The following is a 113,433-nucleotide window of genomic DNA, read 5'->3' on the forward strand; positions in this document are numbered from 1 at the left end:
AGCGTGCTGGAAACCGATCCGCTGGTCAGCGAGCATCTCTCCGCCAGCCGCTTAACCCAACTGCTGGACCCGACAACGGCGACCGGCAGCTCAGCACTCTTCGTGCGCCAGGTTGTGGCGCGCTATAAGGAGCAACGTTATGAATGTTGATTATCAGATAGACGGGCCGCAAGACGCGCCGGTCATCGTTCTCTCTAACTCGCTGGGCACCACCCGGGCGATGTGGCAGCCGCAGCTTGAGGCATTAACGCAGCATTTTCGCGTGCTGCGCTACGATACCCACGGCCATGGCGCCACCCGTAAAAACGGTAAGGTGACGCTGGCGCAGCTCGGCGAAGATGTGATTGCGCTGCTCGATCATCTTAATATCGCTAAAGCCTGGTTCTGCGGAATTTCAATGGGCGGCCTGACCGGCCTGTGGCTGGGGCGCTTTGCCCCTGAACGTTTTCAGGGGCTGGTCGTTGCCAACACCGCTGCGCGTATTGGCGACCAGGCCGGCTGGCTGTCCCGCGCCCGCACGGTGCGTCAGGAAGGGATGGCAGTGGTCGCCGCAGGCGCCGCGGACCGCTGGTTTACCCACGCATTTCGCCAGAAGACGCCGGAAGTGGTGGAGGCGTTGTGTCACCAGCTGACCCATATCGATGCTGAAGGCTATGCGGCCTGCTGCGAAGCGCTGGCCGCCGCCGATCTGCGTGGGGAGGTCGCGCAGATCGCGATTCCGGTGCTGATCGTCGCCGGAGAAAGTGACCCTGTCACAACGGTGGCGGACGCCAACTTCCTGCATCAGCAGATCCCGGTCTCTGAAGTCGTCGTGCTGGCGGCTTCACATTTATCGAATATCGAAGCGCCGCAGGCGTTCAGCTCGGCGCTGCTGGGTTTTGTTCAGGGGGAAAAGCATGGACGATAAACAGCGGTATCAGCGGGGAATGGAGGTCCGGCGGAAGGTGCTCGGCGATGCTCACGTCGATAAGACGCTGGAAAAGCTGACGCCGCTGAATGAAGCGTTCCAGGATTTTATTACCCGCTACGCCTGGGGAGAGACCTGGACCCGGCCGGGGCTCGATCATCATACCCGCAGCATGATCACTATCGCCATGCTGATTGCGCTGAACCGCGAAGCAGAGCTGAAAATGCATCTGCGCGCGGCGTTTAATAACGGCGTCACCCGCGATGAGCTGAAAGAGCTGATTATGCACTCCGCGCTCTACTGCGGCCTGCCCGCCGCCAACGCCACGATGCATCTGGCGCAGCAGGTGTTTGACGAGATGGATGCCGTTTAGCCGCCAGGCAGGTTTGTCGCACATCTCAGGCCGTCATGCGACGGCCTTCGACGGTTACCCGCCGCCAGGGGCGGGTAATATCATCCTCTTTGCTGCGAACAGCCTGCGCACTGCTTATTCTGGATCTGCTGGAAGAAGTCATTGCCTTTGTCATCCACCAGAATAAACGCCGGGAAGTTTTCCACTTCGATTTTCCAGATGGCTTCCATCCCCAGTTCAGGATAGGCCACGCACTCCAGGCTCTTGATGCTCTGCTGCGCCAGCACCGCCGCCGGACCGCCGATGCTGCCGAGGTAAAAACCGCCGTGTTTATGACAGGCATCGGTGACCTGCTGGCTGCGGTTGCCTTTGGCCAGCATCACCATGCTTGCGCCGTGGGATTGCAGCAGGTCGACGTAAGAGTCCATTCGGCCTGCGGTGGTCGGGCCAAGGGAGCCGGACGCATAGCCTTCCGGGGTTTTCGCCGGGCCGGCGTAGTAGATCGGATGATCTTTGACGTACTGCGGCAGTTCTTCACCGTTATCGATAAGCTCTTTCAGCTTCGCGTGGGCGATATCGCGGGCCACAATAATGGTGCCGTTGAGCGTCAGACGCGTCGAGACCGGATGGGCGGAAAGCTGGGCCAGAATCTCGCTCATCGGCTGATTAAGATCGATGCTGACGACCTTGCCTTCGCCCTGCTGGCGCAGATGTTCGGGAATATACTGACCCGGGTTGCTCTCCAGTTTCTCAATCCAGATCCCCTGGCGGTTGATTTTGGCTTTGATATTGCGATCCGCCGAACAGGAGACGCCCATGCCCACCGGGCAGGAGGCGCCGTGGCGCGGCAGGCGGATGACGCGGATATCGTGGGCGAAGTATTTGCCGCCGAACTGCGCGCCGAGACCGAGGTTTTGCGCCTCCACCAGCAGTTCCTGCTCCAGCTGAATATCGCGGAAGGCCTGGCCGTGTTCGTTGCCTTCGGTCGGCAGTTCGTCGTAATAGTGGGTAGAGGCCAGCTTCACCGTTTTTAGCGTCGCTTCTGCCGAGGTACCGCCAATCACAAAGGCGATATGGTACGGCGGGCAGGCGGCGGTACCGAGCGTGCGCATCTTCTCAACGAGATAGTTTTTCAGCTTCGCCGGAGTGATTAACGCTTTGGTTTCCTGATACAGATAGGTTTTGTTGGCCGAGCCGCCCCCTTTGGCCATACAGAGAAATATATATTCGTCGCCGTCGACGCTGTAGAGGTCGATTTGCGCAGGCAGGTTAGTCCCGGTATTGACCTCTTTGTACATATCCAGCGCGGCGTTCTGTGAATAGCGCAGGTTATCCTCGGTATAGGTGTTATAGACGCCGCGGGCGAGGGCCGCTTCATCACCGCCGCCGGTCCACACGCGCTGGCCTTTCTTACCCATAATAATCGCCGTGCCGGTATCCTGGCAGGTGGGCAGCACGCCTTTAGCCGCGATTTCAGAGTTGCGCAGGAACTGCAGCGCCACGTACTTATCGTTATCGCTGGCTTCAGGGTCGAGAAGGATCTGCGCGACCTGTTTTTGGTGGGAAACGCGCAGCATAAACGCCGCATCATGGAAGGCCTGCTGTGCCAGAAGGGTGAGGGCCTGAGGGTCTACTTTGAGGATCTCCTGGCCTTCAAATTCGGCCACGGACACGTGCTCTTTGCTCAGCAGATAGTATTCAGTCTTATCTTTTGCTAGCGGAAAGGCTTCCTGATAGACAAATGGTTTAGTCGACATTGCTTTGCTCCCTAAGAGTAAAACCGCCGGGGTTCGGCCCGACGGTTATGAATCAGAACATCATGGACATCCACGGATAGCCAATCAGCAGCAGGGCGGCCAGGAAGATGGCGCCGAAAATGGTGCCGAGACGCCAGTAGTCTTTGGTCGGCAGATAGCCGCTGCCGTAGTAGATTGGGCTGGGGCCGGTACCGTAGGGGGTGATAATCCCCATCACGCCGAGCGAGGTCACCATCAGCAGTACGAACACCTGCATATTCATCCCCGGAATGGTGGAGGCGATAGTCAGCATGGCCGGCAGCAGCGCGGTGGTGTGCGCGGTGGTGCTGGCGAACAAGTAGTGCAGCAGATAGAACGCCAGCAGCAGGACGACGGTCGCGACGCCCGGGGAGATGCCGCTCATCAGCGCGCCGCCTTCTTTACCCAGCCAGGCGATAAAACCGGTGGAGGAGAGGCCGTCGGCCAGCGCCACCAGGGTCGCGAACCAGGCAAAGGTATTCCACGCCGCTTTGTTGCTGGTGATATCGTTCCACGAAAGTACGCCGGTCCACAGCATCAGCACGATAACCAGCAGGGCGGCCAGCGCCGGTTCAATCCATTCGGCGGCGAAGATCCACATCATCAGCGCAAAGCAGACGAAGACCAGCAGCAGAATTTCATTGCGCGACAGGCGGCCTAGTTTTTCCAGCTCGCGGGCGGCCCACAGCGGCACTTCATCGTTGACTTTCACTTCCGGCGGGTAGAACCAGTAGGCCAGCAGCGGCATTGCCAGAATCAGCAGGATACCCAGCGGCAGGAAGGCGATAAACCAGGTGCCCCAGGAGATATTAATGCCGACGATGCTTTTCACCAGCGCCAGCGCCAGCAGGTTCGGCGCCAGTGCGGAGAGAAACATCGAGCTGGTGATACAGGCGGCGGTAATGGCCACCCACATCAGGTAGGAGCCGATACGGCGCGCGCTCGGGTCGTTGGGCTTAGAGCCGTACAGCGGCGGCAGGTTAGCGATAATCGGGTAGATAGTCCCCCCGCTGCGCGCGGTGTTGGAGGGGGTAAACGGCGCCAGCAGCAGGTCGGCGAAGGTGATGGCGTAGCCCAGCGTCAGGCTGCGGCGGCCGAGGTACTTCACCAGAATAAGCGCCAGACGGCGGCCAAACTGGGTCTTATCGTAGCCGGCGGCAAACATAAAGGCGCCGAAGATAAGCCAGACGGTGGAGTTACCGAAACCGCTCACCGCCCATTTAAAGGAGGCGCCGGCAAGCTTGAACCCTGGCGCGGCCAGCTGTTCAGGGCTGAACAGCAGCCACTGGCTGCACAGCGCAATCACCACCACGCCGGTAATACCGATGACCGCGCCGGGCAGCGGTTCGAAGATCAGACCGACGATCACGCCGACGAAAATGGCAAAGTAGTGCCAGGCGTAAGGAGGAAGGCCGTCGGGCACCGGGACGAATAAGAGTAAGACGGCAACGATAATGGGCATCGCCATCATCAGCAGACGTTTATAAGCAGCATTTGTTGCTGCACCGGCAGGCGGTATGGTTGTCTTTTTCTCTTTCATAATGAGTATCTGCAAGTAGTTAAAAATAGGGTTTGGTCATCGCTTAACCGTTCGATTTCTTTAGTTGCAAAACTTTCTTTAATTATTAATTGTCGATTTTGGTTATTGCGCTGACCATTATTTAACGCGCTTCGTTGGGCGTTAAATTAAAATATTGGGTTATTTATATATTGCGCTTTCATGCGCCGTTGCAATTGATTTAGATCAAAAAAAGCGGATTGTTAGCCACTTTTTTATTATTGCGGATAACCCTGTTTAGTGAGGTGTTTATTTGTCTGAAATTTGGCTTAATGTTAAATCACGAATGATTCCATGAACTGATAATGTATTTATCTTATTGAATTTTATTATTTTATATTGATATCCTCCTGGCGGTACATGTTAAAAATGGTTTCAGATTTGTTATTGACTATATCCACTATGTGAACGAATTATATTTAATTAATAATACAAAGGAGGTATCGATGTTATTGTTGGTATTAAATAGTTTTTTAACTAACGTAATTATTTTGGTAACTAAAAAAAGCGCTATATTATTGGCATGACTTAAGGGATTACCAAATACAAACAAAAACAATTCCGTCACCCAATTCTCAATTTTCAATATTTAAAATCTGGAGCGTCATTATGACCAGTCATCCACGAATTTTGCGTCCTTTTACTTTACCGAACGGTACTGAGCTTAAAAACCGCCTGTTAATGGCGCCGATGACCACCTGCACCGGTTATTTTGACGGTACCGTGACCAGCGAACTGGTTGAGTACTACCGCGCTCGCGCAGGCAGTATCGGCACCATTATCGTTGAATGCTGCTTTATTGATGACTACGGTCTGGCGTTCCCCGGCGCCATCGGTATCGATAATGATGAAAAAGTGGCTGGCCTGGCGAAAATTGCCGCCGCCATCAAGGCGGAAGGGTCAAAAGCGATTCTGCAGATCTACCACGGCGGCCGGATGGTCGACCCGCAGCTTATCGGCGGACGCCAGCCGGTGGCCCCGAGCGCGATTGCCGCGCCGCGCGATGGCGCAGCAACCCCCCGCGCGCTGAGCGGCGCTGAAGTCGAGGGCATGATCGCGAAGTTTGGCGAAGGCGTACGCCGCGCCATTCAGGCCGGTTTCGACGGCGTCGAAATTCACGGCGCGAACACCTATCTGATCCAGCAGTTTTATTCGCCAAACTCTAACCAGCGCGACGATGAATGGGGCGGCAGCCGCGATAATCGCGCGAAATTCCCGCTGGCGGTACTGGACATCACCCACAAAATGGCCCGCCAGTACGCCGACGATGCCTTTATTATCGGCTACCGCTTCTCCCCGGAAGAGATGGAAGTCCCCGGTATCCGTTTTGCTGACACCATGTATCTGCTGGAAAAGCTGGCCGCCCGCGGCGTCGACTATCTCCACTTCTCGGTTGGCGCCACGCTGCGACCCTCGATTGTCGATACCACCGATCCCACGCCGCTGATTGAAAAATATTGCGCCATGCGCTCCGAAACCCTGGCTCAGGTGCCGGTGATGGGCGTGGGCGGGGTAGTGAACGCGGCCGATGCCGAGCAGGGTCTGGATCACGGCTACGACCTGATGGCGGTGGGCCGCGCCTGTATCGCGTATCCTGACTGGACGGCGCGCATTGCCGCTGGCGAAGATCTGGAGCTGTTTATTGACAGCACCCAGCGCGAAGCGCTGAACATCCCGGAACCGCTGTGGCGCTTCTCGCTGGTGGAGGCGATGATCCGCGATATGAGCATGGGCGACGCCAAATTCAAACCGGGGATGTTCGTCGAAACCGTTCAGGACGACGCTAACGAGCTGGTGATCAACGTCAGCCTGGAAAACGACCGCATTGCCGATATCGCACTGGCGGCAAGCCCGGTACAGACCGTCGAGTTCACCACCAGCTTTGAAGAGATCCGCGAGCGGATCCTCAGCGCCAACACCCCGCACGTGGATGCGATTTCCGGCGCAACCAGCCAGAGCGAAGCGGTGAAAAAGGCGGTTTCCAAAGCGATGCTGAAGTCCAGTAAAGCGCTGGCCGCCGAAGAGGGCGCGGGCGATGCGGCGCCGAAAAGCTACGATGTGGTGGTGGTCGGCAGCGGCGGAGCCGGTCTGGCGGCCGCGATTCAGGCACACGATGAAGGTGCGAGCGTTCTGATCGTTGAAAAAATGCCGACCATCGGCGGTAACACCATTAAAGCTTCTGCCGGGATGAACGCCGCAGAGACCCGCTTCCAGCGCGTGAAAGGTATTGAAGACAGCAAAGAGCTGTTTTACCAGGAAACGCTGAAAGGCGGTAAGAACAAAAACGACCCGCAGCTGCTGCGCCGCTTCGTGGAGAATGCGCCGGAGGCCATTGAGTGGCTGGCGCGTCGCGGCATTATGCTTAACGATATCACCACTACCGGCGGGATGAGCATCGACCGCACCCACCGTCCGCGTGACGGGTCGGCGGTCGGCGGCTACCTGATCAGCGGCCTGGTGCGTAACATCACCAAACGCGGTATCGATGTCCTGCTGGATACGTCGGTGGAAGAGATCCTGATGACCGACGATGAGGTGAGCGGCGTGCGCCTGCTCACCGATGAAAACGAATCCGTAGTGGTACAGACGAAGAGCATCGTGGTGGCTACCGGCGGCTTCAGCGCCAACAGCGCGATGGTGGTGAAATACCGCCCGGATCTGGCGGGCTTTGTGACCACCAACCATAAAGGGGCGACCGGCGGCGGTATCGCGCTGCTTGAACGCATCGGCGCGGGCACCGTGGATATGGGCGAAATTCAGATTCACCCGACCGTCGAGCAGCAAACCTCGTACCTGATTTCCGAGTCGATTCGCGGCGGCGGGGCGATACTGGTGAACCCGCAGGGCAACCGCTTCTTCAACGAAATGGAGACCCGCGATAAGGTTTCCGCCGCGATTATCGCGCTGCCTGAGCACTTCGCCTATATCGTCTTTGACGAGCACGTCCGGGCGAAAAACAAAGCCGCCGATGAGTACATCGCTAAAGGTTTCGTCACCAGCGCCAGCTCGCCGCGTCAGCTGGCGGAGAAACTGGGGATGGATTACCATGCTTTTCTCAATACGCTGGAACGCTACAACGGCTTTGTTGAAAAACAGCATGACGATGACTTTGGTCGTACCACCGCGCTGCGTGCGCCGATCAATGAAGGCCCTTACCATGCGATTCGTATCGCCCCGGGGGTTCACCACACGATGGGCGGCGTGACCATTAACACCGATACCGCGGTGCTGAATGCCGGTCATCAGGTGATTGCGGGCGCTTTTGCCGCGGGCGAAGTGGTTGGCGGCATTCACGGCGGTAACCGCATCGGCGGTAACGCGGTGGCCGATATCATTATCTTCGGGACCCTCGCGGGCCATCAGGCGGCGAAACGCGCCAGAGGTTAAACGTCAGCGACACCCGCCGGGCTGGCAAATAGACGGCCCGGCTTCTTATCTCTCTAGGAGTGCGATATGTCCGACAACCGCGTCTACAGCTACTCCGCCGTACTGATGGGTTCGCCCATCCTCCTCAAGCTCTACGTTCACGATGAACCGCTTGCCTCCCGCGTCTTTCAGCTGATTAAAGGCTATGAAGATCTTTTCACCGTTAACCGCGCGCACTCCCAGGTGATGGATATCAACCATGCCGCCGGGCGGCATCCGGTGACGGTGAGCCGCCCGGTGTATGCGCTGATTAAATGCGCCAAAGCCGCCAGCATGGTGCGGGACAGCGCGTTTAACCTGGCGATCGGCCCGCTGGTGAAGCTGTGGCGCGTTGGTTTTCAGGGCCAGAGCGTGCCCGACCCGCAGGATATTGCCGCTCGCCTGACGTTAACGCGTGCGCAGGATGTGATCCTCGATGACGCCGCCAGCAGCGTCTACCTTGCGCGGACGGGAATGGAGATCGATCTTGGTGCCATCGCGAAAGGCTATATCGCCGACCGGGTGCGCGACTATTTGCGGCAGCAGGGCGTGAACGCCGCGCTGATTAATCTCGGCGGCAATGTCCATACCCTGGGCGAATGGTCAATCGGGCTGAAAAAACCGTACTCAGCGGCGGATGCGCTGATTGGCAGCATTGCGGTGGCGGGGCAATCGGTGGTGACCTCGGGCATTTACGAACGCTACTTCGAGCAGGACGGCAAACGCTGGCACCATATTCTCGACCCGCGCAGCGGCTACCCGCTGGATAACGAGCTGGAGAGCGTAACGATTATTTCCGCCGACTCGCTGGACGGCGATATCTGGACCACCCTGATCTACGGTCTTGGCGTAGAGAAAGGCTGCGCGGCGCTGCGCCAGCGCGAGGATATCGAAGCGATTTTCGTCACTAAAAATCGCGACGTTATCCTCTCTTCACAGCGTCGTTTCCGCTTTCAGCTGCTGGATGACGGCTACCGGCTTACTGGCTGTACTGCTTAAGCAGGCCGTACTGTTCCGCTATCAGGTGGTAGCGGTACACCGGACGTCCCGTGGCGCCGTAGTGGATACTGGTGTACAAAATATTAATTTGCGCCAGCCAAATCAGGTATTTGCGGCACGAAACCCGGGATATATTTACCGCTGCCGCCAGTTCGTCGGTGGAGAACTCCACGTCCGGATGGGCATCAATCCACTGACAGAGGGTGCGCAGCGTCTGGGGCGTCAGGCCTTTCGGCAACTTGCGGGCGTCAGCGGCTTCCGGTACGCCGCCGTGCAGCAGCCGGTCGACATCCGCTTGTTCATAATAGGGTTGACCGGTCATCAGCTTACGCTTTTCGCGCCAGGCGGTGAGCGCCTCTTCAAACCGTGGAAACTGGAAGGGTTTGATCAGATAGTCCACCACGCCGTAGCGCATCGAGGCCTGAACCGTCGAGGCATCCGCGGCGGAAGTAATCATAATCACGTCGATGGCCCGTCCGGACGCGCGAATGGCGGGCAGCAGATCCAGACCGCTGTCCTGCTGCATATAGACATCCAGCAGCACCAGGTCTATCTCCAGATCCTTGTCGTTAATCATCTCCCTGGCTTTACTCAACGTAGACGCCGTGCCGCTGCAGCGGAAGCCGCTGACCCGTCCCACGTACAGGCGGTTCAGTTCGGCAACCATGGCATCATCGTCAACAATTAATACATTTATCACGCACTTTTCCTTTTACTGTCCCACGGGAGATGAACAAAAAATTGAGTAAATACGCCGGGTTCGGATTCCACGGCCAGCGATCCGCCCAGTTCGCGAAGCTGCTGGCTGGCGAGAAACAGCCCGACGCCGCGGTTTTCGCCTTTGGTGGAGAAGCCTTTATTAAAAATATCATCGATAAACGCTTCCGGGATACCGGGACCATCATCGCTGACTTCGCCGCTTAACCAGCCGTTCTGGTAATGCAGCAGCAGGCCGACTTCGCCTTCGGCCTGGCCGCTCATGGCATCCAGCGCGTTCTCGATTAAATTACCCAGAACCGTAACCAGTACGGTGACCTGTTTTTCATTCGGGCAGTCCGGCACCAGGCTCTCATCGGCGAGAGTGAGGGTAAAACCCCGCTCCTTAGCGCGCTGAATTTTACCGATCAAAAAGCCTGCCACTACCGGTGATTTAATCCGGTGCTGGATTTCGCCGATATCCGCCTGATAGGTGTGGGCGGTCTGCAGCACGTACTCTTCCAGCTTATCGTAGCTTTTCATATTCAACAGGCCGAGGATCACGTGCAGCTTATTCATAAATTCATGGGATGTGGTACGCAGGGCGTCCACATAGTTCACCATCCCGTCAAGCCGCTGCAGCAGCTGGCTGACTTCGGTTTTGTCACGGAAGGTGCTGATGGCGCCGACCACGTCATCCTCGTCGCGGACGGGGACCGTGTTGCTGATCAGCAGCAGACCGTTACAGCCCAGCTCCCGATCGTAAATCGGCTCGCCGGTTTGCAGCACTTCCTGCAAATCCGCCAGCAGCGGCGTTTGCGCGATATCGTTCCCGGGGCCGTTAAACAGAATGTCGCGCGCGGCGGGGTTAATCAGCGTCACCTTGCCGTCCGTATCCACCGCCACGACGCCCTCTTTTAATGAGTGCAGCATCGCCTGGCGCTGCTGGAACTGCGTTGAGATCTCCTGCGGCTCAAGGCCCAGCAGGACGCGCTTCAGGCCGCGAACCAGGCTCCATGTACCGACGGCGCACACGAGCGCGCTGAACAGCACGGTCAGAATCACATCCCAGCGGCTGGCGGCGATCTGCGTATCGACTTTGCTCAGCGAAATGCCAATCGCCACCACGCCGATTTGCCGGCGGCTATCGTCAAACACCGGGGTGAAGACGCGCAGCGCCGGAGCCAGCACGCCGTGGTTGACGGCAACGTTCTCTTTGCCCGCCAGCGTGGGCCGGATGTCATCGCCGATAAAAGGTTTGCCGATAATCTGGCTATTGGGATGCGAGTAGCGAATGCCGTCCATATTGGTGACGACGGCAAACAGCAGGCCATTGCGCCGGGTGACGGCCAGCGCCAGCGGCTGAATAATGCCGCTGTCCGGCGGCAGCGTCAGGCCGCGCTTGACTTCCGGGGTGTCGGCCAGCGTCCGCGCCACCGCCAGCGCCGTATCTTTCACGCCGTCGCGGGTGGCGCCGCTAATCTGCATAAACCACAGGGCATAGACCAGAATCAGTACTGAACCGATGACGCTGCCGATCATTAAGGTCACGGCGGTGCTCAGCTTCATGCTCATTGCGCGTTTACGCGCGGGCTGCTGCGCGAATTCATTCATACCGACCCCAGGAGAAAACGGATAGAGGCGTATTATCGCTGAATGCGCGGTTTTCATAAAGCCGCGTAATACAAGCAAAATCAGCCAGACGGCAATTCTGGCGGACGCGATTTGCCGCCGACGGCCAGCAGATAGTCAATAAACGCCCGCAGCGGCGATGCCATCTGCTTACGGCTGGGGTAGTAAACGTAAAACCCGGGAAAAGCCGGGGTCCACTCTTTCAATAGCTGGACTAGCTGGCCTGTCTCCAGCCAGGGATCGACCTGATGGGCAAACTGATAGGCAATACCGGTGCCCTTGAGGGCTAACGGCGTCAGCATGGCCGGTTCATCGACGACGATCGGCCCTTTGACCGCAATCTCGTAGCGTTCGCCGTCGCGCTGAAACTCCCAACGATAAACGCTGCCGTCGCTGGGCCTGCGATAAGTCAGACAGGGGTGCTGTAGCAAATCCTGCGGCTTTCTCGGCTGCGGCGCTTGCGCCAGATAGTGCGGAGAGGCGACGACTTTCATTTCAAGGTCGCCGCTCAGCCTGACGGCAACCATATCCTGATGGAGCTTTTCACCGAGACGAATTCCGGCGTCAAAACCGGAAGAAACGATATCGACTAAAGCATCGTCGGTAACAATATCCAGCTCAACGTTGGGATAGCGTTGCATAAATCCGCCCAGCAGCGGCGCCAGATAATGAATCGCGGCGATGCGCGACACATTGAGGCGCAGGCGGCCCGCGGGCGCGCTGGCCGTCCGGGCATCGGTAACCGCGTCTTCCAGCGCCGCCAGCGCAGGAGCCAGCCGCTGCATCATGCGCTTGCCGGCCTCGCTCGGCGCGACGCTGCGCGTTGTCCGGTGCAATAAACGTACGCCGATGCGCTCCTCGAGACGACGGATGGTTGCGCTTAAGGTGGAGGTCGTGACGCCGAGATGCGCCGCCGCCCGGGTAAAACTGCCTTGCTCAACGACCATCGCGAAGGCTTTTAATTCAGCAAAATCACTTCCGCGCATTATGGCTATTACCCCAAACAGTCTTGTTGATAATACTGGTATTATCAAACAGTTCTCCGCAGGTTACCATCCTGATAAATGTGATTACGCAGAGAGGGGCAATGACCATGGCGAGATTTAGCGCAAAAAGAGTTCTTATCACCGGTGCGACAAGCGGAATCGGGCTTGCCGGGGCAAAGCGCATCGATAGCGAAGGCGGTTGGGTGATCGCCACCGGGCGCGATCCCAGACGGCTGGCGTCTCTTCGCCGGCAGCTATCGGATCGGGCGCGGGTCATTGACAATGATGCCAGCGATCCGCTGACCGGCGAGGCGTTGGCCGAGGCGATCGATTCATCCGGCGGGCTTGATGGCCTCTGGCTCAACGCCGGATACGCAGCGGTTGGGGAGCTGTCGCAGGTGGATGCCGCGGCCTTTGATCGCATGATGGCGACCAACGTGCGCGGGCCGGTTCTCCAGATGGCGGCGCTCGCCGGAAAGCTTAATGCGGGAGCCTCGGTGGTGGTGACGGCGTCCACTTCCGCTTATGAAGGGGCCGCGGCGGCAAGCCTCTATTCGGCGACCAAAGGCGCGCTGATTTCGTTAACCCGCTGCTGGGCCTCGGCGTTAGGGGAACGAAATATCCGCGTTAACGCGCTGGTTCCCGGCCCGATTGACACCCCATTTCGCCATTTTATGCGCGACGAGGTGCGCCGCGAATTTGAAGCCTCGGTGGTGAGCCGCCTGGCGCTTCACCGCCAGGGGACGGCGGCTGAAGCGGCTGATGTGGCGCTGTTTCTGCTTTCCGACGCGGCGTCCTTCGTGAGCGGTAGCCAGTATGTCGTGGATGGCGGCCTGACGTTGCGCTAATAGCGCATTGGCCTCGCCTCGCAACCTCGGCGCGCCGAACGCGCCGCTGGTTGGATAACGACCAATCGGCAGCTGAATGGCTTCAGGGGGATGAAAACTGTGACTCCGGTGGCGGTAAAGCGCGTCGCTTAAGCTTTACACTGCCATTAATAGCCATGGTCAATGAAAGGGTTTGCCTCAGGCCTGCGCTTTCGTCCCGGAAGGTTCTTTCGCGTTTAAATGGAGGTTTTTATGAGCAGTAAGCCAACCGCTTCAATGATGGAACGACGCCACCCTGAAACCACCCATATTGATAGTCTTGCCACCCTCGATATGCTGATGCTGCTGCATAAGGATGATAAGCGGATTGCCGATGCCGTTGAGGCCTGTTTGCCGGCGATCGCGCGCCTGATGGATAACGCGACGGCGACGCTCAGCCGGGGAGGGCGGCTGGTGATTGTGGGGGCCGGGGCATCGGGTCAAGCCGCCGCGCAGGCGGTGAATGAATTTACCCCGGAGGGAAAACATTCGCTTGTCGCCCTTATCGCCGGAGGAGCGACCGCCGCGCGGCAGGAGATGGAAACCGCCGCGAGTCATTACGATCTTGGGGCTTTCGAACTTGAGGCTCTACGATTCAGCAACCAGGATATGCTGCTGGCGCTGACGGTTAGCGGCAAAACGCCGTGGGTCTGGGGCGCGATGCGCCACGCCTGGTCGCTGGGGGCGCCGATTGCGGTTGTGACGCAGCAGCCCGCCAGTGAAGCCGCGCAGCTGGCGGATATCATTATCGCCCCGCAAACCGGGCCGGAAGCGGTGGCGGGTTTCGGGAATCCGAAAGCGCGCATTGCGCAGCGGCAGATCCTGACGATGCTGACCACCGGGCTGGCGATTCGCGAAGGACGGGTCTATGAAAACCTGCGCGTCGATCTGCAGGCCAATACGCCGCACGAGGCCGAGCGGCAGATAGCGATCGTGATGGCGGCAACGGGGGGCTCGCGCAGCGAGGCCAAAGCCGCGCTGGCCAGCTGCAATCAGCACTGCCGGACGGCAATACTCATGCTCCTCAGCGGGCTGGATGCCTGGCAGGCGCGCGAGCTGCTGGCAGAGCATAACGATCATCTGCGGATTGCGCTACGCGCGGCGCAGACGGTTGCCTGAACTTAACCCGACGGCGCGTATTTCCACAATACGCGCCGGATAACGCAAAATAATCTGGCCATCAACAGCATCGTTATTCCATACTCTTCATCCGCTTACCCGGGTTTAATTCCCCTTTTGAAAATGGCGATCGCAAGGCGTATTTATTGCTGCTGGCGAGGGATTTACTTTTTTAAGTTAAAAAACCAGGTTAACAATAATTAGCTATGTGTGCGGATGTGTAAATGATATTTTAAAATAAAGTAAAAGTGCGTTAATATGCACGCTCTTATTACACTTGTGCTATGTGATATTTCTATTATGCCTGCAATTAAAAATACGATTATATCTATGACCGCATTAGCGATGTTCGTCAGCTCGGCGACCTTCGCAAATGACGATACCTCGAAAAAAACCGATTTCCTGCTGATTGGCGGCGGTATTATGAGCGCGTCGCTGGGGACCTGGCTGCAGGAATTACAGCCGGACTGGAAACAGGTGATGGTTGAGAAGCTGGATGGCGTCGCGCTGGAGTCCTCTAACGGCTGGAACAACGCCGGTACCGGGCACTCCGCGAATATGGAGCTGAACTATACGCCGGAACGCCCGGACGGCACCATCGACGTCAGCAAAGCGCTGGATATTAACGAACAGTTTATGATCTCCCGCCAGTTCTGGACGGCGCAGGTCAAACGCGGCATTTTACACGATCCGCACTCTTTTATTAACTCCACGCCGCACATGAGTTTCGTCTGGGGAGATAACGTTGATTATCTGCAAAAACGCTACGCCGCGCTGCAGCAAACGACCTTATTCCAGGGGATGAAATTCTCTACCGATCACGCGCAAATAAAACAGTGGGCGCCGCTGGTGATGGAAGGGCGCGATCCGCAGCAGCGCGTTGCGGCAACCTGGACTCCGGTGGGTACCGACGTTAACTATGGGGAAATAACCCGCCAGCTGATCGGTAGCCTGAAGAAAAATAATAACTTCACGCTGCAGACCTCTTCAGAAGTCACCGATTTTAAACGCAATGCCGATAATTCATGGCACGTGACGATTAAAAACGTTAATAGCGGTGAAGAGCAGGCGATCGATGCGAAATACGTATTTATCGGCGCCGGCGGCGGCGCGCTGAAATTACTGCAAAAAACCGGTATTCCGGAAGCGGATAACTATGCGGGTTTCCCGGTAGGCGGCTCTTTCCTGATGACCGAAAACCCGGCGGTGACCAATGCGCACCAGCAAAAAGTTTACGGTCAGGCCTCTGTAGGCGCACCGCCGATGTCGGTCCCGCATCTTGATGCCCGTTTCCTCGACGGCAAGCGCGTGGTGCTGTTTGGGCCATTCGCCACCTTCTCGACGAAATTCCTGAAAAACGGTTCGTTCTTCGACCTGCTTAGCACCACCACCACCGATAACGTCCTGCCGATGACCCACGTAGGTCTGGACAACTTCGATCTGGTGAAATACCTCATCAGCCAGGTGATGCTGAGCGACGACGACCGTTTTGCGGCGCTGAAAGAGTATTATCCTGGCGCGCGTAAAGAGGACTGGAAGCTGATCCAGGCCGGTCAGCGCGTGCAGATCATCAAAAAAGATGCAGAGAAGGGCGGCGTACTGAAGCTGGGTACCGAAGTGGTGGTCGATCAGCAGAAAACCCTCTCCGCGCTGCTGGGCGCTTCGCCGGGGGCTTCTACCGCCGCGCCGATTACCCTGAACGTTCTTAAGCAGATGTTCCCTGAGCAGTTCCATTCAGCGGAATGGCAGCGCCGTATTCACGATATCGTCCCGAGCTACGGCCAGAAGCTGAACGGCAACGTCGCGCTGACCCAGCAGGTTTGGGATGATACCGCGGCGGCGCTGCAGCTGACCAAACCGCCGGTGATTGAGATGAACGCCACCGCGCCGGTGATGACCGCCAAACCGGCAGAGCCGAAGGCGGAAACGTCGCCGCAGCACGATATGGCGCTGTAAGCCCACGTCGTTGACATTGCCCGGTGGCGGCTGACGCTTCACCGGGCCTACTGGCCTCTCTTCGCTGCCCCGGCGAAAACGTGACATTGCTCTAATCTCTCCCCCCGCGCTGATATCCCCCTTCCGGCTAATCCTTCATTCGTTAATTGTGGTTATACTGTCTTGAAATCACGAAAGAAAATGCTAATGAAGACCGAAACGCGGAGCCCAGGGCAATGAAAGACGACATTAATCAGGACATCACCTTCCGCAAGCTGTCGGTATTTATGATGTTTATGGCGAAAGGGAACATCGCCAGAACCGCTGAGGCCATGCAGCTGAGCGGCGTCAGCGTCCACCGGGCGCTGCATACGCTGGAAGAGGGCGTCGGCTGCCCGCTGTTTATTCATAAAGGGCGCAACCTGCTGCCGCTCCCGGCGGCGTGGACGCTGCTGGAGTACTGTCAGGACGTTATGAGCCTGATGACCCGCGGCCTGGAAGCGACGCGTAAAGTAGCCGGCGTCGGGCAGGGGCGGCTGCGCATCGGCACGCTTTACTCCCTGACCCTTGAAACCGTGCCGCGCATTATTATGGGCATGAAGCTGCGTCGGCCGGAGCTGGAGCTGGATCTCACCATGGGCTCCAATCAGATGCTGCTGGATATGCTGGAAGATGACGCGCTTGATGCGATCCTGATCGCCACCAACGAAGGTGAATTCAATAATTCGGCTTTTGATGTGGTCCCGCTGTTTGAGGACGATATCTTCCTCGCCGCCCCGGCGACGGAACAGCTGGATACCACCGCTCCCGCCGAGCTGCGCGATTACGCCAGGCGCAAGTTTGTTTCGCTGGCGGAAGGGTTTGCCACCTATGCCGGATTTCAGGACGCCTTCCAGGTGGCCGGATTCGAGCCTGAAATCGTCACCCGGGTTAACGATATCTTTTCGATGATTAGCCTGGTGCAGGCGGGCGTAGGCTTTGCGCTGCTGCCGGGACGAATGAAAAAGGTGTATGAAAACGACGTACAGCTGCTGAAGCTGGCGGAGCCGTATCAGATGCGCCAGCTGATCTCCATTGTCTACTCACACCATCGCGAGCGCGACGCCGACCTGCTGGCGCTGGCGGCAGAAGGGCGGATGTACGCCCGCAGCCTCAGCCGTTAAGCCGGTTCGCCAGGTGACGGGCAACGTCGATACCGCTGCGCTCCAGCGCAATACACTCCCCCTGCCAGCCCGCCTGGCGGGTGAGACAGGTCAGCACGCCGCCGGGCGGCATCTCGATCGCCAGCCGCGCGTCCCGTTCATCAGCGGCGATCATCGCTTCCTGCCAGCGCACGGTTCGCGCCATATTCCGCGCCAAATCGTCGGCAATGCTTAACGGGTCCCATAAAACGCGCGCCGTGGAGCCGCTCAGATAGGCGCAGCGCGGGCGCTGCAGCGTGACGTCAGTGAACGCTTTTGCCAGCTTAGCCGCCGGTTCATCCAGCAGCGCGCAGTGGGAAGGTACGCTGACCGCCAGCCGCTGTGCTTTACCGGCGCCAGCCGCCAGCGCCAGCCGGGCCACGCGGGCCATCTCGTCGTCGCGTCCGGCAATGACAATCTGCGTTTCCGCGTTCAGGTTGGCAATATAGAGGTCGCTGTCGGCAATCAGCTTTTCCACGCGGTCGAGCGTCAGGCCCATAATCGCCGTCAGCCCGTAGCCGTGAGGATAAGCCTGCTCCATTAAATCGCCGCGCAGCGCCACCAGCCGCAGGGCGTCGGTGAAATCCAGCGCGCCGGCCATCACCGCCGCCGGGAAAGCCCCTATCGACAGGCCGCTGACCATGTCCGGATTTACTCCCTGACGCTGCAGCTCCCGCGCCCAGGCTGTGCCTGCGATCAGCAGGCACAGCTGCACCGCACGGGTATGTTTTAACGCGGCGGCGGTATCTAAATGGTCTACTTCATCGCCGAGCACGGTTCGCGCTTCAGCGAGGATATTCTGGCGGTCGGGAAGCGCGGCGAGCATATCCGGCCGCTGGTTTCCCTGACCGGGAAAGGTAAAGAGAATTTTCATGCTTCCTCCCTGTTCCACGGCGCAGCGGTCAGGCGCGCGCCGCGGGACGTTTTCAGCAGGACGCGGCCATCGCGCAGCCACTCATTTAGCGCGAAAGCCCCTGCGGGCGTTTCGACCTGGGTATCCGCCCGGCAGGGCAGCTGCGCGACGCGGGACTGCCAGGCGAGCAGCGCTTCGCGTGCGATCGGCTGCGGCGCGCGGATCAGCAGATCGAGATCGCTGGCGGCGTGAAGCACCGGAATCTCGGTGGCCAGCGCGTAGCCGGTGCTGCCGGTAATGCCCCAGCGCCACGGCCAGGGGTGTAAGGTCAGTGATATCGCCGCCTGTACCGGCGGCTGGGAGACAAACGGCGAGCGCAGGAGCTGTTGGCGATCGGCGAGGGTTTCCGGGCTGACGGTACGGACGATATTTTCCCTCTGTACCCAGGCTGCGGCCCGCTGATCGCGCTTCATCCCCCGTACGCCCACCGGAATGCGGGCGTTAGCATCAACGTCGCGTCGTACCACCACCGGCAGGCTAATACGCCAGTGCTGCGCGACCCAGGACTCCTCAATCGCCTCCAGCGCGGCGGCATTATTCAACCAGACTAAATCATGAGGACGCGGCGTTGATGACATCGTTAGATTCCTGACGTTAAGGTGATAAACAGCGGCAGCGACAGAATACACAGAACCGAGCTTAACAGCAGCACCGCTTCCGCATCCGGCGACTGCACGCCAAAGCGGTTGCCGAAGACCACGCCAAAGAAACCGGCCGCCAGCGCAATCATCAGAATGGCGGTAATGGCGATAGAGCCGTGCAGCCCCAGCAGCATCACCAGACCCCAGGCGATAAACGGCTGCACCAGCAGTTTGACAATAGTGGAAGTGGCAATCAGCGCATTGAGCTGCAGCTTACGCGCCGACAGAATCACCCCGGTCAGGAACAGCGCGGCGGCGGTCGCCGCCAGGCCCAGCGGTTTGATAGAGGCCAGCAGCAGATCCGGCATTTTGATACCGATGGCTGAAAGCACGACCCCCAGCAGCGGACCCCAGACAATCGGTTTTTTCACCGAACGCCACATCAGAACCGGCAGCATTGCCAGCGTCGAGCCGCTGTTCTCTCCGGCGGCGAGCGCTTTTTCACGTTCCAGAATCAGCAGGCAGAACGGCGTCATCAGTACCGATCCGCAGGCGATGGAAACGGCGACGGAGAGGGAGGTGGAGGCGCCTTCGCCGAGCACGCTGCCCAGAATAGGCAGGCCAAGCGCGGCGTAGTTAGGCAGCGCGACGGTCAGGGTCAGCACGGCGGCATCCTGCGGCGAGCGCTTGAAGACGCGGGTCGCGAGGAAGTAGATGGCCGCATAGGTAATCCACATCGCCCCGGTCAGCACCAGCACCAGCGGCGATTGCGCGACAATACCGCTCCACGGCGTTTGCACCGTGGCGCTGAACAGCGTGGCGGGCAGGGCGAAGTCCATCACGAAGATGTTGAGTAAAGAGACGTTTTTGTTATCGACCATTTTGGCCTTGCCGGCCCAGAAGCCCAGCAGCATGATGACAAAAATCGGCGCGAGGGCATGAATAATCACATAAGTCATAAATCACCTGTAAATGAAAATAGAGTACTGGCGCGATTGTTATAATTTCTAAAAGCGGTTTCTTTCCGGGGCGCGCGATGGCGCCCCGGGCGGCCGCTTCCGGCAGGTTTTCTTCTACTTAGGGACTGACTACCAGCTGGCGCGCATGCGATCGCGCACCTGTTGGGAACTACGGCGGTTCTCCGCGCCAAGGCGGCACTTCAGCGAGACATCCCGGCGGGCGTCAGCGATGGCGTCGCGCAGGGTGTCGGTGACCAGCGTCAGATCGCGGGCGTCCGGCGCGTCAGGATTGCTGATATCCAGCAGGGCGGAGAGCAGGCCGAGCGTTGCGTAGTTGCTGACGTCATAGGCCATCGGAGGGATGGTTGCCGCCAGTTTCTCCAGCGCCTCAACGGTACGTAGCGTGATGCGCGCGGCGGACGCTTTGCCCATCGCGTGCACCAGCACGCCGGCGTCGTTAAAGGCGATCAGACGATTGGCCTGGTAGCCGTGGGCGAGAAACGCCCCGGACATCGCTTTGCCGACGATCAGGCCAATCACCGGATGTCCGGCAAGCCGCGCCTTGGCGTAGGCGCCCGCGGCGCCCGCCAGCGCCTGATGAATACCGAACGCTTCTTCGCGACGGCCATAGGCCTGGCTGGGGACATCGATAACCGCGATAATCGGGCGCTTCACCGCGTTATCGGCATCGGCGTCGATGGTTTCGTTGACCACTTTGGCCAGCGTCCAGCCTTCGAGCAGGCCGACTTCACCCTGAGCGGCGCGTGGATAATGGTTATTAGCATCCGGCACCACGGCGATAAAACGGGCGGTTTCACCGTTAAAATCGGCATCGGCAACCTGCACCGAGGGGCACAGACCGGTCATTAGTGGGGCGTTCGGCGCCAGCTGGTTTAGCCACAGCGCGGCGCGGTTTGTGAACTGGTTCATTATTTCTCCTCCCGGGCGAATAGCTGTTTGATCTGAGCGGTATCCGCCTGCTGGCGGGTATCGAAATGGGTCAAACGGGTCAGGAAATCTTCATATTTGTCGCTGCGATGCTGCGCGGGCACGCCTTTGGCAATGGCTTCGTTCATCGCGCTTTTCACCGCGTTGATGCCATCGCCCACCAGGGCATCCACCAGACCGCTGGCGTAGCGAATTTCGCCGCCGGTCATGCTCCAGATAAACGGACGGTCGCGGGAGTCGTACTCTTCAATCCCCGCTTCCTGTTCAATAACCTGCGGTCCGTTGAGGCCCAGACGCGCTTCACGGGTGACAATCAGGTAGCTGCACAGCGCCGCGGCGATGGACATCCCGCCGAAGCAGCCGACGGTACCGGCGACAATGCCGATTACCGGGGTGTAGCGGCGCAGGTCGACAATCGCGGCGTGAATATCGGCGATGGCGGCAAGGCCCAGATTGGCTTCCTGCAGGCGTACGCCGCCGGTTTCCAGGCACAGCACCGCCTGGGTAGGAATGCCGTTGCGGTTATCTTCCGCCGCCAGCTCAAGGGCGGCGGCCATTTTCGCGCCGGAGACTTCGCCCATGCTGCCGCCCTGGAAGGTACCTTCGATGGCAATGACTACCGCCGGCTGGCCGTTAATGGTGCCTTTTGCGACGACCATACCGTCGTCGGACTGCGGGACGATGCCCTGCGCGCCGAGCCACGGGGACATAATGCCGTCAAAGGGATCCAGCAGTTCGCGATAGCTGCCGTCATCCAGCAGGGTGCGGGCGCGTTCACGGGCGCGGAGTTCAATAAAGCTGCGATCGTTACGCATGAGCCACCTCCTCAAAAACCTGTTCAATACGGATCCGCGCGACGCCGGGCGTGGCGCCGAAATCGTGGATGATCAGCTGTCCGCCGGGCAGGCCGTTAATCAGGCTCAGTCGTTCGAACAGCGCGTTCCAGCGCGCCTGGCTGTTGTCCACGGAGGTGGTGATTTCGACGTTGAGCGTATCGCTCTGTCCGGCGGTATAGAGCACTTCCATATCGCCGGAGCCGACAACGCCTGCCAGCGCTTTGCCGCTGAGGGCGCGGTTGGCAGGGAATGACAATTTAATCTGTTCCATAACATCCTCTGAATGCGTTAAGCGGAAACCCGGTCGAGAAACAGGGTGGCGGCAAGAAGATCCGCCGCGCCACCCGGCGAGGCGTTCTGCGCCAGCATCTGCACGTCGAGACGCGCCAGCGCGGCGCGCCCCCTGGCTGTCGCACATCCTCCTGCCGCCAGCACCTCGCCTGCGCCTTGCCGCATCGCCTCCAGGCCCGCCATTCCGGCGCGGGAGAGCACGCAGGTATCGCTAAGCGAGGTCATAATCGCCATCAGCGCGTCAAGCCGGGCCTGATCCTCGCTGGCCCCCGCGGCCCGGCTGCGCAATAGCTGCGGCAGCGCCAGGGTGGTGATGTGCGGAAAAGCGCGCTGCGCTTCTTCCCGGGCGCCGGGAACCTGCCAGCGGCGGCTGGCGCGCAGACCTTTACTGAAGGTCCTTGGCGCGCAGGCGTCCGGCAGACGGGCCAGGGCGGCGGCGGTTTCCGTAATTCTCTGTGCCTGACCCTCCCCCCCGAGCATCGCCGTCGCGCTGACCAGCAGGCCCAGCGCCCAGATAGCGCCGCGATGGGTATTGACCCCGGCGGTCGCCTGCATCATCCGCGCTTCGCCTTCGCGGCCAAGCCGGCCAACGGTTTCGCGCAGGGCAACGTCGGCCGGACGCCGCCAGCTCTGCTGAGCCAGCGCGTGAAACGTCGGCTGCAGGCTGTGGGCCGAACGCTCCATCAGGGCCAGGTTCAGGTCCTGATGCGCGCCGTTGCTGCGGCTATCCACCAGGCCCGGCTTGGGGCTGAGTCGCGCTTCGTCAACCAGGCAGGCGCTGGCGGTCTGGGCCAGCCAGCGGGCCCGGGTTTCAGCAACGTGGGGAGAGAGTTTTTTCATTACCAGCTCCGGAATTTTGCCGGTGGGTTGTACAGACCGTCGGACCACTCCACCAGATCGGCTACGCTGCCGGCGGCGAGCAGAGAGCGGGTGGCGTCGCTGCGGCGGATACCGATATCTTCCGGATAGACGACTTTGCCGCTTTGGCGCAGTGCGGCCACGCGTTTGGCGTCAACGCCGAGCCCGATATCGGTGATCCCGGCCACGGCCGCCACCATTGCCCGGCGCTCTTCCAGGCTTTCCGCCCGATAGAGATAGGCGATGCCTTCTTCGGTCAGCACGTGGGTGACGTCATCGCCGTAAATCATCACCGGTGCCAGCGGCATTCCGGAGGTTTTAGCGACCTCAACGGCGTCGAGTTTTTCCACGAAGGTCGGTTTCACGCCCGCCTGGAAGGTTTCCACCATCTGAACGACCAGCTTTTTACCGCGCTGCATCGGATCCGGTTCGGTGATCATGTTGAGCCATGCCGGCGTAGCGTGGCGTCGACCGTGCGGGTCGTGGCCCATATTCGGCGCGCCGCCGAAGCCGGAGAGGCGGCCGCGGGTCACCGTCGAGGAGTTGGCGTAGCCGTCAACCTGTAAGGTCGAGCCGATAAACATATCTACCGCATACTGTCCCGCCAGCTGGCAGAACGCGCGGTTGGAGCGCATGGAGCCGTCGGCGCCGGTGAAGAAGATATCCGGACGCGCGCGAATGTACTCTTCCATTCCCAGCTCTCCGCCGAAGCAGTGCACGCTCTCGACCCAACCGCTTTCAATTGCCGGAATAAGGGTGGGGTGCGGGTTCAGCGTCCAGTGTTTACAGATTTTGCCCTTCAGGCCGAGCTGTTCGCCGTAGGTCGGCAGCAGCAGTTCGATGGCGGCGGTGTTAAAGCCGATCCCGTGGTTCAGGGATTGCACCTGATGCTCGGCGTAGATGCCTTTAATCGCCATCATTGCCATCAGGATATGTTCCTGCTTAATCAGGCGCGGATCGCGGGTAAACAGCGGCTCGATAAAGAACGGTTTATCCGCGACGACCACGTAGTCAATCCACGAACCGGGTATATCCACGCGCGGCAGATCGCACTCGTCATCGACCAGTTCGTTAACCTGCGCAATAACGATGCCGTCATGGAACGCGGCGGCTTCCACCAGCGCCGGGGTATCTTCGGTGCTCGGCCCGGTGTACAGGTTGCCCTTGCGGTCGGCTTTGTAACCGGCGATCAGCGCGACGTTTGGCGACAGGTCGACGTACAGGCGAGAGTAAAGTTCGATGTAGGTGTGGATAGCGCCGATTTCCAGCAGGCCATCTTCCAGCAGCTGCGAAATACGCAGGCTTTGGGTACCGGAGAAGGAGAAATCAAGCTTGCGGGCGATACCTTTTTCGAAGAGGTCCAGATGCTCGCTGCGCCCGACGCTCGGCATAATCATATGCAGGTCGTGAATTTTTTGTGGGTTAACTTCCGCCAGCATCCGCGAGAGGAAATCAGCCTGTTTCTGGTTGTTGCCTTCCAGCACCACCCGGTCGCCGGGGGCCAGCAGCTGCTCAAGAACGGCGACCAGCTGGTCGGTGGGGATCACTTTGCCCGAGACCTTCGCCTCGGTCAGTCGCCGCTGTTTTTCCGTACGGCGACGGTTCCAGACGCGTCCCGTCGTTTGTTCGGCACTCATTATTAACCTCCTGATTCGACGAATCGTTTTGATTGTCCTGGTGTGGAAGTAAGTGTGCGTCGCGAGGTGGCGGGCATCAATTAAGGCCAATGGCGAATCGTTAGCGTAAGAGTAATGATTGGCGGGGCAGAGATGTGATGACGATCAATAATGATTGCGAATGATTGGTCTACGAGCAGGGGACGTACCGGGTTGAGGCATTGGCGCGGCTTCCCGGCTCGCACTGCGTTTAGCCGGGCTACGGGTTAAGGGCGTCTGCGGGCCGGTAGCCCGGACAGATGCGCCGCATCGCCTCCGGGGAAGTTCAGCGGCTCCGCGCTCTGCTCCCGGGGGCGGCGCAAAGCGCCTGCCCGGGCTACAGGTTAAGAGTCGTCTGCGGGCCGGTAGCCCGGACAGATGCGTCAGCATCGCCTCCGGGGAAGCGTGCGCAATGGCGTTAGTTTTTACTCAAATCACTCAGCAGAAAGGCAATACTTTGCCCGGCCACCGTCTGTTCGAGGGCGATTTTGACGATAATCGTCAACGGTACCGAGAGTAGCATACCCACCGGGCCCAGCAGCCAGCCCCAGAAGATCAATGACAGGAAGACCACCAGCGTCGACAGCCCCAGCCCGCGGCCCATAATGCGCGGTTCAAGAATATTGCCGAACACCAGGTTAATCACCAGATAGCCTGCCAGGACCACCAGCGCTTCGTACAGACCGCCAAACACCAGCACCTGCAGGATCGGCGGGATCGCCGCGAGCACCGAACCAATGTTGGGAATGTAGTTGAGCGCAAAGGCCAGCAGTCCCCACATAAAAGCAAAGCGGACGTCCAGCAGCACCAGCATTCCCCAGACCACCAGGCCGGTCACCAGGCTGATGGCGGTTTTTAACACCAGGTAGTGGGAGACGCTATCCAGCGCGCGCTGAATCGCGCCCATTCCCTCCACCGGCCGCGACATCAGTTGCTGCAGCTTCGCGGGAAGCTGCGGCACTTCCAGCAGCATAAAGACCACCGTCAGCAGCAGCAGGAAGATAGAGGACATCGCGTTGGAAAGCTGGGTGAGCAGGCCGGTCACCAGCGTCATCACCGCGTTGGGGTCAATATACTTGTTCAGCTCCACCACCGACACGGTAAAGCCGAAGCGCTGTAGCCAGGGCGCAACGGTCTGCATCGGTTCATAGAGATAATTACGGTACTGCGGCAGGGTGCGCGCAAGCTCGTTAAGCGACGTGCCGAGCGAGGCCAGCAGCACAACGGCCAGCAGGACAATCACGCCGACCAGGAGCGAAATAGCCAGCACCCGCGGTACCCGGCAGCGCACCATGAGCTGAACCAGCGGGTTTATCACCACCGCCAGAAAGATCGCCAGAACAAAAGGAACGATAATATCCGCCGCGAAGCGAATGCCTGTCAGGATGATAACCAGCATGCCGAGCATGATGACTATTTTTAAGCCGTTAAGCGTGATGATGGGTTTGGCCATACCGCTCCCTGCGAGAGAAAAAATGGGGACTAATGTGAGTCATTGTAGACGTTGGCAAAGTCGGCGTCTCAGCGCGTCGCGTCCGCTAAAATGAAAAAAAAACGACCAATTAATCAATAATGGCCGGAACGATATCATAATGGTGATTGCGATCGGAAAAAACTAATCCAAATCAAATACCAGAGGTAAAGAACTGCAAAGACTTTGAGTTAAATGTGGCGTTATGGTACAAATCTGCGTGTGTATAACTACAGAGGACAATTTTGATCCGCAAATGACGAGAAGCAATACCGCGGATAATTGTAATTTTATGGACAATCAGTTCAGGATGTATATTTCTTTTCACCCTGCAGTATCCCTCTCTCACTCCCGCTTTCTCGGCGAGCAGCACTGGCGCTCGGCGCTTTAGTCTTCTTCTCTCTGCCTGAGCTGGCGCGCTGCGCACGGCTAATTTAACGTCAGAATTTTTCCGGTTTACTTCTCTGTAAGCCGCCATGGATTATATTCTCAAGCAGGAGAAGGGATCATGTTTTATTGGATTTTATTAGCTTTAGCTATCGTTGCTGAAATTACCGGCACGTTGTCGATGAAATGGGCAAGCGTAAGCGGCGGCCATACTGGTTTTATTTTAATGCTGGTCATGATCGCGCTTTCTTATATTTTTCTGGCTTTCGCGGTGAAAAAAATCGCCCTCGGCGTGGCCTATGCCCTCTGGGAGGGGATCGGCATTTTACTGATCACTATCTTCAGCGTCCTGCTGTTTGATGAGACGCTGTCGACGATAAAAATCGCCGGCCTGGTGACCCTGGTCGCCGGGATTGTCTTGATTAAATCGGGGACGCAGAAAGCGGTGAAGCCGGGCAAGGAGAAAGCGCATGCAACAGTTTGAGTGGGTCCACGCCGCCTGGCTGGCGCTGGCGATTGCGCTGGAAATTTTGGCCAACGTTTTTCTGAAATTTTCCGACGGCTTTCGACGTAAATTCTACGGCATTATGTCGCTGGCGGCGGTCCTGGGCGCCTTTAGCGCGCTTTCACAGGCGGTCAAAGGAATTGACCTGTCGGTGGCCTATGCGCTGTGGGGCGGTTTCGGTATCGCGGCGACCATTGCCGCCGGCTGGGTGCTGTTTGGCCAGCGGCTGAATCATAAAGGCTGGGCCGGTCTGCTTCTGCTGGTGGTCGGCATGGTGTTAATTAAACTCGCCTGATATGATGCCGCCTGTGAATGCGGGCGGCAAATTCTGCTCTCTGTATTACGCTTAAAAAAGAGCCAGTTCGGCATATTTTGCTGCCGGCCGATATGAGGGCAGAACATGATTCATTTGCCAGGCTGGCGCAATATTCCCTCCGCCAGAACGCTGTCCATCATGATTGTCCTCGCCGGGATCGGCTTAATCGTGTCCATTGTTTCGCTTCTTTATCTCACCCAACACCTGATCGGCCTGAAAGCAAACGAAATTGATAAGCATCGTTCCGTGTTATCGGTGGATGGGGCGGTGCAGACCTCGGTGAACCGCGTGCTGTCGCTGGTGATGGATAACGCTATCTGGGATGATGCGGTGCATCAGACCTATGCCGACAGGCTCGATCCGCAATGGCTCTACAACTCATGGGGATCGGGTTTTAAAATCAATAATCTCTATGACGGCACTTTCGTACTCGACCAGCACTATCGGGTGCTGTGGGGATCGTTTCGCAGTGAGAGCTTTACCGAGCAGGATACCCAATTCCTCGGCAACGGTTTTCGTGCGCTTATCTCGCAGCATGCCGCCGCGCTGCGCAGCGGTAAAAGCGCTTATGCCGGCATCACGCGAACCCGCGCCGGTATTGCGTTTATTGGTATTGGCCTGATTCGCCCGACGGCAGGGCGGCTACAGGTGCATGATGATACGCGTCGCTATCTGGCGATCACCCGCCATATCAACTCGCAAATGCTTGAGCGCCTGGGCGACACGTTTCAGATTCGCAACCTGCACGTCACGCCAGGCGGCGGTGAATACAGTATTCCGCTGCGCACCCAGGCCGGGGAGATCGTGGGTTACCTGAGCTGGCAGCCGGGGCTTCCCGGCGCGGAAGCCGCGCGGGCGGCCTCCGACAGTATGCGGCTGATTGCCGCCGTGGCGGCTGGGCTGATCCTGCTGTTTATTCTCTTCAGCTACCTCGGGCTTTACAAGCTGGCGCGCGGCGAAAAGCTGGCGCGCGACAGTGCCATGACCGACTGGCTGAGCCGCCTGCCAAACCGACGGGCGCTGATCGAACGCCTTAACCAGGTGTGCGAAACCTCCCAATACCAAATGCAAAGCGTGGTATTTATCGATCTCGACGGCTTTAAGGATGTTAATGATAACTACGGCCATGACGTTGGCGATGCGCTGATTATTCATATCGCTAAAGAACTTCGGGAGCGCGTTCCGCCTGAAGGGATGCTGGCGCGTATGGGCGGCGATGAGTTCGCGATGACGGTAAGCGGCGAACAGGCGGTAAATCAGGCGCTGGCTTTTGCCTGGGCGGTACTGGAACTGTTAAAAGCGCCCGTTATCCTCAACGAGCGAAAAATTTATATCAGCGCCAGTATCGGTATCGCCAGCGGCCTCCCGGCAAGCTGCTCCAGCACCGAGCTTTTTCGCCGCGCTGATATTGCCATGTACCATTCGAAGAAAACCGGCAAAGGGCGCACGACCTGGTATGACGAAGCGCACAGCGACGCGCGGCAGTATCAGCTGAATATCGAAAATGGCATTCGTCAGGGACTGGAGAACGAAGAGTTTGATGTCTGGTATCAGCCGATTGTCAACGCCGATACGCTGGTTATGGAAGGCGTGGAAGCGCTGCTGCGCTGGCCGCGGCGTCCTCAGGGGGCACTGCCGCCGGATGCGTTTATCGGTATCGCCGAAAGTAGCGGTTTGATCTACGCGCTTGGCCAGTTTGTGCTTGAACGCGCCTGTAGCGAACTGCAGCCACTGGACGATCTGCTGCTGTCGGTGAATATCTCCCCGGCGCAGTTCCGCGATCCGGAGTTTGAGTCGCGGGTGGTGCAGGTGCTGGGCCGCTGTCATTTCCCGGCCCGTCGGTTACAGCTCGAAGTCACGGAGAGCTACGTTCTGGAGAATCCCGAGCGGGCGAAGTCGGCCATTGAGAACTTAAGGGCGCTTGGCATCGCGGTGGCGCTCGATGATTTTGGCACCGGCTATTCCAGCATCGGCTATTTACGCAGCTTCAGCTTCGACAGTCTTAAAATCGACAAATCCCTGGCCGGGCTGGTGGATGTGGATACCCAGGCGGCGGAGCTGGTGCGCGGGACCGTCCGTATTGCCGGAGCGTTAGGCATCACGGTGGTGGCGGAGGGCGTTGAGAATCAGCAACAGCTGGCGCTGCTGCGGCGGGCGGGATGCGACAGATTGCAGGGTTTCTTCTTCAGTGAGCCGATGCCCGTCGCGTCGTTATTGCAGCTGCGCCAGCAGCAAGGCTGACCGCTTACTGGGCAGCCAGCGCTTCAAGCTTATCGCGAAAGCCGGTGACGGAGATGGCGCGGTTGTCCGCCCGCCAGCGATCTTTTGGTCCAGGCGCCGAACTCTGCACCGCAATCACCTGCCAGCCGTCGTCGGTTTTCAGCAGCAGCGGCGAGCCGCTATCCCCCGGCAGCGTATCGCACTGATGAGAGAGCACCGATGTCTGCGCCCAGCCGGTGACTACGCAATCCTGGTGGGTATAGAGATTATCCAGATGATCTTCCGGATAGCCAGACTGAGTCACTTTTCGTTCTGCGGTTTTTAGCGCGGCGGTCAGATCGGCTTTGCTGCCGCTAAAAATCGGCACCGGCGTAATGCCGGAAGGGGCGTAGCGCAGCACGATAAGGCCAAAATCCCACGGCGCCGCGGCGCTGGGAACTATCCAGCCATCGCCGTCCGCCTTAAGCCGTTTCCCCAGCGAAGGATCTACGCGGCCTTCAATACCGTGAATTTCGTACACCCAGCCGCCTTTACGCGAGATAAAACGCAGCGCGACGGGTTTATCCGGTTTGCCTTTGGGCGGCGTGAGCAGGCAGTGCCCGGCGGTGAGCGCCAGATTGGGGGCGATAAGCGTGGCGGTACAGAGATTACCGCTGGCGGTTTCCAGTTGCCCAATCGCATCCCAAGGATCGTCCGTGGGGTTGCTGACCGGTTTTCGGTCGTCATGACCAAAAAACAGCGTCTTAATATCTTTTGCACTCATACCATCATCGTCGGCCTGGACCAGCGCTGGAAACAGGGAAATTGAACACAGTAATAACAGGACGTCTCTACGCATATCACTCTCTGGGGAGATAATTATGTATTGAAAGTAGCAGCAGATTTAAGTTTATGAAAGTTAAGAATAATTTTAATTAAGCCAGGCGGCAGGCGAAATCAGCAAAAAACGCCAGTCGCTTACGGATGAATGGCGTGAATTCAATATGTTAACGCCATTTTCCTGCGGCGTTATTTCCGCAGAATAGGGCAGCGGAAGCAACATAAATCGTGTATCCGAACGTACAACCGGCGGGTGCCGAATAAAGGATTTGCGGTTCAGCTTTTTCTCAAGGCAGTTAATGGCGAAAACGGCCAATATCACGCAAAAAAAGAGATATCTTCACAGGAAAATCGGACTTCTTTACCTGTTTATCACTTACTTTCAAAGCGAAACATTTTCTCACCGAAAACGTTGTTATTGCTATCACCTTGTTGAGCAAACAGAGATGTTATCCCGGCGATGATATCTGCAATGTCAAACACCCGATGTACGGGAGGATTTATGTCTAAACAAGGTATTCGCGCATTGGTTTACGTTTCGCTGGTATCAGCAATGATTTGGGGCGCGACGGGCTATCTGCTGGTGACGGCGGTTCACGTTCTTTAATCCGCGACCTCACCGTGGTGGAACCAGGCATGTTTAAGCGGCGGGCTGAGCGCGTTTTGCGGCCAGCGCCGCCCGTTCCGGCGTTTTATTGATAGCTAAATCCCCGGGCAGGCCGCCGGTGTTCTCGTCAGCAAAATCTTCGTCCCTTACATTTTCTCAGCGCTAACGCTGCCGGCAATATTGCGTGAAGGTGCCGTTGCGCAGCAGGTGGCAACAAAGCGTAGCGGGTGATGGCAGGTTTGGTGACCGCATTAAGCGACCCCAACGATATTCTCTTTTTTCCGCAGTCTATTCATATCGCCGACGGTATCGGCTGCTGTCTGGGGCTGTTGACGGCGGTGTGGGTGCGTATCGACCGGAGCGTGCTTTCGCTTGATATTCTGGCGGTTCGTCGTTGGCTAACGGCGCGTTACGTCAAACGTTTGACGACGGTCTCGGCGACAACCTGTGGCAGCAATAGGTTTAGTAAAGAAAAAAACGGCTGGCGACCAGCGCGCAGATAATCAGCAGGATCAGGATGAGCTCAAAACGATAGCGCCGCAGCATGGTGCTCTCCAGAAAAAAACGGCGCTGAAGCCAGCGCCGATATCATATCACATCGCTTAACCCGGGAGATTAAGCAGCCGGTTGTGCAGCTGGTTTAGCGGTATGATGTTTGGTGGTTTTGTGGTGTTTTTTCGCTGCCTGTGCTTTCTGAGCTACTGGTTTAGCAGCGGCTTTTTTGTGTTTCTTAGCGGCCTGAGCTTTCTGGGTGGCAGCCGGTTTAGCTTCTGCTTTTTTGTGCTTTTTAGCGGCCTGCGCTTTCTGGGTGGCAGCGGGTTTAGCGGCTGCTTTTTTGTGCTTTTTCGCAGCCTGCGCTTTCTGCTCAGCAGCCGGTTTCGCAGCGGCGGTATGGTGTTTCTTGTGGTGGGTCGCTTTAGCGGTGGTGCTGTGAGTTGCAGCAGCCGGCGCCGGAGTCGTGGTGGTGGCAGCATCGGCAGCGAAAGCAACAGAAGACAGACCCATTGCAGCGGCAACGACCAGAGCTAATACTTTTTTCATTCTGATATCCTCGAAAAGGTTTCTTGTTTCAACCCCACTGCGGGGCCGTTGAAAGAACTATATGCCTGTCTTATCGAGGTTTCCGTGAGTGTTTGGTATCGGCGTGTAACCATATGTACAACGCGCTGCTACAACAATGGGACACGGCGTCGGGCGCGGCCCGACGCCGGTGATTTACAGATAACGCGAGGTAAGGTGCTGGCGGAAATAGTCGCTGTTAAGGTCTTCTCCGGTTGCATGCTGAATCAGCTGCGAGGTGGTAAAACGGCTACCGTGCTGCCAGATATTTTGCCGCAGCCAGTCAAACAGGGCGCTGAAGTTACCGTTGGCGATATCGCTTTCCAGCTGCGGCAGCGCCCGTCTGGCGGAAGCCATCAGCTGAGCGGCGTACATCGCGCCAAGCGTGTAGGAAGGGAAATAGCCAAAACCGCCGTCGGTCCAGTGGATATCCTGCATACAGCCGTCGCGATAGTTGCCGAGGGTGGAAAGTCCCAGCCAGTGCTGCATTTTTTCATCCCACAGCGCCGGAATATCCTCGACCTCAATATCGCCATCAATCAGCGCGCGTTCAATTTCGTAGCGCAGAATAACGTGTGCCGGATAGCTCACTTCGTCAGCGTCGACGCGGATAAAGCCTGGCTTGACGCGCTGATTCCATGCGATGAAGTTTTCGTGGCTAAAGGCCGGCTGTTCACCAAAGTACTGGCGTACCGTTGGCAGCAGGCGCTGCAGGAAGGCGTCGCTACGGCCAAGCTGCATCTCGAAAAACAGGCTTTGCGATTCATGGATCGCCGTGGAGCGGGCGAGGGCAATGGGCTGATCGAGCCAGTTGCGCGGCAGGTTTTGTTCATAGCGCGCGTGGCCGGTTTCGTGAATGACGCCAAACAGCGCGCTGAGCAGGTCGTTTTCGTTGTAGCGCGTGGTGATACGGACGTCCTGGGGCACGCCGCCACAGAACGGGTGGGCGCTGATATCCAGGCGTCCGCCGTCAAAATCAAATCCCAGCACGCGCATCGCCTCCAGCCCCAGCTCGCGCTGGTCGGCAATCGGAAACGGCCCTTGAGGTTCGATGAGCGGCGTTTGCGACTGCTTTTCAACCACCTTCTCCAGCAGCGAGGGAAGCCAGGATTTCAGGTCCGCGAACAGTACGTCAAGACGGGCGCTGGTCATATCGGGTTCAAAAATATCCAGCAGCGCGTCGTAGCGGGAGCCGCCTTTTGCCGCAGCCCGAATCTGCGCCTCTTCGCGACTCAGTTTGACGACGTCACGCAGGATCTCGGCAAAACCCTGCCAGTCGTTCGCCGGACGCTGACTGCGCCAGGCGTGCTCGCAGCGGCTACCCGCCAGCGATTTCGCTTCCACCAGGCTTTCCGGCAGCAGCGCCGCCTGTTCGTACTGGCGGGTCATTTCGCGCAGGTTGGCCTGTTCCACATCATTTAGCTCTTCCTGAAGCGCATTCTGCAGCCATTCACCCACTTTTTTATCGGTCAGGATCTGATGCTGCAAAACGCCAAGCTCGGCCAGCGCTTCGCCGCGGGCCGCGCTGCCGCCGGGGGGCATCATGGCGAACATATCCCAGCCGGCGATGGCGGAAAGATGCGAGAAGCGGGAGAGTCGCTGGAAGGTGCGGGTAAGCTGATGATAATTTTTATTTTCGGTCATGTTTACACTCTGACGGTGGCAAGTGAACAAAAGCTTTTTCGTGGGCCTACACTATCGCGATCCGCCGATGGGGTCGAGGGATGCGGGCGCTTTCGACATAAATCACCCCGACGTTAATGGGAAATTGCCCACAGCGTCGGCTCGCCCGCTCGACGCAAGCATCAGCATAATGTAGTGATTAATCGATTGCGTATTTTATGTTTGGCTCGAAATAATCCAGATGTGCGTAAAGTAGCAGACGCTTTCTCTGAACTACGGCTAAACTTAATGCAGGCACAGGCCGCCGATGCGAGGTGGATTATGAATCCGTTTACCTGGCTGTTTATAGCACTGCTTTCCGTCGATGCCGTTAGAGAACTGTTGGGAATGTCGTCGGTACTGGGGATGTGGTGAAGAGCGTGGCCCGTTTCAGGCCACGTTAATCTGCGTTATTTCAGTCGCTTGTGTAAACACGCGCCGGTGAGCAGCGCCGCCAGCAGCATCAGCGCGATAAACCCACCTACGCCGTTCCAGCCGTAGTTATGCCAGAATACGCCGCCTAACGTCCCCGCCATGCTGGAACCCAGATAGTAGCTGAATAAATAGAGCGATGACGCCTGGCCGCGGGCACGACGCGCGCGCGGGCCAATCCAGCTGCTGGCCACCGAGTGGGCCGCGAAGAAACCCGCGGAAAACAGCAGCATGCCGATAAAAATCAGCCACAGCGACGAGAACAGGGTCAGCAGCAGGCCACCGAGCATCACCGCAGTCGAGAACAGCAGCACCGGGCCGCGACCGTAGCGAACGGTCATGGCCCCGGCTTTCGGCGAACTCCAGGTACCGGTCAAATAGGCCACCGATAGCAGGCCAACGACCGCCTGGCTGAGGGACCACGGCGAAAGCATCAGGCGGTAACCGATATAGTTAAACAGCGTCACGAATGACCCCATTAACAAGAAACCCTCAAGAAACAGCAGCGGCAGCCCGCGATCGCGCCAGTGCAGGCGGAAGTTGATCAGCAGCGATTTTGGCCGCAGCGAGGTTGGACGGAAGTGGCGCGATTCCGGCAGGATGCGCCAGAACATCAGCGCGGCCGCCAGCGCGAAGCCGCTAATGACCGCCAGCGCTATCCGCCAGCCGAAGAAATCGGTAAATACCCCCGTCAGCAGACGGCCGCTCATGCCGCCAATGGAGTTTCCGCTGATATAAAGACCCATTGAGAACGCCACCACGCTGGGGTGAATCTCTTCGCTCAGATAGGTCATGCCGACCGCCGCCACGCCGCTCAGCGACAGGCCGATCAGGGCGCGCATCATCAGGATCCCATGCCAACTGGACATCATCGTCGACAGCAGTGAGCAGCAGGAGGCCAGCACCAGCGCGGTAACCATCACCTGTTTGCGGCCAATAGCGTCGGACAGCGGACCGGTAAACAGCAGGCCGACCGCCAGCATCGCCGTGGAAATCGACAGCGAGATACTGCTGCTGGCCGGCGAGACGCCGAATTCACTGGAGAGGACCGGGAGGATCGGCTGGACGCAATAAAGCAGCGCGAACGTCGCCAGTCCGGCAGAAAAGAGGGCGAGAGTGACGCGAATAAATTGCGGAGTACCGCGTTTGATAAACTGGTTTGGCTGAGGAGCGATGATGTCGCTGACGTCGTTTGCCGGGGCGGTGTCAACGGTAGTTGTACGACTCACGGAAAAATCCTTGCTGATATACAGAGAGTTAAGTGACTGCAATGGCCACTTATTCAGGGTATGAAAATGTAAATATTCTGTCTAATATATTAATAATCTCAAATAAGACGTTTTAAATATGAATATTGAACTGCGCCATCTGCGCTATTTTATTGCCGTGGCGGAAGAGCTCCATTTTGGCCATGCGGCGGCGCGGTTAAATATCTCTCAGCCGCCGCTTAGCCAGCAGATTCAAATCCTTGAACAGCAAATTGGCGCGCGTCTGTTTGCTCGTACTAATCGCAGCGTCAGCCTGACCGAAGCCGGGAGGCAGTTTCTCGCCGATAGCCGGCAGATCCTCTCGCAGGTCGATGATGCTGCCGCGCGCGCGGCTCGGCTTCACCACGGCGAAACCGGCGAGCTGCGCATTGGATTTACCTCATCGGCCCCCTTTATCAAGGCGGTTTCCGACACGCTGTCGACCTTTCGCCGCCGCTATCCCGATGTACATATTCAGACGCGGGAAACCAACACGCGCGAGCAGATTGTGCCGCTGAACGAAGGCGCGCTGGATCTGGGACTGATGCGTAATACCCAGCTGCCGGATACCCTGGTCTGGGAAAGAGTGCTGCGCGAACCGCTGCTGGCGATGGTGCCCCGCGATCATCCGCTGGCCAGCAAGCCGCGCGTAAGCCTGCGGGAACTGGCGCGGGAGCCGTTCGTGTTTTTCGATCCCCATGTGGGTACCGGGCTGTATGACGACATTCTGGGCTTGATGCGCCGCTACGACCTGACGCCAGCCATCACCCAAGAGGTGGGGGAGGCAATGACGATTATCGGCCTGGTGGCCGCCGGGCTTGGCGTGTCGATTTTACCGGCGTCCTTCAGGCGGGTCCAGCTGTTGGAAATGTGCTGGCTGCCGATCGAAGAGCAGGACGCGGTGTCGGAAATGTGGCTGGTGTGGTCGAAGCATCACGAACAGGGGCAAGCGGCCCGGCGTTTTCGTGAATCGCTGCTTGCCAGCGCCACATGAGACATTTAGGACAAATAACGGCTAAAAATGTGCGGTAAATCACAAGGCTAAGCAAAAATTTGACGAGTACCGTTGAAGTGCTTCACCATAGCCATCAGTTTATTTCGAAGCGCGAAAATAAAGGGAGTCAACGGTGGTAGCGGACAGTCAGCCAGGCCATATCGATCAAATTAAGCAGACCAACGCGGGCGCGGTTTATCGCCTGATTGATCAGCTTGGCCCGGTGTCGCGCATCGACCTCTCGCGCTTCGCGCAGCTGGCCCCTGCCAGCATCACCAAAATCGTCCGCGAAATGCTGGAAGCGCATCTGGTCCAGGAGACGGAAATCCAGGAGCCAGGGAGCCGGGGAAGGCCTGCCGTTGGCTTGATGGTTGAAACCGAAGCCTGGCACTACCTCTCTATCCGCATCAGCCGCGGCGAGATCCACCTCGCGCTACGGGATTTAAGCAGCGCGCTGGTGGTGGAAGAGCAGCTGGAACTGGCGTTACAGCACGTTCAGCCCTTCGCGAGCCGGCTGCTCGATCAGGTTGACCAGTTCTTTATTCGTCACCAAAAGAAGCTGGAGCGTTTAACCGCCATCGCCGTCACCATGCCGGGGATCATCGATACCGAGCACGGTATCATCCACCGGATGCCGTTTTATGAAGACGTTAAGGACATGCCGCTGGGCGAAATCTTAGCCAATCATACCGGCGTATCGGTTTACATTCAGCACGATATCAGCGCCTGGACCATGGCCGAATCGCTGTTTGGCGCCTCCCGGGGAGCGCGAGATGTGATTCAGGTGGTGATCGACCATAACGTTGGCGCGGGCGTGATCACCGACGGTCGTCTGCTGCACGCGGGCAGCAGCAGTCTGGTCGAAATCGGCCACACCCAGGTCGATCCGTATGGTAAACGCTGCTATTGCGGTAACCATGGCTGTCTGGAAACCATTGCCAGCGTGGAGAGCGTGCTGGAACTGGCGCAGATCCGCATGGCGAAGTCGATGAGCTCAATGCTGCATCAGCAGCCGCTGAGCGTTGAATGGCTATGTCAGGCCGCGCTGCAGGGGGATTTACTGGCGCGGGACATTATCAGCGGCGTCGGGAACCACGTTGGACGGATTCTGGCGATTATGGTTAACCTCTTTAACCCGCAGAAAATCCTTATCGGCTCTCCCTTCAATCTCGCCGCGGATATCCTGTTTCCGGCAATATCTGATTGTATTCGACAACAATCGTTACCAGCCTATAGCCGACATATTGCCGTGGAAAGCACCCAGTTTTCTAACCGGGGAACGATGGCTGGCGCGGCCCTGGTAAAGGATGCCCTCTATAACGGATCGCTGCTGATACGACTGTTACAGGGTTAACATTTTTTCATATTCACACCAAAAATTGCGCTATCTCAAGCTGGCTTCCGGCAGCATCGCGTAGACTTTTTCCACAGTTGATTATTTCTCTCCCGTATATTTCATCAACATAACTGTGGGGTTAGTGATGTTTAAGCGTTTCTTCATAACAGGTACTGACACCGCTGTCGGCAAGACGGTGGTTTCCCGTGCGCTGTTGCAGGCACTGGCTGCCAGCGGCAAAAGCGTCGCCGGGTACAAGCCTGTGGCGAAGGGCAGTAAAGAGACGCCGGACGGACTGCGGAACAAAGATGCGCTGGTCTTACAGAGCGTGTCATCGCTGGTGTTACCGTATGAAGCTGTCAATCCCATCGCGTTAAGCGAAGATGAAAGCAGCGTGGCGCACAGTTGCCCGATCAACTACGGACTGCTGTCGGATGGTCTCCAGCGCCTCAGCGGCCAGGTTGAACATGTGGTGGTTGAAGGTACCGGCGGCTGGCGCAGCCTGATGAACGACCTGCGTCCGCTTTCGGAATGGGTGGTGCAGGAACAGCTGCCGGTGTTAATGGTCGTCGGCATTCAGGAAGGCTGTATCAATCATGCTCTGCTGACCGCGCAGGCGATTGCCAACGACGGCCTGCCGCTGATCGGCTGGGTGGCCAACCGGATTAACCCAGGCCTGGCGCATTATGCTGAAATCATCGAGGTGCTGAGCAAAAAGCTGCCGGCGCCGCTGATCGGTGAACTGCCTTACTTACCGCGCGCGGAGCAGCGTGAACTGAGCCAGTATATCGACTTATCGATACTCGGCGAGGTGATGGCGGTAGATAGAATCCCGGCGTAACGTCCGCGACAGCACCGACGCCAGTACGCTGGCAATCAGTAAACCGGGCAGTAAAACGTATTGTCCGGTCATTTCACAAATCATCAGCGTGGACATAATCGGCGCGTGGGTGGTGGCTGCCAGAAACGCCGCCATGCCGGTTAAGCCAACCACTATCGCGATAGCCTGGTAATCAGGTAGCCATAGTCCGGTCAGGCTGGCGAACAGCATGCCAATCCCCAGCCCAACAAACAGCGTTGGGGTAAAAACGCCGCCCGGCGCGCCGGAACCGCTGCTGGCCAGCACGGCGAGCAGCTTGCAGACAACCACCACAATCATGGCGCTGAAGAGCGGCGGCGAAAGAAGATAGCTTTGCACAACGCTATAGCCATTTCCCCAGACGGCCGGCGCGAGCAGCGACAGCAGACCGACGATAAGTCCGCCCAGCGCCAGCTGCCACGGAGGCGACAGGCGCAGCCGGACAAAGCACCGGTGGCTATAGCTCATCAGCCAGATAAACAGCGGCCCGCAAAGCCCGGCCAGCAGCGCCGTCGCCAGCATCAGCGCATAGTGCGTCGCGCTCAGGGTTTCGTGGAATTCAACGTGATACAGCGGAGCCGAATCGCCGTTCAGCAGATTGGTCAGCAGCAGGGCCACCACCGCGGCAATCACCACCGGGCCAAGCGACGCCAGCATCAGGGTGCCGAATAAGATCTCGGCGATAAACAGGCTCCCGGCCAGCGGAGCGTGGTAAGCGCTGGCCATCCCGGCGGCGGCGCCGCAGGCTACCCATAGCTTCCACTCTTCTTTTGGCGTAAAGCGGCGGGCGAACAGCGACGCGGCCAGCGCCGCCAGCAGGATCATCGCCCCCTCGCGACCGATGGCGCTGCCGGTCGTCACCACCAGCAGAGAGGCCAGCGATTTTACCAGGCTGGCTGGCGTATCAAACACACCGTCGCCGGTCTCGAGCGCTTCCATATAGTCGGTTGGTGCACGGGGCCGCGCAAGGGTGCGGCGCTGCCAGAGCCAGAGCAGGGCGCCAGCCGCAAGGCCGCCAAGCGCGGGCGTCAGCAACCGACGCCATGGTGGCAACGACTCGGCGGCGTTCACCAGGCTTCCGCTGTCATTGCTCAGAAACAGGCTTTCCAGACCGGTCATCGCATGGCGAAACAGGGCAACCGCGAGCGCGGCGAGGACGCCGACCAGCATGGCGATAACCATGCGGCGAAACATAACCTGAACATCAGGATAAGCGTGAAGACGATGCATCAGCGAATTCGGTTAACGGGGAATGGGGCTTATTTTTACCGGGAATAAGCATAGACGCAAAAGCGATAAGTGCGAAAGAGGCTAAAGGTGACGTTGTCACTAAATGCGTTATGCCCGGCGGGCGGGCATAACGTCAGGGCATTAGCGGTAGAGCGGCTTATCCGCGACCGCGCAGGGCAGCCGCGCCTGCCATCGCGTCAGCGTTTCTTGCGCCAGCTGACCAAGAGCCTGATAAAAAGGGTTTCCCGCCCCGGCAATAAACACGCTCAGAAAGCGGCCCGACCACGGGAGAAGATGCCAGGCCAGAAGCTGGTTAAATGCCTCATCCTGACCGGATTCACAAAGCCAGGCCGCCAGCAGCAGCAGCGTACCGAAGTGGTCTTCCGGTTCAGCGCGTTGCTCAGACAAACCGATGCCGTTAGCCCGCATCCACTCGCGCAGCGCCAGCGTAGAGTCGCCAAACAGCACGCTTTCTTTATCCAGCCAGACGGAGCCCCACGGCGGCGCAGGCAGCGCCCACGGGCCGATGAACAGCCGCTGCCAGGCGTCCGCCAGCGGTTCATCGTCTTCGAGAGCGAACTGCGCCGCCAGGCCGTTCGCGACCGGCCAGGGCCACTGACTTTGCCAGCTGCCGTCGCGCAGGGCGGCAACCAGCGGAGCAGCCTGCTCGCTGCCCGGAGCATAGGAGAACAACGCCCCCAGCGTACGGGCGCTGAGTGCGACGGCATCGCGGTCTTGCGATTGCATCATATCTATTCCTTACTGCAGAGGGTGCCGCGGCACCCATTCATTAACCGGCAATCGCCGTACCGACGGTCATATGTAGGCCATAAAACAGGCCGCGACCGATAAACTCGCCGAGTAATACCAGTATCAGTCCGAGCAGCAGGCTGGCGATGCGCGGGTTTTTCTTTCTTGCCAGCGGGCAGATCCAGCAGCCAAGGCCCAGCGCCAAAAATGCTAAACGCAGGATTTGTAGCCAGCCGTAGTTTGGCAGCAGGGCGCTGGCCTGCTGCACGGAACTGCGGATCTCCGCCAGTTCGCTGTTCTGCAAAATGACCACGGCCAGGCTTGCCAGCAGCGCGAGGACGCTCATCGACGCGAAGACCGTGCCGTTAAAAGGCACGTTGGCTACCCGCAGCAGCAGGGCGGCGAAAAGCGGCCCGCACAGCACCATCGTCAGGAAGAAGGCGGCGGTGGTGTAGGCATTATACCAGGTCGGCACGGTATTAATTTGATAGACCAGGGTCATCTCCAGGACGAACAGGCAGCCGAGCAGCATGGTGAGCAGAAGCCAGGCCTTGGCCAGGATTGCCGGCATTTTGCCGAGAAACGTCAGCAGCCACCAGACTCCTCCGACGGCGAAAAACAGCGCGCCGCTGGCGATTTCATTACTTAACGCCGATGCGCCGACCCGGGTAAGAGAGTTAAATGCCCGCAGCGGCGAGCCGAGGTGGATAATCGACGCCAGAAAGCCAATCCCCATGACCAGCCAGATAAAAAACATGCAGCGCACCAGGCGCTGCCGGGCTTCGGAGTTATTATTCAGCGAAAGCCAGCCGAGCCCGCTGACGATTATCGCCCCTGCAACGCTTTGCCCCAGCACCGTAAACAGCACCAGCGGCCATTCATGCCATCCATTTCCCATTTTACACCTCCTTCGGATTGGCCAGATAGCCGGTGGTATCACCGCACGGACGCGAGTTGGCGTTCGGTTTGATCGCGATACTCGGCCTGGTGAAGTGCGCGGACGGCAGCGGGGCGACGGCGGCAAGCTGACCGTGCTTTTCGCGCAGTTCTTCGATGGGACCAAAGTCGAGCGCCCGCAGCGGGCAGGACTCGACGCAAATCGGCTTTTTACCCTCGGCGACCCGGTCATAGCAGCCGTCGCATTTGGTCATATGGCCCTTTGCCGCGTTGTACTGCGGCGCGCCGTACGGGCAGGCCATATGGCAGTAGCGACAGCCGATGCATACCTCTTCGTTCACCACCACAAAGCCGTCATCGCGCTTGTGCATGGCGCCGCTGGGGCACACTTTTGTGCAGGCCGGGTCTTCGCAGTGGTTGCAGGCGATGGACAGGTAATAGGCGAAGACGTTTTGCTGCCACACGCCGTTGTCCTCCTGCCAGTCGCCGCCCGCGTATTCGTAGATGCGGCGAAAGCTTACGTCAGGCGTGAGGTTTTTATAATCCTTGCAGGCCAGCTCGCAGGTTTTACAGCCGGTGCAGCGGGCGGAATCGATAAAAAATCCATACTGAGCGCTCATGGTTTACTCCTTAAACCTTCTCGATTTCGACCAGATTGGTGTGCTGCGGATTGCCTTTAGCCAGCGGCGAAGGACGGTGCGTCGTCAGCGTATTAATACAGGAGCCGCGATCGATACGATCGCCATTCATGTTGGCGTCATGCCAGGCGCCCTGGCCCATCGCCGACACGCCGGGCATGATGCGCGGGGTCACCTTAGCCGGAATGCGCAGCTCGCCGCGGGCGTTGAATACGCGCACCATATCGCCGTTCTTAATCCCGCGCTTTTCGGCGTCCAGCGGATTTAGCCACACCTCCTGACGACAGGCCGCCTGCAGGACATCCACGTTGCCGTAGCTGGAGTGGGTACGTGCTTTATAGTGGAAGCCGAACATTTGCAGCGGGAATTTCTCGCGCAGAGGATCGTCCCAGCCTTCGAAAGTAGAAGCGTATACCGGTAATGGACTGATGGTTTCGTCTTTTTCCAGCTGCCATTTGGCGGCGATATCCGCCAGACGGCTGGAGTAGATCTCGATTTTACCCGACGGTGTTTTTAGCGGATTGGCGACCGGGTCTTTGCGGAAGTCGCGGTAGGCCACAAAGTGACCGTTGGGGTCTTTACGTTTGTAAATTCCCATATTTTTCAGTTCATCGTAGCTCGGGAGCGCCGGGTCTTTCGCCAGCATCTTCGCGTACAAATGCTGCAGCCACTGCTCCTGGGTACGGCCTTCGGTAAACTTCTGGTGGACATCCTCGCCAAGCCGTTTTGCCACTTCGCTGAGGATCCAGTAGATAGGTTTGCGCTCGAATTTAGCGGAGGTAACTGGCTGAATAAAGATGAGATAGCCCATATTGCCGGCGTAGTCGTTGGGAATAATGTCTTCCTGCTCGACGGTCATCAGGTCCGGCAGCAGGATATCGGCGTATTTGGCCGAGGAGGTCATAAAGTTTTCGATAACCACGATCGTCTCGCACTTGCTTTCGTTCTGCAGGATCTCGTGGGTCTTATTGATATCGGAGTGCTGGTTAATGATGGTATTGCCGGCGTAGTTCCAGATGAATTTAATCGGCACGTCCAGCTTCTCTTTCCCTCGAACGCCGTCGCGGGTGGCGGTCATCTCCGGGCCGCGATCGATGGCGTCGGTCCAGCTAAAGCAGGAGATGGCGGTTTTGACCGGGTTGGTCAGTACCGGCAGGCGTTCAATGGTGATGGTATAGGTGGATTCGCGGGCGCCGCTGTTGCCGCCGTTAATGCCGACGTTGCCGGTCAAAATAGGCAGCATGGCGATCGCCCGGGAGGTCAGCTCGCCGTTAGCCTGGCGCTGCGGACCCCATCCCTGGCAAATGTAAGCCGGCCTGGTGCTGCCGATTTCCCTGGCCAGCTTGATGATGCGGTCGACGGGAATGCCGGTGATCCGCGAGGCCCATTGCGGCGTTTTCGCCACGCCGTCATCGCCCTGTCCGAGAATATACGCTTTGTAATGCCCGTTCTTCGGGGCATCTGCCGGCAGCGTTTTTTCATCGTAGCCGACGCAGTACGTATCGAGGAACGCCTGATCGACCAGATTTTCATTAATCAGCACCCAGGCGATGCCCGCCACCAGCGCGGCGTCGGTGCCGGGGCGAATCGGGATCCACTCATCCTCCCGCCCGGCGGCGGTGTCCGTGTAGCGCGGGTCTATAACGATCATTCGCGCGTTAGAGCGCTCTCGCGCCTGTTCTAAATAGTAAGTGATCCCGCCGCCGCTCATGCGGGTTTCCGCCGGGTTATTGCCGAACATCACCACCAGCTTGCTGTTTTCGATATCGGAGGTGCTGTTGCCGTCATTGCTGCCGTAGGTGTAGGGCATGGCGCAGGCAATTTGCGCGGTACTGTAGGTCCCGTACTGGTTTAACGAACCGCCGTAGCAGTTCATCAGGCGCATAACCGGTGAGGCGGTGGGCGACGATCGCGTCATATTGCCGCCGACAATCCCGGAGGAGTAGTTAATATAAACCGCTTCGTTGCCATACTCTTTGACGATGCGTTTGAGATTGTCGGCGATCGTATCCAGCGCCTCCTCCCAGCTAATGCGGACAAACTTGCCTTCGCCGCGTTTGCCGACGCGCTTCATGGGATAGTTAAGGCGGTCGGGATGATTAATGCGGCGGCGGATGGATCGGCCGCGCAGGGAGGCGCGCACCTGGTGATCGCCATAAATATCCGCGCCGGTATTGTCGGTTTCGACCCAGACGACTTCATCGTCACGCACGTGTGAACGCAGGGCGCAGCGGCTGCCGCAGTTGACCGAACAGGCGCCCCAGACGATACGCTCCTCGCCGTGAGCGGCTTCTTGCACCGCGGCAGCGGCGTGACTCAGGCTGAAAGGCAGCGATAAACCGCCGGCGGCGAGAGCCAGCGAGCCAAGGGCGGTTGATTTGATTAGCGTTCGACGGGTAAGGCCGTCGGTATGTTCCTGGTTAGACATTGCTCACTCCATGATTTTGTTATAATGGCGTAATGCCAACGCCTTCGTAAGGTCGGCGTGGAGAGTGAGGAATCATACTTAAAATGGAGTAGAGAGATCTTATCCCTGGTCAACCGAGGGATAAGACTTCTCCAGACATTCGGCGAGGTTACTGCGCACCGCTGTCGCGGGTATAGATGATTTTAAAGGTGTCGTTGGCGCAGTGGCCGACAACCTGTGCGCCGGGCCGATCGGGCTGGTCGTTCGGGACTATCGTCAGGCTGAAGCCCGATTCCGGGACGCCGTTGTTGATGATTTTTTGCTGAATATCGCTTTTTACCCGCTCGCAGGAATCCGGCGCCGCGAAAGCAGCCGTCGAACCCAGCAGCAGAGCCGCACATAGCCAGGGTGATAGTTTCATCATAAACTCCTTATTAACGTTATCCAGATTTAAGCATAGCAGAAGTGGTGTAAACAATTGTATTTGCTAATATGATTGAACTATGCACAAAAGGAATCGCGCGTGAAAAAACGGTTGTTGCTGTTACTGGCTGTCGGGGCGCTTAGCGCCTGCGATGAAAAGGGCGCGCCGCAGGCCTTCACCCCGGAAATGGCCAGCTTTTCTAACGAATTTGAGTTCGATCCGCTGCGCGGGCCGGTGAAAGCGTTTAGCCAGACGCTGTATGACGAACACGATCAGGTGGTGAAGTGGGTTAAAGGGCGTTTATCCAGCGAAGGGTGCTTTGACCTGCTGGCATTTGAGGATCGGGAGAATAAAACCGGCGCGGCGTTGGTGCTGGACGCTAACTACTACCTGGATGCGCAAAGCCACGAAAAGCGCCTGCGTTTACAAGGCAAATGTCAGCTGGCGGAAATGCCCTCGGCGGGGGTCTCCTGGGAAACCGATGATAACGGGTTTGTCGTCACCGCTCGCGGCAAGGAGAGTACAGCGACGTACCGCTACGATAGAGAAGGCTATCCGCTGGGCAAAACCACCATGGCCAAAGGTGAACAATTTACGGTGGCCTCAACGCCGTCATCCGATCCGCGCAAAAAAATGGACTACACCGCAGTGAGCACCTTCAATGACCGCGCGCTGGGCAACGTAAGCCAGACCTGCGATTACGACAGTCACGACAACCCGGTAAGCTGCGAGCTTAAGGTTGTCGACGACAGCGTGCAGCCTGCGTTAACCCGCCACTACACCATCAAAAGCACTATTGACTATTACTGAGCCGTCGGTTTCAGCAGCGTCTGGCCCTGCGGTTTATGCTCGGCCAGATACTGGTGCTGGAACAGGCACATGCGGATGGTATTGCGGTATTCGCCGTTAATAAAGAATTCATGAATCAGCTCGCCTTCCACCATAAATCCGAGCTTGCGGTAGATGTGGATCGCTTTTTCATTTTCTTTATCGACGATGAGGTAGAGCTTATACAGGTTGAGCACCATAAAGCCGTAGTCCATCGCGAGCTTAGCGGCGCGGGTGGCCAGACCTTTCCCCTGATAATCGGGAGAGATAATGATCTGAAACTCGGCGCGGCGGTGCACGTGGTTGATTTCAACCAGCTCAACCAGTCCGGCCTTTTCGCCGTCGCATTCAATGACAAAGCGGCGTTCGCTCTGATCGTGAATGTGTTTGTCGTACAGGTCGGAAAGCTCAACAAAGGCTTCATAGGGCTCTTCAAACCAGTAGCGCATAACGCTGGCGTTGTTGTCGAGCTGGTGGACAAAGCGAAGGTCTTCGCGCTCAAGCGGGCGGAGTTTGACGTGATAAGCGTCAGTCATGGGAGTACCTGTGTGTTATAGCGAAGTTTTGGTGATTGTGGCGCCCGTGCGGGCGCCATTCATTACGGGGTAATGGTGCGACCGGTGCGGCGGTCAAGGCAGCGCAGGGTGTTAGGCTCCCAGTACGCGTTGACGTTCGCGCTCTTCTGGCAGTTGTCCTGGGCGTCAAAAGCCACGTCGGCTTTATCCCACTCTTTTTCGGCGCGCTTGTTGACCTTCTGGCGTAAAGTGCGGGTGTCATTCCACTGCTCTTTTTCCATGGCGGCCTGCTGGCGGCTCTGGGCGCTGTCGCCGGATTCGATGACCAGCTTGTCCGTTTTGGCGAATGACGATGCGGTAAAGACCACCGCGCTCAGCGCCAGTAGGGCAGTCAGGCACCAGCGTTTGTTCAGTGTTGTGTTCATCACGATTTCCTTTAAGCGATTCCCTTGGATTGAGTTTACTACATCTCCTTTCGACGGCATACCCGACAAAACAGAGTAAACGACGGCCATTATTGCGTAGAATGCGTTAACGCTTGTTCAACTTACGACGCTTTGCATGTTAAAAACCACGCTGCTTTTCTTTGCTACCGCCCTGTGCGAAATCATTGGCTGCTATTTACCCTGGCTCTGGTTAAAACGCGGGGCGACGCCCTGGCTGCTGATGCCGACGGCCCTGGCGCTGGCGCTTTTTGTCTGGCTTCTGACGCTGCACCCCGAGGCCAGCGGACGGGTTTATGCCGCTTACGGTGGGGTGTACGTGTGTACTGCGCTGCTGTGGCTGCGCTTTATCGATGGCGTCAAACTCAGCCACTATGATTGGGCCGGCGCGCTGGTTGCGCTGTGCGGCATGCTGATTATTGTGGCCGGCTGGGGACGCGCATAGCCTCTTTTACTGAGTGAGCCGGGCCAGGTGATGCTGTCCCGGCCCATCTCTTCCTGCCTTCTCGCTCGCTTTCTCTGTTCACGCCGCTTGTATCCCCGATGGGATACTGTGATCTGCCGCGTCTTTTTCGATCATTATACTTGTATGGTAGTAGGTCTGATGGTTTACTTTTACCCACTAACCGCACAGAAGTAAGGAATGAGAAATGAAGATCGTTGCCGCTGAAGTTTTCGTCACCTGTCCGGGACGCAACTTCGTCACCCTTAAAGTCACCACTGATGACGGGATCGTCGGATTAGGTGACGCGACGCTAAACGGTCGCGAGCTGTCCGTTGCGTCCTATCTGCGGGATCATCTCTGTCCGCAGCTGATTGGCCGCGACGCGCATCGCATCGAAGATATCTGGCAGTTTTTCTACAAGGGCGCCTACTGGCGTCGTGGTCCGGTCACGATGTCGGCGATTTCCGCTATCGATATGGCGCTCTGGGATATCAAGGCGAAAGCCGCAGGCATGCCGCTCTACCAGCTGCTGGGCGGGGCTTCGCGCGAAGGCGTGATGGTCTACTGCCACACCACGGGTCACTCCATCGATGAAGTGCTGGATGACTACGCGCGCCACAAAGAGATGGGGTTTAAAGCGATTCGCGTGCAGTGCGGCGTGCCGGGGATGAAAACCACCTACGGGATGGCGAAAGGTAAAGGACAGGCCTACGAGCCGGCAACCAAAGGCCAGTGGCCGGAAGAGCAGCTGTGGTCTACCGAGAAGTATCTCGATTTTACGCCACAGCTGTTTGCCGCCGTACGCGAAAAATTTGGCTTTAACGAGCATCTGCTGCACGACATGCATCATCGCCTGACGCCGATTGAAGCGGCGCGTTTTGGTAAGAGTATTGAAGATTACCGCCTGTTCTGGATGGAGGATCCGACCCCAGCGGAGAATCAGGCGTGTTTCCGTTTAATTCGTCAGCATACCGTCACGCCGATTGCCGTCGGAGAGGTGTTCAACAGCATCTGGGATTGTAAACAGCTGATTGAAGAGCAGCTGATTGACTATATCCGCACCACCATTACCCACGCAGGCGGGATTACGGGGATGCGTCGGATCGCCGATTTTGCCTCGCTTTATCAGGTACGCACCGGTTCACACGGGCCGTCCGATCTTTCTCCGGTCTGCATGGCGGCCGCGCTGCACTTCGACCTGTGGGTGCCGAATTTTGGCGTCCAGGAATATATGGGCTATTCCGAACAGATGCTGGAAGTCTTCCCGCACAGCTGGACGTTTGATAACGGCTATATGCATCCGGGTGAAAAACCGGGGCTGGGAATTGAGTTCGATGAAAAACTGGCCGCGAAATACCCCTATGAACCGGCCTATTTGCCTGTAGCGCGTCTGGAAGACGGCACGTTGTGGAACTGGTAAAGAAGGAAGTCAAAATGAAAAGTATCGTGATTCGCCAGCCCAACGAACTGGTGATTGAAGAGCGTCCGATCCCGCAGCCTGCCGCGGGCGAAGTGCGGGTAAAAATTAAGCTGGCGGGGATATGCGGTTCCGATAGCCATATTTATCGCGGCCACAATCCGTTTGCCAAATACCCGCGCGTTATTGGCCATGAATTTTTTGGCGTTATCGACGCCATCGGAGAAGGGGTTACCGACAAAGCCATCGGCCAGCGGGTCAGCGTTGATCCGGTCATCAGCTGCGGCCATTGCTATCCTTGCTCGGTGGGCAAACCAAACGTTTGCACCTCTTTGGTGGTGCTCGGCGTGCATCGGGATGGCGGCTTTAGCGAGTACGCGGTGGTGCCGGCGAAAAATGCCTGGCAGGTTCTGGACAACGTGACGGACAGACATGCGGTGATGATTGAGCCTTTCACTATCGCGGCCAACGTTACCGGGCACGTTTCGCCAACCGATCAGGATATCGCGCTGGTCTACGGCGCCGGGCCAATGGGCCTGACGACCATTCAGGTGCTGAAGCGGGTGTATCGCGTTAAGCAGGTCATCGTGGTGGATCGCATTGATGAACGCCTGGAGATGGCCCAGCGTAACGGCGCGGATTGGGTGATTAACAACAGCGTCGTGCCTCTGGCGGATACGCTGAAGGCGGAGGGGGTACTACCGACGCTGATTATCGATGCGGCCTGTCATCCCTCGATTCTACAAGAAGCGGTCACCCTGGCTTCTCCGGCGGCGAGAATTGTTTTAATGGGATTCTCGACGGAGCCTTCGCAGGTTGCACAGCAGGGTATTACCGGCAAAGAGCTCTCTATTTTCTCGTCGCGTCTTAACGCCAATAAATTCCCGGTGGTCATAAAGTGGCTGGAACAAGGCTTAATTAACCCGGAGGAGCTGATTACTCATCAATTTGCTTATCAACATGTTATCGATGCACTGGAGCTTTTTGAAAATGACAGGAAACGTTGCTGTAAGGTTTTATTAACCTTCAGCCAATAACAACAGGTGCGGACTCTGTATTCTACAATTAGAGATAATCATTATGACTACCGTAAAAAATGAGAGAACCACTTCCGATCTCATTCGTGCAGCCGTATCTGGTTGGTTAGGCACGGCACTGGAGTTTATGGATTTCCAACTCTATTCCCTTGGCGCAGCGCTGGTTTTCCATGAGATTTTTTTCCCGGAGCAATCCGCCGCCATGGCGCTGATTCTGGCAATGGGAACCTACGGCGCGGGCTATATTGCGCGGATCGTCGGCGCCTTTATTTTTGGTAAAATGGGCGACAGTATTGGGCGCAAGAAGGTTCTGTTTATTACCATCACTATGATGGGGATCTGTACCACGCTTATTGGCGTGCTGCCAACCTATGCCCAGGTTGGTATTTTAGCGCCGGTGTTGCTTGTGACTTTACGTATTATTCAGGGGTTGGGCGCCGGGGCTGAAATATCAGGTGCGGGTACCATGCTGGCGGAATATGCGCCGAAAGGTAAGCGTGGAATTATCTCTTCGCTGGTGGCTATGGGCACCAACTGCGGTACGTTAAGCGCCACGGCTATCTGGGCGGTGATGTTCTTCGTGCTGGACCGTGAACAGCTCGTCGCGTGGGGATGGCGTGTGCCGTTCCTGGCAAGCGTAGTGGTGATGATCTTTGCCATCTGGCTGCGTCTCAATCTGAAAGAGAGCCCGGTTTTTGAGAAAGTGAGCGAAGACAGCGTCCTGCAGAAAGAGATAGCAACCCAGGAAGGTACCTTTAGCGCCATGCTGAAAAGTAAGTCCTTCTGGCTGGCGACGGGTCTGCGCTTCGGACAGGCGGGAAATTCAGGATTGTTGCAAACTTTCCTCGCGGGCTATCTGGTACAAACATTACTGTTTGATAAAGCTATCCCTACCGATGCGTTAATGATTAGCTCTGTTATCGGCTTTATTACCATCCCATTCCTTGGGTGGCTGTCAGATAAAGTGGGGCGTCGCTTACCCTATATTATCATTAATATTTCAGCCATTATTCTGGCGTATCCCATGCTGTCGATTATTGTGGATAAGAGCTATAGCGCGAGCACCATCATGGCGTCACTGATCGTCATTCATAATATCGCGGTATTGGGTCTGTTTGCGCTGGAAAACATCACCATGGCGGAAATGTTCGGTTCACGTAACCGCTTTACCCGCATGGCAATTTCAAAAGAGGCGGGGGGATTAGTCGCCGTAGGCTTTGGCCCGGTGCTGGCCGGTATTTTCTGCAATATGACCGGTTCCTGGATGCCCATTGTTGTGATGCTGGTGTGCTACTCCATCATTGGCTTAATTTCCGCCATTCTGATGCCTGAAGTGCGCGACCGCGATCTGAGCTTGCTGAATGACGCCGCAGACTGCGCGCCGCAAAATAAAGCGGTGGGTAACGGGCAATATATTTAAAAAACACAAACTCCGCACCGAATGATGATCGCCGTAAATAACATTCTGCCGGGCCATTAGCCCGGCATTTTCACTCTTTTATTCCCAGAAATACCGAAAGTATAACTCGTCCGTCTTCTTGTATGGTAGTTGATAAAAGTCAAAGATATCATACCAATTGCATGAGATGGTTTATTTCACCAGCCGGTTCCCACTTACCGTGGGGATCCAGAAATCATAAGTATGAGAGCCACCATGGAACATATGCTATTAACAGCGAACGCCACGCTGCCAGCTTACGATCGCAACCGTCTTATTCCACGCATCGTTCATTTGGGCTTTGGCGCATTTCATCGCGCTCACCAGGCGGTATATGCCGATATTCTGGCGACAGAACACGGCAGCGACTGGGGCTATACCGAAGTGAACCTGATCGGTGGCGAGCAGCAAATCGCCGATCTGCAACAGCAGGATTTACTTTACACCGTCGCCGAAATGTCGGCGGATGCCTGGACCGCCCGCATTGTTGGCGTGGTCAAAGAGGCGATGCATGCCCAGGTCGATGGTCTGGAAAGCGTGCTGGCAAAAATGTGCGAGCCTCAGGTCGCTATTGTGTCATTGACCATTACCGAAAAAGGCTACTGCCACTCGCCGGCCAGCGGTGAACTGCAGTTAGATCACCCGTTGATTGTTGCCGATTTGCAAAACCCTCATCAACCGAAATCCGCGCCGGGCGTGGTGGTAGAAGCGCTGGCACGCCGCAAGGCGGCAGGTCTGCCGGCTTTCAGCGTGATGTCCTGCGACAATATGCCGGAAAACGGTCACGTCATGCGTAATGTCGTCTGCGCCTATGCCCGCGCCGTCGATGCCGAATTAGCCGAGTGGATTGCGCGCAGTGTCACTTTCCCTTCTACCATGGTTGACCGCATCGTACCGGCGGTGACGGCCGAAACGCTGGAGAAAATTGAACAGCTCACCGGCGTTCGCGACCCGGCCGGCGTCGCCTGCGAACCGTTTCGTCAGTGGGTCATTGAAGACAACTTTGTCGCCGGTCGTCCGCAGTGGGAAAAAGCCGGCGCTGAGCTGGTGTCGGACGTGCTGCCCTTTGAAGAGATGAAGCTGCGCATGCTGAACGGCAGCCACTCGTTTCTTGCCTGGCTGGGCTATCTGGCGGGATACCAGCACATTAATGACTGTATGCAGGACGAAAACTACCGTCGCGCCGCGCGTGCGCTGATGCTGGAGGAGCAGGCGCCGACGCTGAACGTGCAGGGTGTGGATCTGGCACGCTATGCCGGTCTGCTGATCGAGCGCTATAGCAACCCGGCGCTGAAGCACCGCACCTGGCAGATAGCGATGGACGGCAGTCAGAAACTGCCGCAGCGGATGCTGGATTCGATTCGCTGGCACCTGGCGCATGGCGGCGACTTTACGCTGTTGGCAATGGGCGTCGCGGCCTGGATGCGCTATGTCAGCGGGGTGGATGACCAGGGGCAGGCGATTGAAATCTCCGATCCTTTACTGCCGGTGATTGCGCAAACCGTACAGAATAGCGCAGACGGCGAAGAACGCGTGCGCGCGCTGCTGGGTATTGAGGCTATTTTCGGTGCCAGTCTGCCCCAGGAGAGCCGTTTCGTGAACGCGGTGGTTCGCGCTTATTTATCCCTGCAGCAGCACGGCGCAAAAGCGACCGTAGCGGCCTGGGCTCAGGCAAACTAATTTATTTCACCCGCGTGCCGCCGGTCCCGGCGGCATTGCCCTCATGCTTTATCCCTGAACGCTTTTCCCGCCAGAAATATATTTCGCGTCAGGCGCAATCTTTGATCCAGATCGTTGAATATACATAACTTTATCTAACAACAGTTAAGTATAAATAACTGATGTTTATTTTAATGAATTAAATATTTATCTGGGTGATTATTCATTCTCCTGGTGAAGTAAATATGGCATGATGAGTTAACTTACTAAGTTTCCTCAGAAAAAAGGAGAACGGACTATGTACAAAAAAATTTTGCTGCCCGTAGACGTTTTTGAAATGGATTTAAGTGACAAAGCGGTTCGCCATGCTGAGTTTTTAGCATCAGCGGATGAAGGGGAGATTACGCTGCTCAACGTTCTGCCGAACAGCAGCAGCTCAATTTTACGCGGTTTTGCGGCCGATATACGTAAGTTTGAGGCCTATATGCGTGAGGAATCGGAGAAAAAGATGAAGACAATATCCCGTCTGTTCTCCATTCCCGCCGAGCGGATTCATTCCAGAGTAGTCTTTGGCAACGTGCGCGATGAAATTCTGGCGGTGAGCGGCAATGAGGATTTTGACGTTATCGTTATTGGTTCCCGCAAGCCGGGTATATCCACTCATCTTCTTGGTTCAAACGCTGAGTCGATTTTACGTCACGCTAAAATACCGGTTCTGGTTGTCAGGTAAGTCAATTTCTCGCGGCAGATAACCTGTTCTGCCGCAACTCGTTTTATTTCTCGCTGAACCAGTCGCTGTTTTCCTGACGAACAAGCAGCACGGACTCGCTAATTTCTTGCAGATGCAGGCGCATGGCTTTTTCAACCGCATCCGGATTGCGGGCGACCAGCGGCTGGAAAATATCATAGTGCTGACGCAGCATCATATCGGGTGGGGTCACATGATCGAGGCTCATATAGCGCACCCGGTCAATGGTGGCTTTAATATTCTCGACGGTATCCCAGGCGAGCTGGCAGTCGGCGATTTGCGAGAGCTTCTGGTGAAATTCGTCATCCAGCTGGAAAAAATCCGTTAACTGCTGCCGCTCCACCGCCGTACGCTGCTGATTGAGATTTTGCTCAAGCTGGTAGAACTGTTCATCATTCACCATTCCTGCGGCGCGTCGCACCACGGCGCATTCGATGGCCTGGCGGACAAAACAGCCGTTACGCACCTGCGAGAGCGAGATTTTATTCACATAGCTGCCGCGCTGCGGACGGATCTGAATTAAGCCATTTTCAGCCAGTTTGATAAAAGCTTCGCGTACCGGTTGCCGGGAAACGTCAAAGCGCACGGAGACTTCTTTTTCCGAAAGAGGGGTGCCTGGCGGGATCAGACAATGGACGATATCCCGACGCAGGATACGATAAATTTGCTGATTAACGGGCTGTGTCGGATTCAGTTGTGCTTCTGCGGCCATGGATGATTACTTTTATATGAGGTATTTGCGCTATTTTACGCGTTTTTTGTCTTCCAGCCCAGACCCGGCCCGCGGGCCGGGTTACAGAGCTTAGCCCTGGCGGTGCACGTTCAGTCCGGCAAAACTTTGGCTGACCGGCATGATTTCCAGGGTATTAATGTTGACGTGTTTTGGCAGGGTTGCGACCCACCAGACCGCTTCGGTGCCGTCTTCCGGAGTCAGAGCCTGGGTATTTTCGTAAGCTTTCTCGGCTTTAGCGTCATCACCTTTAAAGCGCACGTTAGAGAATTCGGTGCCACCGACCAGACCGGGCTCAATATCGGTCACGCGAAGGGCGGTACCGTGAAGATCGGTACGAAGATTGAGGCTGAACTGACGCACAAACGCTTTGGTCGCGCCGTAGACGTTACCGCCAGCATAAGGCCAGGCGCCGGCGACCGAACCGATATTGATTACGTGGCCGCGATTACGCTCAACCATTCCCGGCAGAACGGCGCGGGTCATATACACCAGCCCTTTGTTATTGGTGTCAATCATGTCTTCCCAGTCTTCAATGTTGGCTTTATGCGCGGGCTCCAGTCCCAGCGCCAGCCCGGCATTATTGACGAGAACATCAATCGCCTGCCAGTCTGCCGGCAGTCCGGCAATCAGCTCTTCAATGGCTGCACGGTTGCGCACGTCCAGCTGGGCGGTATAAAGGTTCTCGCCCAGCTCATCTTTAAGCGTTTTCAGGCGTTCTTCGCGACGCCCGGTGGCAATCACTTTGTGACCGTTAGCGATAAAACGGCGAGTTATGCTTTCACCAAAACCCGCTGTTGCTCCGGTAACCAGGATAATCATCTTACTGTTCCTCAACGATTTTTGTGTCTTCATACCATAGCACGCGATCCCGGCGACGGGTAATGGAAATCACCAGACCTCTCCGCCGAACGCGGCGGTGAACAGAGTAATCATTGCGGTCAATCAATGAGTTGCCTAATCTTACAGAATAATCGTGTTCAGGAGATGAAGATGTCGGAGAACAATCCTTTTTTTAGCGTCAGTCTGCTGCCTTATCAGGCGCCGCGTTTCGATTTGATTGACGTGAGTCATTACCGTCCGGCCTTCGACGAGGGCGTTCGTCGCCAGCGCGCAGAGATTGCCGCTATCGCGAATAACCCGCAGCCGGCTGATTTTGCCAACACGCTGGAAGCCCTGGAACAGAGCGGCCAGCTGCTGGCTCGGGTAACCAACGTCTTCTTCGCTATGGCGGGCGCGGAGACCAATCCGGCCATTCAGGCGCTTGATGAGCAGTTTTCCTCTGAGCTGGCGGAACTGGCGAATGATATCTGGCTCAACGATGCCCTTTTTCAACGCGTGAAGCAGGTGTGGGAGCGGCGAGAGTCGCTCTCCCTTGACGCCGAATCCCGACGTCTGCTGGAGGTGACCTGGCAACGCTTTACCCTTGCGGGAGCCACGCTTGCGGACGATCAAAAAGCGGCGCTTCGCGCGCTGAATACCGAAGCGGCAGCGCTGCAAAGCCAGTTTCAGCAGCGCCTGCTGGCGGCGGTAAAATCTGGTGGTCTGGTGGTGGATTACGCTCATCAGCTCGCAGGGCTTAGCGACGATGAGATAAGCGCAGCGGCAGAAGCCGCGCAGGAGAAGGGATTAGGTGGTCGCTGGCTGCTGCCTTTACTCAATACGACCCAGCAGCCCGCGCTGGTTTCGCTGCAGGACAGGCAGACGCGAGAGAATTTGTTTGCAGCAGGCTGGACGCGAAATCAGAAGGGCGATGCGAATGACACTCGCGAGCTGGTACTGCGGCTAGCGGAGCTCCGCGCGCGCAAAGCGCAGCTGCTGGGCGCTGATGACTTCGCCAGCTGGTCAATGGCCGATCAGATGGCGGGCGATCCGGCAGAGGCGTTTGCCTTTATGCGGCGAATCGCCCCGGCGGCGAAGGCGCGGGCCGAGCAGGAGCTGGCGGATATTCAGCAAGTTATTGATAATGAAGGCGGTGATTTCCGCGCGGCGGCGTGGGACTGGCTCTATTACGCCGAGCAGGTGCGCAGGGCGAAATTTGCCATCGATGAAGCGCAGCTCAAGCCCTATTTTGCCCTCGACCGCGTCCTGCGCGACGGCGTGTTCTGGACGGCGACACAGCTGTTCGGTATTCGCTTTGTCGAGCGATTCGATATTCCGGTTTATCATCCGGACGTGCAGGTATGGGAAATTATCGACGCTAACGGAGAGGGAATTGCGCTGTTCTACGGCGACTACTTCTCGCGGGACAGCAAAAGCGGCGGGGCGTGGATGGGCGTATTTGTTGAACAATCCACCCTGCGTGCGCAGCATCCTGTAATTTATAACGTCTGTAACTACCAGAAACCCAAAGCCGGACATAGCGCGCTGCTTTCCTGGGATGAGGTCATCACCTTATTTCACGAATTTGGGCATACCCTGCACGGCCTGTTTGCCAGCCAGAAGTATGCCAGCCTGTCGGGAACCAATACGCCGCGCGATTTTGTTGAGTTTCCTTCACAGATTTATGAACACTGGGCCAGCGAGCCGCAGGTATTTGCCCACTATGCGCGGCATCATCAAACCGGGGAAATCATGCCGGCCGCGCTGCGCGACAGCATGTTCCGCGCGGCGAAGTTTAATAAAGGCTACGACATGAGCGAACTGCTCGCAGCGGCGCTGCTGGATATGCACTGGCATAGCGTGAGGGAGGATAAACTCCCGGACGATGTCGATGCGTTTGAAGCCGCGTCCCTGCGTGCGGAGAATATGGATCTGGCCGCCGTGCCGCCGCGCTATCGCAGCAGCTACTTTTCGCATATTTTCGGCGGCGGATACGCCGCGGGCTATTACGCTTACCTGTGGACCCAAATGCTGGCCGATGACGGCTACCAGTGGTTCGTTGAGCAGGGTGGTTTAACCCGCGCAAACGGCCAGCGCTTCCGCGAAGCGATTTTGTCTCGCGGCAATAGCACTGATTTAGCAGAACTTTATCGCCAGTGGCGCGGACACGATCCGCAGATTGAACCGATGCTGGAAAACCGCGGGCTGAGCTAGCCGAGCGTTGTTTAGAGCAGAAGAAGACCGGGCGCAGCGCCCGGTTTTTTGTCTAATTTTTTCTTCCCCAAAATCCCTGCAAAACTTTTCACCAAAATAAATCTTTAAATTCAGATAAAATATGGTGTACCTCATCTGTAGGAGATTTGCTCCAGATAGCCCGCCACTGAGCGGTTTTTTTTATAGCTAAAAATCACGTATTTCCCCTTTCAGTTCATTTTTTCATACTGGTTATTCCGAACAGAACTATCTATATTTAATTTTGCTGAGAGATTTGGTAAATCAGCAGGGTATACGCGGATAAGCCAGGTTTGTTTATCCAGTTAACTAATCAACCGACCACGACTGGCTATATATAAGGAATAAAATTATGGCTCAGATTCCAGCATTACTTGAATCAGGAATTGTTATTGGTGGCGATTTGGAAGAAAATCAATGGGTTGTCATTCCCTACGATGAAATGAATGTTTCAGTGAAATGTAATTTTCCAAAAGTTGTTCATACCGGTTATAAAGGATTGGTGTATGGAGATGTTCTTCCAACCTATTGGGAGGCGGTTGCTTATCCTGATGAGCCCTTTATGCCCGTAGAGGCGCCGGGAGAATTTGTTACAACAGGAAAGGAATCGAAAATATGGGCAGGTAATGGTTCATCCACTGTGGCCATGGGTGAGCAATCGCGAATTATTATCGGTATCGAATATAGCCCTGAAGATGAAGAGGAACACACTATTAATGGTTGTAAGGCATTTGCTCTTGGTGATTCCTCCAGTGCCAGTTTTAAAAACCCACCAGGCAGCGATAACTTATTAATCACCGCTGGTATAGATAGTTATATCGATCTTGGCGAAGCTACCAAATCGGTTGGAATGGTAGCTGGTGATAACAGCACTCTTTATGCCCGCGACGCCAATGATAATGTCGCAATAGCCACGGGATATCATTGCGATGTTAATGCTGAAAATACAAATAATACAGTCATCATCACCGGTGAAAATTCGAGCGCCGCAGTAGGCGAACATGGTATTATTTTTGCCTCACGTATTCTTGAGTCTTTCACTATCGGTAAGGGCGGTGTTGCCTCGGTGGTGTGGCACGATGGTGAGCGTAATCGTATTAAAGTGATTTATGAGGGGGAGGAGGGTATTGAGGCGGGAAGATATTACAAGGTTGATGAGAATGGGCAAGTAATTGAAATCTAATATAGTTAACCCGTGAAAACGGCCAGCGCTTCCGCGAGGCGATATTGTCTCGCGGCAATAGTACTGATTTAGCAGAACTTTATCGCCAGTGGCGCGGACACGATCCGCAGATTGAGCCGATGCTGGAAAACCGCGGACTGAGTGAGTAGCGCGGTTGACACGTAACAGGACCGGGCGCAGCGCCCGGTTTTTTATCCAATTTTTCCTTCTCCAAAATCCCTGCAAAACGTCTCTGCCCAATTTAGCGCCCTCGGAATGGTTTGTCCTGTTATGGTAATCCCGTGCATCGACGCGCTGGCCACTTTTGCTTAAAAACATGAAGCCCGGCATAAAGTGTTTTTTAGCGAAAAATAATATTAATATATTAAGTATAGCTTCCTTGCAATATTAGGAGTTTACTTACATTGTTGCATGGATTTCTTAAATTTAATAAGCGAACTTGCTCTGTGAATGTTCTTCAATCTATCATCTGTCTTATCTCTTGCATATCTTTTATTGAACGGATTAAGTATGGCTAATATATTGCTTCTGGTATTTGCGGTTTTTTTATTGCTGGTTTCACTGATTTCTGGATTTTCGTATTTTAAAGACAGAAAAAAGCAAAAGTTGAGTTTTAAAAGCAAGCGTATGAAATTCTAATTAAAATAGAGAGATGTTCTTCTCATAACGATGGAAGAGAATCTGATAAGCTCCTGGTTGTTTTCTAACTGGAATTTCTTCATTATTCGCAATTTATGGGAGTATACGGTTCTGTGATCGATGCCCAGGTTTTTTGCTGTTTCATTATTGTTAAGGCCAAGATTTATGGCATTAATGATTTTTAGTTGCGAACGACTCAATGACTGATGCGGGCATTTTAAACAGCGATTCTTCTCTATCGTTATACGTTTCTTATCGCCCGCGACAAATTCATCAAAGAGAATGGACAGGTTTTTTTTGATCGTTTCAAGGCTGCTTTTATGAAATAAAATGACAGCATTTTGAACGCATAAAGGCAGCAGGGAAGAATTAAATGTTATTTCTTTTTTGGTGAAAATTACCACCGCTGGACACTCTGATTTATATCTCTTCATTTCCTGGCATAATAAATATTCGCCAACTTCCATCTCAGTAAAAATTATGTCTTGTTTTTTGAAGTGATCTTTTATGTTATTGCTTTGAAAACAAAGGTCGCTTATACCTTTGGTGCTCGCAATTTCTTGGGTAAGTTCCTCTATAGCCTTTTCTAAATAAATGTTTTTGGTGATGATGGCGATTTTTAGCATGATTTTCTTATTTTTAAAAAGACGGTGGAAAAAATTTCGACCGCCGCATGATGTTTTATTTAAGTAACGCCTGATGAGATTAGGATATTTCTTATTTAATATAATGGCAATAGGTTTAAAGAAAGAGTGGCTTTACTTTTTAATAAAAATTCGCAGCCAAATCAGCAGCTTGTGTAGGTGATTTGTTTGTTTTTCAGCGTTTTTAATCGCACTAAATGCCAAGATTTGTTATGCCAGTATTAATTTGCATTCACGGTTTTTATTAATTAATGACAATCATTCAGAAAATCATTATGAATATAGCATCCAAAGCTAATCTTTAGCGGCGTCCATTGAATCATAGGGCGAGGCGCTATTCGTCATTTAACGGCATGCATGCCGTTGATTTGATACTTCCACCGCGTAGCTATCCGGGACGCGTTGAGCAGGGTGGTTTAACCCGCGAACAGGGCCAGCGCTTCCGCGAGGCCATTTTGTCTCGCGGCACGGGTTTTGATTTAACTGCGCTTTGTCGCCAGTGTCGCGAGCGCGCGCTTAAGATTGAGCTGAGGCTGAAAAACCGCGGACTGGGTTAGTCCGGCGATTGTCACGTAACGAGGACCGAGCGTCGGGTCCGTTTTTCCTTCCCAAACTGAAGCCTTACATTCATCAAGATGGGGAAGTGATACTGTAGAGGTGCCAGGGCATGGTTAAAATGCATTCGCATTCGATTTGACCTTAGCGATAAACTCTTCTGTAAGCGACAAGCCTTCGATGATTTCCTTATCGACTACGGTAATTCCGTATTGGACAATTAACTCCAGCAGTCCGTCATAGGTCTGTATGAGCTCCAGAAGGCTGTAGATTGTTTTGCGATCGGAAACTGAGGGCATCTCAGAGTTTGCTGAAGATTGATTAACAATCCACTCAAGATTGGCTTTGATTTTTTCTATATCAAGGTAACTATACATATTTCATGGGCTTAAATCCTCATTTCAAGATTTTTTTGAGAAAACGCGTTTCTGACTTCACAGGAATAAGCTATTGAATAACATCCAAAAACTCTGTTACTGAGAGATGTCGATGATCAAGCCGAATGGGGGCTAGCTGCAGAAGCGGTTATGTCCAAAAGCGCTGCTACTGGCGTATCCCCTAAAGAAGGGCGCGATGTGCGTAGACTTCATTATGGAACGGATCGCCGATATATCAAGAAATCAGCGGATACAATGTGAATAAGTAAATTTTACTGCGGATAAGGCTGCTCACCTGCAAACCGTATGCAAGAGCTGCAGGTGAGCAATGTGCTATGGAGGCAGTACCATAGCGGCAAAATTTTAGCCTCGCGCTGCGGGCAAAACCAACAAACCGTTTACCGCCGGGAACATTTTAGGACTTACCTTACTCATCACCGTGCGCAAGGTAAATGAAAATAGGGTATCAACCGGGCTCAATATGATGTCTGCCTGCGGCCTCGCCCCTTCGAGGCCAGCGTAAGCGCTGTTCAAGGCACGAGTGCTTTGTCCTGCAACTCGAATTATTTAGGGTAGTAATAACCTTTTTTAATAGCTATTGCGGATTAGCGTATTTTGCGTCATGTTTTTACGGGCATAACGCGCGCGCGACTGGAATAAACCGAGAGGCAGGCGGATATTGGCTGAGGGAGGAGAAAAATTATCTGGTTAATAAAGGACGCAGAGCCCGGCGTCCCATTGCGGATAAAGAACAGAACGGCTGGAATTACCTAACAGCGCTTCGCTTGCACGAGTCCGAAGAAATTGCGCGGCAGGTTGTGACTCTGGTATTGGCAGGCCGGGTAAGGCGTCAACCGCCACCCGGTGAAGAACCGGGGAAGATGTTTAAACAGATTTGTCATCACTCCCAAACCGGGCACAGAGCCCGGTTTGTTGAGCCGTACGCTTTCACACCTTAAGCAGCTTTACCGTGGCCTCAATGTCTATCTCATCTTCCGAGAAGATGAGGGTGGTTCCCTGGAAGGTGGTAATGGCCAGCTTTTTCACCGAACGCATTTCGCCAGGCTTAGCGGTGGATTTTGGCCTGATATTTCCCATCAACAGGCCTACGGAAAGGACCGCATTCTCTTTGTCGATGCGGGCATCGGCGGGCTCTTCCTCGCTGTACACCAGGAAAGATTTGATCGATGTAAGCTTAATCCGCTCGCCTGCAATATAGATATATTTGCTTTCCGGCAGGACTTTTACCGCATAGGCTGACAAACCCTTGTTATTGGTGGTGGGTTCGAAAGTGACTGCTGCATCTTTTTTAATGAGTTCAGGGTTGGCAACCTTAATCACATGAAAATAGCGATTATCGCCGTTTTCATCTTTGATAAATCCAAAACCTTTATCTTTAAACCACGTTGTGATCGTTCCGTTCATCGCCGTTACCGCCTGGTTAATCGTTTATCTACTCAATTTTTGCCGCGCGCAGTGTAAAGCACAACGCCTGCGCAGACCAGGCCTGAATCGCCGGTCTGCGCAGGCCCGCATTGCTTACCACATCAAATCATCGGGAACTTTAAAATCAGCATACGGATCGTCTTCGTCCTGCTCTTCCGCACTTAGCGCGCTGTTTAAGACAATGCTGCTGGCGTCGCGCTGGGCGATTTTATCGGCGACGCTCGCCGGGATAATCGCGTATTTGCTCTCGCCGTCGTTATCGCCGGCCAGACGCGCAATGGCGAGACGGCCGCTAATCAGCTGTGCCTGGGTGAGTTTATCCACGGCGATTTTTTTAATGAAGTTGTTATCCGTGAAGTTAAAATCAATATTGCCTTTTGAAATATCGATTTTATTCATTTCAATAAGCTGCTTAACCTGCGCTTTATACTCTTTCGAGAGCGCCGCCTGCTTTTGCTGCTCGCTAAGCTGCTTATCTCGCTCAAGCTGCGCTTTTTTATTCTCTTCCACTGCTTCTCTGGCTTCACGAGCCTGAACGCGGGACTTTTTCGCCGTTCTCTGAACTTTGGCCATTTTTTTGCTGGTCACTAACCCGGCTTTAAGCATTTGTTCTTGTAAGGTGAGTTTTGTCATCTTCGTGTCTGAATCCGCTGAATAATGAGTGAGATTATACCTGCAAATGTCCGGGATGTACCAGGCGGTATGATTCGCATAAAGCAATTGCATAAAAAATCACTATTATCGCCATTTATTTGCTATAAAAGCATCTTTATTGCTTTTTTATGAGGTGTGGAGATGATTGTCAGAACCTGGCATGGTTGTGTTCCCGTTGAGTTTGGCGATGCGTTTGCGGTTCATTTGCAGGCGACAGGCGTACAGCATTCCCAGGGCATCAGCGGCAACGCGGGGGCGTTTGTCAGACGGGAAACGCAGGGGGAGTGGGAACACTTCTTCCTGGCAACGTACTGGCACAATCTGGATGCGGTCATCGCCTTTGCCGGTGAAGCGTATCATGTCGCAGTGACCTATGCGGATGATGAGCAATTCCACCTGTTGTCCGACCCTTACGTTTTTCAGTTTAACGTAGCTGAAGTCGTGGCGATTTAAGTCAGCGTTAGCATAAGCGCGCCGCAGGCAAAAAATTAAGGCCCGAAGGGCCTTAGAATGGGTTATTTCCGTCCCGCCAGTAAACCAATCACCAGCCCGATAGCGCCGGCCGCCAGCAGCCCGGTCAGCGGATTTTCCCTTACGCGCTCGGAGACCTCTGAGACGGCATCCGACGCCTGAGCGGCGTACTTACGGGCCGCGCCTTTTAGCTGATGTTTAGGCGAATCAACCGCATCACCAAATTGCTGCTGGGCTTCCCCGGCGAATTCATTGACTTTGTTGCTCACTTTGTCCGCCAGATTCTGCGCGTCGTTTTCATACTCTTGTGATGACATGGGAGTCTCCTTTCGTTTGACTTATTTAAGTCTAGTGGCTAACAAGCGAAGTACAAATGCTCAGCCGTCGGTGAGCCTCACTCCAGGAATTTTCCACAACGTCCGGGATATAAACCAGGTCGCTGTTTCTGCCACAAAAGCGCTACACTCTGGCGAAAAGAAACGTCGCCAGAATGGGGGGATTGCCGTCATTTCAATTGATTAAGGTAATTCCTGGATATAAGATCCGTCAGGCGCGGGGGCAGGAAAGGCGGCAATTCATAAATAAGAACTATTGATGTTCACAATTCCTCTTTTTTCCTTCATCATTTGTCAGCTTTTACTCCTAATAATCAGCGCTTAGCTCAGCATAAGAAAGAAATTTTTTTACTCAAGGCCGGTATGAACTATAAGAAAGTACTGAAGAACACGTTGCTGCTTGCTCCCGTGGCGATCCTGAGTCTGCAAACCCCTGTCTGGGGCGCAGAGGCCACGAAAACGGCGACCTGCCAGAAGGCGTCGCCTGCGGTGGACAAAGAAGGCGTGCCGTTACCGCCCGTTGTTGGTAAAGAGGGCGCTCAGCCGGCCTCCGCTAAAGACAAGTCCGGCCACGGCGGCGCAACGACCAACTGTCAGCCTGCGGCCATCGAAAATTAATCATTGACCTCAACCCGGGAGGGACATGGTGCACCCGTTAATTAAGGTGATGCTGGTTGGAGGGAAGGGCGACGGCCTGATGGTTAGCGTTGCCGATAACGCGACGGAGATTTCCGTGACGCCTGCGCAGTACGGCGCGAAATCCGGCCAGCCGCTGAGCTACAGAATCGTATCGCAGACCATTGACGATGAACGCTATTTTTTCGGCGTTTTCAACGAGAGCCATGAGGATACGGACAAACTCAAAAGAGTCGCGCTGACCCGCGGCATGAAAAAACTCTTCAGCTAAGCCGGAGCCGGGCGGCAAGCTGTCGTCCGGTCCGCGCCTGTTTTGTTTTCCTTTCGCCTCCGATACAGTAGCGCCAAACGCTTTTATCAGTTTCGGGAATCTATGATTAACCATATCCGGATAAAAAATTTCAGATTGGTCAGGGATATTGAGCTGGAACTCGGTGCGCTGAATATCGTCTTTGGCCCCAACGGCTGCGGTAAATCCAATATCTATAAAGCCATCCACCTGTTAACCGCCTGCGCCGACGGGAAGTTTTCCGGCTATATCAGCGATGAGGGCGGGCTGGAAAACATTATGTGGTCCGGGCCAGGCGCGCCGACCGACCGCTTTCCGCGGCGGCTGCAGATTGGCTGTCTGACCGACGAGTTTGACTACCAGCTGCAGGTGGGTTTTCCGGAAAAGCTGCCTTACCCTACCCAGTTTCAGCTGGATCCGATCGTTAAAGAGGAGTCGATCTGGCTGGCGGGATTTTCCCGACGTCCTTCATCGCGCGTGCTGGAGCGTAAAAACCAGGCGGCGTTCCTGGTGGATGTGAATGGCGAAAAGAGTACCTTTACCGACGCCATTTACGAGAATGAATCGATTTTTGGCCAACTGGGCGAGCCGCACCGTTTTCCGGAGGTCTCGCGGGTCAGGGAAACCATGCGCCACTGGCGCTTTTATCACGAATTCAATATTGGCAGACTCTCACCGCTGCGACACCCGACGGTAGGCTACCGCTCGCCGGTGCTCGACAGCGATGGGCATAACCTCGCCGCCGCCTTTCAGACCATCGTGGAAATCGGCGCCGAAGAGCTGCTGCATGAGATCCTCGGCGAAGCGTTCCCGGCGTGTACCTTTTATTGTGAAAACGAAAACTCGCGTTTCTCGATGAAGATGCTCCGTAACGGCGTCTGGCGGCCTTTACTGGCGGCGGAAATGTCCGACGGCACGCTGCGCTTCCTGTGCCTGGCGGTGGCGCTATTAAGCCCGCGCCCTCCGGCATTTCTGGCCATTAACGAGCCGGAAAACAGCCTGCATCGCCAGATGTTCCCGGCGCTGGCCCGGCTGATTGTCGAAGCGTCCCGCTATAGCCAAATCTGGTTAACCAGCCACTCCGCCGAGCTGGCTGAGCTGATTTCATCGATGGCGGAAGCGCGCCTTTACGGGCTGGAAAATAGCGACGGGGAAACGCGGATCGCCGGCTAGCGGCAACTGCCTTACCCGGCGTCTTAACGGTGTATTGCCGACGCGCCGCCGGAGGGTTTCCGGCGGCCTGGCGTTATGCTGCGGCCGGGAGCAGGGTTTTGCTGCCTTTCAGGGTAAACAGCGAAATGACGGTAAAGCTCAGGGTAATACAGCCCAGGATCAGATAAGCCTGATGGAAGCCGACGGTATCATACATCCGTCCTACCCACGCCGAGAGCACAACGCCCGACAGCTGTTTCGATAAATTAAAGCCGATCAGGAACAGCGTCGCCGAAAGTTTTGGGTTAAATGCCGACGAGATATATTTAAAGGTGCCAACCAGCAGGAAGGGGATCTCAAACATATGCAGCATTTTTAATATAATCACTTCCACCGCCGAGGTCGCGAAAGACGAGCCTAAAATTCGGACTGACATAATTACCCCGGCAATTAACAGGGCATTCTTGGCGCCAATTCGGTTAATAATTGCCGGCGCGCAGAACATGATCAGCGCATTGAGTAATTCCCCACCGGTGGTCACGAAGCCAAACACTTCGGTGCCGCGCTGCGGGCTGGCGAAGAAGCCTTTAAAAAAGTTGGCGAACTGCTGGTCGAAAACGTCATAGACGCTGGCGACGCCAACGACATAAATAATAAAGCCCCAGAAGCGCGGCATCCGCAAGAGCTCGGCGGCGGTGCGCATGGAGAAAGCCTGACGGTTGACGCCCAGGGCGTCGATAACCTCGGCGCTATTGCTGCTTTCCGGCTTCGAGACCCACAGCAGCACGCCGAGGATCAGCGCGAAGCCGGAGGCGATCCAGAAGGTGATATTGGGGTCGATACTAAACAGAATGCCGGTGATTGAGGCGCACAGCGCCCAGCCGACGCAGCCGGAGACGCGCACTTTACCGTATTCAAAACGGTTGGCGCGGCTGACGCGTTCAATATAGGCTTCTACCGCCCCGGAGCCGCTGGAGAAGACGATCCCCAGATAGATCCCGCCCACCAGCGCGCCCGCGATGATATTCATCTGCAGCAGCGGAGAGAAAACAAAAATAAAGAACGGGGCAAACAGGATTAATAAAATCGTAATCGTCCACAGCAGATGTTTGCGCAGGCCGAGCTTATCGGAAATCAGGCCAAACACCGGCTGGAAAATTATCGCGAATAGCGAAATGGAGGAGAAGACAATCCCCGTTTCGGTTTTGGTTAAATGGTTTACTTCCGCCAGCCATACCGGGAAGAAGGGGAAGTAGGCTGACATAATGAAATAGTAGAAGAAAAAGAACAGCATGAAATATATAAAATTATGCCGTTCTCGTGGCGCGAGTTCAGAGAGTTTCATTGTGAATATTCCATATTATTATGCCTGTAAGGTTGGGGGCTGGCGCCCCCGATTATTATTGGAAATGAATCGTTAACTGATATTGCCATTGTGTCTCAAGCAGCAGCCATTGCTGTAGTACGCTGGGTGTCCAGGAGTCATCGCCGCCGATGCCCATGTGTTGAGCATCGAGCGCGATCCAGACGCCGTTTTCCGGCTTCATCCTGTGCCAGTGATCGGTCTCCATTAACTGCGCGGTGCTGTAGGGCTGTACGGAGAAGTGGAAATCGCCCGCGACGTGCCAGCGCCCCCAGTCCAGCGCTTTGTTATCGCAGCGCAGGCCGTTTTCCGTCGGGAAAATGTACGGTGTGGTCATCTCTTCCAGCGGCAGCTGCCAGCGGGAGAAACAGGCGCTGGTGCGGCGGTCCGGATAGTTTTCATGCGGGCCGTAGCCGAGCCAGGAAACCGGTTGATGCTGGTCCGGAACCTGGAAATTCAGCCCGATGCGCGGCAGCGGCGGCAGGGTGCCGGCGCGTTCACCATTGACCGCCAGATGCAGCTTGCCTTCGCCATCAAACGTCATCCGCCAGTGGCTGACAATCACCACTTCGTCGCCGCGCAGATAGTGCCAGCGGCTATCGATAACCACTTCATGGGCCAGGCGCTGGGCGTCGCACTGTACGCAGCGGGCGCTGAGGCCGTAGAGCCCGGCGCTCTTCCAGCGTTCAACCCAGGCGTTGGGGTCGATGCGCTCCACTTCGCTGACGCCGATATCGTTATCCAGCGGGGCGCGCACAAACTGGTCGCGCAGCGGCGTCAGCAGCTGTTCCACACCCTCTACCTGCCAGTGGGTCAGCAGGCCGCTCTCCCGGTCGATAGTCCATTGCTGCGAGCCGCTGCGTACGGTCCAGGCCGCGTCGCTGCTCTCCAGCGCTGGCGCCGTGCCGACGGGGGAAGGCAGGCGCAGCGCCAGCGGGGCGGCGAGCGGGAACTGCTGCCAGGCGACGCGATGCCCGGCGTCGGACCAGGCGGTGGCCTGCGGCTGGACAACCTCCAGCGTCAGCCACACCGCTTCGGCGCCCACGGGCAGCGTCAGCGCATCGCACAGCGTCAGCTCGCTCTGGCCTTCAGGGCTCAGCTCAAGCTTCACTTGACCCTCGGCAAAGGTTTCTCCGGCGGCCTGGACCTGCCAGCGCAGCGCTTCGTTATCGGTGGCGCGGAACAGATATTCGCTGCTGATGCTGATACGCAGCGGGGATTGCGCAAGCAGGGTAAACTGGAAGTACTGCTGCGCGTGTTTCGCTTCAATTAATGAAGGGTGCGGGCGGCGGTCGGGGAAGACCAGGCCGTTCATACAGAACTGGCGATCGTTCGGCGTATCGCCAAAATCACCGCCGTAGGCCCAGCCGACGCTGCCGTCGTCGAAGGTTTTGCTGATGGCCTGATCCGCCCAGTCCCAGATAAACCCGCCCTGCAGGCGCGGATAGTCGCGGAAGGCCTGCCAGTAATCAGCAAAGTTGCCGAGGCTGTTGCCCATCGCGTGGGCGTATTCGCAGAGGATCAGCGGGCGCTGCTCGCCCGGCAGACTGATCCACTTTTTGATCCCCCATTTCGGCACCGTCGGAATCCGCTGATCGCGCTCAACGCGGGCGTACATCGGGCAGATAATATCGGTGGTGGTGCTGTCGGCGCCTCCACCCTCGTACTGCACCGGGCGGGAGGGATCGTTGCGCTTCAGCCAGTGATACATCGCTTCATGGTTGCCGCCGCCGCCGGATTCGTTCCCCAGCGACCAGATAATAATCGACGGGTGGTTGCGATTGCTTTGCAACATCCGGCTGACGCGGGCGCTGAAGGCCGGCAGCCAGGCTGGATCGTCGGAAAGACGATTCATCGGCACCATGCCGTGGGTTTCAATATTGGCTTCGTCAACGACGTACAGGCCATAGCGATTGCACAGCTCGTACCAGCGCGGGGTGTTTGGATAATGCGAGCAGCGCACGGCGTTAAAGTTGTTCTGCTTCATCAGCAGGATGTCCTGCACCATATCCTCTTCGGTCACCACCTGGCCGCGCTGGTGATGGTGCTCGTGACGGTTGACGCCGCGGATCAGCAGCGGTTTGCCGTTTAACAGCAGCAGGCCGTTTTTGATTTCAACCCGGCGAAAGCCGATATCCCAGGCTTCAGCCTCGATCGTTTCATCGCCGCGGCACAGGGACACCACCGCCCGATAGCAGTTTGGCGTTTCCGCGCTCCACAGCGCCGGTCGCTCTACCGGCAGACGAATCGCCGCGCGTTCGGCATAGCTTCCGCGCTCATCGATAATCGGCGAACCCGGCGACTGCTGGTGACTGGCGACCAGACGATCGTCATCCCACAGTTCGATCTTCACCGTCAGCGCCTCCAGCAGCGCGACCGGCGCGGCGACGCTTAAGTTCACCAGCAGCTCGGCATCCCGATAGAGCGCATCGAGCTGCGGCGTAAGCTGAACGTCGCAGAGGTGCAGGGTCGGTTTGTTCAGCAGCCAGACCGAACGGAAGATGCCGCTCATGCGCCACATATCCTGGTCTTCAAGCCAGGTACCCGCGCTCCAGCGCATCACCATCACGCATATGCGGTTATCGCCCGGCTGAAGGTAGGGCGAGAGATCGAAGGCCGCAGGCAGGCGACTGTCCTGCGAATAACCGACCCATTCGCCGTTGCACCACAGATGAAAAGCCGAATTAACGCCGTCGAAGATAATCTGCGTCTGGCCGTCGGCTCGCCAGCTCTCATCGACGCTGAACGTCAGCGAGTAGCAGCCGGTCGGATTCTCCTCAGGCACGCGCGGCGGCGTAGTGTCGATCGGGTAGCGGACGTTGGTATAGATCGGAGCGTCGTAGCCTTCCATTTGCCAGTTTGACGGCACCGGCGTACTGCGGCTGTCCGGCAGATCGTCTTCCAGCCAGCGGGCATCCACGTCAAACGGGCTGCGGGCCCAGGAGAACTGCCACTGGCCGTCAAGCCGGCGGCGGAACGCCGAGGGCTGGTTTTTTTGCGCCGCGTCGGTATCGCGCCAGCTGGCGAAAGCCGGGTGGGCCGGTAAACGGTTGAGATGGGTAATGGTCTGGTTCTGCCAGTCTTCGCGGGCGAGAATCTGATGGAACGTTGCTCCTGCGGCGGAAAGAGAGTCGTGTTGTTGCATACGTATTCCTGACGGATAAGTGATAAAAATGTCATTCGCTAGACAATATGATTTTGTTATCAGTTATTTTCGCTATAGCCGCAATATTGGCGAAAATGAAACCCACTGGCGATCACGAAAAGCTGGAAAAACAGCTGATTTTTGTCGTCTTTTAAACATAAAATGTTAGCGGACGACATTGAGGTTTTGATTCAGAAGGAGTGCACTATGCAGCGTCGCCTGGCAACGCTTGACGATGTGGCCCGCGAGGCCGGCGTGTCTCAGCAGACGGTCTCCCGGGTGCTGAATAATCCGGACGTGGTGTCTGAACGAACCCGCGATAAGGTCATCCGCGCGATGCAGGCGCTGCGCTACGTACCGAACCGTTCCGCTCAGCTGCTGGCGGGGAAATCCGCGCCGTCGATTGGGCTGATAACCGCTTCGCTGACGCTGCACGCGCCTTCACAAATCGCCGCGGCGGTGAAAAGCTACGCCGGTCTGCATCAGCTTGAGGTCTCGATTGCGATGCCGGTGCAGGTCGACTATCCGTCGCTGCAGGCGCGGCTTAATGAGTTTCGCGCCCAGCATATTCGCGGCGCGATTATCAGCCTGCCGCTCGAAAGCAGCCTCGCGGAGCGGCTGGTGGTGGAAAACCCCGATATCGCCTGCATGTTTCTTGATGTTTCGCCGGAGACCGACGTGTGCTGCGTGCGTTTCGATCATCGCGACGGCTGCGGCGCGTGCGTGCGGCATCTCTGGGACGCCGGGCACCGGGAGTTCGGCCTGCTGGCCGGGCCGGAGAGCTCGGTCTCCGCGCGCATGCGATTGAGCAGCTGGCGCGAGGCGCTGCATCGGCTGGGCGTCAGTAATGCGGTGACGGTGTTTGGCGACTGGAGCGCCGCCAGCGGCTGGAACAAAACGTTTGAGCTCCTGCATCATCATCCGCGCATTAGCGCCATCGTGGTGGCTAACGATCAGATGGCGCTCGGGGTACTGAGCGCGCTGGCGCAGTTGAATCGCACCGGCAGCCAGGCGATCTCGGTCACCGGCTATGACGATACCGCGGACAGCCTCTACTTCCAGCCGCCGCTGACCACCGTCGCCCAGGATTTTAACGTTCTGGGAAAAAGGGCGGTTGAGCTGCTCATCCAGCTAATGGCTGCCCCGCAGATGAAGATCCGCGAGCTGCTGCCGACGCGCCTGATTATCCGCCAATCCACCTGGCCCTGCGCGGGCGCCACGCAGGAGGAGAAAGAGGGTCTTGTCGCGCAGATCAAAGCGCTGGTGGAAAAGCTGTAAGCAACAGTCCGTTTAGCTTTCATTGATGTTGCGCGTGATAGCTTATCGGACAAGCGTACTCAGGGGGTTATGCCCTGAACGTAAAAATGCAAAACACAATCTATCCATGCAAGCATTCATTCACCGCCAGTCACATGGCGGTTTTTTTTTGCCCGTTTTCGGTCGTTGGAATATGGCGTTATTTTATTTAATTCTACCAGCAGGTCGATTACTCGCCGCTGTTAAGCATAAATGCGCTGTTTTCACGCCGCGGTGTCAGAAAATTTCCCCGGCTTATACTTTTTTATCCAGCATAAAATGCTGTTGACCGGGGGCGGCAGGGCGCGCTTTTTTTAGCGCCATTCGGCTATGCTGAAAGCCAAAGCAGGCGAGTGAAAGGCAACGTCATGATGATATTAAAAGATAAAGAGCACGTGGACTCGGTTGACTGGCAGACGGTGGCGGAGATTATCGCCGCCGCAGGTCTCAATCAGCGGGACGTCGCGCTGGTGGAGCGCGCGTTTCGCCATAGTACCTTTTGCTGGTTTGGCTATGAAAACGGGCAGCTTATTGCCGTTGCCCGGGCGATTAGCGACCTGACCTGGTGCAGCTATCTGGCGGATGTCGCGGTGCACCCGCGCTGTCAGGGAAAGGGGTACGGGCAGCAGCTGATGCAATCGGTTAGCGATCGGCTGCGGCCGTTCGGCAAAACCTTCATCTACTCGGTGGTGGATAAAGTCGGCTTTTATCGCCGCTTTGGTTTTGAAACGCTGACCACGGGCATGGTCTGCGCCAGCGAAGAGGCGATAGCGCGCATGCGCGAGCAGGGATTTGTTGGCTAGTAAATACCGCTTAAAAAAACGCATTTACCAAACGGTTTAAATGGCTACTGAATGAATCACTGCCATTACCCGCGCCGCTGAGGATTATTTCGCTGGCCCTTGCCGGTTGCTGCCGTAAATAATCGGATAAACTTAGTCGGCAACAGCCGGTCCAGTTAATTATGACAGATAGCCTGGGTTAAAAGGGTAAACTGTGTTACACAGTTCCATTCTCCTGGCAAACATCTGGATGGGATTATGCTGACAACTCTGATTTACAGAAGTCAGATGCATTTAACACAAGAAACCGATCTCATACTGCTGGTTGAAAAAGCGAATGCTGAGAACGCAGCACGCGGGATTACGGGCATACTTCTTTTAAAAGATAATGTTTACCTTCAGATACTTGAGGGGGATGAGTGCGTGCTTGAGCAGCTATTCAGCACGATCAAGCAAGACGATCGCCACCATCAGGTTGTCGAGCTGATGCGTGATTACGCGCCGCGCCGGCGCTTTGAAAACGTAGGGATGATGTTTTTTGACCTGAATAAACTGCAAACCGCTGACGTCCTGACAAAGGTTCGCAAGCTTAGCCAACTGAAAGGTTATCTTTCCACCGAAGAGCGCGTCTATAAATTTATCCATACTTTTATCAGTCAAAAAAGCGCTGCCGCGCCGTCACCCTTTTTACGGCCTGACAAATGGTCGCTTCATTCGCGTAAACATGCATTTCATGCGCCGCAAGAATCGTTTTTTGCCAGTCAATGCTGTCAGTTTGCTTTCCAGCCCATTATCGAACCGTTGGCCGGGAATATCACTTCGCTTGAAGCGCTTATTCGTGATAAAGACGGCGGTAGTCCCGCCAATTTCTTTGCCTCGATTCCGCCAGAGCAACGTTATGAAGTTGATCTCAAAGCGAAATCAGTTGCCTTTGCCCTGGCGAAAGAAATCAATATTGGCGACCATAAAATATCCATTAATATCCTTCCGATGTCTCTGGTTGTTATTCCTGATGCCATTGAATACCTGCTGCGGGAAATAAAAAAACAGGGTCTTGAACCCGAACAGGTGATCGTGGAGGTGACGGAAGATGAAATGATCTCCGGTTTTAGCCAGTTCAGCAGCGCGATAAAAAAACTGCGCGTCTCTGGTATGGGGCTGGCAATTGATGACTTTGGCGCCGGATATGCTGGACTCTCGTTGTTGACAAAAATTCAGCCTGATAAAGTTAAAATCGACCGCGAGATTATTACCGATATCCATCAGAGCGGCCCTAAACAAGCGGTGGTAAGATCGATTATCAACTGCTGCCGTGAACTTGAGATTGCGGTGGTTGCTGAAGGCATAGAGCGGATAGAGGAGTGGTGCTGGCTCGAATCTGCGGGTATTAAACGTTTCCAGGGCTTTTTATTTGCCATGCCGAAAGTCAACGGCGTCGGTGACATACGTTGGCCTGGGGAAAAGTGAAGCCTGATTTGCCTTAATGTACCGAGCGGTTTGCCTCCAACAGCAGCGCAGGCGAGTAGACATTGCGTATTCCGCCTGGAGTATCCCTATTTTCTGAAGCTGAACCGGCCAATAGTCGCTGATGGCCGGTAAGCTCATGACTAACCGCAAGCCCTGCATATTCTCAATCTATAACAGACTGACCCTTGTTAATCATCGAGCCTGTCATGACTGATTTCATCTTCGTGGGTGCTTATCAACTGCGTGAGCGCTATTTGTTCCTGAAACTTGGTCAGAAGCAGTTCTGCGTCCGTCTTCAGAACGTCTTCAGATGATTCCAGTACCGAATTTATCGCTTTCGTTACGCTGCTAACTAATTCCGCGACGCCGCCTTCCTTGCCGATAGCGAGCATCAGCGCGCTAATGAGCAAAGACTGCGCCTCGACCTGGGCAGCAAGCTGCTTACTTTCGGCATCCATGGCGGAAATTTTAGCAATTATGCTGAGAATGACATTATTCATTGTATCCCTCAAATCAATAAGTTAGAGCGGGTTGTTGATGGCTATATTCGCTGTTGATAATCCGAATTAACCATAGAACATAAATATGCCAGAAAAAATATCGGTAGCGTTAGTCAGGTTTTGGACATCACCAAAGTAAAGCATGAAAACGCGCCGGTCCCACTTCCATTTTCCTCCAACGATCGCGCCCGACAGAGCGCAAAGGAGCATGAAGAGAACGGTTGTTGAAAAGAAAGACGCCAGGCTTGAGGTCGTGTTTAGCCTGGCCGACCTCTGATGTTTCTTGCTTCAGCATCAACTCATACAGGCGACAGGAAAATGTACGGATGTTTAACCGGCAGGACAAGCTCGTTGGCAAGAGCGGCTGGCTCTGTTCAACGAGATACAGCATGGGCTGACGCCAGACCATGAATATGGCTCATGTTGTAATGAAATTAACTCGCTTTCACTCATCTAATGGCTCTGGCATAACATGCTGTATTCGATATAGATAATATGAAGATGAAGACTGCTTATGGAAGCCTGCGCCAGCCTGCAACCATCAGAAAGGACTGCAGTTTTTATCTCAGAACTTAGGATGCACATCTGCGATGAATCAACAATTTACCTTTACTATTAAACGCACTCTCTTTGATGAAAACTATAACCCCTCAGAAAATACGCGTATTACAACCAACTTTGCTAATTTAGCAAGAGGGGAAAATCGCCAGGAGAATCTGCGCAATACCTTAGTCATGATTGACAATCGTTTCAATACGCTGGCGCACTGGGATAACCCCAAAGGCGATCGCTATGCCGTTGCGCTGGAAATTATTTCAGCCGAAATGAATATCAGTGCCACCGGCGATACCTTTCCGGTGATTGAAATATTGCAAACCAGCATTATTGATAAAAAGACCGATGAACGTATTGAGGGTATCGTTGGCAATAATTTCTCTTCGTACGTTCGCGACTACGACTTTAGCGTATTGCTGTTAGACCATAATAAAGGACGCGCAGGTTTTAGCCTTCCGGAAGGATTCGGCGATTTGCACGGCAACATATTTAAACATTTCGTCAATTCAGCGGAGTACAAGGCCAATTTCAAAAAATCACCGGTCATTTGCCTTAGCGTCTCCAGCAAAGACACCTATCACCAGACCGGAAATCAACATCCTGTCCTGGGGCTCGAATACCGGCCAGAGGGTTCATCGTTGACTGAGCAATATTTTGGCAAAATGGGCCTGAAGGTTCGCTACTTTATGCCGAAAAACAGCGTTGCGCCTTTGGCCTTTTATTTCTCAGGGGATTTGCTGAGCGATTACACGAGCCTTGAGCTGATTAGCACCATCAGCACGATGGAGACGTTCCAGAAGATATACCGCCCGGAGATCTACAACGCCAACTCTGCCGCAGGACTCTGCTATCAGCCCGATCTGCATCATCAGGACCATTCATTAACCAAAATTGTTTACGATCGTGAAGAGCGCAGCCAGCTGGCGGTAGAGCAGGGGAAGTTTACCGAAGAGCACTTTATTAAACCGTATAAAAATATTCTGCAGCAATGGTCTGCTCATTACGCTCTTTAAGACATCGCATATATAAGGCTATCGATAATGACAAAATTATTACCCACTTCAACAGCCGGCAGCTTACCGAAACCGTCCTGGCTTGCAGAGCCTGAGAAACTGTGGTCCCCATGGAAACTGCAGAATGAAGAGTTAATTGCCGGGAAAAAAGACGCGCTGAGCCTGTCCTTATTTGACCAACTGCGCGCCGGCATCGACATCGTCAGCGATGGCGAGCAAACCCGTCAGCACTTTGTTACTACGTTTATTGAGCACCTCAGCGGCGTCGATTTTGAAAAACGCGAAGTCGTTAAAATCCGTAATCGCTATGATGCGAGCGTTCCGACCGTCGTGGGCGCCGTCGAGCGTCAAAAACCCGTTTTTGTCGAAGATGCGCGTTTTTTACGTCAGCTCACCAGCCAGCCGATTAAGTGGGCGCTGCCGGGGCCCATGACCATGATTGATACGCTCTATGACAATCACTATAAGAGCCGCGAAAAACTGGCCTGGGAGTTTGCGAAGATACTTAATCAGGAAGCCAGGGAACTGGAGGCCGCCGGCGTCGACATTATTCAGTTTGATGAGCCAGCCTTTAATGTGTTTTTTGATGAGGTTAATGATTGGGGCATCGCGGCCTTAGAAAGAGCCGTTGAAGGGCTAAAATGCGAAACTGCGGTACATATCTGCTATGGATACGGCATCAAAGCGAATACCGACTGGAAAAAGACCCTGGGAACAGAGTGGCGACAATATGAAGAAGCGTTTCCTAAGCTGCAAACCTCCAGCATCGATATCATCTCGCTGGAATGTCATAACTCACGTGTTCCCATGGATCTGCTTGAACTGATTCGCGGAAAAAAAGTGATGGTTGGAGCCATCGACGTGGCGACCAATGCGATCGAAACGCCGGAGGAAGTCGCCGCGACCTTACGTAAAGCGCTGCAGTTTGTGGATGCCGATAAGCTTTATCCTTCAACCAACTGCGGCATGGCGCCGCTATCGCGTCCGGTGGCGAGCGGTAAGCTCAATGCGCTAAGCGCCGGGGCGGCAATTATCCGCCGGGAGCTTCTGGGTAAATAGTTCTCATTATTTTTAATCCCGGCGAAGACAGGAAAATCAAGCATCAACGTCAGTGTAGAAATAAAACAATATCCAGTCGTGGACGCTGACTGGATGTTCTGCGCTTAATTTTACCATTCTGTGAATTTCCCGGGCTCTTGCTTAAACCCGGGAAAAATAATGTTGACGGCAGGCTATCGGCTACCAATATCCGATAGCCTTCATCCATGCCCCACCAAGTAACAGCCATATTAGAATCGATACAATCGAAACCACAAAACTCACTCCCCACCATTGCCCGGTTGAGTTGTAACCTGAGCCAAACAGTGCTGGACCCGGTCCGCCGGAATACTGAGTCAACCCCATAGAGAGGTTAGAAGTATAGCCGAGCACGAGAGCTGCAAATAGCGGCGGCGCACCGACGGAAATTGCGACGGCAAGAAATGCCAGATACATCGCAGAAATATGAGCCATTGCTGACGCGAAAAAATAGCGGGTATAGAAGTAAATGAGTACCAGCATTAAGAATACGGTCAGCCATTCAAAATGGCTGACATATCCTACAATCCCTTTTGATATCCATGATATCATTCCATACTTATTCAGAGCATTCGCCATCATCACTAGTACGGCAAACCAGAACATTGTATCCCATGCTGTTTTCTCTTCTATAATATTTTTCCATGACATAATGTTTGACAGCAGAAGTATTGCCAGACCAATAAAGGCCGAAAGTGTCGCGGGAATAGAAAAGAAAATGTCACCTACGGTCCATAGAAGAATCAATAACATGAAATCGAAAGCCAGGATTTTTTCAGCCAAGGACATCGGACCCATTTTTTTTAATTCTTCTCGGGCAATGCCTGGAATTTCTGGCGTTTTTTTCAACTGTGGCGGGTATATAAAGTAAAGGGTTAAAGGAATGAGGATCAGTGAAGCAATACCGGGAACGATCGCCCCAACAAACCAGGTCGTCCAGCTAATTTCTATACCCTGGCTTCTGGCCAGCTCAGCGATTAACGGGTTTCCCGCCATTGCGGTCAGGAACATCGTGCAGACGATGGCATCTATTTGTGACACACAGATCATCAGAAAAGCCCCGGCCCTTCTTGCTGTAGCGCCTGGCTCTGAATTATACGCAGTGGCAATAGACTGAGTAATGGGATACATAATTCCACCCCCGCGGGCCGACGCGGAGGGGATACCTGGGCCAAGTACGAGATCGGAGAGCGCGAGACCATAGGCCACACCAAGCATGTTCGAGCCACATTTAGAGATAAACCATAGAGCAACGCGCCTTCCGAGTCCGGTTTTAATAACAGCACGCGAAATAAACATTGCTATACCAATCAACCAGATCGTCGCATTAGCAAAACCAGAAAGCGCACCGACCGTCTCCCCCTTTGCTGAAAGCGGAGTAACGCCGGTAAGTGCAGAAAAGATGAGCGCAATCATAGTGACTGCCCCCATCGGCATGACTTTCAGGATAATCGCAAAGATAGTGGTCGCAAATATTGCAAACATATGCCATGCATTAGCAGAAAGACCTGACGGTGGCGGAATAAACCAGAGTATTATTCCAAATAATAAAGTAATTACTCCCTTCTGCAGAGGAAATGCTAATTTAACGTCAATGGTATTATTAGAATTGTTCATCTGATGCCCTCTTTTTCGCCCATCTTTAGGCCTGGTGTAATTATCCGCATTGATGTAAATCAATTATTAGTCTGCAGACAAAATTGATTTCTCTTCAAGCAATGCTATTGCCCAGAAATTCCATATTTATCCATTTGTTTTGTGTGGTTGTATTGGCTTGAATTAACATTGTTGCGCTGGGAAAAATATGGATACTCTGCATCGGTTTAGATATCGTTGCGCGATCGGCTTTGACATCAGAAAGGACATCATGACTATTTTTGATGAGATGAAGTGAATATTCTTATTAGAGCCGTCGTGTGCCGGAATGATTACCGCCAAAAAATTGAGCGTTCGCTGGGGACGGGCGCTTTATCACTGAAGTTAAAATACGGACAGTGAAACAGATTTGAGTGACAGTCAGGGGTCTATTGAAGTCCTGCAAACCAAAAGCAGAACGCCCCCTGGTGCATCGGCAGCAGGGGGCGTTTACGGGTGGGGATTATCGTCGTTCATCAGTCATCCCATTTGTGGCTCAGGTATGCGGCAAGAAACCCAAAGAACAGAATGGTTCCCAGAACTGCCATAAATACATGCATATTTCCCAGCATGATTAACCTCCATTAGTTTTGCTATGCGCTATGTTGTCCTCATTGAACGGGTTTACGGTTGTTGGATACATCTTAACCCGACTAATCTAAACAAATGCTTAACAAATTGCCCGGCGTGACTATTATCCATGTGAATCACTCTCCCTTTTTACCCGCCAGCGCGCTTTTCCTGTACTGCAACGGGCTAAGGGCAAACTGCTGGCGGAAGTGATGGCGCAGGGTGCTGGCGTTTGAGAAACCGCAAAGCTCGGCAATCTGCTCAACGCTCAGCCGGCTGTGGGTTAAGTGCTGCGTGGCGCGCTGAAGGCGCTCGTCAAGCAGCCAGCGGGCGGGGGTTTTGCCGGTGGCGTCTTCGAAACGGCGTAAAAACGTGCGCTGCCCCATGCCGGCTCTTTCCGCCAGCGAGGCCACGGTGTGGCCAGCGGCGAGATTCTGGTGCAGGAAATCAAATAATTGCCCCAGCCTTTGGCTCTCCCCCGCTTTGGCCACCGGGCGAACAATCTGCTGCGCCTGCCCGCCGTCGCGATGGGGGGAAACCACTAACCGTCGGGCGACAAGATTCGCCGCTTCGACGCCGAAGTCCTCGCGCACCAGGTGCAAACATAAATCGATACCCGCGGCGCTGCCTGCGGAGGTCATGACGCCTTCGGCGCCGACGTACAGCACGTCATCGATCACCTCAATGCGCGGAAACCGCGCCCGCAGCTGGTCGGTATAGCGCCAGTGGGTGGTCGCCTGGCGGCCGTTCAGCAGCCCGGCCGCGGCCAGAACGAAAACCCCGGAGCAGATAGAAATTATCCGGCAGCCTCGCGCATGGGCGGCGACCAGCGCCTCGCACAGCGCTGACGGCACGGGGGAGTCAATACCGCGCCAGCCGGGCACCACGATGGTGTCCGCTTCGCCTAATAGCGCCATACCGCCATCGGTCATGAGCCGAATTCCGCCGGTTGCCCGCAGCTCACCGTCGTCGACGGCGGCCACGGCAAAGCGATACCATCGTTCGCCCATTTCCGGGCGCGGCAGGCCGAAGATCTCTACGGCGACGCCAAATTCAAAGGTACACAGGCCATCGTAGGCGAGGGCGACAACCCGGTGGCGTGACAACGTCACGGATGAGATTGTCAGGATTTCAGCGTTTTCAGTCATGGTTCTCGGCAGATGTCGCGCAGGCGGTTAATTAAAGTAGTGGTATCACAGACAAGGAGAAGATGCCATGAGTGTTGTAACCGCTATTGCCCCCGCCAGTTCCACCGACGCTGCCGCCTGGTTTCGTCATAAGCTAAGCCTCGAGACTGACTGCGCCGATGTCTACAGCGCGATGCGCGAAGGAGAAACGGATTTTGTTCTGCTGCACGTCGTCGGCAGTGAGGAAACCTTTGCCCGTCGTCATCTCCCGGGCGCCCTGCATTTACCGCACCGACAAATTGATGAAACCAGAATGGCGCAGTGGCCTGATGACACGCTGTTTGTGGTCTACTGCGCCGGGCCGCACTGCAACGGGGCGGACGTCGCCGCCATGAAGCTGGCTCTGCTGGGGCGCCCGGTAAAAATGATGCTCGGCGGCCTGAGCGGCTGGGAAGATGAAGGGTTGCCTTTCGCAAAGTGAATTTATTTCATGTGCCATGAAATATTGTCGTTTGCCGATGAAACCTCTGCATGCCAGTATCTGGACATATAGCCATCCAGAAGTCTATAAATTCAAATAATGAACTATCACGGTGGGTAATTAACTTTGCCCGCCGCTAAGGAGACACCATGCAACGTCATCAGGCCCCGTTCCGCGCAGATATTGTCGGCAGCTTTTTACGTCCGGACGCCATCAAACAGGCCCGTCAGCAGCTGGCCGCCGGCACCATCGACGCGCAGCAGCTGCGGCAGATAGAAAATGAGGCGATTCGCGTTCTGGTGCAGCAGCAGTGCGAGTGCGGGCTGCATGTGGTCACCGACGGTGAGTTCCGCCGCGCGTGGTGGCACTTTGATTTCTTTGACGGACTACAGGGCGTTGAGCGCTACGATTCAGAAAAGGGCATTCAGTTCAACGGGGTACAGACCAAAGCGCACGGCGTTCGCGTCACTGGTAAACTGGCCTTTGGCGATCACCCGATGCTGGAAGATTTTCGCTATCTGAAGAGCATCAGCGGCAGCGCTCAGCCGAAGATGACCATTCCCAGCCCGAGCGTGCTGCACTTCCGCGGCGGCCGGAAAGATATCGACGCGACGGTGTATCCGGATCTCGCCGACTATTTCGATGACCTGGCAATCACCTGGCGCGATGCCATTCGTGCCTTCTACGATGCGGGCTGCCGCTATTTACAGCTTGATGACACCGTCTGGGCCTACCTCTGCTCCGATGAGCAGCGACAGCAGGTGCGCGAGCGCGGCGAAGACCCGGATGAGCTGGCGCGCATTTATGCCCGCGTTCTGAATAAGGCCCTGGAAGGGAAGCCGGAGGATCTGACCGTTGGCCTGCACGTGTGTCGCGGTAACTTCCGCTCGACCTGGATCTCCGAGGGCGGCTACGAGCCGGTTGCGGAAGTGCTGTTCGGCGGCGTTAACATCGACGCGTTCTTCCTCGAATATGACAATGACCGTTCCGGCGACTTCGCGCCGCTGCGCTACGTTCGCCCCGGCCATCAGCAGGTGGTACTGGGCCTGATCACCACTAAAAACGGGGAGCTGGAAAACCCGGAAGGGGTGAAGGCTCGTCTGCAGGAGGCGGCGCAGTACGTCCCGCTGGCGCAAATTTGCCTCAGCCCGCAGTGCGGTTTTGCTTCCACCGAAGAGGGTAACTCTCTGACCGAAGCCCAGCAGTGGGATAAAGTCCGCCTGGTCACCGGCATCGCCGCGCAGGTCTGGTAATCTCTCCATAGCGCAGCGTTGCACTATTTTAAGGCAATGCTGTGCACCCGCCTTTATTTTCCCCGTATTCTGCCGCGCTTTCAGACGCTTTCACAACCTGGCATCGTTTTTGCCTTATCACTTCCGGTGAGTCGTTAATTCATTTTTTTGTTTTTGCGCTATTCAGGAGTGACACACATGCAGCGTCGAACACTATTAAAAGCTTTTGCTCTCTCCGCCTCTGTTATTAGCATGGGCTTCTCCTTACAGGTTTATGCCGCCGACACCATTAAAGTCGGCATTATGCACTCGCTTTCCGGGACGATGGCGATTTCTGAAACCCCGCTGAAAGATGTCGCCCTGATGGCTATCGATGACATCAACGCCAAAGGCGGCGTGCTGGGTAAAAAACTGGAACCGGTCGTGGTGGATCCGGCATCAAACTGGCCGCTGTTCGCCGAAAAAGCGCGTCAACTGCTGACGCAGGATAAGGTGGCGGCGGTGTTCGGCTGCTGGACCTCCGTATCGCGCAAATCGGTTCTGCCGGTATTTGAAGAGCTGAACGGTCTGCTCTTCTACCCGGTACAGTATGAAGGCGAAGAGATGTCGCCGAACGTCTTCTACACCGGCGCGGCGCCAAACCAGCAGGCGATTCCGGCGGTGGAATACCTGCTGAGCGAAGACGGCGGCGGGGCGAAACGCTTCTTCCTGCTCGGTACCGACTACGTCTACCCGCGCACCACCAACAAAATTCTCCGCGCTTTCCTGCACGCCAAAGGCATTCAGGATAAAGACATCGAAGAGGTCTATACCCCGTTCGGCTATAGCGACTATCAGACTATCGTCGCCAATATCAAGAAGTTCTCCGCCGGCGGTAAAACCGCGGTGGTCTCTACCATCAACGGTGATTCCAACGTTCCGTTCTATAAAGAGCTGGCTAATCAGGGGCTGAAGGCGACGGACGTGCCGGTGGTGGCCTTTTCCGTGGGCGAGGAGGAGCTGCGCGGGATTGATACTAAACCGCTGGTGGGCAACCTCGCGGCGTGGAACTACTTCGAGTCCGTCGATAACCCAACCAATAAACAGTTTGTTGCCGACTATCGCGCTTACGCCAAAGCCCACAAGCTGCCAAACGCCGATACCGTGGTAACCAATGACCCGATGGAAGCGACCTGGGTTGGCCTGCACATGTGGGCGCAGGCGGTGACGAAAGCAGGATCGACCGATGTCGACAAGGTGCGTGATGCCATGGCCGGCCAAACCTTCAAGGCGCCGTCAGGCTTTACCCTGACCATGGATGCCACCAACCATCACCTGCACAAGCCGGTAATGATTGGCGAAATCGAAAGCAACGGCCAGTTTAACGTGGTCTGGCAGACCGAAGAGCCGGTACGCGCCCAGCCGTGGAGCCCGTGGATTGCCGGGAATGATAAAAAGCCGGATCACCCGGTTAAAACCGTCAGCAACTAAGCGTTAGACCCCGGCGCTGCGCCGGGGGGAATGATTCAGTCTTCCGGGCCCGAAGCCCGGATTTCCCCGAAAAGGAGAACGACCATGAACGCATTACGCCTCATGTGTTACTTCGCGCTGCTGATGGTCTTGATACCGTGGCGGGCGCAGGCAGCGGACGCCGACGATTTTGTGGCGGCCAATCGCAGCCAGCAGGCTCAGCTGCTGGAACAGTGGGCCGCCGCGCCCGAAGCGCCGCGTTTACCGCTGCTGCGGGCGCTGAAAAGTGAAACATTGCAATCCGATAGCGGCGGTCATGCGTTCAGCAAACAGGGCGACAGCCTGCTGGCGCTGGGCGCGGTTCCGGCGCCCGTCGGCCCAACAAAACCGGTGCGCCTGACCAACCGCCTGCGTAACCTGGCGGCAGGCGCGCTGGCGACGCATCTCCTGGTTAGTGACAACGTCACGGAAAGGGCCGCGGCGGCGAAAACCCTGCAGCGCGAAGCGACGCCTGAGATGGCGGGGCTGTTACAGCAGCGTCTGACGGCGGAAACCGACGGCGCGGTGAAGTCGCAGCTGGAAATTGCGCTGGCCCGTTTACAGCTTGTCAGTCCTCAGCCCGCACAGCGGCTGGCGGCCATCGCGCTGCTCGGCCACTCCGGTGACCCGGAAACCCAGGCGCTGCTGACGCCGTATACCGATGCCCGGCATGAGCCGGACCCGGCGATTCGCGCGGCGGCCCAGGAGAGCCTGAGTAAAATCCAGCACCGCCTGCTGCTGGGCGATCTTCTCGGCCAGGCTTTTATGGGCCTCTCCCTCGGTTCTGTCCTGCTGCTCGCCGCGCTCGGTCTGGCCATCACCTACGGTCTGCTCGGGGTGATCAATATGGCCCACGGCGAGATGCTGATGATTGGCGCCTACAGCTGCTGGCTGGTTCAGCAGGCGCTGGCGCAGCTGGCGCCGCAGTGGCTGGCCTTCTATCCGCTGATTGCGCTGCCGGTGGCGTTCCTGATCACCGGCGGTATCGGTATGGCGCTGGAACGCACCGTGATCCGTCATCTGTACGGGCGCCCGCTTGAGACGCTGCTCGCCACATGGGGGATCAGCCTGATGCTGATCCAACTGGTACGGATGCTGTTTGGCGCGCAGAACGTTGAGGTCGCCAATCCGGCATGGCTCTCCGGCGGCGTGCAGGTTCTGCCGAATCTCATCCTGCCGTGGAACCGTCTGGCGGTACTGGTTTTCGTGCTGCTGGTGCTGCTCTTTACCTGGCTGACGCTGAACAAGACCCGGCTAGGGATGAACGTGCGGGCGGTGACGCAAAACCGCGCGATGGCGGCCTGCTGCGGCGTGCCGACCGGACGGGTCGATATGCTGGCGTTTGGCCTCGGTTCGGGGATCGCGGGGCTGGGCGGCGTCGCGCTGTCGCAGCTCGGTAACGTCGGGCCGGAGCTGGGCCAGGGCTACATTATCGACTCCTTCCTCGTGGTGGTGCTCGGCGGCGTTGGTCAGCTGGCGGGCAGCGTGGCGGCGGCGTTTGGTCTTGGCATCTTTAACAAAATCCTTGAACCGCAGATGGGAGCCGTGCTGGGTAAAATCCTGATTCTGGTCTTGATTATCCTGTTTATCCAGAAACGTCCCCAGGGACTGTTCGCCCTCAAAGGGAGGGTTATTGACTGATGAGCCAACCTATTACCTTAACGCTGGCGCGCAAAGCGCCGCGCCCGCTGCGCTGGTTCGGCGTGCTGCTACTGCTGGGCCTGCTAAGTATGCCGTTTCTGGCGCTGCTGCCCGCCACGCATCCGCTGGCGGTCTCCACCTGGCTGCTGACGCTGACCGGCAAGATCCTCTGCTACGCCATTGTCGCCGTGGCGCTGGATTTGGTCTGGGGCTATGCCGGGATGCTCTCGCTTGGCCATGGGATCTTTTTTGCCCTCGGCGGCTACGCCATGGGCATGTACCTGATGCGCCAGGCGGCGGGCGACGGATTGCCGGCCTTTATGTCGTTTTTGTCGTGGAGTGAGCTGCCGTGGTTCTGGTGGGGCACCCAGCATTTCGCCTGGGCTATGCTACTGGTGGTGCTGGTGCCCGGCCTGCTGGCGCTGGTTTTCGGCTGGTTTGCCTTCCGCTCGAAAATCAAAGGCGTCTATTTTTCGATTATGACCCAGGCGCTCACCTACGCCGGGATGCTGCTGTTTTTCCGTAACGAAACCGGCTTTGGCGGTAACAACGGTTTTACCGGCTTTACCACGCTGCTCGGTTTCTCAGTCACCGCCATCAGCACGCGGGCGGCGCTGTTTATGGCCACGGTACTGCTGCTGTTGCTCACCCTGTGGATTGGCTATTTGCTGGCGCAAAGCAAATTTGGCCGCGTGCTGACGGCGGTGCGCGATGCTGAAAACCGCCTGATGTTCTGCGGCTACGACCCGCGCGGCTTTAAGCTGCTGGTATGGACCCTTTCCGCCGTACTGTGCGGCCTGGCGGGGGCGCTGTACGTGCCGCAGGTCGGGATCATCAACCCCAGCGAAATGTCGCCGACCAACTCTATCGAAGCGGCCATCTGGGTGGCGCTCGGCGGTCGCGGAACCTTAATCGGCCCGGTGCTCGGCGCGGGGCTGGTCAACGGCGCGAAAAGCTACTTTACCGTGGCGATGCCGGAGTACTGGCAGCTCTTTCTGGGACTGATTTTTATTATCGTGACGCTGTTTTTACCGCGTGGCGTTATCGGCCTGCTGCGTAAAGGAGATCGCTGATGCCATTGGATGAAGAGCTATTTACCCGCCAGCTGCCGACGGACCGCTTTCGCGAGCAGACCGATCCGGTACTGCAGCTGGAAGAGATTAACGTCAACTTTGACGGTTTTCAGGCGTTGACCAACCTGTCGCTGCAGATTGGTGTGGGCGAGCTACGCTGCGTGATTGGGCCGAACGGCGCCGGTAAAACTACCCTGATGGACGTCATCACCGGCAAAACCCGGCCGCAGAGCGGCAGGGCGCTTTACGATCAGTCGGTGGACTTAACAACCCTCGATCCCATCGCCATCGCCCGCCAGGGCATCGGGCGCAAGTTTCAGAAACCGACGGTCTTTGAGGCGCTGACGGTGGCAGAGAATCTCGAACTGGCAATGAAAGGTGATAAATCGGTGTGGGCCAGCCTGCGGGCGCGCCTGAACAGCGAGCAGGCCGACCGAATCAGCGAAACCCTGCGCCTGCTGCGGCTGGAGGGCGAACGCTATCGGCCGGCGGGGCTGCTGTCGCACGGGCAAAAGCAGTTTCTGGAAATCGGCATGCTGCTGGTGCAGGAGCCGCATCTGCTGCTGCTGGACGAACCCGCCGCCGGGATGACCGATGCGGAGACAGAATATACCGCCGAGCTGTTCCGCACCCTTGCCGGGCAGCATTCGCTGATGGTGGTCGAGCATGATATGGGCTTTGTCGAAACCATCGCCGACAGGGTGACGGTGCTGCATCAAGGACAGGTGCTGGCGGAGGGGTCGCTGCGCGAGGTGCAGGCCAACGAACAGGTGATTGAAGTTTATCTCGGACGCTAAGGAGCGCGGATGTTACAGGTTAATCAACTACATCAATATTATGGCGGCAGCCATATCCTGCGTGGAGTGGATTTTGCCGCTCGCCAGGGCGAGATCACCTGCCTGCTCGGGCGCAACGGGGTGGGGAAAACCACCTTGCTGAAGTGCCTGATGGGGCTGATCCCGGCGCGCAGCGGCGAGGTGCTGTGGCAGGAGAAGAATATCACCCACCGTAAACCGCACCAGCGGGTGCAGTCGGGGATCGCCTACGTGCCCCAGGGGCGGGAGATTTTTCCGCGTCTGACGGTCGAGGAGAACCTGCTGATGGGGCTGTCCCGCTTTCCCGCCCGCGACGCGCGCGCGGTGCCGGAAGAGATTTATCAGCTGTTTCCGGTGCTGAAAACCATGAAGCAGCGGCGCGGGGGCGATCTTTCCGGCGGGCAGCAGCAGCAGTTGGCCATTGGCCGCGCGCTGGCCAGCCGTCCGCAGCTGTTGATTCTTGATGAACCGACGGAGGGCATTCAGCCGTCGGTGATTAAGGAGATTGGCGAGGTGATTCGTCAGCTGGCGAACCGCGGGGATATGGCGATTCTGCTGGTCGAGCAGTTTTATGATTTTGCCGCCGGTCTGGCGGATCGCTATCTGGTGATGTCGCGCGGCGCGATTATCCAGCAGGGCAACGGCGGCGATATGGAAGCCGAAGGCGTCCGAGGGATGGTCACCATTTAACTCGCCCCGGATGGGGCCACCCCCGGCTCGCGCTGCGCTTAGCCGGGCTACAGGTATACAGCAGTCTGCTGGCCCGTAGCCCGGGCAAGGCGCTTTGCGCCGCCCCCGGGGAGTTCGCCACAGGGCGCATTGGATATGATTTCCCGGAGGCGATGCTGCGCATCTGTCCGGGCTACCGCTCGCACACGGCGATGAACCCGTAGCCCGGGCAAGGCGCTTTGCGCCGCCCCCGGGGAGATCGCCACAGGCCGCATTGGATATGGCTCCCGGAGGCGATGCTGCGCATCTGTCCGGGCTACCGCTCGCAGACGGCGATGAACCCGTAGCCCGGGCAAGGCGCTTTGCGCCGCCCCCGGGGAGAGCGCCATAGTCCGCACTAGATATGGTTTCCCGGAGGCGATGCTGCGCATCTGTCCACGCTACCGCTCGCAGACGGCGATGGACCTGTAGCCCGGGCAAGGCGCTTTGCGCCGCCCCCGGGGAGAGCGCCATAGTCCGCACTAGATATGGTTTCCCGGAGGCGATGCTGCGCATCTGTCCGCGCTACCGCTCGCAGACGGCGATGGACCTGTAGCCCGGGCAAGGCGCTTTGCGCCGCCCCCGGGAGAAGCGCGCAGAGGGCTATTTGCGCAGCAGCCGCTGCAGGCGCGCCTGACGCCAGCGATTGATCCATTCGCCAAAAACAAACAGGCGCAACCCTTTAACCACCAGCAGCGCTCCCCAGACGATCGCCACCCATGCGGACCAGTAGCTCTCTGCGCCGCTCAGCCAGTTCAGCAGCGCCAGCAGAACGCAAACGACGACGGCCACCGTCAATGAACGGTAAAAACGGCTCTCGCGTTCGACGCGCGCTTTGGCTTCCTCAATACGTAAATCCAGCGACGCTTCGTGGCCCGCCGGCGATTCGCCGCTAATCTCGGCGACGTTAACTTCAAATACCGCCGCAAGCGCGCTGAGCGTCTCGAGGCCGGGACGGTCGCCGTTCTCGATGCGCTGAATGGTGCGCACGCTGACGCCGGCCAGTTCGGCAAGCTGCTCCTGCGACCAGGCGCGCTGCAAACGTAATTGTTTAACCTGATGACTACTGTTCATTGTTTCTATCTCCGGGTGAAAACCTGAGATGGAGTATCATCGAGCGGGCTGTCGGGCACCACGATCGAAACCCGACAGGGACGCGACAGCAACCTGACAGCCGCACGGCGCCCGGCATCAGGCGCGGGCGACCGCGCTACCGTTCCACGGACGAACGTTCATGCCGCGGAAAATCATCAGCCATGCGGCGATAATCGCCAGCATCAATATCACAAACAGCGACCAGTGCGGCAGATGGGTCAGAATCGTCCCGGTCAGCATCGGGTTAAACGCCGCCCCCAGCCAGCCCAGCGACTGGGCGGAAAAGTAGCTGGCTTTCATGCCCGGCGGCGCAATGTTATCGATCAGCATATATTCCCCCGGCGCGTAGATAACCTCTCCGAGCGTAAAAATGGCGGCGGAGACGCCCCACAGCAGCAGGCTGTTATCGGAAATAACAAAACCGCCCAGCCCGAGCACAAAACAGACCGTTCCAAAGGTCATCAGCGGGCGAATATTGCGGGCGGTAAGGCGACGACCAACCGCATACTGCAGCGCCACCACCACGGCCGCGTTAACCGGCAGTACCACCGCAACCACTTTTTCGGCAAAATCGCTGTCCGCTACCACCAGCACATACTGAGAAATGCAGGAAGCGAAAGAGCCGCCGACAAAGGAGGCCAGCAGGCCGGAAAGGGTAAACCACAGCAGAGCGCGATCGCGCAGCAGCACCGACGGCGACCACTGGACCGCGTTATCCTGAGCAATCGCGGCGCTGGTGCGCTGCACAAACAGCTGAATAAATACCAGCGGAAGGGCGGCGCAGCCGGCCGCCAGCCAGAACGGCAGGTTAATACTGTGCATGACCAGCAGAGTGCCGATAGGCGGTCCAACGGTCCAGCCAATATTGAGAAAGGTGTAGTTAAGGGAAAAAATCTGCGCCTTCTTTTCCGGCGACAGCACGTCGGCAAACCACGCTTTCAGCACGGTAGAGAAGACGGAGTAAGCGCAGTTAATCAGCGCGAAGAAAAACACCACCAGCGCGACGCTATTGACCAGAGGAATAGCGATAAAGCCGCCAATAAACGCCAGCACGGCGAGCGTCATATAGCGCTTTTTGTCGAACTTATCGGCGAGAATGCCAAAACCCATGCTGAACAGCACCCCGACGATCAGCGCGCTCGACAGCGCATAGCCGATTTTATCCACCTCCAGATGGTACTGGCGGGTGAGGTAGATCGTCATAAAAGGTAACGTTGCGCCGCGGCCAATGGTTAACAGCAACGACGAAGCCAGCAGCGCTGCGGTTGAGCGCCTGAGAGTCGGTATCATTTTTTCCTTGCCTGATGTGATGTTATTTTTGTTGTCACGATCACAAATAGCACGCTAACCGGGGCTTGTATAGTTCCCGGGGGTGATGAAAAGCACGCCAGCGCCCTACCGAAAATAATGATCTATGCGGCGGACGAATTATTCGGTAGTTTGATTTTGTTCGCAAAAATTCCAATAACAACCGAGGCGGGTATGACGCGTAAAGACGGGCTGCTGGCATTGCTGGTGGTGGTGGTATGGGGGCTGAATTTCGTGGTGATCAAGGTGGGGCTGCATAATATGCCGCCGCTGATGCTCGCCGGACTGCGCTTTTTGCTGGTGGCTTTCCCGGCGCTGCTCTTCGTCGCGCGGCCAAAAATTCCGCTGAGCCTGCTGCTGGGCTACGGCCTGACGATTAGCTTCGGTCAGTTTGCGTTTTTGTTCTGCGCGATTAGCCTCGGCATGCCTGCCGGACTGGCATCGCTGGTGCTGCAGGCGCAGGCCTTTTTCACCATCATTCTCGGGGCGTTTATTTTCGGCGAACGTTTGCAGGGGAAACAGCTGGCGGGGATTGCGCTGGCGATTTTCGGCGTACTGGTGCTGGTCGAAGCCAGCCTCGGCGGCCAGCATGTCCCGCTGGTGGGCTTTATGCTGACGCTGGCCGCGGCGCTGAGCTGGGCCTGCGGCAATATCTTCAACAAGAAAATTATGTCGCATGCGAGCCGGCCGCCGATTATGTCTTTGGTGGTATGGAGCGCGCTGATCCCGGTGCTGCCGTTTATGCTGGCGTCGTGGATCCTCGACGGCCCGCAGGTCATGGCGGAAAGCCTGCTGCATATCGACCTGCTGACGATCCTGTCGCTGCTCTATCTGGCGTTTATTGCCACTATCGTCGGCTATGGTATTTGGGGGGCGCTGCTCGGCCGCTATGAAACCTGGCGCGTGGCGCCGCTGTCGCTGCTGGTGCCGGTGGTCGGGATGGCCAGCGCGGCCTTATTGCTCGGCGAGACGCTGAATAGCCTGCAGCTGCTGGGCGCGGTACTGATTATGGCCGGGCTGTATATCAACGTATTTGGCCTGCGGATCGTGCGTCCGGGCATGGCGCGGGGGTAAAAAAAAGCCCCGGTCACGGGGCTAAAGGGATTTTACAGGCTTTGCTGGTTGTAATAGGGCACGCCCAGTTCATCTGATTTATCACTGCCAGAGGCCATGTGATTGAAATCAAAAGGCGAATCATTATGTTCGGAAGGAATAATCATCGCATCCCGGTTGTTGTGGCGAACCGGGGTGCTGGTTTGCTCCGCATAACTTTGGCTCGAGACCAGCGCCAATAGCACGATGGCGGCGGAAGCGAATAGTTTCATGATTTCCTCAATACGTCTTTTTGCAGGCGGTTAACAACAGTTATTTAATGGGAGCAGGTAGCGCGACTCGCCCGGCACGTTGGTAATACGATACTGGTGCGGCGGAACATCGAAATAGTTCTTAAAAGTTCGCGTCAGCGTTTGCTGCGATTCAAAGCCATAGCGTTCGGCCAGGTATAAGATAGGCTCGTTGCTCTGCTTCAGCTTCTGCGCGATCTCGGTCAGCTTACGGCTGCGGATATACTGTCCCAGCGAGTGACCGGTCTCTTTCTTGAACATTCTTTGCAGGTGCCACTTGGAGTAACCTGAGCGCTCTGAAACCTTCTCCAGCGACAGGGGCGATTCCAGGTTATCCTCGATCCACGACAAAATACTATGGATAGTGATGGCGTCGTTATTGCGTCTGGACATCATCTTACCTCTTCTTATTACGACAGAACTTTTTTGAGTAAACACTCAAGAGTGGCCACTTCATCCGTCGACAGATTTTTTGTTAGTTCCTGGTGCAATTTCTGACCCACAACCTGATGACATTGCTCACAAAGGGCTGCGCCGTCTGGCGTTAACTGTACCAGCACGCCACGCTTGTCAGTCGGGTTGGGTAACCGTTCAATCCAGCCTTTACAGACCAGGCGGTCGAGCATGCGCGTCATTGCGCCTGGGTCGACCGAAAGCACGGTTTTCAGCTCAACGGGGGTAATACACACTTCGCAACGAATGGAACAGAGCACCCGGAACTGGGTGGAAGTAATATCCATCGGCGAGAGATAGTCGTTGAGCAGGCGATCTTTTTTCTGGTTAACCATCTGGATCAAGCGGCCAAGAGGGATCATTTCGTTAAACAGGTCGCTTGTACTTTTCACAATGGTTGCCCAGGCAATGACTTAGTTGCGGGAGATATTATTGCCTAGGCAAATATAAGTCAACCTGATGAATTACCCGATGCCACGATTTGCTAAAACGAATTGTTGTGAGGCAGGTCACTCTATTTCACGTTGTTATCTTATGATTTGAGGGAAGGGTGAATGCGTCCTGAGGAGAACGGGTACAATCTGGCAACAGACGATATACTCAGCACGCGTCATTTTTTTGATAATCCAATATTGACAGGACCTTAATTCACTATGATGGATCTTTTTAAAGCGATAGGCCTGGGACTGGTAGTGATTCTACCGCTGGCGAACCCGCTGACTACCGTGGCGCTGTTCCTTGGCCTGGCCGGGAATATGAATAACGCCGAGCGTAACCGTCAGTCGCTGATGGCCTCGGTTTATGTGTTCGCCATCCTGATGGTCGCCTGGTATGCCGGCCAGGTGGTGATGAACACCTTCGGAATTTCGATTCCCGGTCTGCGTATTGCCGGCGGCCTGATCGTCGCCTTTATCGGCTTCCGTATGCTCTTTCCCCAGCAAAAAGCCCATGATTCGATGGAAGCTAAGCTGAAATCAGAAGAGCTTGAGGATGAACCGACGGCGAATATCGCCTTCGTTCCGCTGGCGATGCCGAGCACCGCAGGGCCGGGGACAATCGCGATGATTATCAGCTCAGCGTCTACGGTAAAGCACGGGGCGAGCTTCCCGGACTGGGTTGTGCTGGTCGCGCCGCCGATTATTTTTGCCCTGGTCGGGATTATCCTGTGGGGCTGTCTCCGCAGCTCCGGGGCAATCATGCGTCTGGTCGGGAAGGGCGGCATTGAGGCGATTTCCCGCCTGATGGGCTTCCTGCTGGTCTGTATGGGCGTGCAGTTTATTATTAACGGCGTGCTGGAGATTATTTCCACTTATCACGCCTGACGGTCATCGCCGTCCTGATACCAGACGTAAAAAAACCTGCCGATCTCACGACCGGCAGGTTTTTTTAGCAGCACGATCAGGAGTGATGCGGCTGCTGATCTTCCAGCGACACCGGCCAGCGGCGGAAAATCATCACCGCCCACACTAACGCGACGACCGCAGGGATCGCCCCGACATAGCCAATGGACGCCATTGACAGATGGGTACTGACCTGGCTGCCCACCAGCGCGCCCGCGCCGATGCCGATATTAAAGATCCCCGAAAATAACGACATCGCCACGTCGGTCGCGTCCGGCGCCAGCGCCAGCACTTTGACCTGCATACCGAGACCGATAATCATGATCGCCACGCCCCAGAAGACGCTCAGCAGCATCAGGTGGTTGGCGTTGTGCGAGGCGGGCAGCAGCAGCAGCAGGCACGCCAGCAGCAGGCCAATCGCCGCGTTAATTAACCCGGACGCATGCAGGTTGCCGAGCTTACCAAAGAGGATGCTGCCGACGATGCCCGCGCCGCCCAGGGTCAACAGCAGCACGGTAGCGAAGTTGCCGCTCAGGCCGGCGACCGTCTGAACGAACGGTTCAATGTAGCTGTAGGCGGTATAGTGCGCGGTCACCACAATCACCGTCAGCAAATAGATGCTCAGCAGCGCAGGGCGACGGAACAGCACCGGCAGGCTTTTCAGCGACCCTGAGTGCTCGCTCGGCAGCTTAGGCAGCAGCTTGATCAGGCACACCATGGTAACCAGCGCACCGAGGCCGATGACCAGGAACGTGGTGCGCCAGCCAAAGTATTGCCCGACGATACGGCCAATCGGGATACCGAAGACCATCGCCAGCGCGGTACCGGTGGCAATCAGGCTCAGCGCCTGCGCGCGTTTACCCGCAGGCGCCATTCGTATAGCCAGCGCCGAGGTGATTGACCAGAACACCGCGTGGGCAAAGGCGATACCGATACGGCTGATCACCAGCACGTTGAAGTTCCAGGCCAGGAACGACAGCACGTGGCTGGCGATAAACAGGATAAACAGGCCAACCAGCAGGCGACGGCGCTCCATCTTGCTGGTCAGCAGCATAAAGGGCAGCGACATCAGGGCGACAACCCAGGCGTAGATCGTCAGCATAATCCCAACCTGCGCCGTTTCCATGCCAAAGCTGTCGGCGATATCCGACAGCAGGCCCACGGGCGCAAATTCGGTGGTATTAAAGATAAATGCCGCAATCGCAAGCGTGACTACGCGCAGCCACGCGACCTTGCGTGAAACCGTATTTGTCATCATAAGTTCAGGGCTGGTTACAAAGAGGAAAGAAGTGGGACGATCTTAAAACGATTGCTGCTGAAAATACAACCATTTTGTGATCTACATCTCATTTTCACTTCAGCCAGATTTTCGGCACTAACGGATTAATTTTTCTATTAAACGTGTGGATTTCTCACGTTTATGTCATGTTATCGATAAGTAAAAAAAATAGAGGGACAGAACAATGCAGGAAATTAGCTTTTATCTGGTGGATGCCTTCAGCGATCGGAGCTTTGGCGGCAACGCGGCGGCCGTTTGCCCGCTGACCGAATGGCTGCCGGACGAAACGCTGTTGAAAATGGCGCAGCAGCACAATCAGTCGGAGACCGCGTTTTTTGTGCGTACGGATGAGGGGTATGAGCTGCGTTGGTTTACCACGCTGGATGAGATCAACCTCTGCGGCCACGCGACCCTGGCGGCCTCGCACGTCATTTTTGAATATTTTGACCACCCCTCATCGACAATCGTATTTAGTACCCGCTTTGTCGGTGAGCTTCGCGTCACGCGCAGCGGCGACTGGCTGACCCTGGATTTCCCAGCCTGGGCGACGACCGCCGTTGAGCAGCCGCCTGCGGAGCTGCTGGCCGGGCTGGGGCTGAGCGACGCGGTGGAAGTCCGCGTGGCGCGTGATTACCTGGTGGTTTTAGCCGACCGTCAGCAGGTGGAGGCGGTGCGTCCGGATATGCAGCTGCTTGAGCGCCTCGGCAAAATGATCTGTATCAGCGCCCCGGACGAAGAGTATGACTTTGTCAGCCGTTTCTTCTGTCCGGGCGAGGCGGTGGCGGAAGACCCGGTCACCGGCTCGGCGCACAGTATGCTGATTCCCTACTGGGGCGAGAAGCTCGGCAAAACGGATATGCAGGCGCGGCAGGTGTCGGCCCGCGGCGGCGACCTGCGCTGCCAGTGGCGGGGCGACCGGGTTCTGATCGGCGGTCAGGCGACCACCTACTTAATCGGCACGATTACGCTTCGTTAAGGAGGGACGGTGACGGAAATTCCTTTTTATCTGGTGGCGGCGTTCAGCGACCAGCCTTTCGCCGGCAACCCGGCTGCGGTATGCCTGCTTAAAAAGTGGCTGCCGGATGAGCTGCTGCTCAAAATGGCGCAGCAGCACAACCAGTCGGAAACCGCGTTTGTGGTACCTGAGAGCGATGGTTTTGCGCTGCGCTGGTTTACCACCCGCAATGAGGTCAATCTCTGTGGCCACGGCACGCTTGCCAGCGCGCACGTGATATTTCATCACCTGGATTATCCTGATGCGCTGATTCACTTCGCGACCGCTTCCGGTCGGCTGACCGTGAGCCGCGAGGGCGACTGGCTGACCCTGGATTTCCCGGCGGGAGAAACGGAAGAGCGCGAGCCGCCCGCGGAGATGCTCTCCGCGCTGGGGATTGAGCGCTACCTGCATGCCCGCAAGGGGCGCGCATGGCTTATCGAACTGGCCTCCCGTGAGCAGGTCGAAGCCCTGCGGCCGAATATTGCTGCGATGACGCCTGGCGAACATAAAGTGACCGTGACCGCCGCGGGCAGCGGGGAATATGACTTCGTTAGCCGCTTTTTCTCACCCGGTGAAGCGGTGTGGGAAGATCCGGTAACCGGTTCGGCGCATACTATGCTGATCCCCTACTGGAGCGCAAAGCGCGGTAAAACTCAGCTGCTGGCGCGCCAGGTTTCCGCGCGCGGCGGCGATATGCGCTGCGAGCTGAAAGGAAAACGCGTATTGATGAGCGGCCAGGCGGTGACCTATTTAAATGGCGTAATAACGCTACGCTAGCTCACCCGTCATCATAAGACGGGATCGGCAACAGACCCGCCGATCCCGAATCCGAGTGGGTTACCCGGCAAACTTATCCTGCGCGCTATTCCTGCGAAACCTGCATGGAAAATAGGCCATCACGGTAGACGGGCGATATTGGCTTTAATCACTTCGATAGAGTGGCGGAATTTCTCCGCTTCATCATCGGCCAGCTGCAGTTCAATAATCTGCTGCACGCCGCTTTGCGTCAGCACCGCGGGAACGCCAGCCGCCGCGCCGGTTACGCCATATTCCCCGTCAAGAATGCACGACACCGCCAGCGCGCGATGGCTGCCGGTGAAAATATTGCGGCAGATTTCGGCGATGGTTCCGGCGACGCCGTACTCCGTGCAGCCTTTGCCGGCGTAAATCTCAAACCCCAGCTTGCGCACCTTTTCGGCAATCAGCTCCCGGTCGAGAGCCTGGCCGGTATGTTTTTGGTAAACATCGGCGATGGCGGAGCCGTAAACCGCCGAGTGTGACCACACCGGAAACTGGGTATCGCCATGCTCGCCAAGAATAAAGGCGTCGATGCTTTGCGCGCCGATATCCAGCGCCTGGGCCAGTACCCGGCGTAAGCGCGTCGTATCCAGCCAGACGCCGGTACCCAGCACCTGGCCGCGCGGCAGGCCCGAAAGCTGCCACACCTGCCAGGTGATGATGTCGCAGGGGTTGGTGGCAACCAAAAAGATGCCGTTGAAGCCGCCGCGCATCATCTGCGGGACGATGCTTTTGACGATTTTTGCCGTGTTGGTCAGTTCGTCCAGCCGGGTTTGACCCGGCTTGAGCGCGCCGCCGGAAACGGTGATAACCGCGATATCGACATCGGCGCAGTCGCTGGCTTCCCGGGTGGAAATCGTCATCATGCCCGGCATGTAGGCGGCCGCGTCGCTCAGGTCCTGAGCGTGCGCTTCGGCGCGTGAGGTATTGAGATCGACAAGGATCAGCTCCTCGCAAATATTCTGGTTTAACAGGGCGTAGGCCGCTGAGGCGCCGACGTTTCCGGCCCCGATAATCATCACCTTGCGCGCTTTGGTATTCATCGTATTTTCCTGATAAAAGACGTTATGTCGCAAAATTACTGCCTCTCAAGGGGGGAGCGCAAGTCGGGTCAGAAGCTATAAGTTAATGCTATGGCGGCTCCGCGGACGCCCCGCGCTACAGTACGCTCAAAAAAGGAGCTTCTTTATGTACACTATCGCCGCGACCCCGCTAAATCACCCGGATCTGACCGCCTTAATTGCCGAGCTGGACGCATACCAGCAGACGCTCTACCCGGCGGAAAGCAATCATCTTATCGACCTGAGCGCGCTACCGGCGGCGTCGGTCATCGCGCTCATTATCCGCGATGCGCAGCACCGGGCCGTCGGCTGTGGGGCCATCGTGCTCGGCGAAGAGGGGGTTGGCGAGATGAAAAGGGTATTTATTCACCCGGCCCATCGCGGCCAGCAGCTGGGGGAAAAACTGCTGGCGGCGCTGGAGAAAGAGGCGATAAATCGCGAATGCCATACCGTACGCCTGGAAACGGGCATCCATCAGCACGCCGCCGTCGCGTTATACACGCGCAATGGCTACCAGGCCCGCAGCGCCTTTGCGCCGTATCAGCCGGATCCGTTAAGCATTTTTATGGAGAAGCTGCTGCTTGTCGATCTTCGTTCAGCAGCGCTATAAACGCCTCGAGCTGGCGAGTTTTCGCCCCGCGCCGCCAGACCAGCCAGGTCGTCAGCCAGCGCCACTCTTCGGCCAGCGGCCAGGCGGATACCTGCTGATGGCCCGGCATACTCTCCAGCATGCTGCGCGGCATCAGCGCCAGTCCGGCGCCGGCAATGACGCAGGCCAGCATCCCGTGGTAGGACTCCATCTCATGGATCCGCCCCGGGGTGGCGCGATCGGCGTGGAACCAGCTCTCAAAATGACGGCGATAGGAGCAGTTGGCGCGAAACGCGTAGACGCTGGCGCCGTTCACTTCGCTGGCGCGGGCAATGGGCGGGTGGCCAAAGGGCGCGACGATCATCATCTCTTCCGGGAACACCGGTAACCCTTCCAGCCCCGGGTGCACCAGCGGACCGTCAACGAACGCCGCGCTCAGATTTCCCTCAAGTACGCCGTCGATCATGGTACCGGAAGGACCGGTGGAGAGGGCCAGGTGAATCTTGGGATAGCGCTGATTAAAGTGCGCCAGGGTAGGGGAAATGCGCACGGCGGCGGTACTCTCCAGCGAGCCGAGCGAAAACAGCCCCTGAGGTTCATCTCCGGCGACCACCATCCTCGCTTCATCAACAAGGGCGAGGATCTGCTGGCTATAGCGTAAAAAGCTGTGCCCGGCGGGGGATAACCGCAGCCGCTGATTTTCGCGAATAAACAGTTCGACGCCGAGATCCGCCTCCAGCTGGCGGATGCGTGTGGTCAGGTTTGACGGCACGCGATGCACCTTCTGCGCGGCCTGGGTAATGCTGCCGGTGCTGGCGACGGCGTTGAACATCTCAAGCTGGGTCAGATCCATAGCGTTCTTCTTTTGTGAATGGGTTGCTTAATATTATTCATTTTTAATGAAAGGAAGGGTAAGCCAGAATAAGGTCACTTCGCAATCAACACAGAGAGAAAAACGATGAATTTATCTGCTACTCATGCGATTTCCGTGAGTCCGACCACCGGTGAAACTTTGTCGTCTGTACCCTGGGCCAGCGAACAGCAGGTCGATGCGGCCATTGCCCTTGCGGAACAGGGGTATCGTCAGTGGCGCAACGTCAGCGTGGCGGAGCGCGCGGCGACGCTGCGTAACGTCGGTAGCGCGATGCGCGCCCGTGGCGAAGCGCTGGCGCAAATGATTAGTCGCGAAATGGGTAAACCGATTGCCCAGGCGCGCGGCGAAGTGGCTAAATCCGCCAATCTTTGTGACTGGTATGCTGAACACGGCCCGGCGATGCTCAATACCGAGGCGACGCTGGTTGAAGACAATAAAGCGGTGATTGAGTACCGCCCGATGGGGGCTATCCTTGCTGTCATGCCGTGGAACTTCCCGGTGTGGCAGGTGCTGCGCGGCGCGGTGCCCATTCTGCTGGCGGGCAACAGCTATCTGCTTAAGCATGCGCCAAACGTGCTGGGCAGCGCGGCGATGATCGGCGAAATTTTTGCCGCTGCGGGCGTGCCGGACGGCGTCTTTGGCTGGGTGAACGCCACCAACGACGGGGTTTCGCAAATGATTAACGATCCGCGCATCGCCGCGGTGACCGTCACCGGCAGCGTGCGCGCCGGGAAGGCCATTGGCGCACAGGCCGGCGCGGCGTTGAAAAAATGCGTGCTGGAGCTGGGCGGCTCCGATCCCTTTATCGTGCTTAACGATGCCGACCTTGACGAGGCGGTGAAAGCGGCGGTGATAGGTCGCTACCAGAATACCGGTCAGGTCTGCGCCGCGGCGAAGCGTTTTATCGTCGAAGCGGGCATCGCCGAGGCCTTTACGCAGAAATTTGTCGCCGCCGCTGCCGCGCTGAAAATGGGCGACCCGCGCGATGAGCAGAACTATATTGGGCCGATGGCGCGGTTCGATCTGCGCGATGAGCTGCACGAGCAGGTGAGCGCGACCCTAAAAGAGGGGGCGACCCTGCTGCTGGGGGCGGAAAAAATCGAAGGCGCCGGCAACTACTACGCGCCGACGGTGCTCGGAAACGTTACCGCGGAGATGACCGGTTTCCGCGAGGAGCTGTTTGGCCCGGTGGCGACGATTACCGAAGCCCGCGATGCCGATCACGCGCTGGCGCTGGCTAATGACAGCGAATTTGGCCTTTCAGCAACGGTTTACACCACCAGTGAAGCGCAGGCCCAGCGTTTTGCCGATGAGCTGGAGTGCGGCGGAGTGTTTATCAACGGCTACTGCGCCAGCGATGCCCGCGTGGCGTTCGGCGGCGTGAAGAAAAGCGGATTTGGCCGCGAGCTCTCCCATTTTGGTCTGCATGAATTCTGCAACGTGCAGACCGTCTGGAGAGATCGCCGCTAGCCTGCGGAAAAATCCCCGGGTTGCGGTTAACGCCTTTCCCGGGCTACCGATTCGTGCGATTTGCGGGTTTGGTAGCCCGGGCAGGCGCCCCGCTGACGAGCGAACCATCCCCCTGGCGACGCGAGGGCGAGAAAGAGGCTGTTTCTTCGCGTCCCGTGCGCCTATAATTACCGCCCGAATTTTGTTGTTGGCAAGGAGCCGCGCGTGGCGACGGTAATGAATAACGCAATGCTCGATGCCATTTTGGCTGAAGTCAGGCCGCTAATTGGTCGCGGTAAAGTGGCGGACTATATTCCGGCGCTGGCCAGCGTCAGCGGCGATAAGCTCGGCGTGGCTATCTGTACGGTCGACGGTCAGCACTACAGCGCCGGCGACGCGCACGAGCGCTTCTCTACCCAATCTATCTCGAAAGTCCTGAGCCTGGTGGTCGCGATGAACCACTATCAGGAAGAGGAGATCTGGCAGCGGGTGGGTAAAGATCCCTCCGGCCAGCCTTTCAACTCGCTGTTGCAGCTGGAAATTGAACAAGGCAAACCGCGCAACCCGTTTATTAATGCCGGGGCGCTGGTGGTCTGCGATATGCTGCAAAGTCGTCTCAGCGCGCCTCGCCAGCGGATGCTGGAAATCGTGCGTCGTCTGAGCGGTGTGGGCGATATCGCCTATGACCCGGTGGTTGCCCGCTCGGAGTTCGACCATTCGGCGCGCAATGCCGCGATAGCCTGGCTGATGAAATCCTTCGGTAATTTCCATAACGATGTCGCCACGGTGCTGCAAAACTATTTCCACTACTGTTCGCTGGAGATGAGCTGCGTAGAGCTGGCGCGCACCTTTCTGTTTCTTGCCGACCGAGGTATCGCTCCGCACCTTGAGACGCCGGTTATCGCCCCCATTCAGTCGCGGCAGGTCAACGCGCTGATGATGACCAGCGGCATGTATCAGAACGCCGGTGAGTTTGCGTGGCGCGTCGGTTTACCGGCGAAATCCGGCGTCGGCGGCGGGATTGTGGCCATCGTTCCGCAGGAGATGGCGATTGCGGTCTGGAGCCCGGAGCTCGATGACGCCGGGAACTCGCTGGCCGGGATCGCTTTACTGGAAAAACTCACTCAAAAACTGGGGAGGTCGGTATTCTGATGGTGCCCATAGAAAACCTGTTTGCCCGCCTGCAGCGCTCCACTTTTCGCTCCCGTTTTCGCCTCGGCGTGAAAGAACGGCAGTATTGTTATGATAAGGGCGCGGAGGTTATCGACCAGCACGCGGCGGACTTTATCGCCAGTCGGCTGGCCCCTGCGCAAATTCCTAACGACGGTAAGCAGACCCCGATGCGCGGACATCCGGTGTTTATCGCCCAGCATGCCACCGCGACCTGCTGTCGCGGCTGTCTGGAAAAGTGGCACGCGATCCCGCGGGGGCGCGGCCTCAGCGACGAAGAGCAGCGCTACGTGGTGCAGGTGATTCACCACTGGCTGGTGATCCAGATGAATTCGCCGGACCGCAGCAGACCGTAATTCATCGGGCGGCGGTATATGCCTGATAATTATTCTCATGATATGATGAACCGCTTACTAATTATTAACATAATAATTGCCTGAAACAATTAGACGGATAATCATGAATGTCTCCACTGTCGATTCGGTCATTCACGCTGTTTCGTGAGGAACAGCCCGTGCGTGATGCGCTGGTGTTGTTCACTTTAACGCTACTACTGCATTTCTTTGGCGCGATGCTGCGTCTGGTACAAGAATTGTCGTTCTTCTGGCCGCTGAACGCGGTAATGGCGGGGATTTTTGCGCGTTATATCTGGCTAAATCGCAGCTATTTTTACGCCGTTTGTTTTGCCGCCATGCTGGTATATGACGGTTTAACATCTCGTTGGGGAATGGGGTTCGCCTCCTTTCTGATCAACTTCTCCAATATCGTTTTTATCGTCACCCTGGCGCAGCTCATTTTGTGGGATAAGCGCCGGGCTGATTCGATGCCGGGACCGATAAATGCGCTAAGCCTGTTTTGCTACTGTCTGCTGGCGGCGCTGCTCTGCGCAGCCGTCGGGGCGCTGGGTTCGGTAGATGTGGAACGCGCCACGTTTATTCCCCAACTGGCGGACTGGTTTAGCGAACAGTTTTCGACTGCTGTGCTGATCCTGCCGTTCATTTTAACCCTCACGCTCCCTTCGGCGTTCGGGCGTTTTCGCCTGCGTCAGCTGTTGCCGGCGATTGCGCTGGTGCTGTCGATTGTGCTCGGCGTGGCGGTGGGCGGGGCCGGGAGCATAACCTTCCCGTTACCGGCGCTGATTTGGTGCGCGATTCGCTATCCGCTACCGTTAACCTGCCTGTTGACCTTTATTACCGGGATTAGCGAAATTCTGCTGGTGGCGAACTCGCTTATCCATCTCTCCCCCGATACCCGGATGCAGCCGTGGCAGCTGTTTTCAACGCGCCTGGGGATTGCTGCGATGCTGATCAGCCCCATCATCGTCGCTTCCAGCGTTGAGGCGATTAATAACCTGGTCAAACAGCTGGCCCTGCGCGCTGATTTCGACTTCCAGACCCGGGTCTATTCTCGCTCCGGGCTAAGCGAAGCGTTGAAACGTCAGCCGATCGCGGAAAACGAGCTGCTCACCGTGATGGTGCTCGACATCGACGGCTTCAAGCAGGTTAACGATCGCTGGGGCCACGAGTGCGGCGATTGTATGCTGGCCCAGTTTGCGCAGCAGGTGCGGCAGCTGGTGGGTGAAGAGGGCATGGTGGCGCGTATTGGTGGGGAAGAGTTTGCCGTCGCGGCGCTGACCTCATCCGCGCGAGACGGAGTGCTGCTGGCGGAAAAAATTCGCCAGGGCATCGAGTCGCAAACCTTCACCTGGGGGCAAAACAGGATCCAGCTGACCATCAGCATGGGGCTGGAGAGCCGGGCGCCGGGTTCAGCCAGAATAACGGATCTGTTCAACCAGCTGCTCATGGTCGCCGATGATTCTATGATTCGGGCAAAAAAAGCCGGACGCAATCGTATTTTTACGCAAGAAATGGTCTGAATCGTACATAAGAAAATACGATGGTAATTCCGCTTGTGTTAAATATAAGTTAAAAACATAGTGATGTGGTCAATTTCAAGGAGTTACCTATGACCACATCCTTTTCTCTGCGCACGCTGTCGCGTGACGATATTCTTGAACACCTTCCTGAATTAACCGACATCCTCGTCAGCTGCGTCAACGGCGGGGCCTCGGTGAGCTTTATGCTGCCTTTTTCCCCGGAAACCGCGACGGCGTTCTGGCTGCGAATGGCGCAGAGCGTCGCCGCCGGTGAGCGCATTGTTCTCGCCGCAGCGGATGCGCAGCAGCGGCTTGTTGGTACGGTACAGCTGATTACCGACCAGCCGGAAAACCAGCCGCACCGCGCCGATGTCGCCAAACTTCTGGTTCACCAAAATGCGCGGCGTCAGGGGCTGGCGAATGCGCTGATGGCCCGACTGGAAGCCATCGCGCGCGAGCAGGGTAAGAGCGTTCTGGTGCTGGATACGGCGACCGGCAGCGGAGCAGAAAACTTTTATGTACAGTGTGGTTGGGAAAAAGCCGGGGAAATTCCACGCTATGCGCTGATGCCCAACGGCGAGCTGACGGCAACATCGCTGTTCTATAAATTTCTGTCATAAATTGTATATTGCATACAGCTTTGATCAAAACAGGGTTTCACTTGCGTAAAAACCTGATAACTTATTGGACCAATTACTCAGGTTGTATGACTACTCTATGAGGGAACCCTTGTGAAAACACTAAACCGTCGCGATTTCCCGGGCGCGCAGTACCCTGAACGTATCATTCAGTTTGGCGAAGGTAACTTCCTGCGCGCGTTTATCGACTGGCAGATCGATCTGCTGAACGAGCATACCGACCTGAATGCCGGGGTGGTGATCGTGCGTCCGATTGAGAGCTCATTCCCGCCGTCGCTCAGCACCCAGGATGGCCTCTACACCACGATTATTCGCGGCCTGAACGAGAAAGGGGAAGCGGTCAGCGATGCGCGTCTGATTCGCTCGGTAAACCGCGAAATCAGCGCCTATGCGGATTACGATGAACTGCTGCGGCTGGCGCACAACCCGGATATGCGGTTTGTGTTTTCCAATACCACCGAAGCGGGTATTAGCTACCACGCGGGCGACCGCTTCGACGATGCGCCTGCGGTAAGCTATCCGGCAAAACTGACCCGCCTGCTGTTTGAGCGCTACAGCCATTTCTCCGGCGCGGCGGATAAAGGCTGGGTCATCGTTCCCTGCGAGCTGATTGATTACAACGGTGAAGCGCTGCGGGAACTGGTGCTGCGCTATGCGCAGGAGTGGGCGCTGCCGGAAGCGTTTGTGGCATGGCTGGATGAAGCCAACGCTTTTTGCTCTACCCTGGTAGACCGTATTGTGACCGGCTATCCGCGCGATGAAGCCGCGCAGATTGAAGAGCAACTGGGGTATAAAGACGGTTTCCTCGATACCGCCGAACATTTCTACCTGTTTGTCATTCAGGGGCCGAAATCCCTGGCCGCCGAGCTGCGCCTCAATAAGCTACCGCTTAATGTGCTGATTGTTGACGATATTAAACCGTACAAAGAGCGTAAAGTGGCCATTCTTAACGGCGCGCACACCGCGCTGGTGCCGGTCGCCTTCCAGGCAGGCCTGGATACGGTGGGCGAAGCGATGAACGATGCGGAAATCTGCTCATTCGTCGAGAAGGCGATTTATCAGGAGATTATTCCGGTTCTCGATCTGCCGCGCGATGAGCTGGCGTCCTTCGCCAGCGCGGTAACCGGTCGTTTCCGTAACCCGTACATCAAGCATCAGCTGCTGTCTATCGCGCTGAACGGCATGACTAAATATCGTACCCGCATTCTGCCGCAGCTGCTGGCGGGCCAGAAGAAAGAGGGGGCTCTCCCGACGCGCCTGACCTTTGCGCTGGCGGCGCTGATCGCCTTTTATCGCGGCGAGCGTAACGGTGAGAACTATCCGGTTCAGGATGATGCCGAATGGATGGAGAGCTATAAGGCGCTATGGGCCCAGCATCGGGATGCGCAAATCACCACCGGCGAGTTGGTAAAAGCCGTACTGTCCGTTGAATCCCACTGGGAGCAGGACCTGACGAAAGTGCCGGGTCTGGTTGATCGGGTCACGCAGGATCTGGATGCTATTCTGCGCGACGGCATGCGCGCCGCCGTTAAGCCATTATGCTGATACTCTAAAGCCCGCTGACGGACGACCAGAATAGCGTCGATTGTGTCGGCCGGGTAAGGCGTCAGCCGCCGCCCGGCACTCATCCGGGCACATTCCTGAAGCGATGGAGCATCACTCTCAACCCGGCAGCTGCCGGGTTAGTTTGGCATTCGCATTAGTTACAACATACTTACGTGTTTTTTTATAAACGCAGGTCTGAAAGATTGTGCCCATTTCGTCCGGCAGCGGAAACAGGGGCAATTAAGAGAAAAAGATGAATTGTGCCCCCGGCGGTTGAACTAATTATCTGACTGGAAAATAATGGCTTATCCAAACGAGGGATGAGACCCATGGTCATTGAAATTCGTGAAGTGAGCCAGCAGGACAAAGCGCAGTGGCTACAGCTTTGGGAAGGCTATACCCGTTTCTACGGTAGCCCGCAGCCATCCGACGTCACGGAATATACCTGGCAGCGGATGCTTGATTCCGCTTCTCCCATGCTGGGCCGGGTTGCCCTGGCGGATGGCAACATCGCTGGATTTGCGATTTGTGTCCTTCACGAAGGCACCTGGGTAAAGACGCCTGTTTGCTATCTAGAAGATCTGTTTGTTGCCCCGCCGATGCGCGGAAAAGGCATCGCCAGGGCGTTGATGCAGGCGCTGCAAGCGGAAGGGAAAGAGAAAGGGTGGTCGCGGCTGTACTGGCACACTCGTACTGATAATCCGGCCCGGCGTCTGTATGATGAATTTACGCCCGCCGATGACTATGTTCGTTACCGCGTGACGCTCTGAAAATCTGAGATTAAGAAGTTATTAAGATTTCCCCTGTAAAACAGGGGAAACGACTCAGGAGTAACAAAATGGAAAAACGCATAGAGACGGTTGTGAACCTCATCATGTTTCTTTCGCTGCTGGCCACCGCATGGGATCTCTCTCTGGTCCATCATCTGTCCTGGTAAACCTGGCCTACGGCGCCTGCTTCCTGCGCCGTAGCGTTCTCTCCCTCTTTTTACACTCCGATGGCGCTAGCGGCGCGCGACGATAAACAGGCGCGGAAATCGCAGCAGTACCTTTCCGTTACACTGTAACGGATAGTGCTGTTTCAGCCGCTCCAGATAGCGTCCGAGAAACGCCTGGCGCTGCTGTTCATCAAGCGGTTGTAAAAACGGTCGCAGGCCCGTTGACTGTAGCCATTCAATAATGGCCTGGTGCGATGCCAGCGGGTGATGGTAGGTGGTGCGCCAGATATCCACCTCGCAGCCGCTGGTGGTCAGCATATCGTAATACTCCGACACATCCGGCAGCGGCTGCCGCCCACTGGCCGGATGCCCCAGCTCTTCAGCAACCTGACGCATCAGCACGTGCGAGGGCTCTTGCCAGTTCACCGGCATTTGCACCGCCAGTACGCCGTTTTTCGCAAGATTGCTGACCAGATATGGGAAAAGGCGCTGATGATCCGTGAGCCACTGCAGCGAAGCATTGGCATAAATCACGTCCGCCGGCCGCTCGGGGCGAAATGTAGCGATATCCGCCTCGACGAACCGGCAGTCCGGTAGCCGCCGGGAGGCCTCTTCCAGCATGGCCGGAGAATTATCAACGCCGATAATCGTGGCATCTGGCCAGGCATCGCGCAGCAGAGCGGTACTGTTGCCAGGTCCGCAGCCCAGATCAACGGCCAGCGTGGCGGGATGGTGGGCGATGCGGGCGAGAAGCTCGGCGGCGGGCCGCGTACGCTCAGCCCCGAATTGCAAATAAAGTGAAGGATTCCAGTCTGCCATAGCGCGCTCCGGTTAAGAGAAACTCGTTCATCAGCATAGACGGCAATGCTTATCTGGCAACTAAACAGAATCAATATGTTACTTTGTTGTGACGCTGTCACTTTTCCTTATGCAGGGTTCATCACGGCATCCCCGCCAGCGGTTGGCTACAGTAGGCGTCGCAAACCAGGGGGATGGTCATTAAATGGCGTTAATCATTAAGGTGTTACTCGAAAACCGGCTCGGCAAGGGGCAGGACAGCCTGCTGCAGGCGAAACCCGGATTAAGCCTGCTTGTGGAGGATGAAACCAGCCGGGTGCTGTTTGATACCGGGCCAGACGGCACGTTTCTTCATAATGCGCAGCGTATGGGCGTCTCTTTATCTGACCTGACCGCCACGGTGCTCTCCCATGGACATTACGATCACTGCGGCGGGGTGCCGTGGCTGCCGGACAACAGCCGTATTATTTGTCATCCGCAGATTGGACTCACCCGCTACTCGGCGTTATCTCTCGCAGGACGCAACTGGAAAGTCAAAAAGCTGTCGCGAGATATCGACTACTCCCGCCACCGCATGGAGTACAGCCGCGAGCCGGTGGCGATCGGCGAACGACTGCTGTGGTCCGGTGAGATTACGGTCGCTCACCCGCGTGCCTATGGCCTCCTGACGGGTCAATCCCAGGGTGAGGACTATATTGTCGATGAAGGCGTCCTGATCTACCGCTCGACGCGAGGGTTAGTCATTATCTGCGGCTGCGGACATCGCGGATTGATCAATACCGTTCGCCACTGCCAGAAGATCACCGGCATCCAGCAGATATACGCCATCATCGGCGGTCTTCATCTGCGCAGCGCGCCGCCGTGGGCAATTCGTCAGCTTAGACAATTCTTGCGCCAGCAGAAGGTCGAGGAGGTGATGGCCTGCCACTGCACCGGTTCATGGGGGCGCTGGTGGCTAGCGGAGAGTAGCGCGCCGGCAACCGGCGATACGTTGGTGCTGGAATAATAATCGCGTTCACTTTTGCTAATTACATATAAATAACATTTTTGCTATTTATTAAATACATTATCCGCCGGCTATACACCTTCCCCCAAGGGGAAGGTCAAATACTGATATCCCTTTTTGGTGTAAATATTTATAGAGAAACTTCATTCTATTTAACCTGGAGTTTTCTCTTTGAAATATCGTTTAATTCTTGCAGTGAGTATGATTTAATCCAGCGGTCGTCTAATTGCGAATATCACTATGATTCAGTCACTACAGGCATTATTTAAACAAGCAACCCGGCGCCGGCTTCGTATCCGCGCAGGGCTTGTTATTGCCTGTTGGTTACTGCTCAACCTTCAGCTCGCCGTCGCGGCGCACCATGGCGGCCAGCAGCAGCCCGCGGCGCCGCAGGTGCAGATTCACCATATTGTCGATGGCATGATGAACATGCCCGGCATGGAAAACGTCGGCCAGAAAGTTATCTGTGAGAAGCACTGCGACCCCGATACCGCGCAGCCTAACTCTTTAACCTCTCTACAGCTGAACGCGCTCCCCTCCGAAACCGCGCTACTCGTGGTTTCCCCGCAGCAGGAGACCTGCGCTGAACGTATGGACTGGCGCACGCCGCCGGTCACCGGTCCGCCGGTTGAGATACGCTTCTGCCGTTTCAGGGAATAACGCACCGTTAAAAACATCCATCAGATCTGCCCGGTCTGCGGGCGACTTTATGTTTTTTTCGGAGACTTTATTATGCGTTCGACCTCTATTTTTCTGCTTATTACCAGCGTACTGACCTTTTCCTTCAGCGCATTTACCGCCAGCGCGGAAGACGCCGCGATGCACCATCACACCATGTCCTCCATGGCGGATATGCCGGAGATGAAGAAGGCGGATGATTCCGCCACGCTTTATTCGGCCAGCGGGGTCATTAAAGCCTGGCGCGACGATGCCGTCGTGATTGCCCACTCTCCGGTTACCGAGCTGAACTGGCCGGCGATGACCATGAGCTTTGCGCTCGCTGATAACCACGATAAAAAGCTGGCAGTGGGAGAGCAGGTCGATTTCACCTTCCGCCAGGCCGACTCCGGCTACGCGATCGTTTCAATTACCGCGCGATAATTCCGGAGTCATTATGCACATCTTCAATAAGGCGGCCTGCGGGCTGCCGCTTTTACTATCGCTGATGTCCACCAACGGCTGGGCAACGACGCTCGCGGAGGCCCTGTCGGCGGCGGAAAACTACTCCGCCGAGCTCTCCGCCAACGATCATCAGGTTAACGCTTTGAAGAATATGGCGGATTCCGCGATGCAGCTCCCCGATCCGAAGCTGAAATTTGGTATTGAAAACGTCCCGCTGGGCGGCAATAACGCCGGCCGTCTCACCCGCGAGGGGATGACCATGCAAAGAGTTGGCGTGATGCAGGACTACGTCAGTAGTACCAAGCGTGAACGGAAAGCCGACTCCATTACCGCCGAGGCGCGCCAGACCGCCGCTAATGCCGATGTTATTCGTGCCCGGCTGCAGCGGGAAACCGCCCAGGCGTGGCTGGCGCTGGCGCTGGCGCAGAAGTCGCTGCGCTCAGTGCAGACGTTGATTAGCGAAACGTCCCGGCAAATCGACGTACAAAAGGCCGGCGTCAGCAGCGCCAGCGCCAGTCCCAGCAGCGTGCTGGACGTTCAGCTGGCGCTGAATGCGATGAAAAATGAGCAGGATAACGCCCGCCGCGATGTACAGATCGCCCAGGCGCGCCTGTTGCAGCTCACCGGGAAGGAGGTCCGCGATATCTCCGGCCCGCTGCCGCGCATTGAACGTCTGCCTGCCGACGAAGCCGACCTAATGGCCGGGATTAAACTTCACCCGGAAGTGATCCAGGCCGCCAGAGAAGCCGATCTGGCGAAAGCGAAATCAGGTCAGTCGGAAGTCGCGGCGATCCCCGACGTGGGCGTTGAGGTTTATTACGCGCGACGCGGTGATGATTATGACGACATGGTGGGGGTCATGTTTACCGTCGATATGCCTATTTTTCAGGGCAAACGTCAGGACAAAGACCACGCAGCGGACGTCTCCCGTACCTATGAAGCCAACGATCGGCTGACGTTATTGATGCGCGAACATCAGGCGCAGCAGTATCAGCTGATTTCGCAATATAACGCCGCGAAAGCCATTTACGATCGCCAGCAAAGCGAGGTGCTGCCGCTGCTGCGCAAGAAGGTGAGTCTCGTCAATGCCCAGTATCGGGGCGGCAGCTCCGCGCTGCCTGAGCTGCTCGCCGCCCGTCGCGATCTCCTGAGCGGAGAAATTGCCAGCAACAATGCGGAGAAAGCGCTTGCCGATGCGTGGGCCGCTATTCGCTACCTTATTCCACAGGATGTTAAATAATGAAGCTTAAATCTGCTCTTACCCTTGTGGCGCTGGCCGTCGCCCTTGCCGCCGCGGGCGGCTACTGGCTGGGTTCGCGAAGCGCGCCGATGCCCGCCGCTGGCGGCGGCCAGGCGGAAACGGGCCGCAAAGTGCTGTACTGGTATGATCCAATGGCCCCCGCTACGCGCTTTGATAAACCGGGTAAATCGCCGTTTATGGATATGGATCTGGTGCCGCGTTACGCCGATGAAGGCGCGGGAGAAGACGCCGGGGGCGTGCAGATTAGCGCCCGCCAGCAGCAAAACCTTGGCGTCCGTACGGCGAACGTCTCCCGCCAGACGCTGGCGATGAAGCTCAATGCTTTTGCTACCGTGGCCATTGATGAGCGGGGCGTTGAAACGGTACCGGCGCTGGCCAGCGGTCTGATTGAGAAACTTTACGTCAACGCCTCCCAGCAGTTTGTGAAAAAGAACGAGGCGCTGGCGGAGCTGTGGATCCCGCAGTGGGCGGCGGCGCAGCAGGAGTATCTGGCGGTGAGGCGGCTGGGCGATAGCGGGCTGACCGCCGCGGCCCGCGACCGCCTGCGGCTGCAGTTTATGCCGGAAGCGGTTATCCGTAGCGTTGAGCGCAGCGGTCAACCGCAAACCCGCATGACGGTGCGCGCGCCGCACGATGGCTACGTCAGCAAGCTGGATGTGCGCACCGGCGCGCAGGTCACGACAGCCCAACCGCTGTTCGAGCTGGCCAGCCTCGATCCGGTCTGGATCGTGATTGATTACCCGCAAAGCCAGGCCAGCCTGCTGCGCGAAGGCAGTAAGGTGACAGCCACCACCGGCAGCTGGCCCGGTATGGCGTTTCAGGGAACCGTCAGCGAACTGCTTCCCGACCTCGAAGCCACCACCCGTACGTTGAAAGCCCGCGTAGTGCTGAATAATCCGCAGCATCGGCTCAAGCCGGGCATGTATTTGAACGTTGAGCTGGCTGAGGCGCAGCAGGAGAGCGCCGTTCTGGCTATTCCGGAAGAGGCATTAATTGCCACCGGCACCAGCAATCGGGTGCTGATCGCCGACGGCGAGGGGCATTTCCGTCCGGTCGAGGTGACCGCAGGGCGAACGCAGAATGGTCTGGTTGAGATTAAATCCGGCCTCGAAGCGGGCCAAAAGGTGGTGACTTCCGGGCAGTTCCTGATTGACTCCGAAGCCAGCCTGCGCAGCGCGCTGCCGCAAATGGCCGGGCAAGAGGAGGAAGCAAAAAGCTACTCAGCGCAGGGCGTTATTAAGGCCGTGAGCGATGAGGCGGTAACCATCGCGCACCAGCCGGTACCGGCGCTGAAATGGCCGGCGATGATCATGGATTTTGCTATTACGCCGCAGCTGCGGGAACAGATGCGGCCCGGCGAGTCGGTGATGTTTCACTTCGTCCTGACCGATGAAGGGGCGCGAGTCACCTCAATGATGCCGCTGAACGGCGCTAAGGAGCAGCCATGATTGCCGCCGTTATCCGCTGGTCATTGCGCAACCGTCTGCTGGTATTGCTGGCGACGCTGATTATGGCCGCCTGGGGCGTCTGGTCGGTACAGCAGGCGCCGCTGGACGCGCTGCCGGATCTCTCCGATACCCAGGTGATCATTCGCGTGAGCTATCCGGGGAAAGCGCCGCAGATTGTCGAAGATCAGGTGACCTACCCGCTGACCACCACCATGCTGTCGGTGCCGGGAGCGAAAACCGTGCGCGGCTTTTCGATGTTCGGCGATGCTTATGTCTATGTGCTGTTTGATGATGGAACGGACCCGTACTGGGCGCGCTCCCGCGTGCTGGAGTACCTGAGCCAGGTCCAGAGCAGCCTGCCGCCGGAAGCGAAAGCGTCGCTGGGGCCGGATGCCACCGGCGTCGGCTGGGTGTTTGAATATGTGCTTACCGACAAAAGCGGCCAGCATAGCCTCGGCGATCTGCGGGCGATTCAGGACTGGATCCTCAAATATGAACTGAAAACCGTGCCGGATGTTTCGGAGGTGGCCAGCGTCGGCGGAATGGTCAAAGAGTATCAGGTGATCCTTAATCCTGACCGGCTGCGGGCGCTGAACGTCACCCACGAGCAGGTGATTAGCGCGATCCAGAGCGCCAACCAGGAAGGGGGCGGTTCGGTGCTCGAACTGGGCGAAGCCGAATATATGGTGCGCACAACCGGCTACCTGAAGTCCATCGACGACTTTAACCAGGTGGTTATCGCTGCGCGCAGCGGCGTGCCGGTGCTGCTCTCCGACGTCGCCAGCGTGCGCCGGGGACCGGCGATCCGGCGCGGCGTCGCCGAGCTCAACGGCCAGGGCGAGGTGGCGGGCGGGATAATCATTATGCGCTCGGGTAAAAACGCGCTCAGCACCATTAACGCGGTAAAGGCCAAACTGGCGGAAGTGCAAAAAAGCCTGCCCGCAGGCGTGGAGATTGTTCCGGTCTACGATCGTTCGCAGCTGATTAAAAACTCCGTCGAGACCCTGACCCATAAGCTCATTGAGGAGTTTATCGTCGTGGCGGTAGTCTGCTCGCTGTTTCTGTTCCACTTCCGCAGCGCGCTGGTGGCGATGATCACGCTGCCGCTGGGGATCCTTGGCGCGTTTATTGTGATGCACTATCAGGGCGTCAGCGCCAATATGATGTCGCTAGGCGGGATTGCGATCGCCATCGGGGCCATGGTCGATGCGGCAATCGTGATGATAGAAAATATGCATAAGGTACTGGAGCAGTGGCGGCACGAGCACCCTGAACGCCAGCCGTCCTCCGCCGACTACTGGCAGATTGCCCAGCACGCGGCGTCGGAAGTGGGGCCTGCGCTGTTTTGCAGCCTGCTGATTATCACCCTGTCGTTTATTCCGGTGTTCACCCTCGAGGCGCAGGAGGGCAAGATGTTCTCGCCGCTGGCCTTCACCAAAACGTATTCGATGGCGGTGGCCGCCGGACTCGGGATCACCCTGGTGCCGGTGCTGATGGGCTACTTTATTCGCGGCAAAATTCCTGATGAAACCGCCAATCCGCTCAACCGCTGGCTGATTCGCGCCTATGAGCCGCTGCTGGATAAAGTTTTGCAGTGGCCGAAGGCGACGCTGGCGGCGGCGGGCCTGCTGCTGGTTGCCACGCTGTGGCCGCTGGCGCAGCTCGGCAGCG

Annotated in this window: 110 protein-coding genes and 2 pseudogenes (2 of these 112 only partly in view); 63 read left to right on the top strand and 49 right to left on the bottom strand. The window is 56.5% G+C overall.

Going from position 1 to position 113,433, the window contains the following annotated elements; genetic code table 11:
* The 3 genes in view from MKleb_RS12255 to pcaC are tightly spaced (each overlapping or abutting the next) and all read left to right on the top strand, a layout consistent with a single transcriptional unit that may run on beyond the window.
* Positions 1-150, top strand: partial view of a 3-carboxy-cis,cis-muconate cycloisomerase gene (locus MKleb_RS12255; RefSeq protein WP_025105806.1) — the end only. Its footprint begins 1,203 nt before the window's first position; 150 of the gene's 1,353 nt are visible here — the last part of the coding sequence; the start codon falls outside the window, past its left edge; it ends in the stop codon at positions 148-150.
* Positions 140-907 (top strand): 3-oxoadipate enol-lactonase, encoded by a 768-nt coding sequence (gene pcaD, locus MKleb_RS12260; RefSeq protein WP_025105805.1) that lies wholly within the window; start codon positions 140-142, stop codon positions 905-907. The genes MKleb_RS12255 and pcaD overlap by 11 nt, the downstream gene beginning before the upstream one ends.
* A complete protein-coding gene (gene pcaC, locus MKleb_RS12265; protein ID WP_025105804.1) occupies positions 897-1,280 on the top strand; it encodes a 4-carboxymuconolactone decarboxylase in 384 nt (127 codons plus the stop codon). The genes pcaD and pcaC overlap by 11 nt, the downstream gene beginning before the upstream one ends.
* Before the next feature lie 80 nt (positions 1,281-1,360).
* Here the strand turns inward: pcaC and fumA are convergent, their stop codons facing one another.
* Together fumA and MKleb_RS12275 are read right to left on the bottom strand one after the other, a co-directional pair.
* The gene (fumA, locus tag MKleb_RS12270; protein ID WP_217076710.1) at positions 1,361-3,016 is read right to left on the bottom strand and encodes a class I fumarate hydratase FumA; all 1,656 of its coding nucleotides are present in this window, start codon (positions 3,014-3,016) and stop codon (positions 1,361-1,363) included.
* 52 nt (positions 3,017-3,068) lie between these two features.
* Positions 3,069-4,574: an anion permease gene (locus MKleb_RS12275; RefSeq protein WP_004851326.1), complete on the bottom strand. Its 1,506-nt coding sequence runs from the start codon at positions 4,572-4,574 to the stop codon at positions 3,069-3,071.
* 627 nt (positions 4,575-5,201) lie between these two features.
* Between MKleb_RS12275 and MKleb_RS12280 the strand changes: the two genes are divergently transcribed.
* Positions 5,202-7,979 (top strand): flavocytochrome c, encoded by a 2,778-nt coding sequence (locus tag MKleb_RS12280; protein WP_025105802.1) that lies wholly within the window; start codon positions 5,202-5,204, stop codon positions 7,977-7,979.
* A gap of 66 nt (positions 7,980-8,045) precedes the next feature.
* Positions 8,046-8,996: an FAD:protein FMN transferase gene (locus MKleb_RS12285; RefSeq protein WP_025105801.1), complete on the top strand. Its 951-nt coding sequence runs from the start codon at positions 8,046-8,048 to the stop codon at positions 8,994-8,996.
* On the opposite strand, the gene dcuR is transcribed toward MKleb_RS12285, so the two are convergent.
* The 3 genes from dcuR to MKleb_RS12300 all read right to left on the bottom strand — a co-directional run bounded on the left by dcuR (position 8,977) and on the right by MKleb_RS12300 (position 12,310).
* Entirely contained in the window at positions 8,977-9,696 is a 720-nt protein-coding gene (gene dcuR, locus MKleb_RS12290) for a two-component system response regulator DcuR (protein ID WP_025105800.1), read from the bottom strand. The genes MKleb_RS12285 and dcuR overlap by 20 nt on opposite strands.
* The gene (locus tag MKleb_RS12295) at positions 9,693-11,306 is read right to left on the bottom strand and encodes a sensor histidine kinase (protein WP_032750118.1); all 1,614 of its coding nucleotides are present in this window, start codon (positions 11,304-11,306) and stop codon (positions 9,693-9,695) included. The genes dcuR and MKleb_RS12295 overlap by 4 nt, the downstream gene beginning before the upstream one ends.
* An 80-nt stretch (positions 11,307-11,386) precedes the next feature.
* Positions 11,387-12,310 carry a LysR family transcriptional regulator gene (locus tag MKleb_RS12300; RefSeq protein ID WP_025105798.1) on the bottom strand — a complete coding sequence of 308 codons (924 nt, stop codon included), beginning with the start codon at positions 12,308-12,310 and terminating at the stop codon, positions 11,387-11,389.
* A gap of 107 nt (positions 12,311-12,417) precedes the next feature.
* Here MKleb_RS12300 and MKleb_RS12305 point away from each other — a divergent pair, with 107 nt between their 5' ends.
* From MKleb_RS12305 to MKleb_RS12320, 4 genes are all read left to right on the top strand, one after another.
* Entirely contained in the window at positions 12,418-13,158 is a 741-nt protein-coding gene (locus tag MKleb_RS12305) for an SDR family oxidoreductase (RefSeq protein WP_025105797.1), read from the top strand.
* Positions 13,159-13,389: 231 nt separating this feature from the next.
* Positions 13,390-14,295, top strand: coding sequence for an N-acetylmuramic acid 6-phosphate etherase (locus tag MKleb_RS12310; protein ID WP_025105796.1), 906 nt, complete (start codon positions 13,390-13,392; stop codon positions 14,293-14,295).
* Between the two features lie 300 nt (positions 14,296-14,595).
* On the top strand, positions 14,596-16,251 hold the full coding sequence (gene mqo / locus MKleb_RS12315; protein ID WP_025105795.1) for a malate dehydrogenase (quinone): 1,656 nt from the start codon (positions 14,596-14,598) through the stop codon (positions 16,249-16,251).
* A 215-nt stretch (positions 16,252-16,466) separates the two neighbouring features.
* Complete coding sequence (locus tag MKleb_RS12320) at positions 16,467-17,393, top strand: LysR family transcriptional regulator (RefSeq protein WP_004135593.1); 927 nt, start codon at positions 16,467-16,469, stop codon at positions 17,391-17,393.
* On the opposite strand, the gene mdcH is transcribed toward MKleb_RS12320, so the two are convergent.
* The 9 genes from mdcH to MKleb_RS12365 all read right to left on the bottom strand — a co-directional run bounded on the left by mdcH (position 17,383) and on the right by MKleb_RS12365 (position 25,905).
* On the bottom strand, positions 17,383-18,285 hold the full coding sequence (gene mdcH / locus MKleb_RS12325) for a malonate decarboxylase subunit epsilon (protein WP_025105794.1): 903 nt from the start codon (positions 18,283-18,285) through the stop codon (positions 17,383-17,385). The genes MKleb_RS12320 and mdcH overlap by 11 nt on opposite strands.
* Positions 18,282-18,902, bottom strand: a complete 621-nt coding sequence (locus MKleb_RS12330) for a malonate decarboxylase holo-ACP synthase (protein ID WP_025105793.1) — start codon at positions 18,900-18,902, stop codon at positions 18,282-18,284. The genes mdcH and MKleb_RS12330 overlap by 4 nt, the downstream gene beginning before the upstream one ends.
* A gap of 2 nt (positions 18,903-18,904) precedes the next feature.
* Positions 18,905-19,864, bottom strand: coding sequence for an AEC family transporter (locus MKleb_RS12335; protein ID WP_004851304.1), 960 nt, complete (start codon positions 19,862-19,864; stop codon positions 18,905-18,907).
* Positions 19,865-19,993: 129 nt separating this feature from the next.
* Positions 19,994-20,794 (bottom strand): biotin-independent malonate decarboxylase subunit gamma, encoded by an 801-nt coding sequence (mdcE, locus tag MKleb_RS12340; protein WP_025105792.1) that lies wholly within the window; start codon positions 20,792-20,794, stop codon positions 19,994-19,996.
* Positions 20,794-21,627: a biotin-independent malonate decarboxylase subunit beta gene (locus MKleb_RS12345; RefSeq protein WP_004851300.1), complete on the bottom strand. Its 834-nt coding sequence runs from the start codon at positions 21,625-21,627 to the stop codon at positions 20,794-20,796. The genes mdcE and MKleb_RS12345 overlap by 1 nt, the downstream gene beginning before the upstream one ends.
* Positions 21,620-21,919 (bottom strand): malonate decarboxylase acyl carrier protein, encoded by a 300-nt coding sequence (gene mdcC / locus MKleb_RS12350; protein ID WP_004102520.1) that lies wholly within the window; start codon positions 21,917-21,919, stop codon positions 21,620-21,622. Before mdcC ends, MKleb_RS12345 begins: the two co-directional genes overlap by 8 nt.
* A 17-nt stretch (positions 21,920-21,936) precedes the next feature.
* Complete coding sequence (locus MKleb_RS12355; protein WP_025105791.1) at positions 21,937-22,779, bottom strand: triphosphoribosyl-dephospho-CoA synthase; 843 nt, start codon at positions 22,777-22,779, stop codon at positions 21,937-21,939.
* Positions 22,779-24,434, bottom strand: coding sequence for a malonate decarboxylase subunit alpha (gene mdcA, locus MKleb_RS12360; protein ID WP_004851289.1), 1,656 nt, complete (start codon positions 24,432-24,434; stop codon positions 22,779-22,781). Before mdcA ends, MKleb_RS12355 begins: the two co-directional genes overlap by 1 nt.
* A gap of 436 nt (positions 24,435-24,870) precedes the next feature.
* A complete protein-coding gene (locus MKleb_RS12365) occupies positions 24,871-25,905 on the bottom strand; it encodes an AI-2E family transporter (RefSeq protein ID WP_004119683.1) in 1,035 nt (344 codons plus the stop codon).
* 526 nt (positions 25,906-26,431) lie between these two features.
* On the opposite strand from MKleb_RS12365, the gene mdtJ reads away from it, so the two are divergent.
* The 3 genes from mdtJ to MKleb_RS12380 all read left to right on the top strand — a co-directional run bounded on the left by mdtJ (position 26,432) and on the right by MKleb_RS12380 (position 29,372).
* On the top strand, positions 26,432-26,794 hold the full coding sequence (gene mdtJ / locus MKleb_RS12370; protein WP_004851286.1) for a multidrug/spermidine efflux SMR transporter subunit MdtJ: 363 nt from the start codon (positions 26,432-26,434) through the stop codon (positions 26,792-26,794).
* The gene (gene mdtI, locus MKleb_RS12375; protein ID WP_004851284.1) at positions 26,781-27,110 is read left to right on the top strand and encodes a multidrug/spermidine efflux SMR transporter subunit MdtI; all 330 of its coding nucleotides are present in this window, start codon (positions 26,781-26,783) and stop codon (positions 27,108-27,110) included. Before mdtJ ends, mdtI begins: the two co-directional genes overlap by 14 nt.
* 105 nt (positions 27,111-27,215) lie before the next feature.
* The gene (locus MKleb_RS12380) at positions 27,216-29,372 is read left to right on the top strand and encodes a putative bifunctional diguanylate cyclase/phosphodiesterase (protein WP_217076711.1); all 2,157 of its coding nucleotides are present in this window, start codon (positions 27,216-27,218) and stop codon (positions 29,370-29,372) included.
* A gap of 4 nt (positions 29,373-29,376) precedes the next feature.
* Here the strand turns inward: MKleb_RS12380 and MKleb_RS12385 are convergent, their stop codons facing one another.
* Positions 29,377-30,189, bottom strand: coding sequence for a trypsin-like serine peptidase (locus MKleb_RS12385; protein WP_014229539.1), 813 nt, complete (start codon positions 30,187-30,189; stop codon positions 29,377-29,379).
* An 818-nt stretch (positions 30,190-31,007) separates the two neighbouring features.
* Here MKleb_RS12385 and MKleb_RS12390 point away from each other — a divergent pair.
* A complete protein-coding gene (locus tag MKleb_RS12390; RefSeq protein WP_224226504.1) occupies positions 31,008-31,280 on the top strand; it encodes a hypothetical protein in 273 nt (90 codons plus the stop codon).
* Positions 31,281-31,392: 112 nt separating this feature from the next.
* Here MKleb_RS12390 and asr read toward each other — a convergent pair whose 3' ends face one another.
* Both asr and MKleb_RS12400 read right to left on the bottom strand, forming a co-directional pair.
* Positions 31,393-31,818, bottom strand: a complete 426-nt coding sequence (gene asr, locus MKleb_RS12395) for an acid resistance repetitive basic protein Asr (protein ID WP_009654716.1) — start codon at positions 31,816-31,818, stop codon at positions 31,393-31,395.
* Between the two features lie 174 nt (positions 31,819-31,992).
* A complete protein-coding gene (locus MKleb_RS12400) occupies positions 31,993-33,480 on the bottom strand; it encodes a carboxypeptidase M32 (protein ID WP_025105787.1) in 1,488 nt (495 codons plus the stop codon).
* Positions 33,481-33,780: 300 nt separating this feature from the next.
* Here MKleb_RS12400 and MKleb_RS12405 point away from each other — a divergent pair, with 300 nt between their 5' ends.
* A complete protein-coding gene (locus MKleb_RS12405) occupies positions 33,781-33,873 on the top strand; it encodes a KPN_01571 family protein (protein ID WP_004851273.1) in 93 nt (30 codons plus the stop codon).
* Between the two features lie 35 nt (positions 33,874-33,908).
* Here MKleb_RS12405 and MKleb_RS12410 read toward each other — a convergent pair whose 3' ends face one another.
* Positions 33,909-35,159 carry an MFS transporter gene (locus tag MKleb_RS12410; protein ID WP_014229535.1) on the bottom strand — a complete coding sequence of 417 codons (1,251 nt, stop codon included), beginning with the start codon at positions 35,157-35,159 and terminating at the stop codon, positions 33,909-33,911.
* Positions 35,160-35,277: 118 nt separating this feature from the next.
* Between MKleb_RS12410 and MKleb_RS12415 the strand changes: the two genes are divergently transcribed.
* From MKleb_RS12415 to bioD, 3 genes are all read left to right on the top strand, one after another.
* Positions 35,278-36,171, top strand: coding sequence for a LysR family transcriptional regulator (locus MKleb_RS12415; RefSeq protein ID WP_025105786.1), 894 nt, complete (start codon positions 35,278-35,280; stop codon positions 36,169-36,171).
* A gap of 133 nt (positions 36,172-36,304) precedes the next feature.
* Entirely contained in the window at positions 36,305-37,525 is a 1,221-nt protein-coding gene (gene mlc / locus MKleb_RS12420; protein WP_014229533.1) for a sugar metabolism global transcriptional regulator Mlc, read from the top strand.
* Between the two features lie 127 nt (positions 37,526-37,652).
* Entirely contained in the window at positions 37,653-38,348 is a 696-nt protein-coding gene (gene bioD / locus MKleb_RS12425; RefSeq protein ID WP_004851267.1) for a dethiobiotin synthase, read from the top strand.
* Here bioD and clcB read toward each other — a convergent pair.
* From clcB to MKleb_RS12455, 6 genes are all read right to left on the bottom strand, one after another.
* On the bottom strand, positions 38,301-39,596 hold the full coding sequence (gene clcB / locus MKleb_RS12430; RefSeq protein WP_025105785.1) for a voltage-gated ClC-type chloride channel ClcB: 1,296 nt from the start codon (positions 39,594-39,596) through the stop codon (positions 38,301-38,303). The two genes, bioD and clcB, sit on opposite strands and share 48 nt — an antisense overlap.
* Before the next feature lie 141 nt (positions 39,597-39,737).
* A complete protein-coding gene (gene dmsD, locus MKleb_RS12435) occupies positions 39,738-40,346 on the bottom strand; it encodes a Tat proofreading chaperone DmsD (protein WP_025105784.1) in 609 nt (202 codons plus the stop codon).
* A gap of 40 nt (positions 40,347-40,386) precedes the next feature.
* Positions 40,387-41,244: a DmsC/YnfH family molybdoenzyme membrane anchor subunit gene (locus tag MKleb_RS12440; protein ID WP_025105783.1), complete on the bottom strand. Its 858-nt coding sequence runs from the start codon at positions 41,242-41,244 to the stop codon at positions 40,387-40,389.
* 1 nt (position 41,245) lies between these two features.
* A complete protein-coding gene (locus tag MKleb_RS12445) occupies positions 41,246-41,863 on the bottom strand; it encodes a DMSO/selenate family reductase complex B subunit (protein ID WP_025105782.1) in 618 nt (205 codons plus the stop codon).
* A gap of 10 nt (positions 41,864-41,873) precedes the next feature.
* On the bottom strand, positions 41,874-44,309 hold the full coding sequence (gene ynfE, locus MKleb_RS12450; protein ID WP_217076712.1) for a selenate/tellurate reductase subunit YnfE: 2,436 nt from the start codon (positions 44,307-44,309) through the stop codon (positions 41,874-41,876).
* A gap of 148 nt (positions 44,310-44,457) precedes the next feature.
* On the bottom strand, positions 44,458-44,709 hold the full coding sequence (locus tag MKleb_RS12455; protein ID WP_014838619.1) for a DUF1161 domain-containing protein: 252 nt from the start codon (positions 44,707-44,709) through the stop codon (positions 44,458-44,460).
* Between the two features lie 102 nt (positions 44,710-44,811).
* Between MKleb_RS12455 and MKleb_RS12460 the strand changes: the two genes are divergently transcribed.
* Positions 44,812-45,522, top strand: coding sequence for a YnfC family lipoprotein (locus tag MKleb_RS12460; RefSeq protein ID WP_025105780.1), 711 nt, complete (start codon positions 44,812-44,814; stop codon positions 45,520-45,522).
* Here the strand turns inward: MKleb_RS12460 and speG are convergent.
* Positions 45,516-46,076 carry a spermidine N1-acetyltransferase gene (gene speG / locus MKleb_RS12465; RefSeq protein ID WP_004102449.1) on the bottom strand — a complete coding sequence of 187 codons (561 nt, stop codon included), beginning with the start codon at positions 46,074-46,076 and terminating at the stop codon, positions 45,516-45,518. The genes MKleb_RS12460 and speG overlap by 7 nt on opposite strands.
* A 62-nt stretch (positions 46,077-46,138) precedes the next feature.
* Positions 46,139-46,480: a DUF1283 family protein gene (locus MKleb_RS12470; protein ID WP_004851259.1), complete on the bottom strand. Its 342-nt coding sequence runs from the start codon at positions 46,478-46,480 to the stop codon at positions 46,139-46,141.
* Between the two features lie 136 nt (positions 46,481-46,616).
* Here MKleb_RS12470 and MKleb_RS12475 point away from each other — a divergent pair, with 136 nt between their 5' ends.
* The 6 genes from MKleb_RS12475 (at position 46,617) to MKleb_RS12500 (ending at position 53,224) form a co-directional block, all read left to right on the top strand.
* Entirely contained in the window at positions 46,617-46,943 is a 327-nt protein-coding gene (locus MKleb_RS12475; protein WP_004851258.1) for a YnfA family protein, read from the top strand.
* Positions 46,944-47,148: 205 nt separating this feature from the next.
* Positions 47,149-48,363, top strand: a complete 1,215-nt coding sequence (gene rspA / locus MKleb_RS12480; protein ID WP_004851257.1) for a starvation-sensing protein RspA — start codon at positions 47,149-47,151, stop codon at positions 48,361-48,363.
* A 14-nt stretch (positions 48,364-48,377) separates the two neighbouring features.
* Positions 48,378-49,397, top strand: coding sequence for a Zn-dependent oxidoreductase (locus tag MKleb_RS12485; RefSeq protein WP_217076713.1), 1,020 nt, complete (start codon positions 48,378-48,380; stop codon positions 49,395-49,397).
* 43 nt (positions 49,398-49,440) lie between these two features.
* Positions 49,441-50,817 (top strand): MFS transporter, encoded by a 1,377-nt coding sequence (locus MKleb_RS12490; protein ID WP_029946863.1) that lies wholly within the window; start codon positions 49,441-49,443, stop codon positions 50,815-50,817.
* A gap of 234 nt (positions 50,818-51,051) precedes the next feature.
* On the top strand, positions 51,052-52,515 hold the full coding sequence (locus MKleb_RS12495) for a mannitol dehydrogenase family protein (RefSeq protein WP_004851251.1): 1,464 nt from the start codon (positions 51,052-51,054) through the stop codon (positions 52,513-52,515).
* A gap of 277 nt (positions 52,516-52,792) precedes the next feature.
* Complete coding sequence (locus tag MKleb_RS12500; protein WP_025105778.1) at positions 52,793-53,224, top strand: universal stress protein; 432 nt, start codon at positions 52,793-52,795, stop codon at positions 53,222-53,224.
* 43 nt (positions 53,225-53,267) lie between these two features.
* Here MKleb_RS12500 and MKleb_RS12505 read toward each other — a convergent pair whose 3' ends face one another.
* A complete protein-coding gene (locus MKleb_RS12505; RefSeq protein ID WP_217076714.1) occupies positions 53,268-53,954 on the bottom strand; it encodes a GntR family transcriptional regulator in 687 nt (228 codons plus the stop codon).
* Between the two features lie 90 nt (positions 53,955-54,044).
* Positions 54,045-54,794: a bifunctional NADP-dependent 3-hydroxy acid dehydrogenase/3-hydroxypropionate dehydrogenase YdfG gene (gene ydfG, locus MKleb_RS12510; RefSeq protein WP_217076716.1), complete on the bottom strand. Its 750-nt coding sequence runs from the start codon at positions 54,792-54,794 to the stop codon at positions 54,045-54,047.
* A gap of 171 nt (positions 54,795-54,965) precedes the next feature.
* Here ydfG and dcp point away from each other — a divergent pair, with 171 nt between their 5' ends.
* The 4 genes and pseudogenes from dcp to MKleb_RS30305 all read left to right on the top strand — a co-directional run bounded on the left by dcp (position 54,966) and on the right by MKleb_RS30305 (position 58,848).
* The gene (gene dcp, locus MKleb_RS12515; RefSeq protein WP_025105777.1) at positions 54,966-57,008 is read left to right on the top strand and encodes a peptidyl-dipeptidase Dcp; all 2,043 of its coding nucleotides are present in this window, start codon (positions 54,966-54,968) and stop codon (positions 57,006-57,008) included.
* Between the two features lie 370 nt (positions 57,009-57,378).
* On the top strand, positions 57,379-58,209 hold the full coding sequence (locus tag MKleb_RS12520; protein WP_025105776.1) for a YdhT family protein: 831 nt from the start codon (positions 57,379-57,381) through the stop codon (positions 58,207-58,209).
* A gap of 5 nt (positions 58,210-58,214) precedes the next feature.
* A pseudogene (locus MKleb_RS12525) lies at positions 58,215-58,358 on the top strand (M3 family metallopeptidase); the annotation flags it as partial.
* 361 nt (positions 58,359-58,719) lie between these two features.
* Positions 58,720-58,848: a small membrane protein gene (locus MKleb_RS30305; protein ID WP_142402411.1), complete on the top strand. Its 129-nt coding sequence runs from the start codon at positions 58,720-58,722 to the stop codon at positions 58,846-58,848.
* Here MKleb_RS30305 and MKleb_RS12535 read toward each other — a convergent pair.
* On the bottom strand, positions 58,845-59,474 hold the full coding sequence (locus MKleb_RS12535) for a helix-turn-helix transcriptional regulator (protein WP_025105775.1): 630 nt from the start codon (positions 59,472-59,474) through the stop codon (positions 58,845-58,847). The genes MKleb_RS30305 and MKleb_RS12535 overlap by 4 nt on opposite strands.
* A 389-nt stretch (positions 59,475-59,863) precedes the next feature.
* Between MKleb_RS12535 and MKleb_RS30310 the strand changes: the two are divergent.
* Positions 59,864-60,049 (top strand): annotated as a pseudogene (locus MKleb_RS30310) (hypothetical protein); the annotation flags it as partial.
* Positions 60,050-60,163: 114 nt separating this feature from the next.
* Here the strand turns inward: MKleb_RS30310 and MKleb_RS12540 are convergent.
* The 3 genes from MKleb_RS12540 to MKleb_RS12550 form a co-directional block, all read right to left on the bottom strand.
* The gene (locus MKleb_RS12540; protein ID WP_025105773.1) at positions 60,164-60,424 is read right to left on the bottom strand and encodes a hypothetical protein; all 261 of its coding nucleotides are present in this window, start codon (positions 60,422-60,424) and stop codon (positions 60,164-60,166) included.
* Positions 60,425-61,372: 948 nt separating this feature from the next.
* Positions 61,373-61,849: a cold-shock protein gene (locus MKleb_RS12545; protein ID WP_004851238.1), complete on the bottom strand. Its 477-nt coding sequence runs from the start codon at positions 61,847-61,849 to the stop codon at positions 61,373-61,375.
* A gap of 114 nt (positions 61,850-61,963) precedes the next feature.
* Positions 61,964-62,503: a DUF2058 domain-containing protein gene (locus MKleb_RS12550; protein ID WP_025105772.1), complete on the bottom strand. Its 540-nt coding sequence runs from the start codon at positions 62,501-62,503 to the stop codon at positions 61,964-61,966.
* A 162-nt stretch (positions 62,504-62,665) separates the two neighbouring features.
* On the opposite strand from MKleb_RS12550, the gene MKleb_RS12555 reads away from it, so the two are divergent.
* A complete protein-coding gene (locus tag MKleb_RS12555) occupies positions 62,666-62,977 on the top strand; it encodes a hypothetical protein (RefSeq protein ID WP_025105771.1) in 312 nt (103 codons plus the stop codon).
* A gap of 62 nt (positions 62,978-63,039) precedes the next feature.
* Here MKleb_RS12555 and MKleb_RS12560 read toward each other — a convergent pair whose 3' ends face one another.
* Positions 63,040-63,312: an ElaB/YgaM/YqjD family protein gene (locus tag MKleb_RS12560; RefSeq protein ID WP_004851233.1), complete on the bottom strand. Its 273-nt coding sequence runs from the start codon at positions 63,310-63,312 to the stop codon at positions 63,040-63,042.
* A 381-nt stretch (positions 63,313-63,693) separates the two neighbouring features.
* Between MKleb_RS12560 and MKleb_RS12565 the strand changes: the two genes are divergently transcribed.
* The 3 genes from MKleb_RS12565 to MKleb_RS12575 all read left to right on the top strand — a co-directional run bounded on the left by MKleb_RS12565 (position 63,694) and on the right by MKleb_RS12575 (position 65,428).
* Positions 63,694-63,948, top strand: coding sequence for a hypothetical protein (locus MKleb_RS12565; protein ID WP_025105770.1), 255 nt, complete (start codon positions 63,694-63,696; stop codon positions 63,946-63,948).
* Positions 63,949-63,976: 28 nt separating this feature from the next.
* Positions 63,977-64,237, top strand: a complete 261-nt coding sequence (locus tag MKleb_RS12570) for a hypothetical protein (protein ID WP_014229513.1) — start codon at positions 63,977-63,979, stop codon at positions 64,235-64,237.
* Between the two features lie 102 nt (positions 64,238-64,339).
* On the top strand, positions 64,340-65,428 hold the full coding sequence (locus MKleb_RS12575) for an AAA family ATPase (RefSeq protein ID WP_025105769.1): 1,089 nt from the start codon (positions 64,340-64,342) through the stop codon (positions 65,426-65,428).
* Positions 65,429-65,501: 73 nt separating this feature from the next.
* Here the strand turns inward: MKleb_RS12575 and MKleb_RS12580 are convergent, their stop codons facing one another.
* Positions 65,502-66,752 (bottom strand): MFS transporter, encoded by a 1,251-nt coding sequence (locus MKleb_RS12580; protein ID WP_025105768.1) that lies wholly within the window; start codon positions 66,750-66,752, stop codon positions 65,502-65,504.
* A gap of 55 nt (positions 66,753-66,807) precedes the next feature.
* The gene (locus MKleb_RS12585; RefSeq protein WP_025105767.1) at positions 66,808-69,915 is read right to left on the bottom strand and encodes a beta-galactosidase; all 3,108 of its coding nucleotides are present in this window, start codon (positions 69,913-69,915) and stop codon (positions 66,808-66,810) included.
* Positions 69,916-70,122: 207 nt separating this feature from the next.
* On the opposite strand from MKleb_RS12585, the gene MKleb_RS12590 reads away from it, so the two are divergent.
* The 3 genes from MKleb_RS12590 (at position 70,123) to MKleb_RS12600 (ending at position 73,460) form a co-directional block, all read left to right on the top strand.
* Positions 70,123-71,193: a LacI family DNA-binding transcriptional regulator gene (locus tag MKleb_RS12590; RefSeq protein ID WP_025105766.1), complete on the top strand. Its 1,071-nt coding sequence runs from the start codon at positions 70,123-70,125 to the stop codon at positions 71,191-71,193.
* Positions 71,194-71,579: 386 nt separating this feature from the next.
* A complete protein-coding gene (locus tag MKleb_RS12595) occupies positions 71,580-72,014 on the top strand; it encodes a GNAT family N-acetyltransferase (protein ID WP_025105765.1) in 435 nt (144 codons plus the stop codon).
* 237 nt (positions 72,015-72,251) lie between these two features.
* Positions 72,252-73,460 carry a diguanylate phosphodiesterase gene (locus MKleb_RS12600; protein ID WP_217076719.1) on the top strand — a complete coding sequence of 403 codons (1,209 nt, stop codon included), beginning with the start codon at positions 72,252-72,254 and terminating at the stop codon, positions 73,458-73,460.
* A gap of 188 nt (positions 73,461-73,648) precedes the next feature.
* Here the strand turns inward: MKleb_RS12600 and iraP are convergent, their stop codons facing one another.
* Both iraP and MKleb_RS12610 read right to left on the bottom strand, forming a co-directional pair.
* On the bottom strand, positions 73,649-73,960 hold the full coding sequence (gene iraP, locus MKleb_RS12605; protein WP_004851215.1) for an anti-adapter protein IraP: 312 nt from the start codon (positions 73,958-73,960) through the stop codon (positions 73,649-73,651).
* A gap of 127 nt (positions 73,961-74,087) precedes the next feature.
* The gene (locus MKleb_RS12610; protein WP_029946861.1) at positions 74,088-74,369 is read right to left on the bottom strand and encodes a hypothetical protein; all 282 of its coding nucleotides are present in this window, start codon (positions 74,367-74,369) and stop codon (positions 74,088-74,090) included.
* A gap of 181 nt (positions 74,370-74,550) precedes the next feature.
* Here MKleb_RS12610 and MKleb_RS12615 point away from each other — a divergent pair, with 181 nt between their 5' ends.
* A complete protein-coding gene (locus MKleb_RS12615) occupies positions 74,551-75,528 on the top strand; it encodes a DUF1852 domain-containing protein (protein ID WP_025105763.1) in 978 nt (325 codons plus the stop codon).
* A 27-nt stretch (positions 75,529-75,555) separates the two neighbouring features.
* Positions 75,556-76,587, top strand: coding sequence for a methionine synthase (locus MKleb_RS12620; protein WP_025105762.1), 1,032 nt, complete (start codon positions 75,556-75,558; stop codon positions 76,585-76,587).
* Between the two features lie 180 nt (positions 76,588-76,767).
* On the opposite strand, the gene MKleb_RS12625 is transcribed toward MKleb_RS12620, so the two are convergent.
* From MKleb_RS12625 to ftrA, 3 genes are all read right to left on the bottom strand, one after another.
* Complete coding sequence (locus tag MKleb_RS12625; RefSeq protein WP_025105761.1) at positions 76,768-78,222, bottom strand: DASS family sodium-coupled anion symporter; 1,455 nt, start codon at positions 78,220-78,222, stop codon at positions 76,768-76,770.
* A gap of 494 nt (positions 78,223-78,716) precedes the next feature.
* Complete coding sequence (gene mgtS, locus MKleb_RS12630; protein ID WP_004102377.1) at positions 78,717-78,812, bottom strand: protein MgtS; 96 nt, start codon at positions 78,810-78,812, stop codon at positions 78,717-78,719.
* Between the two features lie 135 nt (positions 78,813-78,947).
* A complete protein-coding gene (gene ftrA / locus MKleb_RS12635) occupies positions 78,948-79,958 on the bottom strand; it encodes a transcriptional regulator FtrA (RefSeq protein ID WP_025105760.1) in 1,011 nt (336 codons plus the stop codon).
* A 67-nt stretch (positions 79,959-80,025) separates the two neighbouring features.
* Between ftrA and MKleb_RS12640 the strand changes: the two genes are divergently transcribed.
* The 7 genes from MKleb_RS12640 to urtE all read left to right on the top strand — a co-directional run bounded on the left by MKleb_RS12640 (position 80,026) and on the right by urtE (position 87,357).
* Entirely contained in the window at positions 80,026-80,418 is a 393-nt protein-coding gene (locus MKleb_RS12640; protein WP_025105759.1) for a rhodanese-like domain-containing protein, read from the top strand.
* A 149-nt stretch (positions 80,419-80,567) separates the two neighbouring features.
* A complete protein-coding gene (locus tag MKleb_RS12645) occupies positions 80,568-81,671 on the top strand; it encodes a cobalamin-independent methionine synthase II family protein (RefSeq protein WP_025105758.1) in 1,104 nt (367 codons plus the stop codon).
* A 177-nt stretch (positions 81,672-81,848) separates the two neighbouring features.
* Positions 81,849-83,120: an urea ABC transporter substrate-binding protein gene (gene urtA / locus MKleb_RS12650; protein WP_014229499.1), complete on the top strand. Its 1,272-nt coding sequence runs from the start codon at positions 81,849-81,851 to the stop codon at positions 83,118-83,120.
* A gap of 84 nt (positions 83,121-83,204) precedes the next feature.
* Positions 83,205-84,779, top strand: a complete 1,575-nt coding sequence (gene urtB / locus MKleb_RS12655; RefSeq protein WP_025105757.1) for an urea ABC transporter permease subunit UrtB — start codon at positions 83,205-83,207, stop codon at positions 84,777-84,779.
* Positions 84,779-85,852 (top strand): urea ABC transporter permease subunit UrtC, encoded by a 1,074-nt coding sequence (gene urtC, locus MKleb_RS12660; RefSeq protein WP_014229497.1) that lies wholly within the window; start codon positions 84,779-84,781, stop codon positions 85,850-85,852. Before urtB ends, urtC begins: the two co-directional genes overlap by 1 nt.
* Positions 85,852-86,649 (top strand): urea ABC transporter ATP-binding protein UrtD, encoded by a 798-nt coding sequence (urtD, locus tag MKleb_RS12665; protein WP_025105756.1) that lies wholly within the window; start codon positions 85,852-85,854, stop codon positions 86,647-86,649. Before urtC ends, urtD begins: the two co-directional genes overlap by 1 nt.
* Before the next feature lie 9 nt (positions 86,650-86,658).
* A complete protein-coding gene (urtE, locus tag MKleb_RS12670; protein WP_014229495.1) occupies positions 86,659-87,357 on the top strand; it encodes an urea ABC transporter ATP-binding subunit UrtE in 699 nt (232 codons plus the stop codon).
* 621 nt (positions 87,358-87,978) lie between these two features.
* Here urtE and MKleb_RS12675 read toward each other — a convergent pair.
* Positions 87,979-88,449 carry a helix-turn-helix domain-containing protein gene (locus MKleb_RS12675; RefSeq protein ID WP_009654748.1) on the bottom strand — a complete coding sequence of 157 codons (471 nt, stop codon included), beginning with the start codon at positions 88,447-88,449 and terminating at the stop codon, positions 87,979-87,981.
* Between the two features lie 117 nt (positions 88,450-88,566).
* Positions 88,567-89,760: an efflux MFS transporter YdeE gene (gene ydeE / locus MKleb_RS12680; protein WP_025105755.1), complete on the bottom strand. Its 1,194-nt coding sequence runs from the start codon at positions 89,758-89,760 to the stop codon at positions 88,567-88,569.
* 192 nt (positions 89,761-89,952) lie between these two features.
* Here ydeE and eamA point away from each other — a divergent pair, with 192 nt between their 5' ends.
* The gene (gene eamA / locus MKleb_RS12685; RefSeq protein WP_014229493.1) at positions 89,953-90,852 is read left to right on the top strand and encodes an O-acetylserine/cysteine exporter; all 900 of its coding nucleotides are present in this window, start codon (positions 89,953-89,955) and stop codon (positions 90,850-90,852) included.
* Positions 90,853-90,884: 32 nt separating this feature from the next.
* On the opposite strand, the gene marB is transcribed toward eamA, so the two are convergent.
* The 3 genes from marB to marR are packed head-to-tail and all read right to left on the bottom strand — an operon-like array spanning position 90,885 to position 91,966.
* Positions 90,885-91,103, bottom strand: a complete 219-nt coding sequence (gene marB / locus MKleb_RS12690; protein ID WP_004851184.1) for a multiple antibiotic resistance protein MarB — start codon at positions 91,101-91,103, stop codon at positions 90,885-90,887.
* 30 nt (positions 91,104-91,133) lie between these two features.
* Complete coding sequence (marA, locus tag MKleb_RS12695; RefSeq protein WP_004102351.1) at positions 91,134-91,514, bottom strand: MDR efflux pump AcrAB transcriptional activator MarA; 381 nt, start codon at positions 91,512-91,514, stop codon at positions 91,134-91,136.
* 17 nt (positions 91,515-91,531) lie between these two features.
* Positions 91,532-91,966, bottom strand: a complete 435-nt coding sequence (gene marR / locus MKleb_RS12700) for a multiple antibiotic resistance transcriptional regulator MarR (protein ID WP_004102349.1) — start codon at positions 91,964-91,966, stop codon at positions 91,532-91,534.
* A 261-nt stretch (positions 91,967-92,227) separates the two neighbouring features.
* Between marR and MKleb_RS12705 the strand changes: the two genes are divergently transcribed.
* Positions 92,228-92,896, top strand: a complete 669-nt coding sequence (locus MKleb_RS12705; RefSeq protein WP_004119839.1) for a MarC family NAAT transporter — start codon at positions 92,228-92,230, stop codon at positions 92,894-92,896.
* A gap of 76 nt (positions 92,897-92,972) precedes the next feature.
* Here MKleb_RS12705 and MKleb_RS12710 read toward each other — a convergent pair whose 3' ends face one another.
* Complete coding sequence (locus tag MKleb_RS12710; protein WP_025105754.1) at positions 92,973-94,172, bottom strand: sugar transporter; 1,200 nt, start codon at positions 94,170-94,172, stop codon at positions 92,973-92,975.
* 205 nt (positions 94,173-94,377) lie between these two features.
* Between MKleb_RS12710 and MKleb_RS12715 the strand changes: the two genes are divergently transcribed.
* Positions 94,378-95,169 (top strand): PhzF family phenazine biosynthesis protein, encoded by a 792-nt coding sequence (locus tag MKleb_RS12715; protein WP_025105753.1) that lies wholly within the window; start codon positions 94,378-94,380, stop codon positions 95,167-95,169.
* Positions 95,170-95,178: 9 nt separating this feature from the next.
* The gene (locus MKleb_RS12720; RefSeq protein ID WP_025105752.1) at positions 95,179-95,967 is read left to right on the top strand and encodes a PhzF family phenazine biosynthesis protein; all 789 of its coding nucleotides are present in this window, start codon (positions 95,179-95,181) and stop codon (positions 95,965-95,967) included.
* A gap of 119 nt (positions 95,968-96,086) precedes the next feature.
* Here MKleb_RS12720 and MKleb_RS12725 read toward each other — a convergent pair whose 3' ends face one another.
* On the bottom strand, positions 96,087-97,031 hold the full coding sequence (locus MKleb_RS12725; RefSeq protein ID WP_014229489.1) for an L-lactate dehydrogenase: 945 nt from the start codon (positions 97,029-97,031) through the stop codon (positions 96,087-96,089).
* Positions 97,032-97,176: 145 nt separating this feature from the next.
* Here MKleb_RS12725 and MKleb_RS12730 point away from each other — a divergent pair, with 145 nt between their 5' ends.
* Complete coding sequence (locus tag MKleb_RS12730; protein ID WP_025105751.1) at positions 97,177-97,659, top strand: GNAT family N-acetyltransferase; 483 nt, start codon at positions 97,177-97,179, stop codon at positions 97,657-97,659.
* Here the strand turns inward: MKleb_RS12730 and ptrR are convergent.
* Complete coding sequence (gene ptrR / locus MKleb_RS12735; protein ID WP_004851166.1) at positions 97,613-98,491, bottom strand: putrescine utilization regulator PtrR; 879 nt, start codon at positions 98,489-98,491, stop codon at positions 97,613-97,615. The genes MKleb_RS12730 and ptrR overlap by 47 nt on opposite strands.
* 105 nt (positions 98,492-98,596) lie before the next feature.
* Between ptrR and sad the strand changes: the two genes are divergently transcribed.
* The 7 genes from sad to MKleb_RS12770 all read left to right on the top strand — a co-directional run bounded on the left by sad (position 98,597) and on the right by MKleb_RS12770 (position 105,960).
* Entirely contained in the window at positions 98,597-99,982 is a 1,386-nt protein-coding gene (gene sad / locus MKleb_RS12740; protein ID WP_025105750.1) for a succinate-semialdehyde dehydrogenase, read from the top strand.
* A gap of 204 nt (positions 99,983-100,186) precedes the next feature.
* Positions 100,187-101,113 carry a glutaminase B gene (gene glsB, locus MKleb_RS12745; RefSeq protein WP_025105749.1) on the top strand — a complete coding sequence of 309 codons (927 nt, stop codon included), beginning with the start codon at positions 100,187-100,189 and terminating at the stop codon, positions 101,111-101,113.
* A complete protein-coding gene (locus MKleb_RS12750) occupies positions 101,113-101,487 on the top strand; it encodes a DUF4186 domain-containing protein (RefSeq protein ID WP_004851158.1) in 375 nt (124 codons plus the stop codon). The genes glsB and MKleb_RS12750 overlap by 1 nt, the downstream gene beginning before the upstream one ends.
* Before the next feature lie 107 nt (positions 101,488-101,594).
* Complete coding sequence (locus MKleb_RS12755) at positions 101,595-103,007, top strand: GGDEF domain-containing protein (RefSeq protein ID WP_004851155.1); 1,413 nt, start codon at positions 101,595-101,597, stop codon at positions 103,005-103,007.
* Positions 103,008-103,096: 89 nt separating this feature from the next.
* On the top strand, positions 103,097-103,627 hold the full coding sequence (locus MKleb_RS12760) for a GNAT family N-acetyltransferase (RefSeq protein ID WP_025105748.1): 531 nt from the start codon (positions 103,097-103,099) through the stop codon (positions 103,625-103,627).
* Positions 103,628-103,738: 111 nt separating this feature from the next.
* Entirely contained in the window at positions 103,739-105,190 is a 1,452-nt protein-coding gene (locus MKleb_RS12765) for a tagaturonate reductase (protein WP_025105747.1), read from the top strand.
* Between the two features lie 329 nt (positions 105,191-105,519).
* Positions 105,520-105,960, top strand: a complete 441-nt coding sequence (locus MKleb_RS12770) for a GNAT family N-acetyltransferase (protein WP_025105746.1) — start codon at positions 105,520-105,522, stop codon at positions 105,958-105,960.
* 233 nt (positions 105,961-106,193) lie between these two features.
* Here the strand turns inward: MKleb_RS12770 and tam are convergent, their stop codons facing one another.
* Positions 106,194-106,946 carry a trans-aconitate 2-methyltransferase gene (tam, locus tag MKleb_RS12775; RefSeq protein ID WP_025105745.1) on the bottom strand — a complete coding sequence of 251 codons (753 nt, stop codon included), beginning with the start codon at positions 106,944-106,946 and terminating at the stop codon, positions 106,194-106,196.
* 184 nt (positions 106,947-107,130) lie between these two features.
* On the opposite strand from tam, the gene MKleb_RS12780 reads away from it, so the two are divergent.
* From MKleb_RS12780 to MKleb_RS12805, 6 genes are all read left to right on the top strand, one after another.
* The gene (locus MKleb_RS12780) at positions 107,131-107,931 is read left to right on the top strand and encodes an MBL fold metallo-hydrolase (RefSeq protein ID WP_025105744.1); all 801 of its coding nucleotides are present in this window, start codon (positions 107,131-107,133) and stop codon (positions 107,929-107,931) included.
* Positions 107,932-108,171: 240 nt separating this feature from the next.
* Complete coding sequence (locus MKleb_RS12785) at positions 108,172-108,591, top strand: hypothetical protein (protein WP_004851141.1); 420 nt, start codon at positions 108,172-108,174, stop codon at positions 108,589-108,591.
* A 72-nt stretch (positions 108,592-108,663) separates the two neighbouring features.
* Positions 108,664-109,032, top strand: a complete 369-nt coding sequence (locus MKleb_RS12790; protein ID WP_025105743.1) for a copper-binding protein — start codon at positions 108,664-108,666, stop codon at positions 109,030-109,032.
* Positions 109,033-109,045: 13 nt separating this feature from the next.
* Positions 109,046-110,293, top strand: a complete 1,248-nt coding sequence (locus MKleb_RS12795) for a TolC family protein (protein WP_009654697.1) — start codon at positions 109,046-109,048, stop codon at positions 110,291-110,293.
* The gene (locus MKleb_RS12800) at positions 110,293-111,762 is read left to right on the top strand and encodes an efflux RND transporter periplasmic adaptor subunit (protein ID WP_025105742.1); all 1,470 of its coding nucleotides are present in this window, start codon (positions 110,293-110,295) and stop codon (positions 111,760-111,762) included. Before MKleb_RS12795 ends, MKleb_RS12800 begins: the two co-directional genes overlap by 1 nt.
* On the top strand, positions 111,759-113,433 hold the 5' portion of the coding sequence (locus tag MKleb_RS12805) for an efflux RND transporter permease subunit (RefSeq protein ID WP_025105741.1). The gene runs 1,439 nt beyond the window's last position; 1,675 of the gene's 3,114 nt are visible here — the first part of the coding sequence; the start codon lies at positions 111,759-111,761; its stop codon lies off the right edge, out of view. The genes MKleb_RS12800 and MKleb_RS12805 overlap by 4 nt, the downstream gene beginning before the upstream one ends.

It is taken from the genome of Klebsiella sp. PL-2018 (assembly GCF_019048985.1).
Taxonomy (GTDB): domain Bacteria; phylum Pseudomonadota; class Gammaproteobacteria; order Enterobacterales; family Enterobacteriaceae; genus Klebsiella; species Klebsiella michiganensis.

Excerpts from the sequence above, each read along its gene's own strand:
- tam (WP_025105745.1), bottom strand. The coding sequence starts at position 106,946 with ATGGCAGACTGGAATCCTTCACTTTATTTGCAATTCGGGGCTGAGCGT.
- MKleb_RS12380 (WP_217076711.1), top strand. The coding sequence starts at position 27,216 with ATGATTCATTTGCCAGGCTGGCGCAATATTCCCTCCGCCAGAACGCTG.
- urtE (WP_014229495.1), top strand. The coding sequence starts at position 86,659 with ATGTTACAGGTTAATCAACTACATCAATATTATGGCGGCAGCCATATC.
- MKleb_RS12770 (WP_025105746.1), top strand. The coding sequence starts at position 105,520 with ATGGTCATTGAAATTCGTGAAGTGAGCCAGCAGGACAAAGCGCAGTGG.
- MKleb_RS12535 (WP_025105775.1), bottom strand. The coding sequence starts at position 59,474 with ATGCTAAAAATCGCCATCATCACCAAAAACATTTATTTAGAAAAGGCT.
- MKleb_RS12580 (WP_025105768.1), bottom strand. The coding sequence starts at position 66,752 with ATGAAACTCTCTGAACTCGCGCCACGAGAACGGCATAATTTTATATAT.
- ydeE (WP_025105755.1), bottom strand. The coding sequence starts at position 89,760 with ATGATACCGACTCTCAGGCGCTCAACCGCAGCGCTGCTGGCTTCGTCG.
- ptrR (WP_004851166.1), bottom strand. The coding sequence starts at position 98,491 with ATGGATCTGACCCAGCTTGAGATGTTCAACGCCGTCGCCAGCACCGGC.
- mdcC (WP_004102520.1), bottom strand. The coding sequence starts at position 21,919 with ATGGAACAGATTAAATTGTCATTCCCTGCCAACCGCGCCCTCAGCGGC.
- MKleb_RS12675 (WP_009654748.1), bottom strand. The coding sequence starts at position 88,449 with ATGAACAGTAGTCATCAGGTTAAACAATTACGTTTGCAGCGCGCCTGG.
- MKleb_RS12355 (WP_025105791.1), bottom strand. The coding sequence starts at position 22,779 with ATGAAAAAACTCTCTCCCCACGTTGCTGAAACCCGGGCCCGCTGGCTG.
- MKleb_RS12295 (WP_032750118.1), bottom strand. The coding sequence starts at position 11,306 with ATGAATGAATTCGCGCAGCAGCCCGCGCGTAAACGCGCAATGAGCATG.
- MKleb_RS12300 (WP_025105798.1), bottom strand. The coding sequence starts at position 12,310 with ATGCGCGGAAGTGATTTTGCTGAATTAAAAGCCTTCGCGATGGTCGTT.
- MKleb_RS12385 (WP_014229539.1), bottom strand. The coding sequence starts at position 30,189 with ATGCGTAGAGACGTCCTGTTATTACTGTGTTCAATTTCCCTGTTTCCA.
- MKleb_RS12795 (WP_009654697.1), top strand. The coding sequence starts at position 109,046 with ATGCACATCTTCAATAAGGCGGCCTGCGGGCTGCCGCTTTTACTATCG.
- MKleb_RS12645 (WP_025105758.1), top strand. The coding sequence starts at position 80,568 with ATGCAACGTCATCAGGCCCCGTTCCGCGCAGATATTGTCGGCAGCTTT.
- mdcH (WP_025105794.1), bottom strand. The coding sequence starts at position 18,285 with ATGAAAATTCTCTTTACCTTTCCCGGTCAGGGAAACCAGCGGCCGGAT.
- MKleb_RS12485 (WP_217076713.1), top strand. The coding sequence starts at position 48,378 with ATGAAAAGTATCGTGATTCGCCAGCCCAACGAACTGGTGATTGAAGAG.
- MKleb_RS12705 (WP_004119839.1), top strand. The coding sequence starts at position 92,228 with ATGATGGATCTTTTTAAAGCGATAGGCCTGGGACTGGTAGTGATTCTA.
- MKleb_RS12440 (WP_025105783.1), bottom strand. The coding sequence starts at position 41,244 with ATGGGAAATGGATGGCATGAATGGCCGCTGGTGCTGTTTACGGTGCTG.
- MKleb_RS12755 (WP_004851155.1), top strand. The coding sequence starts at position 101,595 with ATGTCTCCACTGTCGATTCGGTCATTCACGCTGTTTCGTGAGGAACAG.
- MKleb_RS12615 (WP_025105763.1), top strand. The coding sequence starts at position 74,551 with ATGAATCAACAATTTACCTTTACTATTAAACGCACTCTCTTTGATGAA.
- pcaD (WP_025105805.1), top strand. The coding sequence starts at position 140 with ATGAATGTTGATTATCAGATAGACGGGCCGCAAGACGCGCCGGTCATC.
- MKleb_RS12585 (WP_025105767.1), bottom strand. The coding sequence starts at position 69,915 with ATGCAACAACACGACTCTCTTTCCGCCGCAGGAGCAACGTTCCATCAG.
- mqo (WP_025105795.1), top strand. The coding sequence starts at position 14,596 with ATGCCTGCAATTAAAAATACGATTATATCTATGACCGCATTAGCGATG.
- MKleb_RS12550 (WP_025105772.1), bottom strand. The coding sequence starts at position 62,503 with ATGACAAAACTCACCTTACAAGAACAAATGCTTAAAGCCGGGTTAGTG.
- MKleb_RS12390 (WP_224226504.1), top strand. The coding sequence starts at position 31,008 with ATGGCAGGTTTGGTGACCGCATTAAGCGACCCCAACGATATTCTCTTT.
- MKleb_RS12305 (WP_025105797.1), top strand. The coding sequence starts at position 12,418 with ATGGCGAGATTTAGCGCAAAAAGAGTTCTTATCACCGGTGCGACAAGC.
- MKleb_RS12600 (WP_217076719.1), top strand. The coding sequence starts at position 72,252 with ATGCTGACAACTCTGATTTACAGAAGTCAGATGCATTTAACACAAGAA.
- marA (WP_004102351.1), bottom strand. The coding sequence starts at position 91,514 with ATGTCCAGACGCAATAACGACGCCATCACTATCCATAGTATTTTGTCG.
- MKleb_RS12715 (WP_025105753.1), top strand. The coding sequence starts at position 94,378 with ATGCAGGAAATTAGCTTTTATCTGGTGGATGCCTTCAGCGATCGGAGC.
- MKleb_RS12710 (WP_025105754.1), bottom strand. The coding sequence starts at position 94,172 with ATGATGACAAATACGGTTTCACGCAAGGTCGCGTGGCTGCGCGTAGTC.
- clcB (WP_025105785.1), bottom strand. The coding sequence starts at position 39,596 with ATGCATCGTCTTCACGCTTATCCTGATGTTCAGGTTATGTTTCGCCGC.
- mdcA (WP_004851289.1), bottom strand. The coding sequence starts at position 24,434 with ATGAGTGCCGAACAAACGACGGGACGCGTCTGGAACCGTCGCCGTACG.
- MKleb_RS12330 (WP_025105793.1), bottom strand. The coding sequence starts at position 18,902 with ATGTCATCAACGCCGCGTCCTCATGATTTAGTCTGGTTGAATAATGCC.
- mgtS (WP_004102377.1), bottom strand. The coding sequence starts at position 78,812 with ATGCTGGGAAATATGCATGTATTTATGGCAGTTCTGGGAACCATTCTG.
- MKleb_RS12520 (WP_025105776.1), top strand. The coding sequence starts at position 57,379 with ATGGCTCAGATTCCAGCATTACTTGAATCAGGAATTGTTATTGGTGGC.
- MKleb_RS12785 (WP_004851141.1), top strand. The coding sequence starts at position 108,172 with ATGATTCAGTCACTACAGGCATTATTTAAACAAGCAACCCGGCGCCGG.
- MKleb_RS12730 (WP_025105751.1), top strand. The coding sequence starts at position 97,177 with ATGTACACTATCGCCGCGACCCCGCTAAATCACCCGGATCTGACCGCC.
- MKleb_RS12470 (WP_004851259.1), bottom strand. The coding sequence starts at position 46,480 with ATGAACACAACACTGAACAAACGCTGGTGCCTGACTGCCCTACTGGCG.
- asr (WP_009654716.1), bottom strand. The coding sequence starts at position 31,818 with ATGAAAAAAGTATTAGCTCTGGTCGTTGCCGCTGCAATGGGTCTGTCT.
- MKleb_RS12455 (WP_014838619.1), bottom strand. The coding sequence starts at position 44,709 with ATGAAACTATCACCCTGGCTATGTGCGGCTCTGCTGCTGGGTTCGACG.
- MKleb_RS12345 (WP_004851300.1), bottom strand. The coding sequence starts at position 21,627 with ATGCGTAACGATCGCAGCTTTATTGAACTCCGCGCCCGTGAACGCGCC.
- urtC (WP_014229497.1), top strand. The coding sequence starts at position 84,779 with ATGAGCCAACCTATTACCTTAACGCTGGCGCGCAAAGCGCCGCGCCCG.
- MKleb_RS12320 (WP_004135593.1), top strand. The coding sequence starts at position 16,467 with ATGAAAGACGACATTAATCAGGACATCACCTTCCGCAAGCTGTCGGTA.
- MKleb_RS12640 (WP_025105759.1), top strand. The coding sequence starts at position 80,026 with ATGAGTGTTGTAACCGCTATTGCCCCCGCCAGTTCCACCGACGCTGCC.
- MKleb_RS12725 (WP_014229489.1), bottom strand. The coding sequence starts at position 97,031 with ATGAATACCAAAGCGCGCAAGGTGATGATTATCGGGGCCGGAAACGTC.
- MKleb_RS12560 (WP_004851233.1), bottom strand. The coding sequence starts at position 63,312 with ATGTCATCACAAGAGTATGAAAACGACGCGCAGAATCTGGCGGACAAA.
- MKleb_RS12415 (WP_025105786.1), top strand. The coding sequence starts at position 35,278 with ATGAATATTGAACTGCGCCATCTGCGCTATTTTATTGCCGTGGCGGAA.
- MKleb_RS12595 (WP_025105765.1), top strand. The coding sequence starts at position 71,580 with ATGATGATATTAAAAGATAAAGAGCACGTGGACTCGGTTGACTGGCAG.
- mdtJ (WP_004851286.1), top strand. The coding sequence starts at position 26,432 with ATGTTTTATTGGATTTTATTAGCTTTAGCTATCGTTGCTGAAATTACC.
- ynfE (WP_217076712.1), bottom strand. The coding sequence starts at position 44,309 with ATGTCTAACCAGGAACATACCGACGGCCTTACCCGTCGAACGCTAATC.
- iraP (WP_004851215.1), bottom strand. The coding sequence starts at position 73,960 with ATGAATAATGTCATTCTCAGCATAATTGCTAAAATTTCCGCCATGGAT.
- MKleb_RS12555 (WP_025105771.1), top strand. The coding sequence starts at position 62,666 with ATGATTGTCAGAACCTGGCATGGTTGTGTTCCCGTTGAGTTTGGCGAT.
- dmsD (WP_025105784.1), bottom strand. The coding sequence starts at position 40,346 with ATGATGCAATCGCAAGACCGCGATGCCGTCGCACTCAGCGCCCGTACG.
- speG (WP_004102449.1), bottom strand. The coding sequence starts at position 46,076 with ATGACTGACGCTTATCACGTCAAACTCCGCCCGCTTGAGCGCGAAGAC.
- MKleb_RS12500 (WP_025105778.1), top strand. The coding sequence starts at position 52,793 with ATGTACAAAAAAATTTTGCTGCCCGTAGACGTTTTTGAAATGGATTTA.
- MKleb_RS12445 (WP_025105782.1), bottom strand. The coding sequence starts at position 41,863 with ATGAGCGCTCAGTATGGATTTTTTATCGATTCCGCCCGCTGCACCGGC.
- MKleb_RS12800 (WP_025105742.1), top strand. The coding sequence starts at position 110,293 with ATGAAGCTTAAATCTGCTCTTACCCTTGTGGCGCTGGCCGTCGCCCTT.
- dcp (WP_025105777.1), top strand. The coding sequence starts at position 54,966 with ATGTCGGAGAACAATCCTTTTTTTAGCGTCAGTCTGCTGCCTTATCAG.
- MKleb_RS12540 (WP_025105773.1), bottom strand. The coding sequence starts at position 60,424 with ATGTATAGTTACCTTGATATAGAAAAAATCAAAGCCAATCTTGAGTGG.
- mdtI (WP_004851284.1), top strand. The coding sequence starts at position 26,781 with ATGCAACAGTTTGAGTGGGTCCACGCCGCCTGGCTGGCGCTGGCGATT.
- MKleb_RS12625 (WP_025105761.1), bottom strand. The coding sequence starts at position 78,222 with ATGAACAATTCTAATAATACCATTGACGTTAAATTAGCATTTCCTCTG.
- MKleb_RS12310 (WP_025105796.1), top strand. The coding sequence starts at position 13,390 with ATGAGCAGTAAGCCAACCGCTTCAATGATGGAACGACGCCACCCTGAA.
- MKleb_RS12565 (WP_025105770.1), top strand. The coding sequence starts at position 63,694 with ATGAACTATAAGAAAGTACTGAAGAACACGTTGCTGCTTGCTCCCGTG.
- MKleb_RS12405 (WP_004851273.1), top strand. The coding sequence starts at position 33,781 with ATGAATCCGTTTACCTGGCTGTTTATAGCACTGCTTTCCGTCGATGCC.
- ydfG (WP_217076716.1), bottom strand. The coding sequence starts at position 54,794 with ATGATTATCCTGGTTACCGGAGCAACAGCGGGTTTTGGTGAAAGCATA.
- MKleb_RS12285 (WP_025105801.1), top strand. The coding sequence starts at position 8,046 with ATGTCCGACAACCGCGTCTACAGCTACTCCGCCGTACTGATGGGTTCG.
- urtD (WP_025105756.1), top strand. The coding sequence starts at position 85,852 with ATGCCATTGGATGAAGAGCTATTTACCCGCCAGCTGCCGACGGACCGC.
- MKleb_RS12780 (WP_025105744.1), top strand. The coding sequence starts at position 107,131 with ATGGCGTTAATCATTAAGGTGTTACTCGAAAACCGGCTCGGCAAGGGG.
- MKleb_RS12490 (WP_029946863.1), top strand. The coding sequence starts at position 49,441 with ATGACTACCGTAAAAAATGAGAGAACCACTTCCGATCTCATTCGTGCA.
- ftrA (WP_025105760.1), bottom strand. The coding sequence starts at position 79,958 with ATGACTGAAAACGCTGAAATCCTGACAATCTCATCCGTGACGTTGTCA.
- MKleb_RS12760 (WP_025105748.1), top strand. The coding sequence starts at position 103,097 with ATGACCACATCCTTTTCTCTGCGCACGCTGTCGCGTGACGATATTCTT.
- MKleb_RS12400 (WP_025105787.1), bottom strand. The coding sequence starts at position 33,480 with ATGACCGAAAATAAAAATTATCATCAGCTTACCCGCACCTTCCAGCGA.
- MKleb_RS12475 (WP_004851258.1), top strand. The coding sequence starts at position 46,617 with ATGTTAAAAACCACGCTGCTTTTCTTTGCTACCGCCCTGTGCGAAATC.
- MKleb_RS12365 (WP_004119683.1), bottom strand. The coding sequence starts at position 25,905 with ATGGCCAAACCCATCATCACGCTTAACGGCTTAAAAATAGTCATCATG.
- rspA (WP_004851257.1), top strand. The coding sequence starts at position 47,149 with ATGAAGATCGTTGCCGCTGAAGTTTTCGTCACCTGTCCGGGACGCAAC.
- MKleb_RS12335 (WP_004851304.1), bottom strand. The coding sequence starts at position 19,864 with ATGACTTATGTGATTATTCATGCCCTCGCGCCGATTTTTGTCATCATG.
- marB (WP_004851184.1), bottom strand. The coding sequence starts at position 91,103 with ATGAAACTATTCGCTTCCGCCGCCATCGTGCTATTGGCGCTGGTCTCG.
- MKleb_RS12750 (WP_004851158.1), top strand. The coding sequence starts at position 101,113 with ATGGTGCCCATAGAAAACCTGTTTGCCCGCCTGCAGCGCTCCACTTTT.
- MKleb_RS12545 (WP_004851238.1), bottom strand. The coding sequence starts at position 61,849 with ATGAACGGAACGATCACAACGTGGTTTAAAGATAAAGGTTTTGGATTT.
- pcaC (WP_025105804.1), top strand. The coding sequence starts at position 897 with ATGGACGATAAACAGCGGTATCAGCGGGGAATGGAGGTCCGGCGGAAG.
- MKleb_RS12790 (WP_025105743.1), top strand. The coding sequence starts at position 108,664 with ATGCGTTCGACCTCTATTTTTCTGCTTATTACCAGCGTACTGACCTTT.
- MKleb_RS12275 (WP_004851326.1), bottom strand. The coding sequence starts at position 4,574 with ATGAAAGAGAAAAAGACAACCATACCGCCTGCCGGTGCAGCAACAAAT.
- MKleb_RS12495 (WP_004851251.1), top strand. The coding sequence starts at position 51,052 with ATGGAACATATGCTATTAACAGCGAACGCCACGCTGCCAGCTTACGAT.
- MKleb_RS12575 (WP_025105769.1), top strand. The coding sequence starts at position 64,340 with ATGATTAACCATATCCGGATAAAAAATTTCAGATTGGTCAGGGATATT.
- MKleb_RS12280 (WP_025105802.1), top strand. The coding sequence starts at position 5,202 with ATGACCAGTCATCCACGAATTTTGCGTCCTTTTACTTTACCGAACGGT.
- MKleb_RS12610 (WP_029946861.1), bottom strand. The coding sequence starts at position 74,369 with ATGGTCTGGCGTCAGCCCATGCTGTATCTCGTTGAACAGAGCCAGCCG.
- MKleb_RS12590 (WP_025105766.1), top strand. The coding sequence starts at position 70,123 with ATGCAGCGTCGCCTGGCAACGCTTGACGATGTGGCCCGCGAGGCCGGC.
- fumA (WP_217076710.1), bottom strand. The coding sequence starts at position 3,016 with ATGTCGACTAAACCATTTGTCTATCAGGAAGCCTTTCCGCTAGCAAAA.
- urtB (WP_025105757.1), top strand. The coding sequence starts at position 83,205 with ATGAACGCATTACGCCTCATGTGTTACTTCGCGCTGCTGATGGTCTTG.
- urtA (WP_014229499.1), top strand. The coding sequence starts at position 81,849 with ATGCAGCGTCGAACACTATTAAAAGCTTTTGCTCTCTCCGCCTCTGTT.
- MKleb_RS30305 (WP_142402411.1), top strand. The coding sequence starts at position 58,720 with ATGGCTAATATATTGCTTCTGGTATTTGCGGTTTTTTTATTGCTGGTT.
- eamA (WP_014229493.1), top strand. The coding sequence starts at position 89,953 with ATGACGCGTAAAGACGGGCTGCTGGCATTGCTGGTGGTGGTGGTATGG.
- mdcE (WP_025105792.1), bottom strand. The coding sequence starts at position 20,794 with ATGAACCAGTTCACAAACCGCGCCGCGCTGTGGCTAAACCAGCTGGCG.
- MKleb_RS12620 (WP_025105762.1), top strand. The coding sequence starts at position 75,556 with ATGACAAAATTATTACCCACTTCAACAGCCGGCAGCTTACCGAAACCG.
- sad (WP_025105750.1), top strand. The coding sequence starts at position 98,597 with ATGAATTTATCTGCTACTCATGCGATTTCCGTGAGTCCGACCACCGGT.
- bioD (WP_004851267.1), top strand. The coding sequence starts at position 37,653 with ATGTTTAAGCGTTTCTTCATAACAGGTACTGACACCGCTGTCGGCAAG.
- MKleb_RS12505 (WP_217076714.1), bottom strand. The coding sequence starts at position 53,954 with ATGGCCGCAGAAGCACAACTGAATCCGACACAGCCCGTTAATCAGCAA.